Here is a 115,343-nt window from a genome sequence, read left to right as displayed (position 1 = left end):
GGTCAGCACGGTAAAAGGGCTGTTTACCTCGAAGAACATTCTCGGCGACTGCCTGGCCTACTTCATGATGGTGAGCGTCCTGTACGGCCTGCTCACCTGGATCCCGCTCTATCTGGTGAAAGAGAAAGGCTTTACCTTCATGAGCATGGGCCTGGTTGCCAGCATGCCGTGCATCGGTGGGTTCATTGGGGCTATCTTCGGCGGCTACGTCTCGGACAAGCTGCTGGGACGCCGACGTAAGCCGACCATGATGTTTACCGCCATCAGCACCGTGGTGATGATGATCATTATGCTCAATATTCCGCAAAGCACCGTTGCGGTCTGCATCGGTCTCTTTTTTGTTGGCCTCTGTCTGAATATTGGCTGGCCCGCCTTTACGGCTTATGGCATGGCCGTTGCGGATAATAAAACCTATCCCATTGCCGCGTCGATTATTAATAGCGGCGGCAATCTCGGCGGATTTGTCTCACCGATGCTGGCGGGTTATCTGCTGGATAAAACAGGAAGTTTTAATTCTGTCTTTATTTATTTCGGTATTTGTGCGGCAATTGGATTATTGGTGATTTTCTTGCTAGAAGAACCGAAATAATAAAATAAACACCCCTCACGATCATGGAGTAAATATATGCTACTGAAAGATAAAGTCGCCGTTATTACCGGCGCGGCCTCTGTACGCGGGTTGGGTTTCGCCACCGCCAGGTTATATGCCGAACAGGGTGCGAAGGTGGTCATTATTGATTTAGATGCTGACGCCAGCAAGGCCGCGGCGGCGAGCCTCGGCGAAGCCCATCTGGGCCTGGCGGCAAACGTCAGCAACGAACAGCAGGTTAACGCCGCCATCGAGCAGGTGCTGGGTCAATACGGGCGTATTGATATTCTGGTGAATAATGCCGGGATCACCCAGCCCATCAGGCTGATGGACATTAAGCGTGAAAACTATGACGCGGTGCTGGACGTGAGCCTGCGCGGCACGTTGTTGATGTCCCAGGCGGTGATCCCTACCATGCGCGCCCAGCAGTCCGGCAGCATCGTCTGCATCTCCTCGGTGTCGGCCCAGCGCGGCGGCGGCATCTTCGGCGGGCCGCACTACAGCGCGGCAAAAGCGGGCGTGCTGGGGCTGGCCAAAGCCATGGCCCGCGAGCTGGGGCCGGATAACGTGCGCGTGAACTGCATCACCCCGGGTCTGATTCAGACCGATATCACCGCGGGCAAACTCTCCGATGAGATGAAAACGTCCATTCTGGCAGGCATTCCCCTTAACCGTCTTGGGGATGCGCAGGATATTGCCCGTGCCGCGCTGTTCCTGGGCAGCGATCTCGCTTCTTACTCCACCGGCATCACGCTCGACGTGAACGGCGGCATGTTGATCCACTGAGGAGACATCATCATGACTGATACGACAGTACAACAGGTCGCCGCTGCCGCCTGGCGCATTCGCCGCTATGCGTTGCGGATGGGAGAAGTGCAGGGCCAGGGCTATATCGGCCAGGCGCTGGGCTATGCGGACGTGCTGGCCACCGCCTTCGCCCACGGCATGGCTATCAAACCTGACGAGCCGGAGTGGGAAGGGCGCGACCGCTTTCTGCTCTCTCATGGGCACTACGCTATCGCCTGTTACGCGGCGCTGATCGAGGCGGGCATTATTCCTGAAGAGGAGCTGGAAACCTACGGCTCGGACGACAGCCGCCTGCCGATGTCCGGCATGGCCACCTACACCCCGGGCATGGAGATCTCCGGCGGCTCGCTGGGGCAGGGCTTAAGCATCGGCGTGGGCATGGCCCTGGGGCTGAAGCACAAGAAGAGCGCAGCCTGGGTGATTAACTCCATGTCCGACGGCGAGCTGGACGAGGGCTCCACCTGGGAGGCGGCGATGTCTGCCGCCCATTACGGCCTGTCGAACCTTATCGTGCTGGTGGATATCAACCGCCAGCAGGCCGACGGCAACTCGCACAAAATCCTTGGCTTTGAGCCGCTGGAAGATAAGTGGACCTCGTTCGGCTGGTACGTGCAGCGGGTCAACGGTAATGACGTCCCGGCCCTGGTGGCGGCGTTTGATAACGCGAAGCGCTACCCGGAGAACCAGCCGCGGGTCATCCTCTGCGACACCCTGATGGGTAAGGGCGTGCCCTTCCTTGAGCAGCGCGACAAGAACCATTTTATCCGCGTGGATGCTGACGAGTGGCAAAAAGCGCTCGCGGTACTGGACGCGAACAAACCGGAAGGAGTGCAGTAATGAGCCAGACCAGCGAGAAAAAACCGCGTTTAACCACTTCGGCCATGATCGCCTCTATTGCCGACGAAGGGCAGGAGACCCGCGCCGCGCCGTTCGGCCACGCGCTGGTGAAGCTGGCGGAGCAGCGCCCGGAGATCGTCGGCATGTCGGCGGATCTGTCGAAATACACCGATCTGCATATCTTTGCCGGGGCTTACCCGGAGCGCTTCTACCAGATGGGAATGGCGGAACAGCTGTTAATGGGGGCCGCAGGGGGGATGGCAAAAGAGGGCTTTATTCCCTTCGCCACCACCTATGCGGTGTTTGCCACCCGCCGTGCCTATGACTTTATGCATCAGGTGATTGCTGAAGAGCATCTCAACGTGAAGATCTGCGCGGCGCTGCCGGGGCTGACCACCGGTTACGGCCCGAGCCATCAGGCGACGGAGGATATCGCCATCATGCGCGGCATTCCGGGCATGACCATCATCGACCCCTGTGATGCCATTGATACCGAGCAGGCGGTGCCCGCTATTGCGGCGCACAATGGCCCGGTCTATATGCGCCTGCTGCGCGGCAAGGTGCCGGTGGTGCTGGACCAGTACAACTACCAGTTTGCGATCGGCAAAGCCGCACTGCTGGAAGAGGGGAGCGACGTGCTGATTATCGCCTCGGGGATCATGACTATGCGGGCGCTGGAGGCGGCAAAACAGCTGCATAAGGACAACGTCAGCGTGGCGGTGCTGCACTCGCCGACCATCAAGCCGCTGGATGAGGAGACCATTCTGGCGCAGGCGGCGAAGCCGGGCAGGCTGGTGGTGGTGGCGGAAAACCACAGCAGCGTCGGCGGCCTGTGTGAGGCGGTGGCCTCGTTGCTGATGCGCAACCGGGTGCATGTCGATTTTGACACCGTCGCGCTGCCGGACGCCTTCCTTGATGCCGGGGCGCTGCCGACCCTGCATGACCGTTACGGGATTTCCACCGCGGCGATGGTGGAAAAAATCCGCCGCCGACTCTGACCTTAACCGGGGCGAGGCTGTCTCGCCCCGAAGATCATCAGTAACCCACCTTATACACCCGTCCGCTCTGGACCCCTTCCACGCTGCGGCGATAGGCCTGGGCCACCGTCGCGGCGGGCACGCTTGCAAAGCCCGGGAAGAAACCGTCATAGGCTTCGGCGGATTCGGTGAGCACCGTCGGGCTAATCAGGTTGATGCGGATCCCACGCGGCAGCTCGCACGCCGCCGCGCGGACAAAGCCCTCCAGCGCGACGTTCACCGTGGTGGCATTCACCCCCTGGGCAATCGGCTCGTGGGCGACAATCCCGCTGATCAAGGTAATCGACCCGCCTTCGTTCAAATAGTGCTGCCCGGTCAGCGCCAGCCGCACCTGGCCCAGCAGTTTGTCCTGCAGTCCCTGATTGAACTCGCTGTCGGTCATGGTGGCGAGCGGGCCAAAGTGCAGCCCACCGCTGGCGGAGACAATCGCATCCACCGGGCCGATCTTCTCGAACAGCGCCTGGACGCTGGCCTGCGAGGTGATATCCACCTGATGATCGCCTTTCGTGCGACCCACGCGAATGACCTCATGACGATGACTCAGTTCTTCTGTGACGGCCTGACCGACCGTACCGCTGGCACCAATAATGACGATTTTCATAGCCGACTCCTTCTGTTGTGAGCCCTGATTGTTTAATAAACCGAAGGCGGGATAAACTGGGCTAAAGTTAGATCATTACTAACCAGAGGTTTGCAATATGGATAAGTTTCGCGGCATGGAGACCTTTATCGCGGTGGTAGAGTGCGGCAGCTTTACCGGTGCCGCCGCGCGGCTGGAGATGTCGGCGGTGATGGTCGGGAAGTACATCGCGCAGCTGGAAACGCAGCTGGGCACCCGGTTGCTGGAGCGCAATACCCGCCGCCAGAGCCTGACCGACGCCGGGCGGGTCTGGTTTGAAGAGGCAAAGCGGGTCATCGAGCAGGTGGCTATCGCCGAACGTTCGGTGGAGCGATTACGTACCGCCCCCGCGGGCACGCTACGGGTAACCGCGCCCACCTCGTTCGGCGGCTGCGTGATCGCCCCGCTGACCGCCACCTTTCTGCAGCGTTTCCCGGAGGTACGCGTTGAGCTGGATCTCACCAACCGGATGGTCGATCTGGTGGAGGAGGGGGTGGACCTGGCAATCCGCATTGGCGACATCCACGCCGAGGATCTGGTGGCGAAATATCTCTGCCCGTACCGGATGGTGATCTGCGCCGCCCCGGACTATTTAGCCCGCCACGGCATACCGCAAACGCCGGACGACCTGGTGGATCACCTCTGTCTGTCCCACACCGTCTGGACGGCGCGCAACGAGTGGCGGCTGCCGGGCGTGGAAGGGGAGGTGCGCTGGAAGCGCGATGCGATTTTGCGCTGTAATGACGGGTACGGGCTGCGGATGGCGGCGATTGCCGGCGCGGGACTGCTGTTACAACCGGAGGTGCTGGTGGCGGACGAGCTGGCGAGTGGTCGGCTGATACGTGTTTTGGAAGGTTACACACCACAACCCCGACCGGTGCATCTTTTGTGGCGGCAGGACTTACGTCCTTTACCGAAGTTAACCCAGTTTATCGCCCATATTATGCAGGCCGGGGAATAGGCGGCCTGTAACGCCCGGCGGCGCTGCGCTTGCCGGGCCTACAATACTGTCCCCTCTCCCTTTCAGGGAGAGGGTTAGGGTGAGGGTCAGAAGCGATAACCTACGCCCACATTCCAGCCGTCGATCCCGTAATCGTCACCCAGGTCAGCAGTGGTACCTTCGTAACCAACGTGGATCGCCAGCTCAGGGGTTGGGTTAAACTGCACGCCCGCGCCGTAGGCGAACGAGGTGGATTTATCAGAGATACCGTCGCGCTGAGTATAGTTGTCGCCGCCGTTTACCCAGGTGGTGTGGCCGTCAGCTTTCACGCGAGCAACACCGCCCAGCGCATACAGGGAAACGAAATCATTCAGGCGATATGCCGGGCCTGCCATCAGGGAGTAATATTTTACTTCGATGTGGTTTTTAACGGAGTCAGAGAAGAGATAATAATGCTCGTCTTCATCACCGCTCATATAGGTGAAGGAGCCCATCAGGCTGACCGGGGAATCCCACTCATAGCGATACTGAACGTTCACGCCGCGGATATTTTTAAAGTCTTCAACATTACTCTGCGCATAACCCACAGAAACGGTGTGATTATCCGCCAGAGCAGCGCCACTTGCCAGACTCGTCGCAACGCATACCGCCAGAGCTATTTTGTTCATTTTCCGTAATCCTTGTTGTCATTTTTTATAGATGAAGCCGGATATATCCCCACATCATGCCGGAGATATGCCACCGCAAATAAAGCGATAAAATTGTTGGTTTTTTTGGCAGGGGATGAAATAGGGAATAATCTTAAAGGCCGGAATAGTCCTGGAATTTGCCTCCCCTATATTGGTAGGGGGTTGCGCTTAATCATCATATTTAAGGCTGATGCTTATTTTCTCTGCAGGTATATCAATGGTGATCTCACAACCCGTCCAGGGCGCTTTACCATTGGTCATATTATTCTGCATATAATAGTCCCGGAGGTTAACTAACTGAAGACGTAAATGGTAACTGGCGAGCTTATCCGGAACAAACCAGTCTTCGTTATCCTGTTGATCAATATAATCATATTCATACTCACAGGACTCGCCATCCAGTGCTAATTTTGCGCGAGCAATGATTGTTTTTGCATCAGCAGGACCGGCATTAACCAGTAATTGTGCTATTTGATTATGCAAATCTTCTAAATCACGCATTTTTGTATTAATCCCTGGCAATTAACTTTAGCTGGATGTTGCTGCCATCGGGTACATCTCTTATTTGCAATGCAATATTGGCTCTTGCTTTCATGGCCACTGTCGATTTTTCTAAATAAAGATTATCTGGCTCATACTCGCCACCCGCAACAAACGGCACTTTGGGAACTAAACGATAACCCACCGGGATTGGACCATGCTTCTTTTGCCATGCGTTTGCCAGTGGATAGCCTGTTAAGACCTGATAGTCTTCAAGTATTTTTTTACACCATTCATTGATATCAGGCGCAAGGTAATCAAAAGAGCCTGTCTCTGGATCGAACGTGTATATGCCATCTTGTTTTATACAAAATTGACCGCCAAAAACATCTTCAGCAAAGAAAATGGTGTTACGAGCAAGATCATCGTAACAATCAATCCATAACCTATTATCATTCCAGGCAACCACACCGATCTCTTCCCCAACTGTCTCAAAAGGGAAAACATGCAAAGCTGACTCAAAACCATAAAATCCGTTTCTGTTGTTTAATAAAGTTATTAAATCATCAATCAGCGTATAATTATGAAAGCCTGAGGGTAGTTTATGCCCCTTGCATGATGAAATATCAGTACTGCAAACGGATAAGAGTTTTTTTAAAAATAGAGGCATTTTTAGTTCTCCTTCTTAAAATCAATATTTGTTTTGAGTGTTTCAATATCCAGCGCCACTTCACAGCCATGCCTTGATCATTTCTCTCCCGGAGCATTAATGCAGGTTTTTTATATAGGGCGCTCGCCATTGATAGAATAGCTCTGGTTCCAGAATAAATTGGCGCTATCTTAATATTCATTATCGCAACCAGAAAGGTAGATCATTTGGACCTAATGCATTGTATTGCTCAGTTGTTCTATTAACATCATCAATATAATGCGGCGCGTCGGTGAACCCCATTCTTACAGGGATATATTCATTAAAAGCTTGAAAGTAAGCTTCTGTACATTCTGATGCTTCATCAAAAGCTTTAAAGAACCGCTCAAAAACTAAAAACAAATTCCCTCTTGCAAAATTTAAGCGAGAAATGTTTTTATCTATACCAAATGATGACCACTCAATATTATCAGGTGATATTGATAAAAATTCCTTTTTGATGGAATCCAACTCACTTTCGGTTTTATTAAGCTCATCATAAGCTAAAGACCCACGATAAAGTTTTTCCATTACCCAGGGATATTTGCTACCTTTGACGCCGTTTTCTAATAAAGAGGCCACCAGATTAAAAAAACCTTTTACATCAGACGCCGGCCCAATTTCTGCAATAGTCATCGCTGCAAGTATTCCTACATTTTTCGTGCTTAAGGCGTTCATTTTCGACCTTCACCTGCTCTTCCGCCACTTGCTTTGTGATTTTACCCTGCGCCAGTACCGCTGCGATGTTGCCCTCAACTATGTATTGAGGCTATCGTCGTAGGGCGCTTCAGCCAGAATTTTTTGAATGTCAACTCGCGCTTCCGACTCCCAGTCTGGGTTCATATTCGCCATTATTTCAACAAATTTTGGAAAAGCGATGCGCCTGCCATCCCTGCCTTCAACCCTGTGATCTAACTCATACTGGTAGGCAATCTTATAGGCGAATTCGGATATTATCCAATAAAGCAGCGTATTCAAAGAGTCAGTGACTTTTCGGGAAAACTCATACCCTCTTTCTGAGTAAATATAATTATATGAATCATTTTCGAATGAAATATAGGGAGTGCCATCGCCATAGGGAGCAGAACACAGATTCATTGAATGTTTTGGAAAGCCTGCTCGTAAAATCATCTCATCAGCTTGTCTTTGTATTTCATCAATATTGACTAACATATCAGCGAACCTCGCGAATATACTCCTAACGGATACCAAAAATCCAGAATACCATCCCTGCAGGCATACCTAAGCCACTGATTTTTAATATGATTATTATCTCCTCTTTTCCGAATGGAAAAGGCTTATCAAAGTCCCAGATTAACCAGCCTTTCACCAGATAAGAAAAAAGACCAATTATCATCAATGCGATGCACATCAAAAAACATATGCCCAAAAGCGCCCAAAGGGATTTTTTGGAATTATCGAGTCTCATTTTATTTTGCCTTAAGCCAACCTCCCGCCGGCAGGGGCGGGAGGTGATTCATATTGCAACCTGTCCTGGTCTTTTACCGGTGATAAAAAAACCAGATGATCAAACCCGCAGGCAGCCCCAGCCATGTTAACTCAAGACATATCAACACGTCCTTAAAGGAGAAAGGGAAACCCTCTTTCACGTTCCATGCTAATCCTGCGCCGACTAAACGGCCAAGAAGCGTCAGGATGAACACAGCCAGACCTATCGCGCAGCACAGATAAGCAAGGTTAAGAAACGTTCTAATACTCTTTTTCATTCTTGAAATTCCCATCTGCGACAGCGGGGTTTTTGTTCAGGAAAGAAGGTTAAACAGGTCGCGTCTGAGCTGATCGAGTTCATCGTTTTCACTCATCAAAACCTTTCCGTTTCTATACAGTACGAGATCGTTTAGAGATCCCATTCCACCATAGAGATTGAGAAAAATGTGTTTGGTATCATCAGGTTCATGCTCATATTTTTTAGCCAGTTTAAAAATACTGGCTGACCATTCGGCATAACCCCCTAATTCTAATAATGTAGCCATGCGTTGCATTTTTTCTACGATTGGAGTTGTTTTCTCGATAGTCAATACCTTCACCTGTTCTTCGGCCACTTGCTCGGTGGGTTTACCCGTCACTTGCGCCGTGGCGATGTCGCCAGGGGCGCTATTCTCAACAACAATACCAGTCTGCTGACTGAGATTATTGTTGGTTTATTTACTATCTTCTTTTTTTTCTTGTAATTTTACTTTTATCCAGATACCAAACCCTGCTAACGCACCAGCAGAAACACCTACTTTCAAAGAATAAAAAACATCCTTTCCCCAATCAAAAAATAAAGCATTAGTTTTAAAAAACACCATTAACCTGCCAAGAAGACAGCCAGACATCGCTAGAATAAAAATGCAAATTATACAACGTATTATTAACATAATCAGAGTGTTCAAATTACCCCTCTGATCACTTTTTAATAGATTTATCAGCTTCATCAAGTGTTCCTTTTGTAGCATTCCCAACAGCTTCACTAGTAATTGAGCCCCCAATATTACTAATGATAACCCGCCAGTTCAGCCCGCTCAGAACTGCTCATCTGTGAAGGGTCTTTAGTAAATTTAGAAACCAGTGCATCGCTACGTTTGTCGGCATTTTCCAGCTTGACGTCAACGTAAACCAAAGGTATCGGGAAGGGCTTTGACAAAGTCGGACTCATCCCCCCGGTACGCTTTCGCAATCTCTGCAAAGGAATCGATGACGCGCCCTTTCTCATAGTCCGTTAATAGCTGAAGCTCGGCGGCAATATGTTCCATCATTTCCACAGCGGCATCTGGATTGAGCGAATGTTCGTCAGCGAATTCAAGAAAAATGGCCATGTCGGCAATAACTTTAATCAAATGATGTGAGTGAGTCACAGATTCTTCCCCACAATAAAGTCAATTTCGCGTATCGGAAAGTGTTTTAATAAAGTCATTATAGGCTTTATGAAGATGATAAAAATAAGCATCGGGCTCATTCTTAACAACCTCGTATCGTGCTAACAATTTAGTGAATAGCCCTTCGGGAAAGGGATAAGGTGCAGCTTCGTTTTTATCACAATAAAAATAAAAAAACGCCTTTTCAAGTTCCGGGATAGAAAGTCTTTCCGCCTGGCTATAAAGATACTGATAAGCGAAACTCCATTCACCAGACAGCAGTAAGAAATCAAGTGCGGCTGACTTTATTTCATCATTAACCTGGGACAGCTGCAAAAATCTCTGGCAATACTTTAGCGCCGTGGGTTGATCTTCCACGAGCAGCATGCCCAGATATTCCAGAATATCATCATTTGGATCGTTAAATGAATCTGATTCGACATGACCGCTTAACAGATAACGCTCTAATCCCGCCTGAAGTTTGCTAACAGAGATATTTGTCATTTAAAGGCTCTTGTCGTCATTGTGGTTAATCGTTTCGTTCCATCTGGCTGTATTGTTACGGAAGCGGCAATACTATTCATCATCCCGATTGCGTTACCAGACGAGAGCGAATCATCATCCGTGAATTTAAGAACAATGGCCATAGCAGCGATAACTTTAACAAGGTCATACCATCGATGAGGTTCCCCCGAGCAGGGCATTTGCCAGGAGACCAGTGGGTTACGTCTGACAGCATGCTCCCGGCACAAAGGCCAGGGTTTCTCTATTTATCTAACAAATCAGTAATGTAAAGAGGTGATACCTGCATTTTGGGCTTTATTTCATCATGCCAGATGCCAATTGCCCACTGCCGCGATTTCCCGTTAATAATCGGAACCGCCGCAAGATCAGTTTCAAAAGATTTTAATAACTGGCTGTAACAATGCATATAATCTTTTGATGATAAAGCGGAAAAATCCAATGTATCATCGAAGAGGTCATAGGTTTCATAAACTTTTTCCATAACCTCTGTACTTACTCCGGCAATATAAGGCCGCAGATAAGAAGCGATAAAATCAATTGCGGAAGATCCCAATGAGACACCATCTTGTCCTCCAAAATACAACCATCCAGCCATAATCACCTCATGCTAACCCATTTGACTGTTATTTTATAACTCCCATCTGGCGTGCACTTCTCCAGAGTAATATATCTTGATTGTTAAAGAACAAATTTATAGCCAAAAATTCCGCTAACCGAGTGCCAGGCAATGGTTAATTATCATAATAGGGTATTCCCTGGGCTTTTTACCGGTGATAAAAACCAGATGACCAAACCCGCAGGCAACCCAGCCAGGTTAACTCAAGACATATCAACACGTCCTTGAAAGAGAAGGGAAAACCCTCTTTCACATTCCATGTTAATCCTGCGCCGACTAAACGGCCAACGAGTGTCAGGATGAACACGACCACATCTATCGCGCAGCACAGGTAAACAAGGTTAATAAACGATTTAGTGCTGTTTTTCATTTAAGAACCATTAACACCATCACCCGAGCTACGGTAGAAAGTTAAAAATAAGATCCTGGCGCTGAACCCAGGATCTTCTGCTTGATTACCACCATCTTGGATAATTATTAAATGCGTCATACAACATGCGCATTGCTTGAGGAGTGAGTTTTTCCTTGCCTTGAGAGGATGCTACATTTCCTTGCAGATCTTCTTTGGCACATGACCACTCCAGGCAGCATTCTGTAGAATCTATTCGTAATTCGAAAAAACCATTCATATCTTTAAGCACTGCTGTTTCGCCTTTCTGCATACTCTCAATAAACTGGTCAAAACATTGGCATTCAATCCATAATTGAGATTGCGCTTCTGAGGTGTAATTAAATTTCCTCACGCGGATCGTAATACTAAATTTCAGTGATGGAATATGTTCATCAAGTTCCACCACATCGAACATAATATTAACAGGGTTGGTGATTTCTATATCCATTTAATGGGATCCTAAGTAACGAGCATGAATAATTGTTGGCAACTCACGCGCAGCACGAGGAGGCTTAATCTCCAACTGCCAACCATCAATAGTGATCCTCTCACCATACGGCATATTCAGCCATATGCTCGGTAGCATTTCCGTGAACCCATACTCTCTGACCGTTTGGTAAGGACATTTCAAAAGATTGTGGAATGAGTCAACCTGGATGGCTGCTGACTCAGCGTTGCGGACGACTTTAGCAACGAGCTTCTCTGTTACCCCTGCGATCATCCCCACCTGCTCGTCCGCGGCGGCACCAGCGGCACCCGCCAGCGCGGCGTTGACCACCGCGTGGGCGGATATTACCCTCGATACGGGCAATATCCGCCACCTGAGTACCAATCTCGCCGATCGGCGGCGCCTGCTGGAGCCGCTCCTGTTCTTCCTCCTTGTCGCGCCTGACTGACAACTACGGGTCAACGCAAACCAAAGGTATCGGGCAGATCCTTGACGAAGTCAGCTTCCTCTCCACTGTACATTTTTGAAATGTCATCAAAAGATTTAATAAGGTTCACTTTTTCGTCATTGCTGAGCAGGTCAAGATCGGCGGCAATGCTTTCCATCATCTCAACTGCAGCATCGGGATTTAGGGTATCTTCATCATTAAATTCCAGGAAAATAGCGAAATCAGCGATAATCTTTACTAATTGATTTGGATTACTCATGGACAATTTTAACCTCTATGTTTTTAATTCCGAGCTCATCAAACATCTTTTGAGCGCGGTTTGCCTGTGTCTGATTTGGCACTTCCCAGCGTCCAGTCATGCCGTTGTTTTGGAGTGCTTCCGATTGTCTTAGCGCCTGGTTTTTCGCTTTTGCCGTTGTCACGACCGAAATTTTACGATCAATCATGATATTACCCTCCACTCCATCAAAACGAACAGGACGAGTAACTCCTTTATCATCAATGCGATCGATAGCGGGTGCTTGCCCTTTTTTGGTTTCAATATTGGAACGAGCGCCGGAGGCAGAGTCATTGTAATCTCTGGCTCTATTACTCATACGTGCATTTTCGTCCACCCATTTAATGTTGATCTCATGGCTGGCTTCATTGATGAACTTAGATGCCGCCTCCAGATCGCCCGCTTTAAGCGCTTTCTCCGCGCCTTTTATCGCCTTTCCGGCAACATCACCGGCACCGGGTATAACCCCGATAGCTGCAGCCAGATAATCAAGCGCACTGTGCGCTTCCGCAAAGCTCTTAATGTCACCCACGACCGGGACAAAATCTACGCCAAACAACGCCATCTCTTTCAGCGCTTCCCGACGCTCGGTGTACATTTTAACCGAGCAGGCTTCGGCGCTCATCCCGCCACAGTTTTCGCGCTTATAGCGTTCATTTTCGGCCTTCACCTGCTCTTCGGCCACCTGCGCGGTGGTTTTACCCTGCTGCAGTGCCGCGGCGATGTCGCCAACGGTGTTATTCTCAACCGTCGTTTTACCCGCCTGCGCCCCCGCCACAGCAGAAGCAGAGCTGTCGCCCACCAGCCCGCCAGAAAGACCCGCCGCCAGCGTCGCCAGCGCAGAAACCGTCTGTTTCTGCGTTTCATCCAGCTTATCGGCAGATTTGCCGTACATCTCGAGGGCGATCATCCCCACCAGTTCGCCTGTGGCGGCACCGGCGGCACCCGCCAGCGCGTTTTGCCCCTGAGCGGCGGCCAGCGCAGCGTTGACCACCGCGTGGGCGGCAACTTTGCCCTCGTCGCTCAACCCACTGCGGTGCCCAATGACATCAGCCAGGTACGGTGCGGCACCGCCCGCGAGTGCCGCGCTGAGATCGCTCCCGGCCAGCCCCTGAACCGCCGCTGTCGCCGCCTGAATTGCCTGCTGATACTGCCCGCCGGTACCAAAGCCGGAGGCGCTGAGCGCGTCGTTGTAGGCCGTCTGGTAGATCTGGCCGTTAATGTCTTCAAGGGTCGCGGTTTTGCCCGGGTTGGCTTTTTCCCACGCGGCTTTCGCCTCCTGCAGATCCTGCGCGTTGACGTTTTTCAGCTTCTCTTTCGCCGCGTTGGTGGCGCGGATGCTGCCCTCGGTGCGGGCAATATCCGCCACCTGATTACCAATCTCGCCGATCAGCTGCGCCTGCTGGAGTCGCTCCTGCTCTTTCTCCTTATCGAAGATAGGGGAGAGCGTCTGGTTGGCGTGCTCCACGTCGCGGCTGAGCTGGTTGACATCCTGGACCTGACGATCCTGGTCGCGGACGATCAGCGTACCGTCCGATACCGCGGCGTGCGTGGTGCTGCTGTCATGCCCGTCGCGGTTCGCGCCCACCAGCAGGCCGTTGGCCATGTTGCCGGCAAACTGGCTGCCGATGCTGCCCCCGGTGCTCATCCCCACGCTCTGGTGTTCCACTTCGAAATCGGCGCGGTTTTCAATATCGCTAAAGCCGATGGTGCCGGTATCGAGACGGTTTTTATCGGCGGTCGCCGTCGAGCCAATCACCGCCCCGTTGAGCTGGGTATGTTCGCCCACGGTGACGTCGTAGCCGCCTTTGCCGGCGAAGATCCCGGTCTGCTCCACCACTGAGTCGTAGTTGCTGTGCATCTTATCGCGGCTGAGGTTGACGCTGGCCGAGCCGGTCATGGAGCCGATGCTGAAGCTCCCGCCCGCGCTGGCGTTCTGCTGCTTCGAGTCGTAACGATCGCTGTCCTGCTCGGAGGTGAGGGTCAGGTTGCGGCCAATGTCCGCTTTCACGGTTTCGCCGCTCACCTGCGCCCCGGTCAGGGTGGCGTCACGTCCGGTCAGGATATTCACCTGGCGGCCCGCGTCCACGGTGGTCTCGCTGTGGGTGGTGCCGTTGCCGCTCTCGTTGCCCTTGCCCCGGTTGACGCTGGCGGAGATGTTGAGGCCAAAGCCGCCGGAGCCGACGCCGATCCCAACCCCGACGCTGCCGCCCTTGCTCTCGTTTTTACCGTCCAGCAGCTGGGTGTTTTGCGCCGAGCGCAGGTAGAGATCGCGATTGGCGGCGAGAGTCAGGTCGTTGCCTGCTCTGAGCTGGCTGCCTTCCACGGTCAGATCCCCGTCCGCGCCGCGCGCGCCGCTGCCGGTGGCGATCACGCTGAGATCGCGCCCGGCGTTGAGGGTGCTGCCCTGGGCGGTGTTCTGCTCGCTGTACTGGGTCGATTTCGACGACTGGCTGCCGTAAGAGAGACTAATGCCTACGGTATTGGTGTTAGAGGCATCCCCGCCCAGAGCCTGATCCATCCGTCCGGCCTGGGCGGCCTGCACCCCGGAGAGTGCGGCCTTCACGCCCTGCAGCGCCTGCAGGCGGCTGCTGCCGGAGGATTTCGCCTGCTGGGAGGCCTCGACGGCGCTGTTGAGCGCGCTGCCGACGGTGCCGGAGAGCGCCAGGGTCAGCCCGGAGGTTTTCTGCTCCACCTCGTGGGTCTGCTGGCTGCGGTTATTCACCGCCGTGATGTCGACGTTTTTACCCGTCAGGGTCATATCCTGACCGGCCACCAGATCTGAGCCGCTCACCGTCAGGCGATCTCCCGCCCGCAGGGTCAGGTCGCCGTTGACGCTGCCCACCGTGCTGCCCGCCTGGGTGGCGTCCGCGCCGGTGTCGGTGGTTTTGATGCTCTGGGTGCCGACGCTAAAGCCGATTCCGCCCGAGCTCAGTAGGCCCGATTTTTTCTCCTGCTTCTGATGCAGTTCGCTATTGCGCTCGCCCTGGGTCTCCACGGTGAGGTTGTTGCCTGCCAGCAGGGAGACGTCCCCGGTGCCCGCCACGTTGCTGCCGCGTACGGTAAGATCGTTTCCGGCGGTGAGGTTAACGGTGTTGCCGTTCAGCTCACTGCTCTGCACCGTCTGACGGTCAATCTGATCGCGGGTGGTGGTGGTGGTTTTCGACAGGAAGCCGTTACCGCCCACCACTTTATGCCGTTCGTCCAGATCCTGGGTATTCTCACCCGCCGTCAGGGTCAGGTTATTCCCGGCGCTGACGTTCAGCGCCTCTCCGGCGGAGAGGGCGGCGGCGCGGGCGTTGAGATCGTTCCCGGCGGCCAGGGTGACGTCGCCTATGCCGGTCACTTCGCTGCCAACGGTTTGGGTCTGGCCCTGCTTCAGGCTGTTGTCACCATCCCACACCAGGTTATCGCGGCTGGCGGTTTCCACCGTATTGAGGGTCATATCCCGCCCGGCCACCAGCTGCGCTTTGCCATTCTCGCCGCTGGCGATCACCTGCGCCCCGGTCAGGGTGATATCCCGCCCGGACTGCAGCGCCAGCTTACCGTCGTCGCCCTGCACGTAAATGCCGGAGACGCTGTTGATGGTGGTGCGGGCAAAGCTGTTCTCGCCGTTAACGCTGTCGGCACTGAGGGTGGTGCTGGTGAGATTGATGTCGCGTCCGGCGCTGGCCAGCACGCTGCTGTCGCCCACGATGGCACCGCCCATGTTGTTGATATCGGTGCGGGCGTTCAGATTAACGTCCGCACCCTGAATGGTGCCGGTCTGGTTGGTGATGTTGTCGGCGTCCAGTTGCAGCACTTTGCGCCCGGCAATCGTCCCGCGGTTAAACAGGTCGCCGTTAAGCTTGATGGAGACATTATTCCCGGCAATCAGCGCCCCTGAGCCGTCGATATCGCCCTGTTTCACTTTGGCGTAGACCTGCGGGACCAGCACGTTCTCGGTTGAGCCGTCCGGCATCTTCACCCGGGTGTTGACCAGCCAGACGATATCCCCGGTCAGGAGCGCCATCTGCTCTGGCGTCAGCGCCACACCGATCTTCAGATCGTACTGCTTGCCGAAGGTAATGCCGCGATCCATCAGCGCCTTGTACTGCTCTTCGTCGTTGTTGTAGCCGTCGAGATAGCGCTGGCCGGTAATGCCAATCACCTGCTCGCGGATCAGGCGCTGCTCGTAGTAGCCATCCCCCAGCCGTTTCTGGGTGTTGTCGCCATTGGCGGTAAAGGCGTCCTGCATATAGTCGCTGCCGAGCCACTGGCGCTCGTTGGTAAAGCGCGGATCGGTCTCCACCAGGTACGGCACGTCTGACGACGGGTTCACCTTGAACAGGCTGTTGTCCGGCAGGGTGGTATTCGGCCCGATAATGCGGATCGCGCCGTCGGCCGGGGTCACTTCAAACTGCTGCCCGGCAGGCGGGGTCACCGGCTCGCCCGGGGAGACGGTCTGCTGCGGCGCGGGTTTCACCCCCGCGGCCTGCCCAATCGCCACGTCGGTTCCCTGCAACACCAGCGGAGTGATGCTGAGGTTACTGCCCTCGACGCTGCCGTTGCTGATCAGTTGGCCCGGTTTCAGGGCGATATCCTGAATGGTGGTTGGCGGGGTGTACGCCGTGCGATCGCGCCCCTGCTCGTCGTCGCCTTTGTGGCGAATACGGTAGTAGTGGGTGACGGTGCCCTCATCGGTGGTGTAACGCTTGCCGGGCACGTCCTCGTTCTGCACGCTGCCCATCTGGTCAATCGCCAGCGTGCCGCCTGCGATCACCTGGCTCTTGTCGTTAAACAGCTTGTCGCCGGTCATGAGCAGGTTGCCACCCGCGAGGATCTTCGCCGGGTCGCTCTCTTTGATGCGGGTTTCGTCAATGGTACGGGTGTAGTCGTACTGGTTGAAATTATCGTTGCCGTGGCCGGAACGCTCCGGGGTGTTGAGGTTTTTCAGGCCGTCGGAGGAGTTGTCATCCACCCAGACACCTTGCTCTGTCGAACTCCAGCGGTTGGTTGATCCGGTGTGCTGATAGTCGGTGAGATCGTCCTGCGACACCCGCACCACTTCGGTGGAGAAGTGGTCGTTGATGTTGTTGATCTGCCCGGCAGCAATCGCCATATCCCCGGCGGATTCAATGGTGGAGCTGTGGTTATTGATGGTGCCCGCGCGACCGGTGACGGCGCCGCTGTCGTCCAGCGCCCCGCCAATGGTCATGCTGCCTGCGCTGTAGATCAGGCCATGGTCGGCGTTGTTCAGGGTCTGCACGCCGAGGTTCACGCGCTCGCGTCCGGCCAGCGTCGCCGCGGTGCCGTTTTCCGCAAGGTTGTTGAAGGTATTCACATTGACCCCCACCGCATCGCCGTAGATCCGCCCGGTGCCGATGTTGGTCAGGGTATTGGCGTTAATGCGGGTGACAATCCCGTCGATCAGGCCGGTATTGCGTACCGTGCCGCTGGCGGTCAGGGTGGTGCTACCGGCGTTGATTTCGCCGCTGGCGAGGTTGGTCAGGTTGGCGCTCTGCACATCGAGGGCGCTGCCCGCCATCAGCTGGCCGCTGTTGGTGAGATCGCCGTCGGTGGTGAAGGTCAGGTTGCCGTTGGCGATGGTGGTGCCGGTGTTGTTCACGCCGCTGGTGCTGTGGAGATCCATATCCCCCAGCGACAGCAGCTGGCCGCTGGCATCGAGGGACGCCGCATCCACACTCAGCGCTTTACCCGCTTTCAGGGTGCCGCCCGCATTCAGCAGGTTCAGCCCGTTACCGCTAAGATCCAGCGTTTCGCCCGAGGCCAGCACCCCGGCGCTGTTGTTCAGCACGCCGCTGTTATCCATGCTCAGGGTGTTATTCGCCAGGATGCTGCCGCGCTGGTTGTCCAGGCTGTCGGTATTGAGCGCCAGACTCTGGCCTTCGAGGCCCTGGTTTTCCCTGAGGGTATTCTGGTTAGCAAAGTGCAGGGCAGTCAGGGTCACGCTTTTACCGCTGCGGATCAGCCCCGAGACGTTATCCACGGTGCCCCGGGCGCTGTCGAGGAGCAGATCGCCCACCGACTGGATCTGCCCGCCGCCGTTTTGCAGGTTAGTGGTGTGCAGGGCGGTATCGGCCTCGCCAATGATGCGTCCGCCGCTGCGGTTATCAAGATCCGTGGCCGCCACATCCGCCGCGCCGCTGGCGGCCAGAGTGCCTGCCTGGTTATTAATGCGTTCTGCCGAGAGGTTCAGGGCACCCAGGCTGTTGAGGGTACCTGAGCTGTTATCGACCGCGCCGGAGGTGAGGTTAACCCCGTCGCCCTGCAGCACGCCGTTATTATTGATGAGCTGCGTGGTGGTGAGGGACAGGCTCTCAGTCGCCGCCAGCTGCCCGGCGGTATTGTTCAGCGTGTCGCCGCTGAAGGCGAGGCTATCCCCGGAGAAGGTGGTGCCGTGGCTGTTATCCAGCAGGCCGCCGCTCAGGGTCATGGCCCCGACCGATTTCAGCGCGCCGCTGTTATTGGTGAGCGTGTCGAATCCGGCGGTTAACGTCCGGTTTGCGCCAATCTGGCCGTCGCTGTTGTCGATGGCACCCGCGCTCAGATTAAAATCGCCGTCGCTCGCGAGGAAGCCGCTCTGGTTGTTCAGCGCGCCGCTCTCGAGGTTCAGGGAACCCTGAGAGAGCAGGGAGCCGGAACGGTTATCAAATTCATTCAGGGCCAGGGTTGCGCCGTCTGCGACAATCACCCCCTGCTGGTTGTCGAGGCGCCCGGCGTTGATGCGCTGGGTTTTCGCCGCCTCGATACGCCCTTTGGCGTTATTCACCGCCTGCTGGCTTTGGATCTCGCCGTCGCCCGCAGCCGCAGAGATCAGCCCCTGCTGGTTGTTGAGGGTTCCGGCGTCCAGTCGGGTGTTGCCCGCCACCGCCACGATCTGCCCTGCGGTGTTGTCGATGGCCGCCGCTTTAAGCTGCACGCCGTTGGCTGCGCCAATCTGCCCCTGACGGTTATCGAGCTTGCCCGGCAGATCCACTGCCAGCGCGCTGCCGCCGCTGTGAACGATTTTGCCTTGCTGGTTGCTGAGGTCGTGGGCGCTGAGGTTAATCGTCTCCGCGCTCAGCGCGCCCCCGGCGTTGTTAAGCATCTTACCGCTGCGGACGGTCAGTTCACTGGCGTTGACCCTGGCGCTGGCGGTGCTCACATCCTCCGCGCCGCCGTCCAGCAGAACACGTTTAGCCTGGGTCTGGCTGCCGCTGACGTCCACGCCCTGGCCGCGGGCGCTGAGATTACCGCCCGCGAGGTTTTGGCCGTGGGTGGTTAACTGGCCGCTGGTGCTGAGTTCCAGATCGCCTGCGTCGGCGAGCTTGCCGTCACTTTTGACCCCGGCGGCCAGCACGCTGTTGGTGCTGCTGGTCAGGCTGGCGGCGTTCGCACGGACGTTATTGGCAGCGGTGATCACCCCGCTGTTGTTAAGTTCGCTGGCGGTTTGCAGGCTGGCAGCGTCGCCCGCGCGCACGGTGCCGCTGTTCTCGATGCGCCCGTCGGCAGAGATGGTTACGCTGCCCGCCTGGGCACCGATGGCCCCGGCGTTACGCACCCCGACGCCGGTCTCGGTGCCAACCATGCGGATCTTGCCTGCGTACATGCCGCCGAGGCTGGCCACGTCTACCGCCAGCTGCGGGCGGGTGGCAGGATCGTCACTGCCTTTTTCGATCGCCTCGTGGGCGGCATCCACCTTGTTGCGTCCGGTGGTGACTTTCAGATCGTTAGCCCAAAGCCCGGCGTTAACCTTCACCGAGCGGGCGATGATGTCGGTGTAATCCGCGCCGGAGGTGTCCATCCCCGCGCCTTCAACCACCACCTCGCCGCGCTCGACGTTAAACCCGGTCAGCGCGCCATCTTTCATCTGCGGTTGGCCGGTGGTGAGGGTGGCGCGGTTGGCGTTGATAAAGCCGCAGCCGCTACAGGTGATGCCCGACGGGTTAGCGATCACCACCTGGGCTTTTTTACCTGCCACTTCGATCATGCCGTTCAGCTTGCTCGGATCGCGGGAGCTGACCTCGTTGAGGATCACTTTGGCTTCGCCTTTCGCCAGCCACGGGTTGCCCGCCACCATGCCGCCCAAATTGGTCTGCACATTTTTGTGCGAGTTGTTGAGGATCGCCCCTTTGCTGTCGACGTCGAACTGGGTGTAGTTGTTGCGTGACACCCCGGCCGCGGACGGGGTCTGGATATTGACCTGCGGCGTGCCGTTGGCGCTGTTGACCACCGTCGGCTGCTGGTTTTTCGGCGCACCGGCGTCTGCCACGATGGTGGCCTGCGCCGTCTGCACGGCCCCCATCGCCAGCCACAGGCTAAAGCTGATGGCGCTCACCTTGCCGATAAGCTGGCTGTGGGTATGACCGATGCCGGAAGAACGGGACGAACCGGCGCAGCCGGAGCGGGCGATATCCGCCACCACCATCAGCATGCCGCGCGCTTTGTTGAAGACAATTCGGTACAGGTTCTTATTCATGGTTCGTTCCTTTAAACGCTTCCGGCAGGCTTACTGCGAGCGGGTGATTCTGTTGCCACTCTCTGGCGTGTTGACGGCTGACGTGGCTGCCGTGGAACAGCATCACGCGCTTGCCACGCTCTGCGCCGCGGTGATACAGCGCGCGGCAGACGTGGTCGGGGAAGATATCGCGGCGCATCAGGTCGTACATCGCGGGGGTGTGGCCGAAGGGGGCGATCCAGTCGCAGAACCAGATCCGATCTCCGCTGTCCCAGTCCGCCTCCTGCATCTCAATGGACGGGCGGGTGAGGTAGCGGGCTTCCGCCTCCTCATTCAGCCAGGCCCAGCTGAGGAAAAAGACCGGGCGGTCGTTCTCGATAACCAGCACGTACTGACGGCGCTTAATGATCGGCAGCAGCAGGGTGGGCAGGGCGTGCAGGGGGGCATCCCGGTGCATCGGGGAGTGCATCCACAGCCAGACGGTGGCCCCCAGCACTTCGGCCTCGCTCTCTTCCCCGCCGAGGATCAGCGGGGCTTTAATCTCCAGATTTCCGACGCGCATCACCAGCTCCAGTTGAGGTTAAAGCCGAGCGTGAGATCGCTGGTTTCAAAGCCGTCCGGCTTCGAGAACGGCGTCCCGGCGAACAGGTCGTAGCCGGTGTTAAAGGCGTTGCCGCGCAGGCCCGCCACGCCGCCTGCCAGGTGTTTACCCACCTGCAGATCCGAACTGTAACCGCCCACTTCGCCGTAATCGGCACCCAGATAGAACTCCTGGTTCGGCAGCGGGGTGCGCCAGGCCAGATCGTTGCGCACGTACCAGCCGTGGCTGGCGCTCAGGGTGCGCTCGCCGTCAAAGCCGCGCACCGTCCAGCGGTTGCCGATGGCAAACTGATCCTGCGGCGTCAGCGGCGTATTGCTGATCTGGCGCAGGTACTGCACGTTGTAGCGGAAGTTCTGCGTGCCGATGGCAAACGGCAGATCGAGTCCGGCGCTGAGCTGGGTAATTTTGCTCAGGGCGGTGGCATCGCCCCAGTACTCCTCCGGCGCAGGCTGCGCCCCGAACCAGCGGGTGCCGCGCTGATAGCTGATGCCCGCATCCAGCGTCGCCTGGCCGATGTAGTGGCGATGATCCAGCCCGATGCGCCAGCCCGCGGTCTGCCGGCGCTGAACGCCCACTTCCGTATCGTCGATATAGTTGCGGGTCTCCCGCGCCAGCACGTCGTAAGAGAAGGTGGTCTTCTGCGAGCCGCTGCGGTGCAGCACGCGGCTGAGCTGAATGTCGAGGTTTTTGCTCTTACCGCTGTAGCGATAATCCTCGTTCAGCCCGGCAACGGTCTGGTGGTAGTCATAGTCGCTGCCGGTGATGCCCAGCATCCAGTAGCCGAAGGGCACCGAGTAGTGGGCGGTATAGTTTTTGCTGCCTTTACCGCCCTTGTCATTCAGATCGTGGCTGGCCGAGACATACAGCAGGTCGCTCAGGGAGAAGGGGTTATCCAGCGACAGAGTGACGCCGCCCTGGTAGCGCCCGGTGGTTTCGGTCCCGGCATCGTCCAGCGACAGGCCGATACGCCACATTTTGCTCTGCTTACGGGTGATCACCACGTCGCTCTCGCCCGGATTCTCTCCCGGCAGTAGCTCCATGTTGGCCTCGACCGTCGGCAGGCGCTGTAGGTTCTCCAGCCCCTGTTCAATATCGCGCAGATCCAGCAGGTTCCCCTCGTGAGCCGGGAAGGCGCTGTAGAGCTGGATATAATCGTCGCTATCTTCAGTGAGCTTCACATGGCGGATGGTGCCCGGCACGATGGCCAGCTTCAGGGTGCCACTCTTCAGATCCTGCGACGGAGCCAGCACGCGGGTGGTGATCCAGCCGTGGTCGACGATGCGGTTCTGCATCGTGCTCATCAGCAGGTTAATCCCTTTCCCGCCCAGACAGCGCCCCTGAGCCTGGTCTGCAATACGCTGGAGCGGCAGCCAGTGGGGCAGGGCCTCCTGACCGCTCAGCTCGACGCGGTTAATCGGGAAGCAGGGCTTTTCTGTGGGAAAAGCAATCTTGCCAAAGCCGGATGAGGGCTCGGACAGACGCACGTCGGGAACGGGCGGGGTTAATTGCTGCTCTAATGCTCTCTGGCGCTGCTGCTGAATAATAAATTGATTATCCGGCTCCGCCGCCTTGGCAGGAAACAGTAAAGACAGCCCGGTGGCTGTCGTTATTATTATGGCGATATTGTGTCGGGCGTTCATCGGCGAATCCGTGCTGTGTAAGCAAAAAAGAATACAATGTGAATTTGTGTAAAATTGTTTAAGTATTGGGAGGGGAAGGAAAGGGGGATTAATCCTAAAGCACAGAATTATCCGAGTTTTGGGCTCCTCAATTCTGGTAGGTTTGCGTCTTGAGAGAATATATCGGGGGTTTCACGTGGATGTCAGGAAATATCCACGCGAAACTTAAGTGAAATTGACGGTTATTTCTGGATGCGGTCGACACGCACCACAGGCGGGGTGGATTTCTTATCCAGACTGCCGTTAATGCTGATCATATTATCGGGCTGAACGGTGCGGCCATCAAATACGGCCTGAGGAATAATGGTATCAATAGTGCCGGTTTTATCGCGGAATTTAAATTTATCCCCACCGGAGCCATCAATTAAATTACCCCGCAAGGAGATCGTAGCCCCGTCGTGCATCTCTTTAGCCTGCTCCACGGTCATGATTCTGGCATCTTCCGCGCCACGATAACCATCATCCAGCGCATGTGGCGCCGGAGGGGCAGTATCTTCCTTCAGTCCACCATTATCTTCGGCATACGCCGCCGGGATTAAAAGACAACACAATAAGGGTGCGACAGTTAATTTCATACGGCCTCCTTGGTTTAACTGGCTTGACAGATTAAGCCTGGTTGCTATTTTTTATTTTGCAAACAAGAACAGTCTTAATCAAAATTATCTATAAAAATCATCTGGCTGCATAATATTAATAAGCGAGACGGTGAGGTGATATATGGCGAATGCAAAAGAAAAATCCCCTTCTTTGCCCGGCGTGAAACAAAACCATGCCGCCCTGCAGCTTGAATACAACGCTCACCGCTTCGGTTTTGTACTGTTATTGCTGATTATTGCCGCTGCGCTGTTAGGGCTTTTTTCGGGCGGTTATTTTAGCGACGCAACAAAAACCAACGCCGCCAACAGCGTGCAGGTGGAATATCAGCGTTTTGGCCGACTGCTCTCTCCCGTGGAGTTGAAAATTACCTCGCCGGGTCAGGGTGAGACTCCGCTGACGCTGCGCATTGGCGGAGAATATATGGCGCGAACGCAAACCGATAATATTTGGCCGCAGCCCGATGAAATGCGCAGCGAGGGCGGGGAGCTGGTGCTGGTTTATCAGGCGGCAAAAGCGCGTCAGGATTTTACCGTCTGGCTCTACAGCACCCCGGAACAGCCGGGTAAAACCGTCACTACCGTCACAGTAAATAATCAGCCGGGTCTCTCTTTCTGGCAATTTATCTATCCTTAGGGGTCCCGCATGGAAATGATACTCAGGGCAGTGGCGATTTATCTGATTTTACTGGTGGTGTTTAAAATTGCCGGAAGGCGGGCGCTGCTGCAGATGACCAGCTTTGATTTGATCCTGTTATTAATTATCAGTGAGGCCACCCAGCAGGCGCTGCTGGGTGAGGATTTTTCGGTTACCGGTGCCATGTTAATCATTATTACGCTGGTGGTGATTGATATGCTTTTCGGCGTGGCAAAAAAATATATCTCCGGCGCGGAATCGATGCTCGATGGTTCCCCGGTTATTCTGGTGGTACATGGTGAATTACAGAACGAAAAATTAAAAAAAGTAGATGTCTCCTGCGACGATATATTGGTATCGGCCCGACAAAATCACGGCATATACCAGCTGGAGAAAATTAAATACGCCATCCTTGAACGTAACGGGCATATTTCGATTATTCCCGAAGAGAGTGAATCATGAAAGAAAATATCTGGAACCAGGCCAAAACCACCAAGGAACTCACCAGCCAGGTGTCGACGGTGTTAACTGATTTAGGCTGGCTGCTCACCACGGCGGAGTCCTGCACCGGTGGCAATGTGGCCTCTGCGCTCTGCGCCGAAAAGGATACCGCCTCGTTCTTTGGCACCGGCGTGGTGACCTTCAACAATGAAGCCAAGCACAAGGTGCTGGGGGTGAGTAATGCCACCCTGGAAAAATACACTGCCGTGAGTAGCCAGACGGTAGGGGAGATGGCCGAGGGGGCGCTGAAGCTGGCCGATGCGGATGTCAGCATCGCCATCAGCGGCTACGCCGGGCCGGACGGCGGCGAGGATGGCACCCCGGCGGGTACCGTCTGGTTTGGCTGGTGCTTCCGCGGCGAGGTAACTACCGCTGTGCAGCACTTCACCGGCGAGTGTGAAGATGTGATTGAGAAAGCGGTTCGCTACGCGCTTTCTGAACTGTTGCGGCAGATCCCGCACTGGAAAAAGCAGTTGCACTAAGGAGAGGCTATGAGTGTGGTGGTGATTACCGGCGCTACGGCTGGGGTAGGCAAAGCCACGGCGCTGCGTTTTGCAGCGGCGGGCTACGATGTGGGGCTGATTGCCCGGGATAACCACAGCCTGGAAGCCACGCGGGCGGAGGTGGCGAACTACGGCGTCAACTGTCATGCGGTGAGCGTGGACGTGGTGGATGCCGAGGCGCTGAGCCAGGCGGCCCGGACGCTGGTCGATCGGCTGGGCGCTATCGACGTGTGGATAAACAACGCCATGTGCACCACCCTGGCGCCATTTTACAGCATGACCGACGATGAATTTCGTCGGGTGACGGAGGTGACCTATCTGGGCTGCGTCAACGGCACGCGGGCCGCTATGGAGCATATGATACCGCGCGACAGCGGGGTGATTATTCAGGTTGGTTCCGCGCTGGCCTACCGCTCCATTCCACTGCAGTCGGCCTATTGCGGCGCCAAGGCGGCGATCCGTGGTTTTACCGACGCGCTGCGAACCGAGCTGATGCATGAGCGCAGCGGCGTGCATCTGGCGATGGTACAGATGCCGGGTCTCAACACGCCGCAGTTTGACTGGGCGCGGAATAAGTTCGCCTACAGTATGCGTCCGGTGGCACCGGTGTTTCAGCCGGAGGTCGCCGCCGAGGCGATCTACGGCGTGGCGCAGAAGCCGGTGCGCGAGCTGTGGGTCGGGCGCAGCACCATCGGGGCGATTGTCGGCCAGTTCCTGTTCCCCGGTTTTCTCGACCGGATGATGGTGAAAAAGGCCTGGGAAGGGCAGATGGAGGAGGAGCTCAACCCGCCCGATCGGCGGGATAACCTGACCAACCCGGTCGGCGGCGAGCACCGGGTGCACGGCCATTTTACCCCGGAGGCCAAATCCCGCGCCGCGGCGATCACCTCCGGCGTACCGGGCAAAGCCCTGCTGGGCACCGCCGCGCTGGCCGGACTGCTGTTAATTGGGAAGTGTCTCACCCGGCGGAAATAGCAAACAGGCCGGGTGCGGCAACGCCCGGCGGCGCTGCGCTTGCCGGGCCTACGGATCTTGCATGCTGCGGGATTTTGTAGGCCGGGTAAGCGTCAGCGCCACCCGGATTAGTGGTAGCCCTCGGTATCCGTCACCTTGCCGCGAAACACGTAGTAGCTCCAGGCGGTATAAACCAGAATCAACGGGATGATCAGCAGCGTGCCTACCAGCATAAACAGCTGGCTGGACGGCGGGGCGGCCGCGTCCCAGATGGTGATGCGGGGCGGGATAATGTTGGGCCACAGGCTGATGCCCAGCCCGCTAAAGCCGAGGAAAATCAGCCCGAGCGTCAGCAGGAAAGGCCGGGCGTGGCTGTGCGGGTTGCGGGTGAGCCGCCAGATCCATACCCCGAATACCGCCACCAGTACCGGCACCGGCATGAAGTAAAAGAAGTTCGGCAGCGAGAACCAGCGATCCGCCACATACTGCCAGCCAAAGGGCGTCCAGACGCTCACCACCGCTACGACCACCAGCAGCGCCAGCAGCACATGACGGGTCAGCTCCCGCATATGACGCTGCAACGCCCCTTCGCTTTTCATGATTAGCCAGGTCGTGCCCAGCAGGGTATAGGCCACCATCAGCCCCAGCCCGCAGAAGAGATTGAACGGGGTCAGCCAGTCAAGGGCAGAACCGGCAAAGCGGCGGCCCTCGACGTCGAAACCGTTAATCATCGCCCCGACCACAATCCCCTGGCTGAAGGTCGCCAGCAGCGAACCGCCCGCGAAGGAGTAGTCCCAGAATTTGCGGTGCGAGGGCGTGGCCTTAAAGCGAAACTCAAAGGCCACGCCGCGGAAGATCAGCCCGATCAGCATGGCGGTAAGCGGGATCGTCAGGGCGTCGATGATCACCGCATAGGCCAGCGGGAAGGCGCCAAACAGCCCCGCGCCCCCCAGCACCAGCCAGGTTTCGTTTCCGTCCCAGACCGGGGCGACGCTGTTGACCATCACGTCACGCGCCTGCGGGTCACGCTCAAAACAGAAGAGCATGCCGATACCCAAATCGAAACCATCCATGATGATGTACATCAGGGTGGCGAAGACGATGATAGCAAACCAGATCACTGAGATATCGACGCCCATTATGATTTCTCCTCTTCCGGTACCGGTTCCGCCGCTGAGAGCGGACGCGCAGGTCTGCCGTCAGTATTCACCGAGAGATTGTCGGTAGGCTGCGGTCCCTTCTTAATCAATCGCACCAGATAGACAAACCCCACGCCAAACACCGAGCAGTAGACAACGATAAACGCCAGCAGGCTGATGCTCATCTGCAGGGTGCTGTGCAACGACACCGCGTCAATGGTGCGCAGATAGCCATACACCACCCACGGCTGGCGCCCCACTTCGGTAGTGATCCAGCCAGCAAGGATCGCCACCACGCCGGCCGGCCCCATGCTCAGGGCAAACCAGTGGAACGGACGGGAGTGATACAGTCGGTGGCGGTGACGCAGCCACAGACTCACCACGCCCATCAGGATCATCAGCATCCCGAGGCCGACCATCACGCGGAATGACCAGAAGACGATCAGCGAGTTGGGTCGCTCATCTTTCGGGAAGTCTTTCAGGGCCGGAACCTGCTTATCCAGGCTGTGGGTGAGGATCAGGCTGCCAAGCGCCGGGATCTCCAGCCCATATTTAGTGCGTTCCTCTTCCATATCCGGGATGCCGAACAGCAGCAGTGGCGTGGCTTCACCCGGTGGATTTTCCCAGTGGCCTTCAATGGCGGCAATTTTTGCCGGTTGATGTTCGAGGGTGTTCAGGCCATGCATATCCCCGACAAAGGCCTGAATCGGCGCAACCAACAGCGCCATCCACAGCGCCATTGAGAACATCTTGCGCACCGCCGGCCTGTCGTTCCCGCGCAGCAGATGCCAGGCTCCCGAGGCACCCACAAACAGGGCGCTACTGAGGAACGCGGCGATGGACATATGGATCAGGCGGTAGGGGAAGGAGGGGTTAAAGATGATGGCGAACCAGTCCTCGGGGATCACCTGGCCGTTCTCGATGCTGAAGCCCTGCGGGGTGTGCATCCAGCTGTTGGAGGCGAGGATCCAGAAGGTGGACATCAGGGTGCCCAGCGCCACCATGCAGGTGGCAAAGAAGTGCAGGCCGGGCCCGACCTTGTTCCAGCCAAACAGCATTACGCCGAGGAATCCCGCTTCGAGGAAGAAGGCGGTCAACACCTCATAGGTGAGCAGCGGGCCGGTGATGCTCCCGGCAAACTGGGAAAAGCCGCTCCAGTTGGTACCGAACTGGTAAGCCATGACCAGGCCGGAGACCACGCCCATCCCGAAGTTAACCGCGAAGATTTTTAACCAGAAGTGATACAGCGAGCGCCAGACGTCATTTTTGGTCTTCAGCCACATGCCCTCAAGCACCACCAGATAGCTGGCGAGGCCGATGGTTAAGGCCGGGAAGATAATGTGAAACGACACTGTGAAGGCGAACTGAAGCCTGGCGAGATGGAACGCATCGAGTTCGAACATCGTACTCTACCCCTGTCAGCGAAATGCCCCGCAAGGAACGGGGCATTGTGGTACAGCATTTTTCTTCGGCGCGGGGTTACGGTTTTTTCTTACCGGCCCCCAGCTCAGCGCCAGTTAGCGGATTGGCTTTCGGATCCGACTCGGAGCGTTTCGCCATCGCTTTCAACAGAGCGGCCTGCTCTTTCGAAAGCGTGACCTGAGCACTACCGTCCCCACCGTCAACGGCAGGTTGCGGATCGGCAACGTACTCGAAGTTTTCGTCGCTGTTCCAGCTGCCGCGAAGATCATCACCTGCAGACATATTGTAGTAGGTGGTGGCGTATTGTTCGATTGGCGGCAATTTCCCCGGTGGGAAATTATTGCGAATCGACTGCAGCGCCTTCTCAAACGAGAGCTGGTGCGCGGCTTCACGGGTCATCAGGAACGCGAGGGCATCTTTCACCCCAGGATCGTCGGTAACGTTGATCAGGCGTTCATAGATGATCTTGGCACGTGCTTCTGCCGCGATGTTCGAGCGCAGGTCGGCTGTGGCCTCACCAATGGTGTCAATATAGGCCGCAGTCCAGGGTACGCCCGCGGAGTTGGTCAGCGGTGGCCCACCCCCGTACAGCAGGGAGGTGATGTGGCTGTCGTTACCGTTTTGCGTCAGGGAGCGGTAGAGTTCCGCTTCGCTTTCGGTGCCTTCTGCCAGTTCGCCTTTGGCACCTTTATTCAGCATACCGACCATTGTGCCGATGATTTCAAGGTGGCTCAGCTCTTCGGTGGCGATATCCATCAGCATCTCTCTACGACCTGGATCGTCATCGCCCAGCCCCTGCGTAAAGTAGCGGCAGGCAGCGGCCAGTTCACCCTGAGGGCCGCCAAATTGTTCGAGCAGCAGGTTCGCGAGGCCAGGATTCGGCTCGGCAACGCGAACGGTGTACTGCAGCTGTTTTACGTGTCTAAACATAGGCTCACTCCTGGGTTATTTTTTCGCTTCCACGCCGTCAGCATCTGAACGCAGGAGGAATTGTTCCGTGGTATCCGGAATGTGCTGGATGAGCCAGTCGGCCATGCGTTGTTCTTCCGCAAGGATAGATTCGATAGCAGGTACTGACGCCACGTCCCCGGCTTTTTTCGCCGCGGCCAGCAGAGAGGTGTAGCAGGCAATTTCAAACTGTTCGAAAACGTAGCCGCTAATAGAACCTTTCACGATCTCATCCGACGCGGCCATACCGCCCATAGACTGGCCGAACGCCATCATTTTGCTCATGGAGTCTTTCAGCATCGAACGGGAAATATCGTTACGATCAAGGATCTCTTCCAGCAGAGTAATCTGGTGTTTTGTTTCAGTTATATGTTGCTCGATGCGAGCGCGTACATCAGGATAATTATCGATGCGGCTGGCCATAGATTCGAGCATAGATTCAGCTTGCTTTTCCATGGCGTGAGCATCGCGTAGCCAGTCATGGTAGTGTTCTACGTGATTCATATTTTCTTCCTCGGGTTCGGTTAATTCCGGCTTACTTTTCTGCTTTCTGATTAATATTACCGACGGCCAGATCGGTGAGTTTAAGATCGGTGGATTTTTCTTCTTCCAGCGTCTCGGCTAATAATTTTACCGCCTGGGTATAGCCTAATTGCTCTGCCAGCGTGGCGAGCGTGCCATAACTGGCAATTTCATAGTGTTCGACTTTCTGCGCCGCGGCGATCAATGCTGCATCGCGCACTTCATTTTTCTCTGTGCTTTCAAGGACTTCATTTGCTTCTTCAATTAAGCCTTCCATTGCAACGCATTTCATTCTTTTCAGTTTAATATTCGGCGTTTTCTCCACGAGCTGATCGATACGTTCAATCTGGCCGTGGGTCTCTTCCAGGTGCGCTTTAAACGCAGCGCTCAGATCCGGGCTGGAGGCTTCGCGGGACAATTTAGCCAGGGCACGGGTCAGCTGTTTTTCAGCACTGTAGGTGTCGGATAGCAAGTGAATAAATACATCTTCTATACTTTTCATATTCATACGCTTTTCTCCAGTGACATAAAAATTCTGCGAGCCCGCGGACCCGCAGATTACCGATTAAAGTGAATAACAGGCTTTAATAATGAGATGAATTAAGAGTTGTCAGACTTACGTCCGCCACCATGGCTATGCTGACCGCCCTTTTTACCTGCTTCAGAAGCGCGCTGCGGATCGTTTTTAAAATTACCGCCGCTTTGCTGTCCACCTTTTTTCCCTGCTTCAGAGGCTTTTTCACGATCTTGCGAGAAATTACCTGAACCACCACGTTGCTCTGCCATATTATGTTTCCTCATATACATCGTTTATGTCAGTAAGATACGTTTTCATTCGTATCCGTTGTCGTTCAGAATTAAATTTAGCCAGTAATTTTGAAGAGTCAAACCAGATTTTTCGTATAATTTCCTGCCCTGGTGCTGAGTTGTATGAATATATCGGTTCGCTTGTTTTCAAAATATTCTTCTACAAGGTTATGTTATCAAACGACCTTCCGGGGTAAGGGCTTTGTGCGCTTTTCTGTGTCTCGCTGAAGCGTGCGGATCCAGACGCGGCGGGGTTCTTTACTGAAGTTTACAAATTGGGTAAGCGATGCATAGCGCATAAAAAATTAAAATACGTGGGATTAGTCTTAATTGATTTCTTATATTATTCGCAGCGCTAAGGAGTGACTAAAAAATAATCTAGCGAAGCGGTTGAGTATATTATGCATGGATTACAATGATTCATCGAAAATTCTACTTCGAAAAGGGTAAGCGAAGGGCCGGATTAAAAACCCTGATAAAGTATGATGGTGGATCTGCAGCCATCGGCAATACTGAGCCGGAGCGGTGACGCGGTGTCATCCTGCTAGCTGCAACGGTGAGCCATATGATTGATTTCATTTCGGGTATCCTGATCCACACTCCCTTCTGGGTCTATCTCATCCTGCTGTTTCTGATAAGCCGGGGCCTCAAGGCGCGCAAGCCCGCGACCGTGGCGCTGGAAAAGCTGGCCATCATCCCGGCCATTTTTCTGCTCTGGGACATCTACGATCTGTTGGTTTTCCGCACGCTGACGCTGGCGACCGGCTCCCTGTGGCTGGTGGGATTGCTCAGCGGTGCGGCGATGGGCTACATCCTGAGCAAACGCACGGTCGTCTCGCGCGCCGCCGCCCCGCGCAGCATCTATCGTGAGGCGGACTATTCGGCCCTGCCTTTTATGATGCTGGCCTTTGCGGTGAAGTACGTATTGGGCGTGATGAGCGCCATCGCACCCGACGTGCTGCAGCGTCCAGGGGTGAGTGCGTTCGCCATCATCACCGGCGGGCTGTTCGCCGGGGTGTTTGTCGGCAAGTTTGTGCGCTATGTGCGGGTGTATCTGGCGGCGGAGATGCGGGAAGTGGGGTGAGGGGGATCCCCTCTCCCAGGAGGAAGAGGGCTGGGATGAACGTGCCGCGTAGTGGGATACTCCGTTAGCCGACGTTAACGAGTTCAGCTTTCTTTGTTGGCCCAACGAGGTCCATCTCTTTTTCCCGCTGGCCCACTTGTGCAAGTTTGTTGCCGTCAATAGTTGCCCAGAAGTCTGCGGCGCGTTTGGCAGCAGCAGTCGCTTTAACAGAATCGATTTTTTTGTTTTGCTTGATCATAACGTCTCCCGGTTGGTTTTTAACCATTTCATCAGAGTTTACAGCGGTCGCGTTTGCCTGACAAACAGTCGATTTTTATCTCAGTGGATACCCATCACTTTGCGTCGAATCGTTGTCTGAATATCAGCTACTGCAGAGGACATTTTGTTGGGGGCGTAAAACACTTGTGAGAATCCATACGATCGATAGCGTGGTTTCATGTCCTCCAGGGGGTCATGTATCACCACATCATCAAGTTCCATCATGCTGCAAAATGTTGTCGAATAGATCAGGGCAATAATAAAGACGTTACCTGTAAGCGCACTCTTTTTGTGAGCTATCAGATTTTCCAGCATGCAAATGGCGAACTCCTCCCTGCGAGCATCATATTTGCAAATTATTGCTGCATGCAGGACAGCAGAATCATATCCCTTCGTACTTTTTAGGCTTATATCTAAGATACCGTTATCGTTGGCATTTCCACGATAATGCTCTATTGCCCAGCGCCAGTTAAGAACCGCGTTATCGTTCTCATTCCAAAGGTAAGTTTTGTCTTCCTCGCTTAACGAACCTACGATGATGCTATCCCAACCGAAGCTCTGAATGATTTTTTGAGTAGTATGAAGGCAGTGTTCATGTATTTCCTGGAGCGATAAATTGCTCATGTCATCAGCCATCCTTAGCTGTCATCTTCCCCTCACGCTATCGTGAGGGGAAACATTCACATTAGTTAATCCACTCCACTCCCGCATCGGTTGCCAGCCAGCGCGGCGCCTTCAGGCGCTCGGCAAAATAGCCGGTTAACTCTGCCAGCAGATCGCTCATGGTGCAGGCGGTATCCGGTGCCAGCGTATTGCTGATCAACAGCCGGGCGATCGCTTCGCAATAACCGCACAGCGCATCGGATTCCGGTCCGAACTCCGGCTGATGCAGGGGCAGGGAATCAACGGTGAGATATGCCTCAAGGTTCCGGGGAATGGGCTCATGCAGCGTCGGTTTCAGCAGCGCCAGGCAGGCAGCGAGGCGGCCGCACAGGGCGATTTTCATTGTCGGATCCTCTTCGCACAGCATCGCTTCGCAGAAGCGTTCGCAGTTATCGGCCAGTTCGGTGAAGTCGGTATTGTGGTCGAAGGGGGCGGTAATGAGCGGGTTGATAGTAGCCATATAAATAACCTCAGTATGTGTTTATCGCCGCCACAGGAAATGCCAATTTCCATTGGTGGCGGAGCCGGACGAGGTTGGCATAACCGGACATACTGATAACCGGCGCGCTTTTCAGCGCCCTCGCCCGGCCCACCCTAGAGTGTAGCCGGACGCATAGCGCAAAAAAAGCTTCGCGCTACCAGTATGTTATGCAGGATGCCAATCCCGACGCCAGATGTTGCTGACGTACCGACACTCTACGTCGCAAATAGCCACTGTTAAAGCAGGGAGATAAGGCAGTTTTCATTCTTGCGAGGCGTCTTCAGAAACGAATGTCAATCTGGAGCGCTGTTACATAATTTGGGCGTAAAAAAGCCCACCAGAAGGGTGGGCGAGAGGCGTATTGTCGTAGCATTACGCCACAGACGATTGCGCTTTCCTCTTAGCCAGCATCTCTGCGGCAGTAATGATCTGCTGATGTTCCGCCTGCATGCGCTCGTCGTGCTGAATTTCCCAGATATCCACGTTCAGCTGCAAGTTCAGCCAAAACTCAATGGTGGTATCAAATGCCCGGGCTAGCCGCACGGCCATGTCCGTGGTCAGTTTTCGGTTGTTATTGACCAGCGCGCTGACGCTGTTTCTATGCACGTTAAGCATCTCTGCCAGATCGGCAATTTTTAAGTGCAGCGGCTCAAGAAACTCGTTAAGCAGAATATCGCCAGGTGTGGTCGGTTTACGGGTGCTGTTTGTGAATGCCATTTTATGACCTGCCTTGTTTAGCGGGTGTCCCCATCTACATCACTCATCGGTGAGCATTGTAGGTATGAGGATCAAGATAAATCCCTTTCGCCTTACCGCCTGACCAGATGAAAATCAGTCGGTATTGCCTGTTCACGCGTATCGAATAACAACCCAGAAGCGGCGAGCTCAACGCTTCAAGTTTGTTGCCGGGTGGGCTACGCAGATCCCGATATGAGGTCGCTGCGTTGATGATGTCGAGTTTTCGCATCAGAGCTGACGCTATCTCTGCCGGGATTTTTCCATGCGGACGTCCATATAGAAAAAACTCCTCAAGCCAGGTATCGCGAAAGTCAGAGATGCTCCTTAACGTAAGTGGTGTGGTCATTCTCCATCCTGGTGAACGTAGGTCAGTCTAATGCACTCATGCACTGTGCGCAAGTGCGTTTGTTTACATGGTCCGTAATGGCAAATTAACCTGGAGTTTTAGCGTGTGGAAGCGTAGCGCTGGGGAGAATGTAAGGTCTGCGAGGCGTCTTCAGAAAAGAGGATGTGCGTAGGCCGGGTAAGGCGTAGCCGCCACCCGGCAATGTTCCACCGATGCAACCTTACAGCGTAAACGCCCCTTCCATGGTAATGACACAGCTGCCGCCCACCCGGACAACGGACTTTCCTGACGAGGCGTCATACCCCGAATAAAGCGTACTGGCCCTCCCCATATCAACGCCCTGGCTAACCTGGAGGGAGAGCGTGGTTTTATCCCGATGCAGCGCCAGCAGAGCGGTTACCGCGGCGGTGGCGCTGCCGGTGGCCGGATCTTCCGTCATGCGCGGCGTCAACATCCGCGCCTGCAGGTCGCCTGGCTCACCGGCATCTTTATCGAGGGTATAGGCATAAACAGAGACCGCGCCATCCAGCGGCAGCACCGCGCGAAAGCCCTGCAAGTTCGGCACGCAGCGGCGCAGCGCATCCCGGGAGGCGAGTTCCACCACCAGGAACGGCAGGCCAACCGAGGCGACAAGCGGGTTATGCACCGCGGTGCGAATATCTTCTGCAGTCAGCGACAGGCAGGCGGCAACCTTTTCCGGGCTGACTTCAGAGCGGCAGGATAAGGTTTCCGGCGTCACGAGCTCCGCGCCCGTCACCGTGCCGTTGTCTTTTAACAGCCTGACGGGAACCAGACCCGCAATTTCCTCGAACAGCAGCGTCTCAGGCAGAGGCGTGTCATTCATCGCCGCATAGGTTGCCAGCACGTAAGCGGTACCGACGTTGGGATGGCCCGCGAACGGGATCTCACGTGAAGGGGTAAAAATTCGCACCCGCGCGGTATGGGCAGCATCGTCCGGCGGAAGCACAAAGGTCGTTTCACTGTAGCCAAACTCAACGGCAATCCGCTGCATTTGCCCGGTGCTCAGATCTTCTGCATCTAAAACCACGGCGACGGGATTACCCAGAAAGGGGGTATCAGTAAAAACATCAGCCACAACATACCGTCTTTTCATTTACTGTCCTGCATGTAGTGATTCAACGTACATCCTAATACCGTTCCGCCAGCTTATTCAGGAAAATGAACAGTTTTTCATTCATTTCCCGGTAATCATGTGCGCGAAGCATTTCAGGGGTGTCGACGAAACGGTAGTCAGCGGCACGGCACAGATCGTTTTCCGAATGAGCGATGAGGAGTTCAATCACCTCGGGCGTTAACTCCATATGACACTGAAAACCGAAGACGCGGTCGGAATACGCGACTATCTGGCGCGGACAGCCTGCACTGAAAGCAATAATGACCGCGTCGTCAGTCAGTCCCGGCATATCGTTATGCCAGTGGCCGACCTCCAGCGTGTTGCTGAAATGAGAAAACAGAGGGTCATGCTGGCCCGCTTCTGTCAGCGTAATCGGGAACTTACCGATCTCCTTTTCCGGGCTATGCTCATACGTTGCGCCCAACGCCTCCCCGATCAGTTGCGCACCCAGACACACGCCGATGACCGCTTTACCGGCAGAGATTGCGGAAGCAATCACGGCCTGTTCGGCTTTGGCATCAAAATGAGGGCACTGCGCACGTGTGGTATCAGGATCCTGCGGGCCTCCCATAATAATCAATAAATCAATCGCTTCGATGCTGGCAGGCAGCGCATCACCCGCAAAGACTCGGGAATAACTTACCTCATCGCCGCGCTGATTCGCCCAGGTTTCATAGGCGCCAGGTGCTTCAAAATGTTCATGTACGATAAAATGTATGCGCATTGGTGCTTGCTCCCTGTAATGTTGGCAGTTCATCATAAATGCAGGGTCTGAATGTGAAATGCCAAACATCATAGATAAAGCGCCAAGGCACGATGAGGCCATTGGCTGGTCGACGCTTGCTACAGATTACGGGCGTGGTGAGGTAGATCCCCCGCATTATCATGTTGAAGGTCAGCTGTTATTTGCCACCAAGGGCGTGATGCTGGTTGAAACCGAAGGGAATCGCTGGGTGATCCCACCCCAGCGCGCGCTGTGGATCCCGCCGCGACAGGTGCACAGCTACCACCTGCTGTCGCACACCGAACTCCGCACGGTCTATTCTAGTGGCAGTCTGATTGCTGATTGTACGAACTTCACAAAGTGCGAAGATGTCCATGTGATAACGGCGACCGCGCTGGTGAAAGAGTTGATAGCGGGACTGTTCAGCAGCGAATACAAGCCGCCCAGCCAACGGAAGATGGCTCTGTTACTGCTGGAAATCCTCAGCGAAACGGAACCTCTGGCGGCGGAACTTCCCATGCCACAAGATGCACGCCTGGTCCGGGCAGCCAGAACTTTACTGGTTAGCCAGCGATGGGATGCGTCGCTGAGCGAGCTGGCGGAGATCGCCGCTATGTCCGAGCGCACCTTTTCGCGCCTGTTTATTCGGGATACCGGGTTTAGCTTCAGAAGCTGGAAGCAAAGAGCCCGAATCTGCGCCTCACTGGATCTGCTCGCCAATGGCATGCCGGTTAAACAGGTTGCCTGGCAGCTCGGTTTTTCTTGCCCGGCCGCCTTTACTGCAGCCTTTCGCACCATCCTGGATATCACGCCACGTGAGTTTTTAACGTAAGGCGTAAGACACTCACGGGAAAATGAAAAACGTCAGGGCAGATAGACTAAGGCGCATTGACGAACCTTCCACAGAGAGCACCGGATGTTCACCCATATGCGAATTGCCAGACCCGTTACCGACCCCAAACGATCGTTTCAGATGTACAGCCAGGGACTGGGCCTGCAAAAGATTGCTGACTTCCAGGATCATCAGGGATTCAGCGGGATTATGGCAGGCAAGGAAGCGTTGCCCTGGCACCTCGAGTTTACGGTGTGTCACCATCATCCCGTCCCGCCCTCCCATACCGAAGAGGACCTGCTCGTTCTCTATTATCCCGATAAAGCGGAGTGGGAGCAGGCCTGCGTCCGGATGATCGACGCAGGTTTTACTGGCGTGGATTCCTTTAACCCCTACTGGGACGTTAACGGACGGACGTTCGTGGATCACGATGGCTACCGGGTCGTTTTGCAGAACCGGGCATGGTGATTTGACGCAGGGCATATCACCTTTAAAACGGGCTGGAATGGCGGGCGGCGATCGGCTCCCCGCTGATGGGATGAGCAAAATGCAGCTCGCTGGCGTGCAGCATCAGCCGTGGCGTCCGCTCGGTGCCGGGCGGCAGGAGCCCACCGTACAGATCGCAGCCCAGAATGGGATGGCCCAGTTGCTGGCAGTGAATGCGCAGCTGGTGGGTGCGCCCGGTCTCCGGGGTGAGTTCAACCCGCGTCACCGGCACTTCTCCCTGGTGATAAAAACGCTCCACTACCCGATAGCGGGAGCGGGCCGGTTTGCCGTTTATGGCGCAAATCGACATCAGCGGGAACAGCGCCGGATCTTTGGCAATCGGCGCGTCAATCACCCCTTCGTCATCGGCCAGATGACCGCAGAGCAGGGCGGTGTAGATTTTGGTCACGCTGCGCTGGCTGAACTGCTGGCAGAGGGCAGCATTGATCGCCTTGTTGCGGGCAATCACCATCAGCCCGGAGGTGCCGAAATCAAGGCGATGCACCAGCGTGCAGCCGGGTAAAGTCTGCACCAGCCGGTGATGCACGGAATCGAGATTTTGTGGATTCTTCCCCGACAGGCTGAGCAGCCCGCTGGGTTTATTGATCAGCACCAGATGATCGTCCTGCCACAGCGTCTCTATCGGCGTGTGGCAAGGCGGGGCAATAAAGGTATCGATAATGGCAGACATCAGGCTGACCGGAGGATAAAAGAGGCGGGGATGATAACCAATTTGCCGCGGGCTGGCGAATAGGTTGCATATCTACTTGCCAGGGGATGACGCGCCAGCAGGCCCCCTGATTTGCCCTGCATCCGTGAATGCGGTATTCTTTTGGCCGTCCGATGCGCATCGGACAAAGTTAGTTTCTTGTCGGTTACTAATTTGGAAAGAAGGCCAGCTTGTCTGGCCTTTTTTTCGTCCGTAGAAAATGAAAGCCCCGCCAAAGCAGGGCATTCAGACTTACCAGCCGTAACTCACGCCAGCGCCAACCACGAAGTTGTGCTGGGTGTCGTTCGAGACGGACGTCTTAACAACCACATTTTCAGTAGCACGCGCAGACATACCTACAGCCAGGGCGCTTTCGCTGTCGGTGTTACCCACGCCAGCGCCGACAGAGAAGTTCTGCGTGTCGGTAACCTGCGGGATGTTCGCCATGGCTGCGACGCCAGCAATACCAGCGGAGGCACGTTTGCGGTTCTCTTCAACCTTGTTTTTCAGGCTAGAGAATTTGCTGGTGGTTTCGCTTTCCAGAGACTCAATACGGTTCTCATGGTCGGCGATAGCCGCGCTGTTAGCCGATACGCGTTCGTTGGTTTTAGCCTGTTCCGCTTTGGTTTCAGCGATACGCGCGTCGGTGTCAGCGGCGCGCGTTGCCAGGCCGGAGATCGCACGACGGTTGCCAGCGATATCGTAGGTTACAGAGTCAAGCTTCGCGGTGGTCTGCTCAACGCCTGCTTTGTTCGCCGCCACGCCTGCCGTGTTAGATGCAATATCCATAGTGTTATCAGCGATCGCTACCGCGTTGCCGTCAACATGCTGGATAGACGTGCGGTTAGCGTTGTCTGCTTTGCGGGCAACCCCTTGCGCCACTTCATAAGCCTGCGCATCATGCGCGGCGACCACTTCGGCATTGGGATCAACCGCCATGCTGTTCAGGCGGGTATCTGCTGCTGCCTGTTCAGGAATAACCTGCTGACTTGCAGTGCGGGCAACATTTGCCGCTGTCTTCAGTTTACCGGCCACGTTTGCCGCTTCGATGTCATGGGTAGCGACGACAACGGCGTTATAGTCGGGTTTCATGCTGTTCAGGCGGGCATCAGCCGCAGCCTGCTCAGGGATAACCTGCTGGCCTGCGGTGCGGGTAACATTTGCCGCCGCCTTCAGTTTACCTGCCACGTTTGCCGCTTCGACGTCATGGGTCGCCACAACGACAGCGTTGTAATCAACTTTCATGCTGTCCAGACGGGAAGCTGCGGCGTCCGCTTCTCTTTGCGCGATCAGGTGGTGAGCTTCGATCTTATTCTTCACGATCTGGGCGTTAGCATCGTGCGCTTCCATCACCGTTTGAGTAATGTGGTCGGCTTCAGCCTGGGCACGGGCCTGTTCCTGACGCGCCACAATCGCCTTTTTCGCCGCGTCGATAGCATTGGCATTGTGCGCCGCAACAACGACAACATTGTAGTCCGGCTGCATGCTGTTCAGACGGGATACTGCGGCGTCAGCATCTCTTTCCGCCCTCATGATATAAACATCATCCTGGTGAGTCGGCTTACCCGCTGGGTTGGATTCTTTAGTAATTCCCGGTTCCATAGTATTAGCAGGGAGCAGGGTGGCCGGGCGCTGAGACTGGCCGCTGTATACCGGAGTAGTATTGTCTACGTAAGTGGCGGTAGCCGTACCGCGCGCATAGTAGGTATGCTCACCATCTTTGAAGTCACTCGTGTAGTTGGTACCTTGTGACTTGTCATACTGGCGAGCCTGTTTCTGGGTGACAGCATCCAGAGTTGCCCATGCGCTTTTCGCTTCATCGAAAGAGATCGATTTGTTGTTCATGTTGTCAACCAAATCTATCGCCTGATGGATATCAGCCTGGGCAGCACCAGAGGCTGCCAGGCTAACGAGTACTGCTAATACTGTCTTTTTCATGTTTGATATCTTAGTTTCTTGTCGGTTTTTGTCGGTTACTACTGGTTTGTCGGTTACTACGTTTTGTCGGTTACTTATTGAAGCCGTTTTCGTTCATCCACTTCTCAACAGCCTGAGCAACAATCTCTTGCTGCTTCCGGTCGCATTCAGCGGCTGCAATCTTTAATTTCTTCTTTAACGCCTGGGGCAATTTCGCGGTAAACGCGACCCATTCACTTCTCGCATTTACCGATACTCCCGCCCGTACTCCACGTGTTGCTGCCATATGTCTGACTCCGTTTTGCCGGGGGGCTTGCTGGGTGTTCCAGCGGCGGAACGGAGACTACTCGTAATTTTGTAAGGCAGCAATATCCTTTCTGAAGATTTTTTACTTTTGAAAATAAGTTTTAAATTAACTTTATAATTTATCAAAAGATTTTATTTTAATTGTATGATGTAACTCTCAGGATGCGCCATTACTGGGATTGAAGAATCTTCGAATGAAATAACTATTGTGATGAAGTGAGATTTACAGGAGGCTACCTGGAGATGGTATCTGTTATAGAAACATTTATTTCTTTAACATGTATTGTTAAATGAGTATTTTAAGGAACTATGTTTTTATCTTTTTTGATTAATTAAAATTGGTCATTTACGTATATATACAATACAGGCAAGGGGCAGGGGCGTGGTTATGCCCCCGGCAATGCGGATGCGGTCAACATAGCCGGAGTTGGGGGAATTTACGTTATGGGAGTTGGAGCGATAGGGGGAGGTTGATTAGCCTTTCAGTAGAAGACGACTTTGTCTTCCAGATAGAGCGAAGCTTTTACCGACTGATCGAGGCGAAAGCCGATCACATCATCCAGGCCTGTCTCCTTCTGGTAATCCTCAAAAGTGAGGTAATAGGGAACGACCTGCCGGCCTTCTCCTTTTTGACGGTGCTCGTCAGCGTCCTTCGTCATGCGTTCTTTTATAACAGCATGATATTGCATGAGCTTTTCCATCTTCTCTGCAAGCGTGGCAGGAATTTGGGTACGACCAGACTCATAGTAGCGCCAGGTACGCTGTGATACTTCGGCAATGTGGGTCGCCGCCTCCTCAACCTCAAGGAAAAGTATGCGTCTGCACGCGATGAGAGCGAGTCTGTTCATTTCTTAATCCATTCTGATAATAAGCCGCCTGATGATAAATGAGCGCTCCTGGCGGTAGCAAACATTACAAGTAATTTTATAGATCGAGCGCAACCCGCGATGCCTGAAGAAACACGCCTGCGACGGGCTTAATCTTGCGGCGTGTTTTTCAGACGCGCGCGGCTTTCCCGGCGTGATTCATTGCGCTTCAGGCGCTGCTCTCTTTCTCTTTCGCGTTCGAGCTCTTTTCGTTGGGCCTTAATGCGTTCCTGCTCACGGAGCGGCAGATTTTTAAACGCTTCTTCTTCATCACTTCTGGCCTTTTCGATATCCAGCAGCGCCTGGAAAACCGAATCGAAAATAGAGATCGATTTCGGCACACGTTGATTCCACCGCTCTGGCGTTGTGCGACTGACGCCAGCGATACGGCACAACTCGCTGACGTTCGTCCCAGCTGCTTTTGCACGCTCGCTGAGCGTCTTCACTCGACGGTTAAATTCATCTTCTAATGAGGATTCTTCCATTATACCAGCCCCTTGTTAGCCATTTTCCGCCATTAACGCTTACTATTTTGGCATAAATGCACACGGAGCCGATATCGGGAATACGTCGGTAGTTATGAGCGAGCATCGCTGGTGGCCGACGCCTCTTCCTCTGTTTCCGGCGTTCTGCTGCTGGAGTAGATAAAGAACAACGCGATCCCCAGGCAGACGACGGCCCCCAGACGGCTCATCGAAAACGGAATGGCCGCATTGCCCAGCCAGCCGAAATTGTCGATCAGCATGCTCATGGTGAGCTGACCAAAAATCACCGCCACCGTGGCGACCGCGGTACCGATACGTTGCACGGCCAGCACCATAATCACGATGTAGGGCACGCCAAACATCGCCCCCAGCAGCTGCCATTTAGGCACATCCATCAGGGTAACGGCATGCTTCGGCTCAAAGAAGAAGATCAGCAGGGCGGTGATCAGCGCGCCGACGGAAAAGGTCAGGAACGCGCTTTTGAAGACGCCGACTTTGCTGCCCAGTTGGCCGTTGATGGCGGCCTGGATGCTCAGCGTCGCACCGCCGATGACCGCCAGAATAATCATGATAAATGTCATTGTGTTACCCCTGTGCAACCAGAACCAGCGCGGCGATGATGAACCCCAGCGCGATGATGCGTTTACTGTCAATTTTGCGGTGCGGCGTGCCCAGCAGGCCGTAATGGTCGATGATCAGGCTCTTAAACACCTGGCCCGCAAGAATACCAATCATGGTCATGGCGATGCCGATCGCCGGTGTGGCGATGGTCAAAATAATGACGTAGATCGGGCCGAGCACCCCGCCCAGCAGTTGCCATGAAGGCTGAGCGAAAAACGACGGGCTGTTGCGCGGGCTGAAAAACAGCATCAGCAGAAACGTCAGGGCGGCACCGACGCCGAAAACGCTGAACGTGGCCCACAGATCGCCCACCTCGCCGCCGAGCGGCCCCAGCAGCCCAGCCTCGACGGACAGCCCCATGCCGCCCGCGATCACGAATAAAATCAATATCAGTTGCATACTTCGCCGTCTCTCCATCGTTAAGGCCGGGAAGCGTACGCCTGAACATCCGTGAGAAAAATGCCATAATGCAATAAACACCTGTGCAGGAAATGCATTAATGTACGACGCCGCAAACATCAATATTCGCTGGCTGCTGATCTTTATTGCGGTCTATGAAACCCAGAACTTTTCGGTGGTGGCGCGGCGGGAAGGGGTTTCGGCCTCGCAGGTCTCCCGCGTAATTCATCAGCTTGAAGACGCCCTCGGCCAGCAGCTGTTCTACCGCAACACACGGGCGATCATCCCTACCGAGAGTGGTCATCTGTTTATCCGCTTTGCCCGGGCGATGGTCAGTAATCTTGACGATGCGCGCCGGGAGCTGGACGAGCGCAAGCGGGAGCCTTCCGGCGTGGTGCGTATCAATGCCCCGGTCTTTTTCGGCCAGCGGCATATCGCACCCGGCCTCCCTGGCCTGACGGAACGTTATCCCCGGCTTAGTATCGAGCTGACGCTGACCGATGATTACATCGATCCCCATCGGGATGCCGCCGACGTGATCTTTCGTATCGGCGCGCTGACCGACTCCACGTTTCACGCCCGGGTGCTGGGGCAGCAGTTTTATCACCTGGCCGCCTCGCCGGCGTACCTGCGCAAATACGGCACGCCGGGATCGGCGGACGATATTATGGGCCACAAATGCCTGGTTTATCGCGGCTCGTCCGGCCCCAACCGCTGGCTGCTGCGTCGGCCCGGCGAGGCGTGGACCCACTATCCCGTCACGCCGCTGATGTCATCCAACAACGCCGAAACCCTGCTTATCGCGGCATTAGGCGGAATGGGGATGGTGCTGTTCCCCGACTGGCTGATTGGTGACCGGGTCCACAATGGTGAGCTGGTGAAACTCCTGCCGGACCACGAGGCTTCCATCAATACCGAGCCGCTCACTATTGCGGCGATCTACCCCCATACGCGCCATCCGCCGCTGAATGTGCGGGCAGTGATTGATTACTACGTGGAGGCGTTTGGTTCGCCGCTTTACTGGCAATCATAGGTTAATGCTCAAAGGAGAAGGTAAATGCGTCAACTGTCAGTCCTGTTCTGTCTGCTGTTACTCACCGGCTGCGTCGTCAGCTCGCCGCAAAAAGCGCAATTTAATGCGGAGTATCCCAACCGCCAGGATATTCGCAGTCACACGCTGTACCGCTTTATGACGAAACCGCTCAAGCCGGGTGGGGGGAAATACTACGGCGCAAACGATCTGGCCGAGACGCTGTATGTCAGAGCCGACAACGCGGCGATGGTGGAGTTACGCTTTAACTATCCTGGCAGATCGCTGCAGGTGAAATCGCTGGATGCGCAAAACAGAACGCTGCGGGAGGAGACTTACGCGCTGCTGGATGCGTCGGCGGCAAAACCGTCTGACGCTGAAAGCCGGTACTTCATCCTGACCAAAGAGGGCGTACTGTTGACGAAGCATAAAAATTGTACCCCGGATATGAGCGTCGGCTGTCGCTGGCAGGACCGCACGCTGTTTATTACCCGCAATGGCGATATGGCGGTGCAGTTAGCCAACGGAACGGCGGGCATGGCGTTTCTGGTGATCCCGTTTTATGGCTCGCAGAAATATCTGGAGATTTTCCCGAAGGCACCGGGCGCGTAGTTGCCTTGCTCCCTCTCCCTTGAGGGAGAGGACTGGGGTGAGGGGGGACAGGCCGCACTGCATCACCCGGTGGCAGCTACGCCTTACCCGGCCTGGAACACCGCTCCGATGCGCGCAAATACAAATTAATGAATTGTTATTATTGTTTTTAATTAGCTAACTATAAGACTGTAACTACGTTGATTATCTTTCAGGGTTACGCATATGTTTCTGTCATGGTGGATAATTGTTCCAGTCGTTATAGGGGTCGCCATACTCTTCGTCATGGTTTCCCGTCTCTCTAATGAAGTCGATAAGCTTGAAACGGCGTTAGAAGAGAGCCGGGGCCAGCTGAAGTCTCTCGGTTATCATGCTGATGCGTTCAAACAGGCGACGCGACGCGTACCTGAAAATTTGCAGCGGGTGAAAAGTTAAACATCACCTGGCCAGGAATCGCCTTAAATAAATCCTCTTCTATACTCATTTACGTTTAGTGAATTATGCCGCTGCTCTTCACGCTGCGTTGATTTTTTAGCTACCGCCCGCGCCAATAACAGCTGCACTTACCCACAAAAACGCCGTTTGAGTTATTTGTTCATTTTATAAGGGGACTTCCTGGTATGTTGCACTCTCAACCCTCCCGCGTCGGCAGCCTGTTGCTGTTGCTGGCTGCGGTCATTGGCTTCGCGGTGGCGTTATACGCGTGGCTGACACCGCTTACTGGCGTCACCGGTACCATTGGTGCGCTGGGCGTGGCCATCGCCTGCCTGTTTCTGGCAATCCTGAGCTTTATTTTACGTGCCGCATCCCGTCGCGGCGGGCGCATTTTCCTGATTATTGTCACCCTCGTGTTCTTGTTTGGGATTGGTTTTGCAGCCGCGCTGCTGCACCAGTACATCATTACGGCAGCTATGGTGGTCGGCCTGGTCGGTCTGATTATGCTGAGCAGCAATTCCGTTCGTCACAATCCCCGCGTCAGAGCCTGAGGAGCCACCCGTGCATAACGATAAACACTATTCCGTCATTAAGGTCAGCATGACTGCGCTGGCGCTGCTGGTTACTCCATTCTCGCTGCAGGCGCAGGATAAAGCCGCTGAAGCCTCTCAGGGGACCCAGGAAGAACTCAATGTGGATGCGGCCGATCAGCAGGCGCCGGGCACCACAAAAACCACTGACGAGGCGTCAACCGGTCAGGAAGGCGGACAAAAAGTCGCGTCGGTCAATCAACCTGCGACGCCGCTGGTGCCCTCAGCCGCCACCTGGGACAGCTTCCATGGGCAGCTTAACGCCCAGAAATACAGTCCGCTGACCCAGATTACGGCGGAGAACGTCGGTAAATTAACCAAAGTCTGGGAGTTCCATACCGGCGACGTCTCGGATGGCAAAGGCGACACCCCGGCTACCGTCTGGTCCGCGACACCCATCTTCGCCAATGAGACCATCTACATAGGCACTCCTTTCGATCGCCTGATTGCGCTGGACCCGGGCACGGGTAAAGAGAAGTGGCACTATGACACCAAATCTTCACGCAAGGCGCTGACCCAGCCGGTGCTGAAAAATCGCGGCGTCTCTTACTGGCAGGCAAAAAATCCGGTCGCCGGAGAGGCGTGTCAGAAGATGGTTTACATGGGCACCGTTGACGGCATGCTCTTTGCGCTGGATGCCGATACCGGCAAGCCGTGCAGTGGCTTTGCGGACAAGGGGGTGCTGAACATTAATCAGTGGAACACGGTTAATGCCAAGTACCCGCTCTCCATCCTGCAGCCGCCAACCGTCGTGGGCGACCATCTGATTGTGGGCTGGGCCGGCAAAGACTGGGCCTATGCCGAAGCACCTCCGGGCAGCGTATTTTCCATCAATGCCCGCACCGGCGAGCGCGAATGGACCTTTGATGCGATCCCGGCTGAGATCCGCCAGCGTACCGGGACGGCCAACGTCTGGACGCACATGTCCGCCGATGAGGCCAACGGTCTGGTCTATCTTCCGGTGTCATCCCCGTCCCCTAACTACTGGGGTGGTAACCGCGTCGATCCTATTCCACTCGGCACCTCTACCACCGCGCTGGATATCAATACCGGTAAAGTGGTCTGGTCTCGTCAGTGGGTGCACCACGACGTGTGGGATTACGATATCAACTCTGCGCCAACGCTGATGGATATCACCGTCAACGGCAAGCAGATCCCGGCGCTGATTCAGGCCACCAAGCAGGGCTTTTTGTTTGTGGTTAACCGTCTGACGGGCGAAGATGTCTGGCCTATCGAAGAGCGTCCGGTACCGCAGGGCGATGGTTCGGTGCAGGGCGAAGTTCTCTCGCCAACGCAACCTTTCCCGACGAAACCTGCGCCGCTGCTCGATCAGTCGAAAAAACCCGAGATCTGGAAGCTGGCGGATGTCGTCGGTGCCGGGCAGTGTACTCGCCTGTGGGACAATCTCACCTATGACGGCATGTACACCCCGCCTGTGACCAAAGGCGAAGGTACTCTGACCTATCCCGACAGCGCCGGTGGCGTGCAGTGGGGCGGGGTGGCGTTCGATCCGCACAAGCAGATTGCCATCGTTAACACCTCCCATATCGTGCAGTACGTGAAGCTCTACAGCCGTGAAGATTACGATAAAGCGGATAAAAGCGCCGGGAATGAGAGCGGCTTTGCGCCTCAGGAAGGGGCACCTTATGGCCTGCGCCTGATGGTGGCGAATAACTGGCTGGGTATGCCGTGCTGGAAGCCGCCGTTTGGTGAAATCGTGGCGCTGGATATGCATACCGGTGATGTGAAGTGGCGTCGTCCTGTTGGCGCATCCCAGCAGTATGGCTTCTTTATGCCGGAAAGCTGGGGTTCACCGACCATTGGCGGCCCGGCGGTGACAGCAGGGGGCGTGGTCTTTATCGGCGCCTCGATGGATGCCAAAGTGCGCGCCTACTCGGTAGAGAGCGGTGAAGAGCTGTGGGCCGATCAGGTAGAAGCTCCTGCGGTAGCGAACCCGTCGGTCTATGAGTACAAAGGCCGTCAGTATGTGGCGTTTGTTGCAGGCGGGAATACTATCCTGAAGGACCAGGTGGGCGATCAGGTGGTGGTGTACGCACTGCCTGAATAGTACCGTTCACATACCCCAGGGGGAAGGAGGTGCACTGAACCCCCACCTGAGTCGCATGTTCCCCCTCACCCTAACCCTCTCCCTCAAGGGAGAGGGGATCGTCCGTGCGGGAGATGAGAAAAACTACCTCTCCCTCAACGCCTCTTTCGCGCGGTTAAACGGCTTGATCATATAATCCATCACCGATTTCTCGCCGGTTTTGATATCCACCGTGGCAATCATCCCTGGCACAATCGAGAAGTGCCTCCCCGCTTTGTTGACCAGATAATCCTGGCTGGTGCGGATAAATACCCGGTAATAGAACACTTCCGGTTTGGCTTCATCCTGAATGGTGTCGGGCGAGATAGTCTCCACCACGCCGTCCAGCCCGCCGTAGATGGCGTAATCGTAGGCGGTGATCTTCACCAGCGCCTTCTGTCCTGGGTGGATAAAGGCGATATCGCGCGGTGACAGGCGGGTTTCAATCAGCAGGTGATCGTCCACCGGCACAATCTCCATCATCTCGCCGTTCGGCGGGATAACGCCGCCGATGGTAGTTACCTTGATGTTCTTCACGATGCCGCGCACCGGGGAGGTCACCGTCAGACGAGTCACCGAATCCTCACGCCCCTTCAGCACCGCAGAGACCATGTCCACTTCGGCATTGGATTTGGACAACGCTTCCCGGGCCTGCACGTAATACTGCGAGCGCAGGTCGGTGAGCTTCAGCTCCAGGTCGCTCTTCTGGCGCTGCAGGCGCAGGGCTTCGACGTGGCTGGCGGCTCCGGTTTTCACCAGCCGCTGGGTGATGGCGAGTTCCGCGTTAACCAGCTCCAGCGCCTGGCGCAGCTCGCGTCGGGAGTCTTCCAGCTGCTGGCGGCGGGAGTTGTAGAGCCGGGTTTCCGCGGCGATCAGATCGGTCCATTTCGCCAGCTCCGGCGGGAAGGTGAGTGGCAGATCGTTCACCTCCGCATGCAGACGGGCGCTGGAGGCCAGCGACGCGCGGTAGCGGGCGGCACTTTCACCGACGTTAGATTCAGAGCGGGTCGGGTCGAGACGGGCCAGCACCTGGCCGGCCTGCACCTGATCCCCCTCGTGGACCTTCAGCTCGGCGAGGATCCCGCCGTCGAGCGACTGTAAAACCTGCTCGCGGGAGCTGGGGATCACCTTCCCGGTGCCGGTCGATACCTCATCCAGAATGCTGTACCACGCCCAGACTCCGCCGATGATAAACAGCAGCAGGCTGATTAACACAATGCTTCTGGCCCCGGTATAGCCGCTCTCGGAACCGAGGGTGTTATCCAGATCGTCTATCGCGGCGGCATCATGCTGACTGATTTTCATTTTTCCACTCCCGGCCATTTGCCTGCTGCGATTGTTGCTGCATCCGGCTGTTGCTCAGCGCCTGGGCTTTCGGCGCATCCATCACCAGCATTCCCTCTTTCAGTACCACCACGCGCTCTACCAGCTCCAGCATCGGCACCCGGTGGGTGGCGACGATTAGGGTCCGGTTGCCAAGCCACTGGCTCAGGCGCTGAATAAATTCGCGTTCGGTGTGCTCATCCAGCGAGGCGGTAGGTTCGTCCAGCAGGACAACATTGGGATCGCGCAGGAACATACGCGCCAGCAAAATTGACTGGCGCTGGCCGCCGGAGAGCCCGACGCCGTTCTCCATGATCGGATGGTCCAGCCCCTTCGCCAGCTTCTGCACGAAGGTGGCCGCGCCGCACATCTCCAGTACGGCAAAAATCTCCTCGTCGGTGGCGCGCGGCATCCCGAGGGTGATGTTCTCGCGCAGGGTGCCGTAAAACAGCCGCGCATTCTGGCTCATCAGGCCGACGTTACGCCGCACGTCCGCCATGTCGAGATGGGGCAGGCTGAGGTTGTCGAGCCGCAGTTCGCCGCCCACCAGATCCATCCCGCCGACCATCGCCTGCAGCAGGGTCGATTTGCCCGCGCCGTTACGGCCGAGGATCGCCACGTGCTCGCCGGGTTTGATCTCCAGCCGGTTGATGCGCAGAACCGGGTTCTGCACGTCACCGCCGTAGGCAAACTGCGCCTGTTCGAACAGGTAGTGGCCGCGCAGTACGTCCTGGCGGATCGGCGTCTCTTCGCGCTGGTTCTCGGTGGGGAGCTGCATAATGTTGTCCAGCCCCTCTTTGGCTGCTTTGACCTGCTGCCAGCGGGCGAGCACGCCGCACAGGGTCGCCATCGGGGCGATCATCCGCGAGGCCAGCATCGAGGCGGCCACCACCGCACCGGTGGTCATTTCGCCTTCGATCACCATCGGGGCACCCACCACAATCACCGCGGTATAGACCAGGCTCTGAATGGTCATTCCCCAGCTGATCAGGCCCTGGGTCAGCTCGCGAGTCTTCAGGCCCGACTCGGCGGTGATCTGAATGTAGCTGTTCCACTGTTGCAGGAAGCGGTTCTCCGCCTGCATCAGCTTGATGTCCTCCAGCCCCTGCACGCTCTCCACCAGCACCGCGTTGCGCAGGGTTGATTCATGGGCCGACTGCTTCGCCAGCGCCGCCAGCTTTTTCTGCAGCAGCAGGCCCGGCAATACCATCAGCACTGCCGCCACCGGGGCGATCCACGCCAGCGACGGGGCGATGATCGCCAGCACGCCGACAAACAGGAAGAAGAAGGGCAGGTCAACGATAGTGGAGATGGTCGAGGAGGTGACCATCTCGCGGATCTGCTCCAGCTCGCGCAGCTGCGAGATAAAGCTGCCGGTGGAGCGCGGCACCGCGCTGTTACGCAGGCGCAGGGCATGGCCGAACACCCGATCCGAGACGCGCAGGTCGGCCCGTTTGCCCAGCAGATCCATAATGTGGCAGCGGGCGAGACGCAGGATAAAGCCGAACAGGGTTGCAATCAGCACCCCGATGGTCAGCACGTAGAGGGTAGGGTAGGACTGGGCGGGGATCACCCGGTCATAAACCTGCATCGAAAACAAAATCCCCGCCAGCGACAGCAGGTTGATGAACAGCGCCGCCAGCATCACGTAGGTGTAGGGGCGCAGGTCGCGCATCACCAGCCGGTAGAGCCAGTCCGGGCGATATTTTGAGATATAGGCATCTACGCGGCTGTCTTTTAACGCCGCCAGCGGACGCAGGGCCACCACCTGATGAATGGCCGGCAGCAGCGCCGCCAGCGAGATGCGGTTGGTCTGGGCCTTGCCGTCAAAGAAGCAGACGTCGAGCATGTCTTCCCCGTCGAAGTGCTCAATGACGCCGATCTTGCCGTCATTAAGCTCCACCACCACCGGCAGACGCCAGCTGTTGATCGACTCCTGGCCGTTGTTGAGCAGCTTAAAGGAGAGCCCCGCCTCACGGGCCAGCCCGCTCAGGGCCGGGGTTTTGCTCTTCCCCTGTAGCCAGGGGGCGCCAGCCACCAGCGCGCCGGGGGAGCAGGCCACCCGGTAGCGGGTGGCGACATAGCCAAACGCCTGCGCCCAGTGCTCCAGCGCCTCCTGCGTCAGTGGCTCCTCGTGAAGGATATCGTCTCGCGTCATGGCTGGATCTCCACTGACTGAATAGTGTGGTTTTCAAGGCTGAAGGCGTTGCGCATTCGCCCGGTGTTATACAGGCAGTTGATCTGCAGCTGGTGCAGCTGTCCGGCGGTTTGCCACTGGGTAAAGCGGGTCTGGTAGACCTCCTGCTCGGCGTTCAGCACGTCCAGTAGCGGGCGGGAGCCCAAATCCAGATACTGCTGCTGATAGAGTTCGCGGGTGCGCTGGCTGAGGGTCTCCTGGCGGGACTGGATCTGCAGGGTGCTCATCAGGCTCATCACCTGGCTGCGCGACTCCTGCAATTTTTGCCGTACGTCCAGCCGGGTGCGCTGCACGTTGGACTGCGCCGCCTCCACCGCGTGGCTGGCGGCGTTACGCCGGGCGTCCAGGCCGCCGCCCTGGTAGATCGGCATCTCGACGTTGACCGACACGTTGTACTGGGTTTTATCCAGCGTGTCGTGGCCAGGATAGCGATTGTTAATGTAGTGGCGAACTTCCGGCTCCAGCGAGATGGTCGGGGTCATCTGGGCGTTGGCGTAGTCCAGATTGGCCTGCGCCACGTTGGCCTGCGCCCAGGAGGAGAGCACCGCGGGCACCAGCCGGTCATCCGGATCTTTGATGTCGCAGCTTTGGGCCAGTTTGGCCGGGAAGGTGTTGCTCACCTCGTTGAGGTTGTTCCAGCCGAGGTTGCTCATCAGCGTGGCGCGGGCACTGTCGAGATTGGCCTGATACTGCATCAGCTGCGAGCGTGCCCCTTCGATACGGGCGTCGGTCTGCACCACGTCCGAGAGCGAGGTAGCCCCTTCGTCGTTACGCTGGCGCGTCAGTTTGCCGATGCTGCCGAGGGCCTCAAGCTGCTCTTCGGCGGTCTCCACCATCTGCTGCCACATCTGCACCTGCACCAGCGCGGTGGCGGTATCCCGGGCGACGGTATCAATGCTCAGCAGGACGTTGGCCTGCTGCTGCACCACGCCCGCGTCTTCGGCCCGCACCTGGCTGGAAACTTTACCGAAGTCATAGAGCATCTGGGAGAGGGAGAGCACCACGGAAGGGGTAAAGCCGGTGTCGCTGGAGTTGTTACTGTAGCCGTTGTTGATCCCGGCGCTGATCTGCGGGTAGTACTTCGATTTGGCGACATCAACCTGCTGGATCTGTTCGTAGAGTTTGCCCACCGCTTCGCGAATGGTGGGGTGCCAGTTAACGGCACGGTTCACCGCATCGCCCAGGGTTAAGGTGCCGGGGGCAGCCGGGCTTGTCGGCAACGCTACCCGGCCATTCAGCGAGGGCAGCTCCTGATTTTCATTTACTTGTCCAAAACTAATGACCGCAGGGGAGTCGGCAGCCAGGGCGTGCCCGGACAACAGGCAGCACCCAAGCCACCAGCAAGGTGCTTTGTTCATGGCATTATCCCTAAAAAACTGAACAACTTTATAATGTTAAGCCCGGGCGACGTGCGCCCGGGTCTTGTTATTAGCGCTATCCGGTGATGATGTGTTGTTGGTTAACCAGCTCCTCGTAGGTTGTCTGAACGTTATCCAATGTTACCAGTGTAGTATTGGTGTAAATATTTGCTGCACCGTCCCGGTCGACAGAGATCACGGTATTGCCATTGCTGTTGGTAACACTCAGATAGTTGCCCAGCGTGGCGTTGTCCCCGTTCCAGCCCACCAGCAGATCGCTGATATCGATCTTGTCTCCCTGCGCCAGAGAGAAGTTGGTCCAGTGGTCGTTGCCGCCGTTGCCCGCCGTGCCGTTACCCGCCGTACTGTTGAGCACCTCGTAAATCAGCGTGTCGCCATAGGCGCTACCGGTGAAGGTATCGTTATGCTCGGAGCTGGCGAACTGTGGTGCCATGTTGATGGTCAGGGTCGCGGTATCGGTGGTGCCGTTATCGCCGGTCAGTTTGTAGGTGAAGGTCTCCTTGGTGGTCATTGATGCCAGCGAGACGCCGCTGTTCAGGGTGTAGGTATACGCCCCGTCAACGCCGATGGTCAGCACCCCGTAATGCCCCTGAACCGTGGCGGTGGCCGTGGCAGTGGTATACGGGTCCAGGGTGGTGACGGTACCGGTATAGCTGGTGATGCTCAGACGGCTGTCCACCGAATGGAGCTGATCCAGCACGCCGCCCGAATCCGAGCCGTCAAAGATATTGCCGGTGACGGTGTGGCCCGCGGTGGTGAGCTCACTGTTGAGGAACACCGTGGTACCGGTGACGTACGGCGTGATGGAGATCTGGCCCAACCCCAGCGGACCCATTGCCCCGGTAAAGTTAAGGGTGTAGGTCCCGGCGTTCAGATCCAGATCCGGCAGGTTGATGGTGGCCACGCCGCCCAACAGCAGACCGCCATTGAAGGAACCGCTTCGGGTCACTCCTGCCCCGGTGATGGTCCAGTTCACGTTCAGGCCGCCCAGCGACAACAGTGAGGCGACGTTGAAGTGCAGCACCACGTCATGCAGGGCGGTGTTGGCCGCCACCACAAATGTTCCGCTACCCCGGCCCGAGGTAGAGGCGAGCAGGGCGGCGTTCCAGGTCGCGTTACCCACCGTATCATCGCGATAGGCTGCAACCTGCGAGGTGGTGTCGAAGACCAGCGCATCGCTGACGTCGTTGACCGCATCCAGCGCCACTGGCGTTGGGGTGATGTTCAGCGAGGCGGTGTCCTTATCGCCATTCGGTGCCGTCACGGTATAGACGAAGGTATCCGGCGTGCTGATCAGGTCCGCCCCGACCCCGTTCCGCAGGGTATAGGTGTATTTCCCCTGGGCGTCGATATCCAGAGTGCCGTACTGCCCCTCAATGCGGGTGGTGCCCGTGGCGTTCACGTCGACACCGTTCACCTGAGTAACGACGGTGCCGGCAGGCACGATGTCACTCTGCAGCACGTCGCCGGTGGTGGCGGCAGTGGTGCTGGTGACGGCGTAGACATGATCCTCCAGAATGTTGATCTGGTAGCCGGTCAGCACCGTGATCCCCGCCGCGGTGTTCATCAGGAAGAGATACTCACCGGCCGGCAGGGTCAGCGTCAGCGGTGCCGAGGTGCCCCCCAGCAGCGGCGCGCGCAGCCAGCCCGCCTCGGTGCGCATCCGCTCATAGCTCTGAGTCGCCGGGTTGAACTTGTAGATATAGAGGTCAAACACCGACGCCAGGGCTACCCCGCCGACAGAACCCTGAATGGTCATGGTGCGGGTGGTGCCTTCCTGGACGCTGTACTTCATGGTCTCGCTGCGATCGTCCAGCAGGTTGAGGTTCAGCACAGTACCCAGATTGACACCTACCACGGTAAAGCCGCTCTGGCTCGATGGACCATAGTCGATGGACTGTACCTGGGTGTTGAAGGTCAGCGAGGCGGTATCGTCCACCGCCGTCACGCTGTTGCGCACCGTGTTTTCACCCAGGGTGATCACCAGGCGGGCATCGTCCGTCGCTCCTTTCCCGGTGATGTTATAGGTGAAGGTGTCGGTCCGGCCCAGCACCGAGGTGCTGGTGTTGGTCAGGGTGTAGGTGTAGCTCCCGTCAGCGTGCAGGGTCAGGGTGCCGTACAGCCCGTTGATGGTAGTGCCCGCCGCGCCCGCCGCCACGTTGACGGTGACGCCGTTGGCGTTGGTGACGCTGGTGACCACCGTGCCGTTCGGGGCGCTGTCGCTGCCGCTCACCGGATCGGTGTCGGTGATGACGTTGCCGTTTTTCACCAGCGCGCCGGTCAGGGTGCCCGCGGTGGTTTGCGTGACGTCCACATCCAGGCTGGTGTAGGACCCGGTTGCCAGCAGGTTGGAGTTATAGCTCAGGACGCGATACTGCCCGCCCGGCAGGCCGGTCAGGTTGAGGGTCACGCCGCTGGACCCGAGGGTCAGCAGGTTAGCGAACTGCGGCAGACCGGTATCCACTTCCGTGGTCCAGGTGGTGCCGTTCCAGCGTTGAACAATCACCTCCAGGGTGTTGAGCAGGGAGAGCACGATGCCGCTGGCGCTGGCGTTGATCTCCATGTTCGCGCTACCGCCGGTTGGTACGGAGAAGGTCACCTGGGCGGAGTTTTCCCCCAGCAGGGAAAGCACGTTGCCGACACCGCCCACCAGCTGGAGGCCATAGTCACTGTACTGGGCAGTGCTGACGGTGGCGGTGGTGGTCAGGTCCAGCCCCACCACGTTGTCACTGGCGGACAGCGGCAGGTTCGGCGCAATTACCGTCCCGGTGACGGAGGTATTACCCGCCGCATCGGTAGCCGAGAGGGTGATCCGCTCCCCTTCGGACTGCTTGTCGAGGAAGGTGTAGCTCCAGGCTCCCTGGGCGTTGGCGGTGGTGGTCACCACGCTGTTATCGCTCAGCAGCAGGGTGATGGTGCTGCCCGCTTCGGCAGTACCGCTCAGGACGCTGCCGTCGGCGTTGAAGGTACCCTGCGGCGTGCCCGGGGCGACGGTATCCACGATAACCGTGCTCAGCGGTGTGGACGGGCTGGTGCCGACTGCATTGCCCGCGGTGGCGGTAAAGGCGTGGGAGCCGTTACCCAGCGGCACGGTTGGGGTATAAGTCCAGACCCCCGCGCTGTTGGTGGTCACCGTGGCTAACAGCACGTTGTTGTCATACAGGGTGATAGTGGAGAGCGGTTGCGCGGTCCCGGTCAGAGTCGGGGTGGTGTCGTCCGTGCTCTGGCCGCTCAGCAGGTTGCCGATGATGCTGCCCACGTTGTCGTTGACGCTGGTGATGACCGGTGGGTTCGGCACCAGCGAGTACGGCATCCGCAGATCTACCGTCAGCCCGGCGTTACCGGCCCGGTCGGTGGCAAAGACGTGCAGCAGCTCGGCGTTAACCTGCGGCGTGGAGAGCGTGACGCTGAACCTGCCGCTGGCATCAGCCACGCCGGTCCCCAGTACCGTCACGTTGTCGGTACCGAGAATGGTCACGGTGCTGCCCGCCTCGGCGGTGCCGGTGACCTGGCCCCCGCTGTTAAGCACGGTGAAGCCACCCGGTGCGCCTGGCGCAACGGTGTCAACGGTGATGGAGGTGACTGGTGACGCCGCGCTGAGGTTGCCTGCCGCATCGGTCGCGGTGGCGGTGAAGTTATGCACTCCGTCGGTGAGGGTGGTGGTGGTCTGCGGCAGGGTCCACTGACCCTGGGCGTTGGCCGTCACCTGGCCCACCAGCGTGGTGCCGTCGTAGATCCGCACCACGGCGTTGGCTTCGGCGGTACCGTTGAGCGTCAGGCGGGTGTCGTTAGTTGGATTGCCGTTGAGTACCGGACCCTGGATCGTGCCGACGTCATCCACTACCGAGGTGATGACTGGCGCGCCCGGGGCGGTGGCATCGAGGTTAAGGTTAAAGCCCGCGGTCGGCAGACTGACGTTGCCCACCGCATCGGTGGCGGTCACCGTCAGGACGCGCTGGCCGTCGGGCAGCGGCGTAGCTGGGGTAAAGCTCCAGGCGCTGTTGGCGTCGGCCACCACGGTGCCCAGCAGCAGGTCGCCGTCATAGATACTCACCGTTGAGCCCGCTTCTGCCGTGCCGTTGAGGGTCGGTCTGGCGTCGTTGGTCAGCTGGCCGCTGGTGAGCGACACCACCGTGCCGACATCATCCACCACCGAGACCAGCACCGGCACCGCTGGCGGCAGGGTATCCACCGTCAGGCTGAAGGTGGCGGAGGCATCGCTGACGTTGCCTGCCGCATCCGTCGCCACCGCCGTGAAGTTGTGCTGGGCGTTGGTGAGCGGCGTGGTCAGGGCGATGGTCCAGTTGCCACTGCCATCGGCGATGGCGGTGCCCAGCAGGGTCTGACCTTCAAACAGCTGTACCCGGGCGTTCGGTTCGCTGGTGCCGGTAAGCACCGGCAGGGTGTCGTCGGTGCGCTGGCCGCTGGTCAGGGCGCCGGTGATGGTGCCAGCGTCGTCCTGGGCAAGAGTGATGACCGGCGCGATCGGTTTGATCGCATCGACAATCACCGTGAAGCCCGCCGAGAGTTCACTGAGGTTGCCTGCCGCATCGACGGCGCTGGCGGTGAAGGTGTGGCTCCCGTTGCCCAGTTCGGTCCCCGGCGTGAAGGTCCAGTCGCCTGCGGCGGTGGCCTGCACGGTGCCGAGGGCGACGCCGTTGTCATAGACGGTGACCGTGGCGTTCGCCGCGGCTCTGCCCGACAGGGTCGGCGTGGTGTCGTCGGTAACCTGGCCGGAGACGGTGAGCGGCGTCTGGATGGTGCCCACGTTATCGGCGGCCGCGACGATGGTCGGTGCCGCCGGCGCCAGGGTATCCACCGTCAGGGTAAAGGCTCCGCTGACCGGACCGGTATTCCCGGCAAGGTCGGTGGCGGTCAGGGTTACGCTGTGCAGCCCATCCTCAAGGAGGGTGTCAGGCGTAAAGGTCCAGCTGCCCGAGGCGTTAACCACCGCGGAGCCGATCTCCTGCCCGTCGACCAGAATGCGCACCGTGGAGCCCGCTTCGCCGGTGCCGTTAAAGGTTGGGCGGGCATCGTTGGTGAGGCCGCCGTTGGTGATCGGCCCGGTAATGGTCCCGACATCATCCACTACGCTACCCAGAACCGGCGCCACTGGGGCGACGGTATCAACGCTCAGCGAGAAGGCTGGCGAGGTGCCGGAGACGTTACCTGCCGCATCGGTGGCGCTGACGCGCAACTCATGCGGCCCCTGGGCCAGATCGCTGGTCGGGGTAAAGGTCCAGCCACCGTCGGCGTTCACCACCGTGGTGCCGATCTCGACCCCGTTATCCAGGATGCGGATAGTGGTGCCCGCCACGCCGGTGCCGGTCAGTTCCGGACGGGCATCGTTGGTGAGCTGGCCGCTGACCAGCGGGCCGGTATTACCCGCCACGTCGTCGTTGACGCTGACCAGCACCGGGGTGGCCGGTGGGGTCATGTCGACGGTCAGGGTGTAAGCCCCGGATGCCTCGCTGACGTTGCCTGCGGTGTCGGTGGCGATGGCGGTAAAGCTGTGCAGGCCTTCGGCCAGCACCACCGTTGGGGTGAAGCTCCAGATCCCGCTGGCGTTAGCCAGCACGGTGCCGAGCAGTCTGCCGCCTTCATAGATAGACACGCTGCTGCCCGCTTCCGCGCTGCCGGACAGGGTCGGGGTGTTGTCGTTGGTGAAGCCGCCGCTCGCCACGTTGCCGGTGACCGGCCCCACGTCATCGTTAGCCCCGGTGATGACCGGTGCCGCCGTTACGGTATCCACTACCAGTGAGAACGGTGCAGAAGGCTGGCTCTGGTTACCCGCCGGGTCGGTCGCGGTGATGAGCAGGGTATAGGTGCCATCGTCCAGCGCTGCTGGCAGGGTAAAGCTCCATGCCCCAGTGGCGCTCACGGGTACGGTGCCAAGGACAGCGTCACCGGAGTAGATGGTGATCACGTCGCCCGGCGTCGCGGTGCCGTTCAGGGTTGGCTGGTTGTCGTCGGTCGGCGTGCCGCTGACCACTGACCCGGTCACGGTGCCGACGTTATCCACGAGGGTGCCGAGGGTCGGCGCCGCAGGCGGGGTGAGGTCGATATTGACCGTCGCCCCTGGCGACTGGCCGCTGGTTTCTGCGCCCACGGTAGCGGTGACGCTGAAGCTGTGATTGCCTTCAGCAAGGGCCGTTGCAATCGGGAACGACCAGGCCCCGGTGGTGGCGTCGGCAGTCACGGTACCCAACGGCGTGGTGCTGTCGTCAAGATAGACTGTGACCAGGCTGCCCGGGATCGCTGTCCCGGTCAGGGTTGGGGTGGCGTCGTTGGAGCTGCCGCCTTTAACGTTAACGCCGCCGCCGGTGCCGTTGTCATCCACAATGGCGTCGATAACCGGCACGTCCGGCAGGGCTGGCGTAGCCGGAACGTCATAGGATCCTGGCAGGCTGGTGTTGCCCGCCACGTCGCTGGCAGTCAGGCTCAGGGTAACCGCATCGCTTTGCGGCGGGGTCAGGGCCACCGAGAACTGGCCCTGGGCGTTGGTCACGCCGGTGCCCAGCACCACGTTGCCCGGGCCAGTTACCGTAATGACGGAGCCCGCTTCGGCGGTGCCGGTCAGCGGCGTACCGCCGGAGACGATGCCGGTCACCACAGGCGCACCCGGCGCCTGGGTGTCGACGATCAGGCTAACCGGCGTGCTTTGACTGGTGTTGCCCGCCGCATCGCTCGCCACCACGGTGAAGGTATGCGAGGCATCGGACAGCGGCGTACCGGCCGGGATCGGCAGCGCCCACTGCCCCTCGGCGCTGACCTGCACCTCGACCACCGGATTACCGTCGACCAGGACGGTGATGGTGCTCAGCGGTTCGCCGGTACCGGTCAGGGTCGGCGTGCTGCTGTTGGCGTAAAGCGCACCGTTGGCGAGGGTGCTGTCGGTGATCTCCAGCAGTTGTGGGATCGCCGGTGGCACGGTGTCAATGGTGTAGACAAAGTCACTGCCCGCCTCGCTGACGTTCCCGGCGGCATCCAGCGCCGCCACGGTCAGGGTAGTAGGGCCATCGTTCAGCGCTGGGGTGGTGATGGTCCAGCTACCGTTGGTGACCAGGCCGCGACCCACTTCGATGCCGTTGCTGTAGAGAATGACGGTGGTGCCGCTCTCTCCGCTGCCGGTGACGGTTGGGGTGTTATCGTTGCTGCTGCCGCCCGCCGCAACGTTGCCGGTGACCGGTCCGGCGTTATCCGCCACGCTGGTGATCACCGGAATATCAGGCACGCTGCTGTCGACGGTCACCGTCATGCTGCCTGAGATCGGCGAGACGTTGCCCGCCTCGTCGGTGGCGGTGAGGGTAAAGCTGTGTGATCCCTCGGCCAGCGGCTGGTCCGGACGCCATGTCCAGTTGCCGTTGATGTCGACCACCACTTCGCCCACCGGCACGTTACCTGTCGTGGTCTGGTCATAGATGGTGATGGTGTCATCCGGCGTGCCGGTGCCGCTCAACACCGGACGGGTATCGTTGGTGGCGCCGTTGTTGCTCACCGGGCCGGTGATGTCGCTGACGTTATCCGTGACGACTGGCAGCCCCGGCGCGTCCGGCGCATCGGTATCGATGGTGATAGTCACCGGATTCGACGGCGCACTCTCGTTACCCGCGCCGTCGCTGTTGGTCACGGTCAGGCTCAGATCGTAGGTGCCATTCGGCAGGCCCGCTGGCGGGGTCCAGGTCCAGGTCCCGTCTGGCTGCACGGTGGCTTCCCCGATCGGGGTGGTGCCGTTGTAGATGGTGACGATATCGCCCTCATTCCCGGTGCCGCTCAGGGTTGGGGTGGTATCGCGGGTGCTGCCGCCGCCGGAAATAGCCGTCTCGCCACTGCCGTCAGGGTTGACGGTGATGTCCGGGATGTCCGGCGTGGCAGGCGGCACGTTATCCACCACCAGGTTAAAGGTGCCGGAGGTGGCGGTGTTGCCCGCCGCATCGCTGACCGTGGCGGTCAGGGCGTGGGTGCCGTTACCCAGCGGCACGGTCAGCTGGATGCTCCATGCCCCCGTTGCGCTGGTTGTGGCGGTGCCGAGCAGGGTGGTGCCGTCATAGAGGCTAATCTGCGCGTTTGCCGGGCCGGTCCCGCGGATCAGCGGCAGGGTTTCATCGGTCGGCTGGTCGCTGACCACGTCGCCAGTGACGCTTCCGCTGGTGTCCACCGCTACGGTGATGACCGGGGCGACTGGCGGGACGGTATCGATAGTGAGGTTAAAGGCCGGGGAAGGCTCGCCTGTGTTACCGGCGGCATCCGTCGCCACCACGGTGATCGCGTGCGGCCCCTCGGCGAGGGCATCCTCAGGGGTGAAGGTCCATACCCCTCCTGCGCTCACCAGGGTGGTACCGACCTCAACGCCATCCACCCGAATGCTGATGGTGGTCCCGGCTTCCCCGGTGCCGTTCAGGGTCGGAAGGGTGTCGTTAGTGGCACCGTTGTCAGCAATGGCCACCGGGCTGCCGGAGAGATCGTTCACCACGGAGGTGATCGCTGGCGCGTCCGGGGCGGTGGCATCCACCACGATGCTCCAGCTGTTGGAGGCGGCGCTGTTGTTCCCCACGGCGTCGACGGATTGCGCCGTCAGGACGTGGCCGCCGTCAGGCAGGGCGGTGGTGAGCTGGATCTCCCAGGTGCCCTCCGCGCTGGCCTGCGTGGTGCCGATCAGCACCGTGCCGCTGTAGATCTGGATAGTGGTGTTGGCCGGACCGGTGCCGCGGATCAGCGGCGTGGCATCATTGGTGGTCTGCCCGTCGGTGACGGTGCCGGTGACAGCGGTCACGTTGTCCACCACGTCAGTAATCACCGGGATGGCCGGTGGGGTGGTATCCGGGGCGGCGATCTGGCCTTCCGCGCCGGTGTTTCCGGCGATGTCAGTGGCGGTGACCGTCAGCAGTTCACCGTTCAGTTTCGGCGTGGTGAGAGTGACGGAGAAGCTGCCGCTGTCGTCAACCACGCCGGTACCGATCACTGCGTTTCCATCGCGTACGGTGATGGTGCTGCCCGCTTCACCACGGCCGGTAAGGGTAGTGCCGTTATTGAGGACGGTGAAGCTGTCCGGTGCCCCCGGGGCAAGGGTGTCGATGATAATCGAGGCCACCGGCGAGGCCGCGCTGAGGTTGCCTGCCTCATCAATGGCGACGGCGGTGAAGTTATGGTTGCCGTCCTCAAGGGCGACGAGGGTCTGATCCAGCGTCCACTGGCCTTCGGCGTTAGCGGTGGTCTCGCCCACCAGGGTCTCGCCGTCGTAAATGCGCACGATGGCATTGGCTTCGGCGGTGCCGTTGAGGGTCGGACGGGTGTCGTTGGTCGGGCTGCCGTTGAGAACCGGACCCTGCACCGAACCGGTGTTATCCACCACCGAGGTGATGGCCGGTGCGATCGGGGCGGTGGCATCGACGTTAACGATAAACCCGGTGGTCGGCGGGCTGACGTTGCCTGCCGCATCGGTGGTGGTCACCGTCAGGGTGTGTTCCCCGTCAGCCAGCGGGCTGAGCGGGGTGAAGCTCCAGGCGTTGTTCTCCCCAACGAGGGCGCTGCCCAGCAGGGTCGTGCCGTCGTAAACGTTCACCGTAGTGCCCGCTTCCGCCGTGCCGCTGAGGGTTGGTCTGGCGTCGTTGGTCAGTTGGCCATTAGTGAGGGTTACCTCGGTGCCGACATCATCGACCACCGAAACCAGCACCGGCGCGACCGGAACCTGCGTATCCACCGTCAGGGTGAAGATGGCGGACGGATCGCTGGCATTGCCTGCTGCGTCGATCGCCACCGCGGTGAAGTTGTGCAGGGCATCGCTGAGCGGGGTGTTGACCTCGATTGACCAGTTGCCGTCGGCATTCGCGATACCTTCGCCCACCAGTACGTCATCGGCAAAAATCTGTATCCGGGCGTTCGGTTCGCTGGTGCCGGTGAGCACCGGCTGGTCGTCGTTGGTGGTGCGGCCGCTGGTGAGCGAGCCGGTCACCGGGTCGATGTTGTCAATCGCCAGGGTAATCGTCGGCGGGGCAGGAGGCAGGGTATCGACAATCAGCGTGAAGCCCGGGGAGGTCTCGCTGAGGTTGCCCGCTTCATCACGGGCATTGGTGGTGAAGGTATGGCTGCCGCTGGTCAGGGCCGTGGCCGGGGTCCAGCTCCAGTCGCCGGTTTCGTTGGCCTGCACGGTGGCGACGAGGGCACCGTTGTCGTAAATCGCCACGCTGGAATTGGCTTCAGCCTGGCCGGTCAGGGTCGGCGTCGTGTCGTCGGTGGTCTGGCCGGAGGTGGTGATTGGCGTCTGAATGGTGCCCACGTTATCGCTGATGGCGGTAAGCGTCGGCGCCGTTGGGGCCAGGGTATCCACCGTCAGGGTAAAGGGATCGCTGGCAGGGCTGGTGTTTCCGGCGGCGTCGGTGGCGGTAAAGCGGATGCTGCGGGTGCCTTCTGCCAGCGCCGTTTCCGGAGTGAAGGTCCAGCTGCCCGAGGCGTTAACCACCGCGGTGCCGATCTCCAGCTCGTCAACAATGATGCGGATGGTGGCCCCCACTTCGCCGCTGCCGGTGAAGGTTGGGCGCGCGTCGTTGGTGACATCACCGCTGTCCAGCGTGCCGGTCACGGTGCCGACATCATCCACCACGGTGTTGAGGACCGGTGCCAGTGGGGCGGCGATATCGATATTGATGTTGAAGATCGGCGAGGTACCGGAGACGTTGCCCGCGGCATCGGTGGCGTTGACGCGCAGATCGTGAGGTCCGGCGGCCAGATCGCTGGTCGGAGTAAAGCTCCAGCTGCCGCTGGCGCTGACCAGCGCGGTGCCGATCTCGATCCCGTTATCCAGAATGTGGACAGTGCTGCCCGCCACGCCGGTGCCGGTCAGTTCCGGACGCACATCGTTGGTGATCTGCCCATTGGTCAGCAGACCGGTATTGCCCGGCACGTCATCGTTGATGCTGACAATCACCGGGGTAGCCGGTGGGGTCATGTCCACCACCAGGGTGTATGCCTCCGAGAATGGGCTAACGTTGCCCGCGCTGTCGGTGGCGACCACGGTAAAGACGTGCTGACCTTCCGCCAGCACGGTAGTCGGGGTGAAGCTCCAGGCGCCGGTAGGGCTGGCGGTGACGGTGCCAATCAGGTTGATGCCGTCGTAGATGGCGACGCTGCTGCCGGCTTCCGCGGTGCCCGTCAGGGTTGGGGTGTTGTCATTGGTGCTGCCGTTGTTGGCGACGTTGCCGGTGACCGGCCCGACGTCATCGTTGGCCCCGGTGATGATCGCTTCGCCCGCGGTGGTATCCACCACCAGGGAGAACGGTTCAGAGCGTGAGCTTTCGTTCCCGGCCGGATCGGTGGCGCTGAGGGTCAGGGCGTAGGTGCCATCATCCAGCGGTTCGGTCAGGGTGATGCTCCAGGCCCCGGTGTTGCCCACCGTGGCGGTGCCGATCAGGGTATCGTCCGCGTAAAGGCGGATTACATCCCCCGGGGTTGCCGTACCGGTGAAGGTCGGCAGGTCATCGTTGGTTGGTCTGCCGCTGACCACTGTCCCGGTCAGCGGACCGACGTCGTCCACCACGGAACCAAACGCCGGAGCGTCCGGGGCGGTGAGATCGATATTGACCGTTGCCGCTGGCGACAGGCCGCTGGTCTGGCCGTCAACGGTGGCGGTCACGCTGAAGCTATGGTTGCCTTCGGCCAGTTCAGCAACCGGGAACGTCCAGGCACCGGTCGTGGCGTCAGCGGTAACGGTGCCCAGCGCCGTGGTGCTGCCGTCCAGGTAAATCGTCACCAGGCTGCCCGGGATCGCCGTACCGGTGAGGGTAGGGGTGGTGTCGTTGGAGCTGCCGCCTTTGACGTTAACGTTGCCGTCTGTACCGTTGTCATCAAGGATGGCGACGATGGTCGGTACGGCTGGCAGCTCTGGTGTGGCCTGGACGTTATAGGTCGTCGGGCCGCTACCGTTGCCCGCCGGATCGCTGGCGGTCAGGCTGAGAAGCACCGCATCGCTTTGCGGTGGGGTCAGGGCGACAGAGAACTGCCCCTCGGCGTTGGTCACGCCGGTACCCAGCACCACGTTGCCCGGGCCGGTGACCGTAATGGTGGAGCCCGGTTCGGCGGTACCGTTCAGCGGGGTGCCGCCGGAGACGATCCCGGTGACCACTGGACTATCCGGTGCGTCAGTATCCACTACCAGGGTGACCGGGCTGCTTTGGCTGGTGTTGCCTGCCGCGTCGGTCGCCACCACGGTGATGGTGTGGGTGTCATCCGGCAGTTCGCTGCCGACCGGCAGCGGGAAGGTCCACTCTCCCTGCTCGTTGACCTGCACCTCGCCCACCGGATTACCGTCGATCAGGACGGTGAGGGTGCTCAGCGGTTCGCCGGTGCCTTTCAGGGTCGGGATGTCGCTCTTCACGTACAGCGTGCCGTTGGCCAGGGTGCTGTCAGAGATCTCCAGCAGCTGCGGGTTGCCCGGCGGCACGGTGTCGATGGTGAAGGCAAAGTCGCTGCCGGTGCCGCTGACGTTCCCGGCGGCATCCACCGCCGCCACGGTGAGGGTGGTCGGGCCGTCATTCAGCGCTGGCGTGGTGATAGACCAGCTGCCGTTGGTGACCAGCCCGCGGCCCACTTCAACCCCGTTGCTGTAGAGGATCACCGTGGTGCCGTTTTCGCCGGTCCCGGTGACGGTCGGAGTGTTGTCGTTGGTGCTGCCGCCCGCGGCAGGATTGTCATTCACGCTGGCGATGGTTGGGATCGCAGGCACGAGGGTGTCGACGGTCACGGTGATGGCATCTGATACCACCGAGGCATTGCCCGCCGCATCGGTAGCGACAACGGTAAAGCTGTGTGACCCCTCGGACAGCGGCTCCTCGGCACGCCAGGTCCAGTTGCCGTTGATGTCGACCACCACTTCGCCCACCAGCACGTTACCTGCCGTGGTCTGGTCGTAAATGCTGATCACGTCATCCGGTGTGCCGGTACCGCTCAGCACCGGACGGGTGTCGTTGGTCGCGCCGTTGTTGCCCACCGGCCCGGTAATTTCGCTCACGTTATCGGTGACGACCGGCGCATCAGGTTGATCCGGCGCGTCGGTATCAATGGTGATGGACACCGGCTGCGACGGGGCGCTCTCGTTGCCCGCGCCGTCTTTGTTGGTCACGGTCAGGCTGAGATCGTAGGTGCCGTTCGGCAGCCCTGCTGGCGGGGTCCAGGTCCAGTTGCCGCCCGGTGGGATTGTGGTTTCCCCGATTTTAGTGGTGCCGTCGTAGATGGAGACGATATCGCCTTCCGTCCCGGTGCCGCTCAGGGTCGGGGTAGTGTCGCGGGTGCTGCCGCCGGAGGTGAGGGGCTCTTCACCGCTTCCGTCAGGGTTGACGGTGATCGCCGGTACTTCCGGGGTGCCCGGGGCCAGGGTATCCACCACCAGGTTAAAGCTGCCGGAGGTGGAGATGTTACCCACCGCATCGCTGACCGACGCGGTCAGAACGTGGGTGCCATTAACCAGCGGCGTGGCGAGCCGCAGGCTCCAGGTGCCATCCGCATTGCTGGTAGTGGTGCCGAGCAGGGTGGTGCCTTCGTAGATGCTGATCTGCGAATTCGCCGGACCAGTCCCCTCGATCACCGGACGGGTTTCGTCGGTCGGGACGTTGTTGCTGATATCGCCCTGCACGCTGCCGGTGTTATCCACCACCCGGGTGATCGCCGGGATCTCAGGGGCGACGGTATCGATGGTCAGGGTAAAGGTCCCGGAGGCAGGGCTGCTGTTACCGGCGGCATCTGTCGCCACCGTGGTGATCTCATGCAGACCATCCAGAAGCGCCGTGGCCGGGGTGAAGCTCCACTCCCCGCCGTCGCCCACCTGCGCCGTGCCGACCTCCACGCCATCTACCCGAATGCTGATGGTCGAACCCGCTTCGCCGGTGCCGTACAGGGTCGGACGGTTGTCGTTGGTGGTGCCGTTGTTGCTGATGGCCACCGCGGTCTCAGGCAGATCGTTGATTACCTGGGAAATGGCCGGGGTGGCCGGTGGGGTGGCATCGATGATGATAGTCCAGCTGTTGGACAAGCCGCCAGTGTTGCCATTAGCGTCAACGGCTTGCGCCGTCAGCACATAGCCGCCGTCGTCGTTCAGCTCCAGCTCGCTGGACCAGTTGCCGTCGGCATCCACTTCGGCAGAACCCACCAGGAGCGCGCCGTTGTAGATATTAATGGTGGCGCCAGGTTCGCCGGTACCGGTGACTACCGGACGGGTGTCATTGGTGATCTGCCCATTAAGGACCACGCCTGTAATGCCCTCCACGTCATCCACCACGCTGGTGATGACCGGGGCCTGCGGTGGGGTGATGTCCGGGGCGGTAATGGCCCCTTCCGGCCCGGTGTTACCCGCCGGATCGGTGGCGGTGACCGCCAGGTCTTCCCCGTTCAGGCGTGGGGTGGTGAGGATAATCTCGAAGCTGCCGTCCGGACCGGCGGTCCCTCTGCCGATGATGTCGTCGCCATCACGAATGGTGACGGTGCTGCCCGCTTCGGCGTTACCGGTGACGATGCTGCCTTCAGGGTTGATCGCAAGGTTGGTCGGGGCGTCAGGCGGGGTGACATCGCCAACCACGGTGCTCACTGGCGGGCTCTGGTTTCCGGCAGCATCGGAGGCCACCACGTTGATGGTATCCCCTTCGGTTTGTGCCTCGGTGAGGGGAACGCTGTAGTCGCCGTTGGCATCGGTCTGGCCCTTGCCAATCACCGTCCCATTCCCGTCGGTGATGGTGATGGTGCTGCCTGGTTCGGCGGTGCCGGTGACCTCAGTGCCGCCAGGGATCAGGCCGATGGTCGGCTGGTCCGGCGGGGTGCGGTCAATGATAAAGTCAAACGGGGCGGAGGGGGCGCTGGTGTTGCCCGCCAGATCGGTCTCCGTCAGGGTAATGCTGTGCGCGCCATCGGCAAGCGGCGTGTCTGGCGTAAAGCTCCATTTGCCGTCCGCGCCAACGGTAGCCTGGCCCACGACCTGGCCGTTGTCATAGAGGGTGATGATGCTGCCCACGTCGCCGGTGCCGTTCAGGGCAGGGCGGTTGGCGTCGGTGGACTGTCCCGCGACCAGTACGCCCTGCACCGTTCCGGTGGTGTCAGTGATCGTCACGCCGGACGGGGCATTTGGGGCGACGGTGTCAACCGTAAGGCTGAAGGCCGGTGAGGCCGGGCCGGTATTGCCCGCGCCATCGGTGGCCCGGGTGGTGATCTGGTGTGCGCCTTCGCCCAGCGCGGTGTCCGGGGTGAAGCTCCAGCTGCCGTCGCTGTTGACCTGTGCGGTGCCGATGGCGTTACCGTTGTCGTAAACCGTGATGGTGCTGCCGGGTTCGCCGCTGCCGCTAAAGGTCGGGCGGGCGTCGTCGGTGATCTGGCCGCTGGTGAGCGATCCGGTCGCGCTGCCAGCATCATCGACAACGGAGTTGATGGTTGGAGCCTGCGGCGGGGTGGTATCCGCGGCGGTCACCGGGGTGCCCGGTCCTGTGTTGCCTGCCCCGTCGGTAGGGGTGACGGTCAGGGTTTCGCCGTTGGTGTAAGGGGTGCCCAGATCGACCGTGAATTCACCGTTGCTGTCGGTCTGACCTCTGCCGACCACATTCCCGTTGGCATCGGTGACGGTGATGATGCTGTTGGCTTCGGCGCTCCCGCTAAGCTGAGTGCCGTCTGGTGAGAATCTGAGGTTGCCGGCCGCGCCGGGAGGCGTGGTGTCGTTCGGGTTGGTGACCGGCGGAGTGGGGTTACTGCCATTGCCGCCGTCGCTGCCACCGCCATTACCATTATCACTGTCACTTCCACCACCGCCACCGCCACCTGCAGCCAGGGCAATGCCCCCTGCCACCGCCACGCCACCCAGGGCCCACGGCCAGATCGCCGCTTCACCTGCCGACGCGGTGGTAGTGCCTGCCAGCAGGGCATCAATGGAGGCAATCGACTGGTAGCTTTCAGCGGCCATTGGATCGGCAATCCACCACAGCGCGCCATTCTCCTCTTCCAGCACCAGCTGGCTGATACCCTGATCGCCGGCGACAAAGAAATTTTTGAGGGTCAGGGTTTCGCCGTCGGCCAGCTTAACAATCAGGTCATTGCCGCTGCGTTCGTAGCCGAGAATGTCGGCCCGTTCGGCGTTGATCTTAACGATGGAGGAGTCATTCAGCGTGACCTGAGTCCCGTCTGTTACCGATTCCACGTGCGTCAGTTTGGAGATGACAGTGATTTTACTCATGTATATTACTCCCGGCAGAGTGCAATGAAATGGCGAGCGGTTTAAGCCATTTCTATTGAGCAGATTGAGCGCCACCCGTAGGGAAACTGTTTATTTGCAACAATGACCCAGGGTAATTATTTAAAAGTTATTAATGGCTGCCGATAAAGCGATGGTGGCAGCGGTATTTTGCCCTTGATATTCAGGGGGGTAAGGCGTATGGGGGTATATTTCTCGGCGGTAAAATCCTTGTCTTTAATATTGGTAACAATTTCGGATTGACTTAATTTGATATAGCCAGAAAGTGCTAAAAGCGCAAATTAAGCACCGGTTAATAAAGGGTTAGCGATATTGAAGGCGTTATTTGTGCGGGTGTTGAGTCATGGAGCCCAGGCGGGCTGCGGGTTGGCGTGGCTGGCGTAGCGCGGGGGAGAGACGCTTATTTTAATGTTAATTTAATTACTTAGGAATAATCTGGATGTGTAAAAGAGGCGAAATTATATTTAAGTGAGGCTGTGTAAATAATTAAGTCAGGGTTAATAAGATAGTGAATATGATATATTTTTAGCTGTTTTTTAATATTGATATATACAAGTTGCATTAATAAAAGGCTCTGCTATTTAGTCCATTGTTTAAGTTAAGGCAACAGCGGTATTTGGTAGAAAAAATAGAATGAGAGTGTGATTACAATAGTAATTGCATTAAGTTTAGGGTTATTAATTCCGGGCAATATAAATATTTTCGCTTTTGTTCGGTTATTTTCGTTTTTGTGGTTTCCAGGGCGAGTAAGATGTTGCATGGTGCGGCCTGAATGCCCGGCGGCGCGAAGCTTGCCGGGCCTACAAGGTCAAAAGCGGGGTTTTGTAGGCCGGGTAAGGCGTAGCCGCCACCCGGCGTTTACCTTCTAACAGGTAATGATGTGGTTCTGGTTTACCAGCTCCTCGTATGTGGTCTGAACCTCCTCCAGCGTCACCAGGGTTGCGGGTGCATAGCGGGTGTCGGCTCCGTCCCGGTCGATACTGATCACGGTGTTGCCATCACTGTTGCTGACCTGGATAAACTCCCCCAGCGTGGCGCGATCGCCGTTCCAGCCGACCAGCAGCTCGCTGATGTCGATTTTGTCCCCCGCCGCCAGCGAGAAGTTGCTGACGTGGTCGCCACCGGTCTCATTGAGCACGTTATAGATCAGCGTTTCGCCGGTGGTGCTGGCGCTCAGGGTGCTGACCACCGGCTCCTCGCTCTGGGCGAATGCCGCGGTTGCAACCGTTGCGGTTGGTGGGTTGGGCGCTGCCGGGTCGACGTTAATCGCCCAGATGTCGGACATCACGCTGTGATTGCCGCGGCGGTCAACGGCATCGGCGGTAAGGGAGTGAGCCCCGTCGGTCAGACTGGCCGGAACCTGGAACGACCAGTTGCCCGCAGAATTGACCTCAGTAAAGCCGATCTGAATATTCTCGCTGTAGACAAATATTTTCGTGCCCAGCTCGCCCGTCCCGGAGATCAGCGGAGTGCGGTCATCGGTTGTCGTCCCCCTCTCGATGGTGCCGAGAAGGCCAGGAACGTCATCCACCACGTTGGTAATGATTGGCGTGGCCGGAGGGGTGGTGTCATCGGCTTCTACCGTACTGGCAGCACTGGTATTTTTCGCCAGATCGGTGGCGGTAAGACTCAGGATCTCACCGTTCAGCCTGGCGGGGATCAGAGTGAAGGAGAAGCTGCCAGATTCGCCAACCTCCACTTCACCGAGCCGGGTGGTGCCTTCCATAATCACCACGGTACTGCCCGCTTCGGCGGTGCCGGTGAGCGTCAGGCCATCCGTAGAGACATCAAGGTCTGCAGGCGGTGGTGGTGGGGTGGAGTCAGCGGCGGTGACCTGACCCGGAGGGCTCTCATTCTGAGTAGTATCGAACGCGAGCACCGTCAGCACTTCACCGTTGAGCTGGTCAGGGGCGATGTTGACGGTGAACTTGCCGTCGAGGCCGACTTCACCGGAGCCGAGCTCTGTTCCCCCGGCGTCACGCACCGAGATACGCGCTCCGGCTTCGGCTTCACCGCTGACGCTGTCACCCGTTGCGGCCACCACGAGGGCGGTCGGTGCTGCCGGTGGGGTGGTGTCCCGGGCAGTCAGGTCCGTAGCTGGCCCTTCGTTCCCCGCCCTGTCGGTGGCTGCTGTGCTCAGCGTCTCGCCGTTGAGCTGCGCCGCGCTCAGCGTCACTGAAAACGCCCCGTTGGCATCCGCTATTGCCGTGCCTAAGATAACGCCCAGATCGTTGCTGACCGTGACCGTCGAGTTGGCTTCCGCCGTGCCGGTAAGGATTGTCCCTTCGGTATTGAGCACCAGGCCGGTCGGGGCAGGCGGTGGCGTACGGTCGATGGTAAATTCAAACGGCGCGGAGACGGCGCTCAGGTTACCCGCCAGATCGGTCTCCGTCAGGGTGATGCTGTGCAGTCCATCCGTCAGGGCCACTGGCGGGGTGTAGCTCCAGGTGCCGTTGTCGTCGACGACCACTTCCGTCACCAGCAGGCCATTGTCATAGATGGCGATAGTGCTGCCCGGATCGCCCAAGCCGCCAAGCTCAGGCTGGTTATCATCGGTAAAGCCACCGTTAGTGAGCAGATCCTGAATAGTGCCCACGTCGTCCGTCACTTCCAGCACCGGGGCATTTGGGGCGAGGGTGTCAATGGTGAGGTTAAACTCCTCCGAGTCCGGGCTGACGTTGCCCGCGGCGTCGGTGGAGGTGGCGGTGAACTGGTGTAAGCCGTCAGCGAGATTTGCGCTGGGGGTGAAGGTCCAGCTGCCGTCGCTGTTCACCACCGTGGTGCCGATGGCCTTACCGTTGTCGTAAAGGGTGACGGTGGTCCCGGCCTCGCCGCTGCCGCTGAAGACCGGGCGGGGATCGTCGGTGGTCTGGTCGCTGTTGAGCGCGCCGGTCAGGCTGCCGATAGCATCGTCCGCGAGAATAATCATCGGCGTTTCCGGCGCGGTGGTATCCGCGGCGGTAATGCTGTTCGACGGGCTGACGTTGCCGGAGCTGTCGTTAGCGACAGCCGTCAGGGTCTCGCCGTTGGTATAGGGGATGCCCAGCTCCACGGTAAAGTCGCCATTGCCGTTGGTTTTCGCCTTGCCCACCACGTTGCCGTCGGCATCGGTGATGGTGACCGTGCTGTTGGCCTCGGCATTGCCGAGCAGCTGAGTACTGTCTGAAGAGAAGCGCAGATTGGTTGGGGCGGCTGGTGGCGTGGTATCGAGCGGTACCGGGCCGGGATCGATACGGTCGCTACCGCCGCCGCCACCGCCGCCGCCACCGCCCGCCGCCAGGGCAATGCCGCCTGCCGCCGCCACGCCACCCAGCACCCACGGCCAGATTGGGGTATCCCCGGATGAATGACTGACGTTGCCCGCAATCAGGGCATCGGTGGAGGGGATCGACTGATAACGTTCCACCGCGAGCGGTTCGTCGATCCACCACAGGGCGCCGTTTTCATCCAGCACCAGCTGGTGGTCGTTGACGAAGTAGTGTTTCAGCGTTACGGTTTCGCCGTTGGTCATCCTGACCAGCAGATCGTCGCTGCTGCGGGAATAGCTGGCGATATCACCCCGGCCGGCCTGAAGCTTCACGACGGAATCCTCGCCCAGTATGATCTGGTTTCCTTCGGCTACCGTTTCCTTATGCGTCAGTCTGGAGATGACAGTGAATTTACTCATGTGTATTACTCCCAACAGAGTGAAAGAAATGCTGTGTGTTTAAATTTATTTGTTATCAGCAGATTTTAAGCGCCCCGAAAGAGGCACTATTTGTCAGAAATAGTGACCTGCTGAAATGTTTTTAAAGCGGCTCATGCCAGGCGTGATGTTTGCCATCCCTGTTATTAATATTACGATCGTCTCATTAATGCTTAAAAATGATATAGCCAGAAAGCACTATAAGCGCAAATGACGAAGCGGTGAAATGAATTATAAGCGAGAAATAACGCGCTTGTAGTCTGATTAAAAGAGCCTGGCAGGAGGGGGTTTGTGTCAGGGCCTTATGGTATGCGGGGTGGCGGCCTTCTGGGCTGTTTATTGCGGCTGCGTAAAGGTTATGGAAATTGAGGTCTGTCACAATTTATCGCGATAAATGTGCTGCTGGGTGATGTTTATTAACTGCGTATTATGAAATATGAATATTTATTATTTTCGGGATTGTATTTTTTGTTGTGGGGTTTATTAGCCTGAATTTTTTTAATGAGAATAATACAAAGGTATGATTTTTTAGCTGTATAAATTGATGATCCGTAAATAGCGCTACGACATAGGTATTATTTTTTGCAGGGCGTATTATCCGGCGGGGGAGGGTTTCGTCTGGATATCGATGGCAATGGCGATTCGATCGTCCACCACCAGCGCAAAGCGATCCATTTTATAGGCCGACCGGGAGATGGCGGTGGTGGCATGCAGCGCGATCGTCTCTCCCGACTGGCGATCGAGTCGGGCCTCGAGGATCACCGGACGGCTAAGATCCCGAACGGTAAGGGTGCCAAAAGCGCGGTAGCGATCCGGGCCGAGCGCCACCACCCGGGTGCTGGAAAAGGTGATGGTCGGGTAGCGGGCGGCATCAAAAAACATGTCGCTTTTCAGCTGCCAGGTAAGCAGGTTGTTGGAGGCCTGCAGCGTGGCGACCGGGATGGTGACATTGATGCGGTCGTCAAATTCATTGTCCGGGTTCAGCGTGACCTGACCCGTCACCCCCTTCAGATGTGCCCACGACGGAATACCGCCAAAGGCGCGCCACGACAGCTTGATGGTGGTTTTCTCCGTGTCGATGGTATGGGCGATCGCCGCCGCCTGTAACGACGGGCAAATGAGCGTGACCAGCAGCAGGAGAACAAGGCGCAGCATATGATCTTCCTTTCATAGAGTGAGATAAGCGTAGAAAGGCGAAAACGCATCGGCAAGGAGGCGTGCTACAGTGAGGCATTAAAATGTGAGCTGACAAGGGTATACGATGGATTTGATCGATGGCTTAAACAAGAAATATCCGGGCGCTCAGGCATGGGCCTTCGGGGATAGTCCTGAGATGGCAAACGCACTGGCAGCCCTGGTGGTCAAAGGAGTAAAGACCGCCACCTGCTGCTCGCTGGCCTCCTTTAAGGCCGATGACGCCACCCCGGGGCCCGGGAGTTACCATATTATTCTTAATGGGCAGGGCGCGCCGGTATGCGTCATCAGAATCGTGTCTCTGCGTCTGGTGCGTTTCTCAGAGGTGACAGAGGCCTTTGCCCGCAAAGAGGGGGAAGGGGACTTGAGCCTGGACTACTGGCGCGAGGAGCATAAGGCCTTTTTCACCCGGGAAGGTGTGTATGCGGATGATATGGAGCTGGTGGCCGAGGAGTTTGTGGTGGTTGAGGTGATGTGATTTGTGCCGCAGTGCAACGCCGGGTGGCGGCTACGCCTTACCCGGCCTACGAACAGTAGGCCCGGCAAGCGAAGCGCTGCCGGGCAGAAAGGCCGCACCGCGGTGACAACACCGGCATATGACCCCATCAAATCTCCTTAAACGCCAGCTCCAGGCGGGCCATCAGCGGTTTAAACAGATAGCTCAGGAAGGTGCGCTCCCCGGTTTTAATCGTCACACTGGCGGGCATCCCGGCTTTTATCTTGTGATCGCGCAGCAGGCGCACCCCCTCCGGGGAGACCTGCACTTCGGCCAGGTAGTAGGGCTGCTGGGTCACTTTGTCGGTCAGGCGGTCGGCCGAGACGGTCAGCACCCGGGCCGGCACCGTCGGCAGCAGGGCGTGGTTGAGGGCCGGGAACATCACGTCGACGGTCAGCCCCGGGACCATTTTATCGATCGCCTGCACCGGGATTTTGGCGTCGATTTGTAGCGGCTGTCCGGCGGCGACAATATCCATCAGGTGTTCGCCGGGCTGGATCACCCCACCCACGGTGCTGACTTTGACATCCAGCACGATGCCGTTGATGGGGGAGCGGATCACGGTGTTATCCAGCTCGTGGCGGGTCGACTGCAGTTCGTCCTCCAGCATCGCCACCTCTTTTTGCTTATCCGTTAATTCAGACTCCACCTCCCGCTGGTACTGGTGCTGCACCTGGTAGGCTTTGATCCGCAGTTCGTTTTGCTGCGACTTCAGTTTGGCGATATTGAGAATATCCTCCGAGACGGTACTGGAGATCTCCGCTGCCTCGCGCTCAAGCACCATCAGCTGGGCTTTGGGGTAGTAGTTCTTCTCGCTCAGCGCCCGGATAGCCCCCAGCTCCCGGTTGATCAGCGTGAACTGATGCTCCCGGTAGCCTTTTATTTTATTCAGGTTCTCGATCTGCCCCACCAGTCCGTCAAGCGACTCGCCGATCATCGACAGCTCATCCTGAATATTTTTGCGGCGGGTCTCGAACAGTTTGGCCTGCAGCTGCTGGCTCTCCGCCAGGCGCTTATTGTTAGCGAAGTTTTTAAGCAGGGTTTCGCTGAAGGTGATGCTCGCCGCGCCGTTGCGTTCTGCCAGCAGCCGGTCTTCGCTGGTTTTGGCGGAGATATACTGGGCGCTTAACGCGCTGTAGCGCATATCCAGCTGCAGGGTATCCAGGCGCATTAATACCTGGTTCTTCTTCACCGCTTCCCCTTCCTTCATAAAGATGTCGGTCACCCGGCCACCGCTTAAGTGCTGGATGGTTTTGCGGTTGCTGGAGACCGTCACCGTCCCGTCGGCCACCACGCCGGCATCCAGCGGCGCCTTCACCGCCCAGAGTAAAAACCCGCCGACCGCGATCAGGATCACCGCCAGGCCACGAATCAACGGCGGCCAGATATTGGTATCGACAAGGTCGGCGTCTGGCATCTCGGGACTTTTATTGTTGTTGTTCATGATAATGCCTCACGTGGGGTTTGATGGGTTTCAACAGGCGGCTCGCTAACGGCTGCGGGTGCGACGGGGACCGATTTCAGCATGTTGGCCTGGCGCAGGTTGGCAAATACCTGCTCGCGCGGGCCGAAGGCCTGAACCGCACCTTCGTTAATCAGCAGCACTTTATTCACCACCCCCAGCAGGGTCGGACGATGGGAGATCAGCACCACCGTTTGCCCCTGGGCGCGCAGGGCGTTGATGGCCTTGAGCAACGCCATCTCCCCGGCGTCGTCGAGGTTGGCGTTGGGCTCATCGAGGACGATAAAGGCCGGGTTGTTGTAGACCGCCCGGGCCAGGCCGATGCGCTGGCGCTGGCCGCCGGAGAGCTGATGGCCGCTGGCGCCAAGCCTAGTGTCGTAGCCCTGCGGCAGGCGTAAAATCATCTCGTGAACCCCGGCCAGCTGCGCTGCGGCCACAATCAGCTCGCTGTTGGCCTCGCCAAAGCGGGCGATGTTCTGGGCGATGCTGCCGTCAAACAGCTCCACGTCCTGGGGCAGATAGCCCATCGACGGGCCGAGCAGGGTTTTATCCCACTGGCAGATGTCAGCCCCATCCAGCCGCACTTTTCCGGCCAGCGGCTGCCACACGCCCACCAGCAGCTTCGCCAGCGAGCTTTTTCCGGAGGCGGAAGGGCCGATGATACCCAGCACTTCGCCCTGTTCGAGCTGGAACGAGATGTTGCGCAGGGTAGCGGCTTTCTGCCCCGGAGGAGCGGCAAACACCCCTTCGACGCTGATGACGCCTTTCGGGGTCGGCAGGGTGAGGATCGCTTTAGAGGCCGGGTACTCCTCCAGCAGGTGGGTGAGCTGTTTCCAGCCGCTGCGGAACTGCACGAACTGCTTCCAGCTGCTGATGATCTGCTCCACCGGGCTCAGCACGCGGCCAAGGATAATCGAGGCGGCAATCATCAGCCCGGGGGTGATTTCACCCGCGATCACCAGCAGGGCACCGGCCCCCAGCGACACCGACTGCAGCAGGACGCGGACAAACCGGCTCAGACTGCTGTAGACCGCCGATTTATCGGCAATGTGGGTCTGGAGCACCATCACTTTGGTATGGCCTTCCAGCCAGTGCTTTTTCAGGGTGGCAAGCATCCCCATGGCTTCGATGGTGTCGGAGTTCTGCAGCTGCTTGTTGAGAATGATCGAGTTGCTGACGCTCAGCATTTGCGCCTGCTGAATCGGCGTTTTGGTGGAGAGCTCCGTGAGCAACGTCAGGCAGAGTAAAATCACGATCCCGCCGAGCGACAGATAACCCAGCAGGGGATGGACGAGGAACGCCACTAATAAATAGAAGGGCGTCCAGGGAATATCGAGCAGCGCAAACAGGCTATTGCCGGAGAGGATCTGGCGGATCTGCGCCAGCTCGTTCAGCGCCTGCGCCGGGTTATTATCCCCCGTCGCAATTTTGCGTTTAAATGCGGCATTAAAGACCAGCTGATTTAACTTCACGTCCAGGCGGTTGCCCAGCCGGATCATCACGCTGGAGCGGGCGAACTCAATCATCCCGATAACGATATATAACCCAACGATCAGCAGCGTTAGCATCAGCAGGGTGGTGGTGTTCTGGCTGGCCAGAACCCGGTCGTACACCTGTAGCATATAAATTGCCGGCGCCAGCATAAGCATATTTATCACGCTGCCAAAAAACAGCAGGGTAATAAAGGCAGGCCTGGTCCCCTTGAGGGCTTTTTTCAGTTCTGTTGACTTATACTGGCGCGGCATAGGGTGCTCCTTATTAAATCAATGAAGTCGTGTTATCGATGACCGTGGTACTTAACCCAGCTGGAAATCCGTCAACTGAATCGCGTTGACCGCCGTATTCAGTAACGTGATTTTGTCGCCGTTGGCGAAGTTCAGGACCGTCGACGTCCCGCTGGTGGTCATCGTGATGTTGCTGTTGAAGTTCGCGGCAGTAATGCCCCGTGCCTGCAGGTTGATCAGATCCTGACCGCCGGTCGGGTTACTGTCGAAGTCGGTAATGATGTCCTGCCCGAAGTTGGCCCCGAAGATAAAGAAGTCGTTGCCCCCTGCGCCGGTGAGGGTGTCATTCCCGCCCGCGCCGTTCAGGCGATCCACCCCGGTGCCGCCGGTGAGGGTGTTCCCCAGGGCGTTACCGGTCCCGGTGAAGCCGCCGTTGCCGGTAAAGGTCAGGACCTCGACATCCTGGGTTAACGTATAAGTGTTGAGGCTCACCCGGACGGTATCGGTCCCGCCGTTGACCCCTTCCACCACCGTATCCCCCGCGTTATCCACGGTATAGGTGTCGTTTCCGAGACCCCCGGTCATGGCGTCAGCACCCTGGCCGCCGTCGAGACCGTCGTTACCGTTTCCGCCGATCAGGGTGTCGTTCCCGGCCAGACCGAACAGGGTATCGTCACCGTCCATCCCGTTGAGAGTGTCGTTGCCTCTGCCGCCGGTCATGGTGTTGGCCAGCGCGTTACCGGTGCCGTTGAAGTTGCCGGTTCCGCTATAGGTCAGGTTTTCAAGGTTGTCGGCCATCACGTAGCTGGCGGCAGTGACCTCAACGAGATCGGTTCCGGCGTTGGCGCCTTCCGTGATCACATCGCCCAGGTTATCCACGTGATAGGTGTCATTGCCGACGCCGCCCGCCATCTGGTCAGCACCCACGCCGCCGTCCAGGTCGTCATTGCCCGTCCCGCCGATCAGCACGTCGTCACCTGCCAGGCCGAGCAGGGTATCGTTACCCGCGCCGCCGTCGATGTAGTCGCTGCCGGAGGTGCCGAACAGGGTGTTCGCCCCGTTGTTACCGGTCAGCAGATTACCGACCAGCTGGGTCGGGGCTGAGGTCAGGGTCACCGATGGGTTGCCCTCATCGTCGGTCACCGTCACCACCACCCGCAGCTGCCGCTCTACCGTCGTCTGGGTTGGGGTAAAGGTGGCCGCCGTGGCCCCGGCAATGTTGATGAAGCCCAGACCCGAACTCATCTGCCACTGGTAGCGGAAGTTGTTACCGTTGGTCAGGCCATCGCCATCGGTAATACCCGAGACGTCAGCCGTCAGGGCCAGGGTGCGGGTTGGCGTCAGGTCACTGACCACCGGCACGCCGCGAGTCGGTTGATCCCGTGGTCCTACCGTGCCGGTGATCGCCGACACCAGGGATTCCGCATCGCCCATTCGGTCGTTGAAGCTGGCGGTGACCCGCAGCTGCGCGCCAAAGAGGTTGTTGCCTACCCGGAACTCGGTGCCGGTGGCCTGGTCGCGCCACTGGCCGCCAATCAGCGCCTGCCAGGTGTAGGTGATCGGCAGGTTGTCCGCCAGACCGTTACCATCCGCCAGGTTAGCGGTGCTGACCCGGAGCAGATCGCCCACCCCAGGGGCTTTGTTGCTGATGTCGACGCTGCCGGTGGCTTTTTGCGATGTCACCCACAGCTGGGTGTTGTCGCCAAACTCCAGTTTTTCGATATTCAGCAGGCGGTCGGTGCCGTCACCTAAAGGCAGGTTGGCGGAGACGGTAGCGTGATTGACCGTCAGGCTGCCGTCGGCGTTGCGGGTAAAGTTGTAGTTACCGTTGACGTCGCGGTATAGCGCAATGTCGGTTTCGCCGTTGTTACCGTCATTAAGGATCTCACGCACGATGTGCAGCTGGCCCGGGTTGATCACGCGGTTCAGCATGTCGGCATTGAGTTCTTTCATGCTGTCGACACTTTTGATGACGCCACCCTGTGCGTCCCTGACTTCGATCCGCACGTTCAGCCAGGCATCGCCATCGATGATGTCATTCCCCGCTTTACCCATGATGCGGTCGCTGCCGCCGCCGCCGAGAATAATGTCCGCGCCGTTGTCCGGGTTCAGCACCACGCCATCCACGGCGCCGTTGATCAGATTGCTGCCGACCACCGTATCCAGGCCGTTGATGCGTGCTACCCCGTCGAGGGTGAGGTTGTTGGAGAGTGGCGTTCCCTGAACCGGGGCGGTGCCAAGCGGCTGATCGGTCCCGGTGAGTACATCATTAAATTTCCAGCCCGACAGCCCCTCCACCAGGTCGAAGCGATCCCGCAGGATAAACTCCTGCTGGTTAACGAAGATCGGAATCCCGAGGTCAGAGTTGGCGCCGACAACGTCGCCCTTATGGATCGCCCAGTCGAAGCCCGCCATCCCGTTGTTACGCTGGATGCCCGCCCCCTGCACCATGATGTCGTCGCCCGCTTCGCCGTCGTAGTCAGTGTCGTTCCCCTGACCGTTCAGCACGTCGTGACCGACAATAGTACTGTTGAAGAACAGCTCGGAGTTCTCGCCCGTCAGGGAGTCAAAGCCGTCGCCGCCCTCAAGCCAGTCGTCGCCTTCGTTGCCCAGTAGGGCGTCGGCCCCGGAACCGCCCATGATGAAGTCATTGCCCAGGCCGCCAAACACCTCCTGGGCATCTTCGCCGACGACAATAAAGTCCTGGCCGCTGCCGCCGAAGCTGAGGTCGTTACCGTTGCCGGAGAAGATGACGTCGTTCCCGGCATCGCCGTGCAGGAAGTCGGCCCCGCCCACCGGGGTCCCGGTGTCGGTGATGATGTCGTCCCCGTCGCCACCGTGCACGGTATCCGCTTCATCGCCGCCGTCGAGACGGTCGTTACCGCCGTCGCCCCACAGGCTGTCGATGCCTTTGCCGCCAATTAAGGTATCGTTACCGGCAGAGCCGCCCAGCACCACGTGCCCGTCGCCGATGTATTTCAGGTAAGCACCATCCGCCTTGCCATCGCCGTCGACGTCCGCCCCGGCCGCTTTGCGCACCACCAGCGGGGTGAGCAGGTCTTTGAGCGCATTCCCCCATTTAGGGTCGGCGCCAATCTGTACCCCCGTGTTCACTTCCAGAATATGATCCGGGGTCATGAACAGTTTCGCATGCACGTGAGAGGAGCCTTCATTGCCGAGGTCGCTGTTACGCATGACCAGGGCGGCAAACGAGTTGGCCTCCAGTTGGGTAAGCATGTTCAGGCCCTGGGTACGGCTCAGGTAATAGAAACGGTCCCCGTCCTGCAGCATCTCCATCTGGGTCTCAAAGACGAAGTTGAAGGTGGAGCCGAGCATGCCGCCGAACTCATTTTTCCGCTCTGCCAGGCCGCCAATCCAGAAATCGACCATGTTCAGGCCGGTTTCTTTGTTAGCCCATGCGCCCGTGCTGTTGAAGAAGTCAAACGCGTCGGCACGCCGCGCGTCGTTGGCATCACCAAACAGCAGGAAATCTACCGCGGCGCGTTTACCTTCGATGGTGGTGGCGTCAAGGATCAACTGATGCTGCCCGTAGGCGGCCATAAAGTTGAGGATCGAGGCGGTATTTTTCAGGTAAACCGCAAAGTCAGCCCAGCTCTCATAGGGCTTCAACTCGCTGTTGCCCGTCAGTTCGAAGAATTGCGCACGGGCCTGATTGAGGGTGGGCATAAAGGTGTCGCGACCGCGGGCGATGTTGAGCGCACCTAAATCCAGCGGCAGACCGACCAGGTTATTACGCAGTGCCCCGGTCAGGAACTCATCGATTTCGTTCCCCACCTGACGGGTCATCCCGCGCACAATTGCGCCGATGGCGGCATGACTTTCCATCGAGCCGTCGTTATCGAAGGCCAGTGGGTTAAGGAAGGCCTGAATGAGTCCGAGGTCGTCACTGGCCATATCCATGCCGATACGATCGACGCTCTCAGTGAGCATCGAGTGGCCGAAGCGGTAGACCACGTGGGCGAACTCCGCGAAGATCGCCGGGTTGATGTCGGCAGTGTTCGAGAAGACAAACGGATCGACCGCCGGTTGCACGGCGCGGGCAAACTCTTCAAATACCAGGTGCTGGTATTCCATCTCGGTGGTGAAACGCCCGGCCTGGAACAGGTATTCGCCGTTCCACACCAGGGTGCTGGTGTCTGCCGGGATCTCGGTGATCTGGTGGTTCGGCATCAGCCACTGGTTGATCACGCTGACATCACCCGACCCCAGAATGGTGGCTTTGTACTGCTCTACCAGACGGTTATGTTCGTCGTGGAACACCGAGTGCACCTCGGTTAAGCCGACGTTCTCGTTGCCGCGGCCATCACCGGTGATGAAGTGGCGATCGAGCAGTTCGTTATCGTAGGTACCGGCTTCCGTTGCCCCGCCAATCACATCGTTGGCATCGGCCAGCAGGACGCCGTTGGCGTCAACTTTCGGCACCGCCGTGTGGGCGATGTCATCGAGGAACGCATGGCCGGTGCGCAGGGTGTCTGACGGCAGCAAGCCGCCGTTGGCCTCCACCAGGCCGTGAAGGGTGACAATCTGCACTTTCCCGTTAGCGCTTAACATCAGGTTGCCGTAGCGGTCGGTCGCCAGCAGCGGCACGTTGAAAACATCCGCATCGGTCAGCTGAATGCCGAGGAATTGCAGGGCATGGGCTTTGACCTCACCCCAGGTGGCGATCCCGTGCGCGCCATCCAGCAGATTACCGGTTGGCTCGGGTTTGCCATCGATGAAGGTGAATTCGCGCAGGAAGATCTGATGCGACGGATGAGAGGTGTAGGTCTGGTTCTGATCGATCCACGGGGTGGTGGTGTTCACCGTATTGTGGGTGGCATCCACTTTGGCCCGGGTGAGGATCATGAAGTTAGTCGGAGAGCCCTCTTTGTACAGCGGATCGTCAGGCATCAGCGGGATAAAGACGATCCCGTTCCCCTCTTTGGGGATCAGATCCAGACCGTGGTCGAAGAACTGGCCGAAGAAGGTCATCCAGCCGTTGAAGGCGGGCGACAGGCCGACATCCGGGGAGAGGTTAGGGATGGAGAGGCTGCCATTCTCGCTGGTGCCGCCCCCGGGGGCATCTTTCAATCCCTCCGCCGCATCCACTGCCGCCGGGTTATTGCTGCTCTGGTCGGAAATAATATTACTGATGGTACGCGGGTCAGAATCGGTCACCACGCCGTTAGGGCCGGAGGTACTCAGATATTTTGCCAGTTCTGGATTGTTTTGAATGGCTTCCAGATCCAGCGGCACCAGGCGGGGCATGGTCTGATCGGCAGCACCGTACATCTCCTGACCCGGTAACAGGTTGTTCCAGGAGCCGTCCACGGTACGAATGCCGTACGGCAGCAGCGGGTCACCTACCGCGTCGCGCAGCGCGTCGCCGTTGACGGTGCCATCGGCATTCGTGGCGGATTCGGAGATCTTGATCTGCTTAAGAATAAATTCGAGGTCATGCAGCGTGACAGTAAAATCATATTGTTCGGCCATAATTAATTACCTCAATCTTGAATCGCTATCATCATTCTTTTTCGCTGTTTAAAAATTGTGCGAAAAGGAGGTGCCGGGTCGTACGGGATTAATCCAGGGTCGGTGATTGCATTAATGCGCTCCGTGTTAAGTCGTTAATGACAGTGCCCTTTCCCCGTTATTACCGGGGTTGCCGGGGTGAATTTTGGGTAAGTTTATTTATCCCTCCTGTGGAGCGATAAATAAAATCACTGACGGACTCGACGCTTTAAATGCGCACAGGCATTCAAAGGGCCAGGGCGACAGGCATGACAAGGTTTTAGCGGGGCTTAACGAATGTTTAAAAGTGTTATCACATGTTACTGTCTCGCTATTGTGATAACTATGGAGTGTCTTTATCTTCCCACAATAATACTTTCTTATGAGCACTCAGAGGTGCGGTTATTATTTTTTCTACGCCATTTTTGCAGAGTTGTACAATTAGAAGGGCGCTGTCTATATTTTCGAAATTATTTTTGTGGCTGTTTTTGTTGAATGTGAAAATTATTTAGCAGGCGAATTTATTTTTTTAAATTCCTGGGGCGGGAACAATAATATTACCCTGCGAAGGAATAATTGAACGGTTGGTCAAAATTAATAATGGCCAGTGAATATCAGAGAATATGTAATCGTTTTTGTAATTGATAATTATTCAGTGTGTAGTGCGTCCGTTCGCCTCTCACCTGGCGGTAATGCCTGTGGTATGATAAAGAACTCTTTAACTCAACTTCTTACGATGTAACGTCTATGACTTTGTCCCGCGAAAAACAGGCAGAAACTTCCCCGGAAACCATTGGGCGTGCATTACGCCGTCGTCCGCTGGCGCGCAAAAAATTGTCAGAGATGGTGGAAGAAGAGCTGGAGCAGATGATCCGTCGTCGTGAGTTTGCCGAAGGGGAGCAACTGCCCTCTGAGCGAGAGCTGATGGCCTTTTTTAACGTCGGGCGGCCTTCGGTTCGTGAAGCGCTGGCGGCGTTAAAACGCAAAGGGCTGGTGCAGATCCAGAACGGCGAGCGCGCCCGCATTTCGCGTCCGTCTGCGGATACCATCATCAGCGAGCTCTCCGGCATGGCGAAGGATTTCCTGGCCCATCCGGGTGGGATTGCCCACTTCGAACAGCTGCGCCTGTTTTTCGAATCCAGCCTGGTGCGCCATGCCGCCCAGCATGCCAGCGAGGCACAAATTGCCCTGCTGGAAAAAGCGCTGGAGCTGAACAGCCAGTCGCTGGATGACAATGCGCTCTTTATCCGCTCTGACGTCGAGTTTCATCGCGTGCTGGCGGAGATCCCGGATAACCCTATCTTTATGGCCATCCACGTGGCCCTGATCGACTGGCTGATCGCCGCCCGTCCTGCGGTGCCTGAACAGGCGCTTCGTGAGCATAATAACACCAGTTATCAACAGCATATCGCCATCTTTAAGGCGATCCGCAGCCAGGATCCTGATGCGGCTGAACAGGCCCTGCAGGCGCACCTCACCAGCGTTTTCGCCACCTGGCACGCCTTCGATCAGAGCAAAAAGTGCCGCAAGTAGCCCCACGATCGTTTAGTGAACTGGATCGCGTTCTGCGCATTTCGTTGATGTTTGTTTCGGCCTTGCTGGTATAACAGGTATAAAGGTCTACAGTCATAACATCATCATCACCTATCGAGGTTACTATGTCAGTTACGCTGAAAGGGGTTATGCCCGCTCTGCTTACACCGTTTAATCACCAGCAGCAGCTGGATACCCAAAGCCTGCGCCAGCTGGTGCGGTTCAACATTGCCCAGGGCGTGGACGGCCTGTACGTCGGGGGTTCCACCGGCGAAGCCTTTGTGCAAAGCAGCGCTGAGCGCCAGGAAGTGCTTGAGATCGTTGCCGAAGAGGCGAAAGGCAAAATTACCCTGATTGCTCACGTCGGCACCGTCAGTACCCACGAAAGCCAGCAGCTCGCCCAGGCCGCCAGCCGTTTTGGCTATGACGCCGTCTCCGCCGTGACGCCGTTCTACTACCCGTTCAGCTTTGAGGAACACTGCGATCACTACCGGGGGATCATTGATTCTGCACAAGGGTTGCCGATGGTGGTGTACAACATTCCGGCCCTCAGCGGAGTGAAGCTCTCTCTGGATCAGATCAACACCCTGGTGACCCTGCCGGGCGTGGGCGCCCTGAAACAGACCTCCGGCGATCTCTTCCAGATGGAGCAGATCCGCCGGGCGCACCCGGATCTGGTGCTCTACAACGGCTACGACGAGATCTTCGCCTCCGGCCTGCTGGCTGGGGCGGATGGTGGGATCGGTAGCACCTACAACATCATGGGCTGGCGGTATCAGGGGATCGTGAAAGCCCTGAAAGAAGGGGATATCGCCACCGCCCAGGCGCTGCAGACAAAATGTAATGAGGTTATCGACCTGCTGATCAAGGTCGGCGTGTTCCGTGGCCTGAAAACGGTGCTGCACTACATGGACGTCATTGAGGTGCCGCTGTGCCGCAAGCCGTTTGCGCCGGTCGATGAAAAATACCTGCCTGAGCTGCGGGCCTTAGCGCAACAGCTCCAGCACGAAAAAGAACAAGGTTAAGACAACGTCTGATGCCGGGCCTGTCCGGCATCACTCAAGCTGTACCCTACAAAAACAGCGTATGGGTTTACCCATTGCGGAGACTGACATGAATACAATGACACAAAATGTCCCGTGGTATCGTTGCCTCAGCCGTCAACAGTGGCGTGCGTTTTCTGCCGCCTGGGTCGGTTACGTTCTTGATGGTTTTGATTTTGTTCTGATCGCCCTCGTTCTCACCGATATAAAAACCGAATTCGGCCTGACTACCCTGCACGCCGCAAGCCTGATCTCCGCCGCCTTTATCTCCCGCTGGTTTGGCGGCCTGATGCTGGGCGCGATGGGCGATCGCTACGGTCGCCGCCTGGCGATGGTCAGCAGTATTGTGCTCTTCTCCGTCGGCACCCTGGCGTGCGGCCTGGCCCAGGGGTACACCACCATGTTTATCGCCCGTCTGGTGATCGGCATGGGGATGGCGGGGGAGTATGGCTCCAGCGCGACTTACGTGATTGAAAGCTGGCCGAAACACCTGCGCAATAAAGCCAGCGGTTTCCTGATCTCCGGCTTCTCCGTCGGGGCGGTGGTGGCGGCTCAGGTCTACAGCCTGGTGGTACCGGAGTGGGGCTGGCGGGCGCTGTTCTTCATCGGCATTCTGCCGATTATCTTTGCCCTATGGTTGCGTAAAAATATTCCTGAAGCTGAAGACTGGAAGGAGAAGCAGCAGAGCAAAACCCCGGTTAAAACCATGGTGGACATTCTCTATCGCGGCGAACATCGGGTCATCAATATCGCCATGACGCTGGTGGCGGCGGTCTCCCTGTGGTTCTGCTTCGCAGGCCAGCTGGAGAGCGCTGCGATTGTCGCCGTGCTCGGCCTGCTGTGCGCGGGGATCTTTGTCAGCTTTATGGTGCAGAGCAACGGTAAACGCTGGCCGACCGGCGTCACCCTGATGGTGGTAGTGCTGTTTGCCTTCCTCTACTCCTGGCCCATTCAGGCCCTGTTGCCTACCTATCTGAAAACCGATCTGGCGTACGATCCCGCCACCGTTGCGCAGGTACTGTTCTTCAGCGGCTTTGGCTCCGCCGCGGGCTGCTGCGCCGGGGGCTTCCTCGGGGACTGGTTAGGCACGCGGAAAGCCTATGTCTGGAGCCTGCTGGCCTCGCAGCTGCTGATCATTCCGGTGTTCACCATCGGCGGGAGCAGCGTCTGGGTGCTGGGCCTGCTGCTCTTCTTCCAGCAGCTGTTCGGACAGGGGATCTCCGGCATTCTGCCCAAACTGATTGGCGGCTATTTTGATACCGAGCAGCGCGCGGCCGGGCTTGGCTTTACCTATAACGTCGGTGCGCTGGGTGGCGCGTTAGCCCCGGTGCTGGGGGCCTTTATCGCCCAGCGGCTGGATCTGGGCACCGCGCTCTGTTCGCTCTCGTTCGGCCTGACCTTTGTCGTCATCCTGCTGATTGGCTTTGATATGCCGTCCCGCGTGCAGCGCTGGCTGCATCCTGAAGCCCTGCGTACCCACGACGCCATCGACGGCAAACCCTTTAGCGGGGCCCTGATCGCGTCAGATGCATTACAGAGAGCGTCAAGATGATCGCGCTCGCCATTGATATCGGCGGGACCAAGCTCGCCGCGGCGCTGGTGGACAGCGCCCTGCAGATTATCGCCCGCCGGGAGATCCCAACACCCGCCAGCCAGACCCCGGATGCGCTGGAGGCCGCGCTGCGCGAGCTGGTGATGCCGCTCTCTTCGCGGGCGCAGCACTTTGCCGTCGCCTCGACCGGGATTATTCAGAACGGGGTATTAACCTCGATCAATCCGTCCAACCTCGGGGGGCTTTCCCACTTCCCGCTGGTGGACTGTTTATCCGCCCTGACCGGGCTCCCCGGCGTGGCCCTGAACGATGCCCAGGCCGCGGCGCTGGCCGAGTATCAGCAGATGCCGGCCGCCATCCGCGACATGGTATTCATCACCGTCTCGACCGGGGTCGGGGGAGGGGTGATCCAGAACGGCAGGCTGGTGACTGGCTCCGGCGGGCTGGCTGGCCACTGCGGCCACACCCTTGCCGACCCGAACGGGCCGCGCTGCGGCTGCGGACGAACCGGCTGCGTGGAGGCCATCGCCTCGGGGCGGGGGATCGCCGCGGCCGCACAAGGGGAGCTGACCGGGCTGGATGCGAAAGCCATATTCGCTCACGCCGCCCGGGGTAATGCCCAGGCGGTGGCGCTGATTGCGCGTTCCGCCAGAACCCTGGCGCGGTTGATTGCGGATCTGAAAGCCCTGACCGACTGCCAGCGGGTGGTGATGGGCGGCAGCATCGGGCTGGCCGACGGTTATCTCCCGCAGGTACAACACTTCCTGGCGCAGGAACCCTCTGCGTACCAGACCGAACTCTGTTCCGCCCGCCATCAGAGCAACGCAGGACTGCTGGGCGCGGCATTATGGGCACAAGGACATTTGCAATGATTGTGGGTGATATCAGGCAGCTTCAGGCGGCCGGGCTGCCGGCGGCGTTCTGTCAGGCTATCGACCAGGCGCTGAGCGCCGGGATTGCGAATCTTGCACCGGGAAGCTATCCGCTGCAGGGGGAGACGGTATTTGTCAATGTGATGGCGTTTGCGACGCAAGGTGCGGAAGAGAAACGCGCCGAGCTGCACCGCCGCTACATCGATATTCAGATCCTGCTGGAAGGGGAAGAGCGGATTTATTACGGCCTGGCGGGGAGCGCGCGGGAGTGCGATACGTGGCACGAGGAGGAGGATTATCAGCTCTGTCAGCGCATCGAGAATGAGCAGTATCTGACGTTAACCCCGGGAATGTTTGCCGTCTTTATGCCCGGGGAGCCGCATAAACCCGGGTGCGACGTCACCCAGCCGGGGAGGGTGAAAAAAGCGGTGATTAAGGTGCATCACAGCCTGCTGCCTTAAGGCCTAAAAACAAAGCCCGCATCTGCGGGCTTTCATGGCCTTAATCGTCTTCGCGTTCTTTAACGGCACGCTGACGTTCGTAATACTCATCCTCTGCCGAAATGATCTCATCCAGCAGGGAATCCATATCCACATCATGGACCTCTTCGACGAACAGCCCGGTGAGCGGCGATTCCGGGGTCAGTTTTCCGTCTTCATAGAGCATCCAGATCTCTTTCGCATAGCGTGTTTTCAGCAGCTGCGGGGCGAACTGACCATAATACTCGGTGATGTTATTCACATCGCGCTCAAACATGGACTGCGCATGGTTGTTCGCGGCGGCGTCTACCGCCTGGGGCAGATCGATAATCACCGGTCCCTTGTCATCAAGCAGCACGTTAAACTCTGACAGGTCGCCGTGAACAATACCGGCACACAGCATGCGCACGATATTGCGGATCATGGTGTCGAAGTCTTTTACAGCCTCTTCTTCCGTTAAAGAGACATCGCTCAGGCGTGGCGCAACGGCACCATCACCGTCGGTGACCAGTTCCATCAGCAGCACGCCGTCCAGACACATATAGGGCTGAGGCACGCGTACACCGGCGTTGGCCAGGCGGAATAACGCATCGACCTCTGCCGTGTGCCAGACCTCTTCCTGTTGCTTACGGCCAAATTTAGAGCCTTTCTGCATGGCGCGGGCGTCACGCGAGTTGCGCACCTTGCGGCCTTCCTGATACTGCACGGCCTGCTTAAAGCTGCGCTGTGACGCTTCCTTGTACACTTTGGCACACTGAATCTGGTCCCCGCATAGCACGGTGTAAACGTCTGCCTCTTTGCCGCTTTTCAGGCGTTGAAGCACGTTGTCTATGAGGCCGTCATCGACCAGGGGCTGGAGTCTGTTTGGGATTTTCATGCGGCTTTTATAGCGCATTTTTGCCGCTTTTCGTACCAAAAAAGCAGGCAAATATCGTCTTCCAGAGGATTAACGTATTGCCTGGCCCTCACAACAGGCTTTGACCGCCTCAAACAGTAACCTGACACCCGCGGAGAGCTGCTTGCGGTGCGGGCAGATCATGTTCAGCGGCACGCTCTCGCCCTGATAGCTTTTCATTAATACCTGCAGCCGACCGGCGCGGACATCTTCCGCCACGTCGAGCCAGGATTTGTAGGCCACGCCCGCTCCGGAGACCGCCAGACGGCGGATCACCTCGGCATCATCACTCATCATGGAGCCGCTGACGTTCACGCTGTGCATCTCCCCGTCGCGGAAGAAGGTCCAGCGATCGTGAAGACGCCCGCGCAGAACAAAGGTCAGGGCGTTGACCCGGCTTAATTCATCGGGATGGTTCAGGTCACCGTGGCGGGCGACCCACTCGGGGGAAGCCACCAGCACGCGGCGGTTGTCGGGGGCGACGGGGAGGGAGATATAGGACGCATCTTCCGGCATGCCGTAGCGAAAGGCGATATCCACCGGATCCTTAAAGACATCGGCTACCTGGTCGGAGAAAAAGATGCGCAGCCGCAATGCCGGGTAGCGCTCATCGAAGGCCTGAAACACCGGCAGCAGCAAGTTGCGGCCTAAATCCGACGGGACGGCAATCTGCAGGGTGCCGGAGATCTCCTCTTCCGGGGTCTGGATTTTTTGCATCCCGGCATACATCGCATCCAGCATCTGGCGCGCGTAGGGGAGCCAGGCCTCGCCTTCCGGCGTTAAGCGCAGGCTGCGGGTGGAGCGCGCAAACAGCCGGATGGCCAGGGTTGACTCCAGCCGTTTGATGGCGGCGCTGACCTGCGCCGGCTGGACGCCCGCCTCTCGTGCCGCATCGCTGAAGCTGCTCAGGGCAGCGACGCGAACGAACAGTACCAGATCCTCAAGCCGCACCATTTTCATCTCCCGAGTATAAGTCTTGTCTCCGCGAGGCTATTTTTCCCGTCACAGCTTCGCTTTACCATCAAATTATTGCGACACAGTGGATAAAACGCCGGAGAGATTATGAAAGCCATTGCCATTACCCGTTCTGCACCCCACAACATCGACGCCCTGCACGAGATTGAGCTGCCGAAGCCAACGGCGACAGGGCACGATCTGCTGATTGAAGTGAAAGCCATCTCCGTCAACCCGGTGGACACCAAGGTGCGCGCCGGGTTTAGCGGAGATACGCCGCGGGTCCTCGGCTGGGATGCCGTGGGCGTTGTTACCGCAGTGGGCGAGGCGGTGACCCTTTTCGCGCCGGGGGATGAAGTCTGGTATGCCGGAGCCCTGGGCCGGGCGGGCAGCAACAGCGAATATCAGCTGGTGGACGAGCGCATTGCGGCCCTGAAGCCAAAATCCCTGGATAACGCCGCCGCCGCCGCGATGCCATTAACGGCCATCACCGCGTGGGAGATGCTGTTCGATCGGCTGGGCGTTCAGGAGCAGGGTAACGAAGGCGATACGCTGCTGATCGTCGGTGCCGCGGGCGGGGTGGGGTCAATCCTGGTGCAGCTGGCGCGCAAGCTGACGAAAATGACCGTTATCGGCACGGCCTCGCGCCCGGAAAGCCAGCAGTGGGTGCGGGAGGCGGGGGCGCATTATGTTATCGACCACAGCAAGCCGCTGTCGGAAGCGCTGGCCGCACAGGGCATCAACGAGGTGACCCACGTCGCCAGCCTGAACCACACCGAGGCGCATTACGCTGAAATCATTAAGGCTCTGGCGCCGCAGGGCAAACTGGCGCTGATTGACGATCCCGAGACGCTGGATGCCCGCCCGCTGAAGGCGAAGAGCATCTCCCTGCACTGGGAGTTTATGTTCACCCGCTCAATGTTTGAAACCCGGGATATGATCGCCCAGCATCAGCTTCTGACCCGCGTGGCAGGACTGATTGACGACCAGGTGATTACTACCACGCTGGGCGAGCACTACGGGACGATCACGGCGGCGAATGTGCAGAAAGCCCACGCTCAACTGGAAACAGGGCGTGCGGTCGGGAAGATTGTGCTGGAAGGGTTCTGACAGGTGGTAATGGCTTTGGCTGGATGAATTGAGGGTACAAAAAAGCCCGCAGGCTTGCGCCGTGCGGGCTTTCAGGACTTCGTATCAGGCTCTGGTGACCGTTAACAAAGAATTTTGGTGGAGCTGGCGGTGGGGGGTGCGGTACTGTTCGAGTGTGTGGCGAGCCTGTGAGGCGGTCAGGATAAGTTCAAGAAAAGGCCGCCCGGAGGATGAGGGAAATCAGTTATTTAGACATTGTTACTGTTGTTCCTTAAAGCACTCACCTCCTGTCTATGCATTAATCTGATGCATTCGGGCCTATTCCAGCTTTAGCCTCGCTATGCTCCTGCATGAAAACAGGCCCACGAAGCGCGCAGGCGTGGCGGGGAGAGCACTGCGCGCTGATAATTTTGGTTAATGAATTATATTTATTGGTCGCTCGGCACTGATAGAATATGCGTCATATAGGGTAACAATGAGTCTGAACGGATGAGCCTGGATCTTAACGAACAAAAATTATTCATTAATTGTCTTGAGCTTGATATGCTCAGGGACCAAACCCTGTAAAATTCTCAAACTTGAAATGGAGTTCCAAATGATTGCATCGATACTTGCTAACGAATATATAAGTGCTTTTGGATATATGGTTGGTGTCGTTTCTGGTGTTATTGCTATATATCAAACCATGCAGGTTTCTAAGAAACAAAATGAGATAGAACAGCTTAATATAACAATCAATGAGCTGAATTCACAAATCACAACTATTACTACAAATAAAAACACTATTTCCCAAGGAGAACGCTCTCAATATTTTCAAGATAATAATGGCCCTGTTAATATTGATAATCGGGGGTAATTATGTCTTCAGGCGTAAGTTTTCAAGATAATGTAGGGCCTGTACTCATAAATAATCAGCCAAGAGTCTTGCGGGCTAGTGTTATTGGGAAGTTGGTTGAGATCATTTCTAGTTCTGAAGGTGGGGGGCAAAGCCTAAGAAGGACTGCGTCAGAAATTAATGGGAAAATTTCTTTTAATGATCTGAAAAGAAATCGTTGGGTTGCAGAGTTGTATAAAGAAGATGCATTGTTGGTTGATAATTCAGTCAAAACATTAGATAGTATAATTTATCAAGGCAGCGTCAAGCTAAAAAGACAATTTAGAAACTATTATAATGCTGCGTTAGGGCGGTATGGTCTTTATGAAAAGCCATACGATATGAGCATTATAAAGAAAAATTCAGATAATATTGTAGATGAGGTCGTTTTCTTGGCCTTGGAGACTGTCAATTCTTGCTCTGAATTAGGAACTGAATTTTTACAAGAGGATATTGATTACGGCATTCGTATGATTGTTAGTTATTCCATTATTGAATGCATTGTATTGGAGAATCCTAATGATTACAATTGATACGGATCCTAAAGCTAATCCTATATATATAGGTGGTTTGATTCTTCGGGTTTTTAGAGATAATGATTCCAGGATTATTGATATCACTAATTTATTTGAAATGGTAAATGATACACTTGAATTATCTTTTGATCTTTTTCTTTACTCTTTAGACTGGCTCTTTATCATTGGTACGGTTCAGTTAGATGGGAATGGAGATATTATCTATGCGGCTCAATAAACTCACTATATTAAAAAACAATCAGGTCGTGAGGGCGGTTGAATTTAAAGATGGTTTGAACTTAATCGTTAACAAACGTACTTCTGGAAAGGAAAGTGGGAATAGTGTTGGTAAATCTACACTATCACGAGTCTTAGATTATTTATTTATGTCATCAGGTCATGATATTTACCATGATGCTGAATTTAAGAAAGATATTCCTGAAATAGTCTCGCTGATTAATGAGAATGTTTTATTGTTTAAATTGGATTATAGTACGGTAGAAAACAAAAAAGCCAGCGTCTCAAGAATAATTTCTACAGATGAGAAAAACTCAAAGTATTTTGTAGATGATGTTGAGGTTGATAAGAAAGAGTATTCTGATCTTATTTCACGGTCAGTCTTTGGTTTGACAACCGAAAAACCATCATTAAGAAATGTTTCGCATAAATTTATTAGAAATACGAATGAAAAAATGCAAATGACTCTTAATTTTCTGCATGGTAACACTACTGCAGATGTTTATGACATGCTGTATTTATTCCTGTTTGGTTTCAATGGATTGCCGCTTATAAAGAAAAAAGGGGATTATAATAAAGAAATTAAAAAACAAAAGACATACTTGACTGCATACAGAACCCCTCATCGAGAAACTGTACTATCAAAAATGATAAAACCTCTTAAGAAAGAAATATTAGAGGCTGAAAAAAACATAAAGTCCTTTGATTTTAAAGATAGCCATGCTGATAGTCTGAAAAAATTATCACAAATACAGGCTGTTATCAGTGATTTTTCTTTGACGTATGCCGAGTTGAATATGCGAGTACAGAATATTGAAGACTCAATATCCTCACTCCAAAATAATATAACACAGATTGTAGAAGATGATTTGATTGATATATATCGTTCGGCTGGTGTTTATTTTAAAGGTGAGCTCAAAAAATCATATGAGGAGATGGTCTTATTTCATAATGATGTTATCAGTAATAAGATTGTTTTTCTTGAGTCGGAGTTATTAAAGAAAAAACACGAAGTTAACCTAGTTAATTTAGAAATAAATAGTTTGCATGAATTAGAGTCTTCTTTATTTAAAACCATTAAAGAACCTGAAACACTAAAGTCTATCAATCAACTCTACAATAGATTAACTGAATTGCGTGAAAATTATGCGAGTATAGAATCCAATCTTACACGTATTAATGAGACTAATGAGCAAATAAAGTTGCTAGAGTTTAATCGAGAAAAATTGCTCTTGGAAATTGATTTGGCAGTTAAGGGCTTAGAGAAAAATATTGAAATATTTAATGAATTTTTTGGAGATTTAACTAAGGAAATCTATAACGAAAGATATATTTTTGATTTATCCTTTGATAAAGATAAAGGAAAGTGTAATTTTGATATATCTTGCGTTACACCAAATAGTAATGGAGGGAAAAAGAAAGGGGAGATAACAGCATTTGACTTGGCGTATATTAAATTTGTTGATAAAGTAAAATTAAAAAGACCAACGTTTGTTATACATGATAGTATTGAAGATGTTGATGTGAATCAAATTAGGGATATATTTTCTGAAGCAAATAGTATTAATGGGCAATATATTGTTTCCATCCTAAGTGATAAATTTTCTGACAAGGAAGATTTAAAATTGATGGCGGATAACTCGATCCTTGAGCTATCTTCAACGAATAAATTCTTTAAAGTGTAATTATATAAGTTTTAATCAGTAACAAACTCACCCCACCATATCATGAGTTCAGTCCTTTTATTTAAGTACGTTGAGCGGTTATAAGCTCTTCGTACTTCATTTTTATCACTATGAGCTAGGGCTGCTTCGATAACATCGGCATTAAAACCAGCCTCATTCATTGCAGTACTTGCGATAGATCGCATACCGTGCGCAACTAGTTTTCCTCCGAATCCAATCCGCTTCAAGGCCGCATTTGCAGTCTGACTATTCATAGGTTGCTTTGGGTCATTCCTACTGGGGAAAACATGTTCACGATGAGCACTAATCGGTTTCATCACTTCCAGAATATCTAATGCCTGAGGCGATAAAGGAACAATGTGTTCACGCTTAGCCTTCATCCGTTCGGCGGGAATCGTCCAGAGTTTGGCATCAAGATCGATCTCGACCCACCGAGCACCAGAAGCCTCGGAAGGGCGCACAAGTGTCAGGAGCTGCCACTCAATTAAGCATCGAGTCGGTACAGACAGGTTCGACATAACCAAAGAACGCATTAACTTTGGCAATTCTTCAGGCCTCAGCGTAGGCATGTTTTGCTTTTTGGGTCTTCCAAAAGCCATGCCTACGCCTGATGCCGGATTAGCATCAATCAGGCCCGTGTTGACTGCGTAAATCATGATTTCGTTAATGCCCTGTACTAGGCGACGTACGGTTTCAAGTGCACCACGCGCTTTGATTGGTTCCAATGCTTCTACGATCGTTCTGGCTTTGAGCTCCTGAACAGGTATTGCGCCAATAGCTGGAAAAACGTCTTTATCTAATGAACGCCAGATATCTTTCGCATAATCCTCAGTAACGCTTTTGCTCTTGAGCCGGAACCAATTGGCGGCCACATTCGAGAAAATACTATCCAACTCTATCTGCCGCTGCTCAGAGGCTTGCTCTTCCTGCTGCTGGGGATCGATGCCGTGCGCGAGCGTAGTTAAGTGTTGGTCGCGTATCTCACGAGCTGCTGCGAGTGAAAGGGCAGGGTATGAGCCGAGACTTAAATTGGTTCGGCTACCACTAACCGGGGCTGGTAACGGAAGCGCCAAAGTTTTTTGCCAGAGGTTTTTACGAGTAAGAACAAGCCGTCACCGTCGTGAAGGGTGAAGTCTTTTTCCCGAGGTTTAGCTTTTAGAATTTCGTTGTTAGTGAGGAGGCGCATGATGCGCGCCATGTCTGGATCCCTTCCATAATTGGTACACGTTTAATGGACCACAGTATAGCGTGTACCTAAATGTGTACCAATTTCTACTGGACTCAGGCGGATTGCCTCGGACAGATACAGACACAAAAAAGCCCGCAGGCTTGCGCCGTGCGGGCTTTCAGGACTTCGTATCAGGCTCTGGTGACCATCAACAAAGAATTTTGGTGGAGCTGGCGGGAGTTGAACCCGCGTCCGAAATTTCTACATCCTCGGTACTACATGCTTAGTCAGTCTTTACATTCGCACGCCAGCTGCGGACAGACACGCCACTAACGAACTAGCCTGATTAGTTTTAGCACTTCAGCCCCAGGCAGGACTTCCATGCGATCTCTTTTGGGTTTGACCTCTCTTGATCCCCGTCTTAAGAGCGGAAGCTAGGGAGAGAGGGCTCTTAGCAGGTTATTAAGCTGCTAAAGCGTAGTTTTCGTCGTTTGCGACTATTTTTTTGCGGCTTTTTACGAGGCAAACCGCCCCTCGGCATGCACCTTGGGTTTCGCAAATCCCGTCGAATCCAGAATCAGCCCCAATAGTGTTACAGCAAGTATACCAGAATTCGCAGCCCGGATACCAGTCCGGAACGCTAACTTATTGAATCGCTCAATAAGTGCCCGGATATTAACGGCCTGCGTGCTTCATGATGCGCGCTTTATCAACCTGCCATTCGCGATCTTTGGCGTCGTTACGTTTGTCGTGCTGCTTCTTACCTTTCGCCACGCCAATTTTCACTTTGCACCAGGCGTTCTTCCAGTACAGCGACAGAGCGAGGACGGTATAACCTTCGCGGTTGATGCGTCCGAAAAGGGAATCCAGCTCGCGCTTGTTCAGCAGCAGTTTACGAGTGCGGGTGGGATCGCAGACGTAGTGGGACGAGGCGACCGTCAGCGGCTGAAAGTTCGCGCCAAACAGAAAGGCTTCGCCGTCTTTAAAGATAACGTAGCTGTCGCCGATGTTGGCTTTACCCGCACGCAGCGATTTAACTTCCCAGCCCTGTAACGCAAGGCCAGCTTCGAATTCTTCTTCAATGAAATACTCGTGGCGGGCACGCTTGTTGAGCGCAATGGTTGCCGAGCCAGGTTTATGTGCTTTTTTCTTCGTCATAAGTGTCGTGAAGCCGTAGGTAATCTGATGTCAAAAAGTCACCTCATTGCGTCCTGTGAGGTCTAACGCGCTATATTAGCACGAGATGAGGCTCAGCGTTTTTTTAACAGGTGATAAATGCTATTATTTGTCGGTTGTTTGATCAGGAAAAATGCTATGCCTCAGATTAGTCGTACTGCGCTTGTCCCCTACAGTGTGGAACAAATGTACCAGTTAGTGAACGACGTTCAGTCATATCCGGAGTTTATCCCGGGGTGTACCGGGAGCCGCGTGCTGGACTCAGGCCCGACGCAAATGACTGCAGCGGTGGATGTTTCCAAAGCTGGGATCAGCAAGACGTTCACCACCCGTAACACCCTGACCGATAACCAGAGCATTCTGATGCATCTGGTGGATGGCCCGTTCAAGAAATTGATGGGTGGATGGAAGTTCGTCCCGCTCAGCGCCGATGCCTGCCGGATCGAGTTCCATCTCGACTTTGAGTTTACCAACGCCCTGATTGAGCTGGCGTTTGGTCGTGTGTTTAAAGAGCTGGCGGCGAATATGGTCCAGGCCTTTACGGTGCGCGCCAAAGAGGTCTACAGTGCCGGCTAACATCGTGGTGGAAGTGGCCTACGCGCTGCCGGAAAAGCAGTATCTGCAGCGCGTAACCCTGGAAGAGGGCGCCACCGTTGAAGAGGCGATCCGCGCCTCCGGCCTGCTGACGCTGCGCAGCGATATCGATCTGGCAAAAAACAAAGTCGGGATTTACAGCCGTCCGGTCAAACTGGGCGATAGCGTGAGGGACGGTGATCGGGTTGAAATTTATCGCCCGCTGATTGCCGATCCGAAAGAGCTGCGTCGCCAGCGCGCGGAGAAGTCCGCTAAATAAGTTAGCTTCCCCGGTGGCGCTGCGCTTACCGGGGCTACAGGCTGCGATAAAACAAAAAAAGGTGCTCAATGAGCACCTTTTTGCATTTCTGAAACCTTACTCTTTGGTGAGCGCCGGTTTGTTGTCGATGTTGGTCAGTACGCCGCTGCTGCTGAAGGTCAGCGTCAGGGTCTGCTGGGACACATCTTCATGGCCTGGCTTCTGGCGGAACACGTAGAACCAGGTATTGGTGCCGAATGGATCGGACATCATCGGGGTACCCAGGGCATAGGCAACCTGCTGCTGCGTCATACCGACACGAATTTTAGACACATCGTTAGGAGCGAGATAGTTCCCCTGGTTGATGTCAGGGCGGTAAACCACTTTTTCCAGAGTGGAGCAGCCTGCGGTCATCATCAGAAGAACCGCTGCGGCAGCGGTCAGCGTTTTACAGCGCATAGTGATTTGATTCCTTTTCCGGCCCGGGCAATACGCGACGGCTCATATGTAATATGCCGATGATAATAGACCTTTCACCACATTAAAACCTCTGGCGTCAGGTCTGTCGGCGTTTTTATTGTTCTGTATGACCCTGAGATACCGAAAAAGTTTACGCGGCCAGCAGTTCTTTCGCGTTCGCCAGCGTGTTGCGGGTGACTTCGCTGCCGCCCAGCAGACGGGCCAGCTCCTGCAAACGGGCGCGTTTATCCAGCGGCTGCATGTGCGTTTCGGTCATCTCGCCGTCAGTTTCTTTGCTGACGAAGAAGTGATGGTGGCCGCAACCGGCAACCTGCGGCAGGTGGGTCACACACATAACCTGGGTGGACTCGCCAAGCTGACGCAGCAGTTTACCGACTACCGCCGCGGTAGGACCGCTGATACCGACATCCACTTCATCGAAGATCAGCGCCGGGGTTTCCATTTTCTTCGCCGTGATCACCTGAATCGCCAGGGCGATACGCGACAGCTCACCGCCGGACGCGACCCGGGAGATAGCCTGCAGCGGCTGGCCCGGGTTAGTGGTCACGCGGAATTCAATGCGGTCTGCCCCTTCGGCCGTCAGGTGATTGTCTTCGAGCTTCACGTCGATAGTGAAAACGCCGTGCGGCATGGACAGCAGATGCATGCTCTCTGTGATGTGCTGGCTCAGCTCCTGAGCGTAACGCTGGCGGACATTGTGCAGCTGCGTGGCGGTTTGCATCGCCTGCTGATGATGCACGCTGACGGCCAGAGAGAGGGTCTCCAGCGAGTCGGCCTGATCGTCGAGCTGATGTTGCTCATCAAGCAGGGACTGGTGGAACGCAGGCAGCTCCTCAGGCGAAACGTGGTGTTTACGCGCCAGAGAAATTTGGCGCGAAATGCGCTGTTCCAGCTCAAACAGACGGTTGGGATCGAGATCAAGACGCTCGCAGTAGTGACGCAGCTCGTCACTGGCTTCAGAGATCTGAATCGCCGCCTCTTCCAGCATATCCAGCATACCGGACACTTTGCTGTCCATGCCCGCCAGCTCGGTCACTAACTGGCGCACGGTATAGAGCTGGCTTTGTAGATTCACATCCTCGCCATCGGCCATCAGGTTCAGCGCCTGCTGGCTGGTGGAGAGCAGCTGACCGCTGTTGGCGAGACGTTTGTACTCTTCGTCAATCTGCTCAAACTCGCCCGGCTGCGGGCTGAACTCGTTCAGCTCTTTCAACTGATAGGCCAGCAGTTCGGCACGGGCTGCCCGCTCCTGGCTCTGCTGTTGATGCAGCGCCAGTTCACGGCAGCTTTGGTGCCACTGACGATAGTGCGCTGCCATCAGCTGCATAAGGTCAGACTCACCGGCATAGCCGTCGAGTAAGGACTTCTGCTGCTCAGGTTTGATCAGCTGCTGATGGGCGTGCTGACCGTGGATCTGGATTAACAGCTGGCCCAGTTCGCGCAGTTGGGACAGCGGCACCGCGGTACCGTTAATAAAGCCACGGGAGCGGCCGTCGCTGTTGAGGACACGGCGAAGTAAGCACTCACGCCCATCTTCAAGCTGGTTCTGTTCAAGCCAGCGCAGGGCGGCAGGGGTATCTTTCAGGGAGAAACGGGCGCAGAGATCGGCGCGGCTGGCGCCAGCGCGAACCATGTCGCCGTCGGCACGACCGCCAAGGCACAGCCCGAGCGCATCAATCGCAATAGATTTACCGGCACCGGTTTCCCCGGTGATAGCTGTCATTCCGCTGTTGAAATCAATTTCGAGCTCACGAACGATGGCGAAGTTGCTGATGGTCAGTTGTGCCAGCATAAACGTTTTCCTGTATGAAAAACCATAACTGTGTTTGTGTACAGTATAAACTGGTTTTTTATACAGTAAAGTCCTGGATGCTATTTCAGAACAATTTTTTCGACCAGCCGAGCTTGGAGCTTAATGTGTTGAAATAGCTGTAGTCTTTCGGGTGGATCAGATTCAGGTGATAATCGCAGCGGCGAATGAGCACATCTTCCCCTTCCTGAATGGGCAGCGCGATTTGGCTGTCGCAACTGATCTCCAGGTCGTTACGGCGGTGCGAGAAGCGCAGCCGGATGGTGCTGCTGCTGTTGATCACCAGCGGGCGAGCCGAGAGAGTATGCGGGAACATCGGCACCAGCGTGATGGCATCCAGCGACGGGGTGAGGATCGGGCCGCCCGCTGAGAGCGAATAGGCCGTAGAGCCGGTGGGAGTAGAGATAATCAGCCCATCGGAGCGCTGCGAGAAGGCAAAGATTTCATCGATATAGACTTCGAACTCAATCATGTGCGCTACTTTTCCCGGATGTAGTACCACTTCATTAATGGCGGTGCTGATCCGCTTCTGGCAATCCTGCTGGCACACCTGGGCTTCCAGTAAAAAACGTTTTTCACTGATGTAGTGCCCTTCCAGCACGTCGGCGAGCTGCTGCTGGGCGTTATCCGGATCGAGGTCGGTTAAAAAGCCCAGATTGCCACGGTTGATGCCGATGACTTTAATATCGTAACGGGCAAGGGTTCGCGCGGCGCCGAGCATATTGCCGTCGCCCCCGACCACCACCGCCAGGTCGGCCTGCTGACCGATTTCCGCCAGCGTGCCGGTTTTGACATTGGTAAGCTGCAGTTCCTGGGCAATCTGTTGTTCAACAATCACATCGTAGTTTTTCGCGCACAGCCAGCGATACAGCATTTCATGTGTCGTCAACGCAGTAGGGTGACGTGGATGACCGACAATCCCAATACACTTGAAATGGTTGCTCATTTTCTGAAGGTCCTTGTGCGAATGAATGATGACAATGTGGCTTGTTCCCTTGAATCCCGGAAACTGATCCCCATAATAAGCGAAGTTAGCGAGTTGAATGCAGAAAAACGCGGAGAAATTCATGAGTAGTAAAGAACAGAAAACGCCTGAGGGGCAAGCCCCGGAAGAAATTATCACGGAGCAGCACGAAGAGGTTGAGGCTGCAGAGCCTGAGGCTGGTGCTGAGCAGGTGGATCCGCGCGATGAAAAAATTGCGAATCTGGAAGCTCAGGTAGTTGAAGCCCAGAATCGCGAGCGCGATGGCATCCTGCGTATCAAAGCGGAAATGGAAAACCTGCGTCGCCGTACCGAGCTGGACGTTGAAAAGGCGCATAAATTTGCGCTGGAGAAGTTCGTCAACGAACTGCTGCCGGTTATCGACAGCCTGGATCGCGCGCTGGAAGTAGCGGATAAAGCGAACCCGGACCTGGCCCCGATGGTTGAAGGGATCGAACTGACGCTGAAATCCATGCTCGATGTGGTGAAGAAGTTTGGCGTGGAAGTGGTTGCCGACACCAACGTGCCGATGGATCCGAACGTGCATCAGGCAATTGCGATGGTGGAGTCTGAAGACGTTGCTGCCGGTAACGTGCTGATGGTGATGCAGAAAGGCTATACCCTGAACGGTCGTACCATTCGCGCGGCGATGGTCTCCGTGGCGAAAGCTAAGGCGTAACTCGCCTCCCGTAGTGCCGGGTGGCGGCTTCGCCTGACCCGGCCTACAATAGCTTACTCCGCGACGCTCTCCCTGAGCGGTTTAACCGGCAACACTCTCACCTGCTTAATCATATTGTCCTGCACGTCCAGGATATCAATATCATACTGGCCAATACGCACCCGCGTACCTGCCGCCGGGATCTCCTCCAGCGCTTCCAGAATCATGCCGTTAATGGTGCGGGCTTCCTCTTCCGGCATCTGCCAGTTAAAGGCTTTGTTCAGTTCACGAACGTTCGCGCTGCCGTCAATCAGCACCGAGCCGTCGTTCTGCGGCGTGACCTCTTCGGCGAGGGAAGGGGACATGGAGGTGGTGAAGTCGCCCACGATCTCCTCCAGAATATCCTCTACCGTCACCAGACCCTGAATATCGCCATACTCATCGACCACCAGACCCACTTTCTTTTTGTTGCGCTGAAATTTAATCAGCTGGGTGCTGAGCGGGGTGCCTTCCGGAATGTAATAGATCTCATCCGCCGCCCGCAGCAGCACCTCTTTGGTGAACTCTTTTTTCTCGGTCATCAGACGATAGGCTTCGCGCACGCGCAGCATGCTGATGGTGTCATCCAGCGAATCCCGGTACAGCACGATGCGGCCATGCGGGGAATGGGTCAGCTGGCGGACAATCGCCTTCCAGTCATCGTTGATGTCGATACCGACGATCTCGTTGCGCGGCACCATGATGTCGTCGACGCTGACCTTTTCCAGATCCAGCACTGACAGCAGCATATCCTGGTTGCGGCGGGAAATTTGCGAGCGTGATTCATGCACGATAGTGCGCAGTTCATCCTTGCTCAGCGCGCTGCTGATCACCACATCCGCTTTAATGCCCACCATGCGCATCAGCACTCGCGTCACGCCGTTTAACAGCCAGACCAGCGGCATCATCAGGATGAGTAATGGCGCCAGCAGGAAACTGCTGGGATAGGCGACCTTCTCGGGGTAGAGCGCGGCGACGGTTTTCGGTAGCACTTCGGCAAAAACCAGTACCACAAAGGTCAGCACCCCGGTGGCGATGGCGACCCCGGCGTTGCCGTACAGACGCATGCCGACAATGGTGCCCAGCGCAGAGGCGAGAATGTTGACCAGGTTATTGCCGATAAGCACCAGGCTTATCAGGCGATCCGGTTTGCGCAGCAGTTTTTCCACGCGACGGGCGGCCCGGTTACCCTGTTTGGCGCGATGACGTAACCGGTAGCGGTTCAGCGTCATCATGCCGGTTTCTGAGCCGGAGAAATAGGCGGAGATAACCACCATAACGATCAGGGTGATGATCAGCGTGGTGGTGGAGATGTGTTCCAGGGGGAACTCCTTGGTTGCTTAGCCGGCGATCTGCTGGATGATGCGGCTACCAAAATAAGCCATTGTCAGGAGGCCTGCTCCCGCAACGTTAAACCAGACTACGCGGCGACCGCGCCAGCCTTCATGATAATGGCCCCATAACAGGACAATATAGACAAACCACGCGATGATGGAGAGCACGGCCTTGTCGATATTCTCCATGCTGAAGAGATTGTGCATATAAAACAGGCCGGTACTCAGCGTGAGCGTCAGCAAGACTACCCCGACCTGGGTGATGTGAAACATCTTGCGCTCGATGGTCATCAGCGGCGGCATTTCATTGCTGAAGGCCAGTTTTTTGTTCTTGAGCTGGTAGTCAATCCAGGCCAGCTGGAGCGCGTACAGTGCGGCAATGATCAGCGTCGCATACGAGAACAGCGACAGGCCAATATGCACCATCATCCCCGGCGTGGTTTCAAGGTGGGTGATGAACTCGTTTGGCACAAAGGTGGCAAAGGCGAGGTTGATCAGCGCAAAGGCGTAGACAATCGGCAACAGCAGCCAGCCGCGGTTTTTCGAGGCCACAATGGTCATCACCGTACAGATCATCAGGCTGACCAGCGACCCGACGTTAAGCAGGCTCAGGTTTTGCCCGCTGCCGTCTCCCGGCAGAATGCGCGCTTCGAGCGCAAAGGCATGACTTATCAACGCGATGACAGCCGACAAAATAGCCATTCGCCGCCAGCCGCTGTTTTTTTGTAGCAGGCCAGGGATGATCAGCGCGAGGCTGACAGAGTACGCCACAAGGGCGATCAGTGCGAAAACAGGCATAGAGGTGTCGACAGTTATCCTGATGAGAAAGAGAGGCAGTATAACGTTACGTGACGCGTGCTCCAACCGTTGCATAACAACAAAGGCGGCATCATGTTATACTGCGGCAAAATTCTGTGTACGTGTCGCGTCAGCGACCTAACGTTTCTACCCCAGGCGAGAGACAATGTTTGATAATTTAACCGATCGTTTGTCGCGCACGCTGCGCAACATCAGCGGCCGTGGACGCCTTACCGAAGACAACATCAAAGAGACGCTGCGCGAAGTGCGCATGGCACTGCTTGAAGCAGACGTCGCGTTGCCGGTCGTGCGTGATTTCATCAACCGCGTTAAAGAGAAAGCGGTTGGTCATGAAGTGAATAAGAGCCTGACCCCGGGTCAGGAGTTTGTCAAAATCGTCCGTAACGAACTGGTTTCGGCGATGGGCGAAGAGAACCAGAGCCTGAACCTCGCGGCGCAACCGCCAGCGGTAGTGCTGATGGCCGGTCTGCAGGGTGCGGGTAAAACCACCAGCGTCGCTAAGCTGGGTAAATTCCTGCGCGAGAAGCACAAGAAGAAAGTGCTGGTCGTCTCTGCTGACGTCTATCGCCCGGCGGCGATCAGACAGCTGGAGACCCTGGCTGAACAGGTTAGCGTCGACTTCTTCCCGTCTGACGTGTCGCAGAAGCCGATCGACATCGTTAATGCGGCGCTGAAAGAAGCGAAGCTGAAGTTCTTCGACGTGCTGCTGGTGGATACCGCCGGTCGTCTGCACGTTGATGAAGCGATGATGGACGAAATCAAACAGGTACATGCCGCGATCAATCCGGTTGAAACCCTGTTTGTGGTCGATGCCATGACCGGTCAGGATGCGGCGAATACGGCGAAAGCGTTTAACGAAGCACTGCCGTTAACCGGTGTTGTTCTGACCAAAGTGGACGGCGACGCCCGCGGCGGTGCGGCGCTCTCTATTCGTCATATCACCGGTAAGCCGATTAAATTCCTCGGCGTCGGCGAGAAGACCGACGCGCTGGAGCCGTTCCACCCGGACCGTATCGCTTCCCGTATCCTCGGCATGGGCGACGTGCTGTCGCTGATCGAAGATATCGAGAGCAAAGTTGACCGCGCGCAGGCCGAGAAGCTGGCGACCAAGCTGAAAAAAGGCGACGGTTTCGATCTGACCGACTTCCTGGAGCAGCTGCGCCAGATGAAGAACATGGGCGGTATGGCGAGCCTGATGGGCAAGCTGCCGGGCATGGGCCAGATCCCGGACAACGTAAAATCGCAGATGGACGATAAAGTTCTGGTGCGGATGGAGGCGATTATCAACTCCATGACGCTGAAAGAGCGTGCCAAGCCAGAAATTATCAAAGGCTCCCGTAAACGCCGTATCGCGGCGGGCTGTGGGATGCAGGTCCAGGACGTTAACCGCCTTCTGAAGCAGTTCGACGACATGCAGCGCATGATGAAGAAGATGAAGAAGGGCGGTATGGCCAAAATGATGCGTGGGATGAAAGGTATGATGCCCCCAGGCTTCCCTGGGCGTTAATCGGCCTTTTACGGCGGATTAGCAACTGTTGATTGCATTTTCCCCAGAAATCAGTAAAATTTTCGGGCTTTTAATATGACACCGGGCTCCTTCCCTCCGATGGAGCCCGGTGTTTTATTCACACAAGAGGATGTTATGGTAACTATTCGTTTAGCACGTCACGGCGCGAAAAAGCGTCCGTTCTACCAGGTTGTTGTTACTGACAGCCGTAATGCACGCAACGGTCGCTTCATCGAGCGCGTTGGTTTCTTCAACCCACTGGCCGCTGGCGCAGAAGAAGAAACCCGTCTGGATCTGGATCGTATCGCTCACTGGGTTGGCCAGGGCGCTACTGTTTCCGATCGCGTTGCTACGCTGATCAAAGCAGCAAACAAAGCAGCTTAATCTGTCACGGTGGTCATGATGAGCAAAAAAGCACCTGTTGAACCGATTGTATTGGGCAAAATGGGTTCTTGCTACGGTATCCGTGGCTGGCTCAGAGTGTTTTCCTCCACCGAAGACGCTGAAAGCATTTTTGACTATCAGCCCTGGTTTATCCAGAAGGCGGGTCAGTGGCAAGAGGTCGAGCTGGAAAGCTGGCGTCACCACAATCAGGACATCGTCATCAAGCTGAAAGGCGTTGACGATCGCGATGCCGCGAATGCACTGACTAATTGTGAAATTGTCGTGGATTCGTCGCAGCTGCCTCAGCTGGAAGATGGCTACTACTGGAAAGACCTTATCGGTTGCCAGGTAGTGACCACTGAAGGTTACGGTCTGGGGAAAGTCATCGATATGATGGAAACCGGATCCAATGACGTTCTCGTCATTAAGGCGAACCTGAAAGATGCGTTCGGTATCAAGGAGCGGCTGGTTCCGTTCCTCGATGGGCAGGTTATCAAGAAAGTCGATCTCGCTACTCAAACCATTGAAGTAGATTGGGATCCTGGTTTTTAAATTCTCCTGAAAACGGTAAAAGACGGCGCTATGTGGATTGGCATAATTAGCCTGTTTCCTGAAATGTTCCGCGCGATTACTGATTACGGGGTAACTGGCCGGGCAGTAAAAAATGGCCTGCTGAGCATCGAAAGCTGGAGTCCACGTGACTTTACTCATGACCGGCACCGTACCGTGGACGAACGTCCTTACGGCGGCGGACCGGGGATGCTCATGATGGTTCAACCCTTACGGGATGCCATCGCAGCAGCAAAAGCCGCGGCAGGTGAAGGCGCAAAGGTGATTTATCTGTCACCTCAGGGACGCAAGCTTGATCAAGCGGGCGTCAGCGAACTGGCAACGAATCAGAAACTGATTCTGGTGTGCGGTCGCTACGAAGGGATAGATGAACGCGTAATTCAGACCGAGATTGACGAAGAATGGTCTATCGGCGATTACGTTCTCAGCGGTGGTGAGTTACCGGCAATGACGCTGATTGACTCCGTTTCCCGGTTCATTCCGGGAGTACTGGGCCATGAAGCATCAGCAACAGAAGACTCTTTTGCTGATGGATTGCTGGACTGTCCACACTATACCCGTCCTGAAGTGTTAGAAGGGATGGAAGTACCGCCGGTATTACTGTCGGGAAACCATGCCGAGATTCGTCGCTGGCGCCTGAAGCAGTCGCTGGGCCGTACCTGGCTTAGAAGACCTGAACTTCTGGAAAACCTGGCTCTGACTGAAGAGCAAGCAAAGTTGCTGGCCGAGTTCAAAAAAGAACACGCGCACCAGCAGCAGAAACATGATGGGATGGCCTGAGGCCCCCGAATATCAGTTTACCCAGGATAAGAGATTAAATTATGAGCAACATTATTAAGCAAATTGAACAAGAGCAGATGAAGCAGGACGTACCTTCCTTCCGTCCGGGTGATACCGTGGAAGTGAAAGTATGGGTTGTTGAAGGTTCCAAAAAACGTCTGCAGGCATTCGAGGGCGTGGTTATCGCTATTCGTAACCGCGGTCTGCACTCTGCATTCACTGTTCGTAAAATTTCCAACGGCGAAGGCGTTGAGCGTGTCTTCCAGACTCACTCTCCGGTAGTTGACAGCATTGCTGTTAAACGTCGTGGTGCTGTACGTAAAGCTAAACTGTACTACCTGCGTGAGCGTACTGGTAAGTCTGCTCGTATTAAAGAGCGTCTGAACTAAGATTCGCTTAAGCGACATCCTGTAAAAAGGGCTGGCCGAAAGGCTGGCCCTTTTTTTATCTCTGTGTGCTCTGCACGTTAACCTTGCCGTCATAAATCGTTTACAATGCCCGGGCTTTGACGGAGGGGAAGTGACGATAAAACAGCATCAGGCACAGTGGCAACGTATCGCGGCAGGTCTCGCGTTATTTGCGATCCTGATGATCGTCTTTGCGCCGCTGGTCTCTGTCTCGTTGCAAAAAGATCCCATGAGCGCCATGCCGGGTATGCACCACGACATGAGCATGATGACGGAGCACCATGCGCCGTCTGACAGTATCCCTGTCGACCATGCCGAAGCCTGTGGGTACTGCGTGCTGCTGGCCCACGTGCCGGGCGTTATCCTGGCCCTGGTGCTGCTGTTAAGCGCGGTCTTACTCCGACAACGTCTCACGCCACCGCGACCCACCGTACACCATTGGCATTTCTTCCCCTGGCTCTGTCCCGATACCCGCGCGCCACCGCACCTGTCTGCTTAATCCGCGTAAAAAAACGTACACCCCGGTGTATCGATAACTTTTTGCCTTAAAAAGGGAAAGCATGACTACCTGCACTCCGCGCGCAGCATGGGGCAACCTGCTGCGTCGTCTTCACTTCTATATTGGTCTGTTTGTCGGACCGTTTATCTTTATCGCCGCGCTCTCCGGAACGCTGTATGTCGCAACGCCGCAGCTGGAAAATGCGCTTTATCATCACGCGTTGTTCAGCGAGACCGGGGGCACCGCACGTCCCCTTGCCGAGCAAATCGCCGTCGCGGAAAAGGTGACCGGGGGCGAGCTGCGGCTACAGGCGATACGTCCTGGCCTGACAACAGGGGAAACCACCCGGGTGATGTACATTGACCCGGCGCTGAATGCCTCGGAAAACCGGGCCATCTTTATCGATCCGGTGAGCCTGGAGGTGCGCGGAGATATGACCGTCTACGGCACCAGCGGCATTCTGCCGTTACGCCAGAAAATTGATTATCTGCATCGATCTTTGCTGCTGGGAGAGGCGGGACGTCTTTACAGCGAGCTGGCAGCATCGTGGATGTGGATCGCCGCGCTGGGCGGGATTGCCCTGTGGTTCTATACCCGGCCAAAAAGGCGCATCAATAACCGATTTCAGAATCGCCGTCGTCTGCATGTCTCCCTCGGCTGGAGCCTGTTGCTGGGGATGCTGCTTTTCTCGGCCACCGGCCTGACCTGGTCCCAGTGGGCGGGGGGGAATGTGGATAAACTGCGGGCAGAGATGAACTGGCTCACACCGCAGGTGAACACGCAGCTGCATGGCCCGGCTGAAAAAGCCGATCCGCATGCTGAGCACCAGGGTCATCACATGACCATGCCGATGCCGGAGATGAAGCCGGACCTGGCCCTCTATGACGGCGTGCTGCAGGCGGCAAATGCCGCGGGCATTGATGCCACGAAGCTGGAGATCCGCCCGGCGAAGCGTGCTTCTCAGGCGTGGACGGTGACGGAGATCGATCGCGGCTGGCCGACGCAGGTTGATGCCGTAGCCGTGGACCCCGCGACCCTGACCGTTGTGGATCGCACCCGCTTTGCGGATTACCCGCTGATGGCCAAACTGACCCGCTGGGGTGTGGATTTCCACATGGGTGTGCTGTTTGGCCTGCCTAATCAGCTGGTGCTGATCGCCTTTGGACTCGCACTATGTGTCATGATTGTATGGGGCTACCGGATGTGGTGGATGCGTCGCCCCCGGCAGACGGCGACGGAACCGGCCCAGACGCTGTGTCAGAGCTGGCTGGCGCTACCTGTAGGGCGCCGCGCTGTGTGCGTTGTCGTTAGCGTTCTGCTGGGCCTGGCAATGCCGGTGATGGGTTGTAGCCTGCTGCTGTTGGTTATTGCTGACGTGCTTGTATTAAAGCGCGTGTGAACGACCACAGTGCTTTCACAGCATCAGAAAACCTGTAGATAAAAAAGGGGGTAGCATCATGCTAACCCCCTTTTTTAACGCTTATTTGCAAGGTCGTCCATCGGGTGACAAACCCCAGTTAACACGCCTGCCAGGTATTACTCTTTTGGTGGGTATTTCGTTTTATTGAGATCGCTGTCAAGGTCGTTTTTATCGACTTCAACTTCCTGTCGACGAACCGTGTCTTTCACCGTTTCAGCACGCTCTGTGGTTTCTGTACGCAGGCCGACTTCTTCGCGGACATAAGTCGTTTTATCTACCACTGGCTCCTCATGAGACTCTTCAACTTCAAGCGTCTTCTCGGACCAGTCCACATCGTTAAGATAACCCGGTTCGTTAATGGCAGAACGGAAAACGCTGGCATGCTGGGCGGTAAGAGAGATATCTCTCGAGACCTCATCTTCAACCGTATAGCGGCGCAGACGAACTTTACCATCGCTCACCCGGCGTTTACTAACGTCGATCTGCTCTTCGGCCAGCTTCAGCGTTTCACGGCTATCGTCTTCTCTGTAAGCCGGATTCGCCTGAATATCATCTGAAACACGCTCCGGATAATCTGTTGGCGCGTCGTAATCTCTTGAGGTTGTATCTGAGACACGTCCTGCGACACCCGATGAAACAGTGCCTCCGCTGACATAGTCAGCATCGCCAGGTAGCGGTTTATTGGTCACGATATCTTCATCTAAAAGAGGATCGGCCGTGTTCACTCCAGGCTGTCCTTGAGTGCGGTTACCCACATCATTCGTTTCACCGAGGTAATTTTTACCATAGAGATCGTTACCTGGGCCGCTGTTTACAGCATAATCATTTGAATAGGTATCCAGCAGGTTTTCAATTCTGCCTGCGTCATCCTCATCAACCCGAGCCGTCAGCAGTACGCCGCCTGCCCGGATGGCTTTGCTGTATTCTGCTGCATAGTTATCATCGACATCATCGCCGAACAGACGCTGCCAGAAGCTTGGGTGGCGAATCTCTTTGTCTTCAACATGTAATCTTTCGCCCGCAATAATATCGATGTCATCCTCTGGTACACCTTCGGCAATAAGTTTCTGTTTAGCAACTTCCGCCTGCTGCGGTTGGGTGAACGCCGTAACGATTTTTTCATGTGCCATATTTCATATTCCTCATGTTAAGTCGTAAAGGATGTCATTCATCTTCCGTTGAAATAATAATTTCCTGAGAACGCAATGTGATAATTTCCTGATGTCTCTCGGTACTGCGTTTCTTAATAATGTGGATTTCTTCAGTAAGAACGTAATGTTTAATTATTTCAACACGCTCTTCAATAATGGGGATGATCGTTACATCACCTTCCTGCCGGATTTGAGGAATATTTTGCGCTTCCAACACTTCGTTTTTGGCGAAGCGCTTGATGTCCGCATTCTCCTGCGTCAATTCGGCGGTAATATTTTTCTCGTCGACCCGCGTGGCGCGGGTGATACGTACGCGGCGATCTACAACTTTCTTCGTACCCAACTCAAGGCGCTCTTCTGCGAGGGTAACGGTGTGCCGCTTTTTTCCGTCATCGTATTTATCCGTCATGTTTTACCCGGGATATTACTATTTAAATAAAAGCCTTAAATCAGGATTAACCAAGGTAGGCTTATGAAATTGTTTACCAATCTTAATTAAGCATAGATCAAAAAAAACGTGGGCCAGAAAAAAGCCCAAGTAAATTGTTAGCATAAGTAAATTTATGCGACGGGATCTAATTTACGCAAATGGCATAAGAATATTCCGTAAATTCTCCGTGCCTCCAGATTAATATATATCGAAAGTTATCTTATTGGTATTAGTCACTATTAACGACAAAAATGTAATGTCGCCAGTATTTCTTTCATTAAAAACAATCAATATTGCGAAACTGTTTCTCTTGTGAAATGTAGTAATTTTTTTATAAGCAAAAGGGCGAGCTTAAGTTAAACAAAAAATCCACTAAATGTAATGATAAGTTTACGGATTTACCGTTTTTATGACTTTTTTAATAGCAATGTAACGTAATGTTTACGAATTGTGGATTGCAATCTTTACTCGGTGTGGTATCGTTGGGCTTCCTCATCGAGGAAACAACTATCGCAAACGAGCTTCCAGGATCGCAATCATGCAAAAAGACGCGCTGAACAACGTACATATTAGTGATGAACATATTCTGATCACCCCGGATCAACTGAAAGCGGAATTCCCGCTGAGCGTTGAGCAAGAGGCGCAAATTGCGCACTCCCGCCAGACCATCTCCGACATTATTGCCGGGCGCGATCCGCGTCTGCTGGTGGTATGTGGTCCGTGCTCCATTCATGATCCAGAAACCGCCATCGAATATGCGCACCGTTTTAAAGCTCTGGCCGAGGAGGTCAGCGATAGCCTCTACCTGGTCATGCGCGTCTATTTTGAAAAACCCCGCACCACTGTCGGCTGGAAAGGGTTAATTAACGATCCGCACATGGATGGCTCGTTTGATGTGGAAGCTGGCCTGAAGATTGCGCGTAATCTTCTGGTGGAGCTGGTTAACATGGGCCTGCCGCTGGCAACGGAAGCGCTGGATCCGAACAGCCCGCAATACCTGGGCGATCTGTTCAGCTGGTCCGCCATTGGCGCACGTACCACTGAATCACAAACTCACCGTGAAATGGCCTCCGGTCTCTCAATGCCGGTTGGCTTTAAAAACGGTACCGACGGTAGCCTGGCAACAGCCATCAATGCCATGCGTGCTGCGGCCATGCCGCACCGATTTGTCGGCATCAACCAGGCCGGCCAGGTCTGTCTGCTGCAGACTCAGGGCAACCCGGATGGCCACGTCATCCTGCGCGGTGGCAAAGCGCCAAACTACAGCCCGGCAGATGTTGTCCAGTGTGAAAAAGAGATGGAACAGGCGGGACTGCGCCCGGCACTGATGGTAGATTGCAGTCATGGTAATTCGAATAAAGATTACCGTCGTCAGCCTGCGGTGGCGGAATCCGTCGTCGCGCAGATCAAAGATGGCAACCGTTCGATTATTGGCCTGATGATTGAGAGCAACATCCATGAAGGCAATCAGTCATCCGAACAGCCGCGCAGCGCCATGAAGCACGGGGTTTCCGTAACCGATGCCTGCATCAGCTGGGAAACCACCGATGCGCTGCTGCGTGAGATCCACAAAGATTTGAACGGCCAGCTGGCGACGCGTCTGGCTTAAGAGGTTTGTTATGGTTGCTGAATTGACCGCCTTGCGCGATCAAATTGACGAGGTGGATAAGGCGCTGCTGGATTTGCTGGCGCGCCGTATGGCTCTGGTTGCTGAAGTCGGCGAAGTGAAAAGTAAATACGGTTTGCCGATTTACGTGCCGGAGCGCGAAGCCTCTATGCTGGCATCCCGGCGCAAAGAGGCCCAGGCGCTGGGCGTTTCGCCGGATCTGATTGAAGATGTGCTGCGCCGCGTGATGCGTGAGTCTTACTCCAGCGAAAACGACAAAGGTTTCAAAACGCTCTGTCCGACCCTGCGTCCGGTGGTGATTGTTGGTGGCGGCGGACAGATGGGACGTCTGTTTGAGAAGATGCTGACGCTCTCTGGTTACCAGGTGCGTATTCTCGAAAAAGAGGACTGGGCCCAGGCGCAGACGATGGTTGCTGATGCGGGCATGGTCATTGTCAGCGTCCCGATTCATGTTACCGAAGATATTATTGCTAAACTGCCACCGCTGCCGGAAGACTGCATTCTGGTCGATCTGGCCTCGGTAAAAAATGGTCCGCTGCAGGCGATGCTGGCCGCGCATAACGGTCCGGTGCTCGGGCTCCACCCGATGTTCGGCCCGGACAGCGGCAGTCTGGCGAAGCAGGTAGTCGTCTACTGCGATGGTCGTCAGCCTGAAGCCTACCAGTGGTTCCTGGAGCAGATTCAGGTGTGGGGCGCGCGGTTGCACCGGATCAGCGCCGTCGAGCACGATCAGAATATGGCCTTTATCCAGGCGCTGCGCCACTTCGCAACCTTCGCGTATGGCCTGCACCTGGCGGAAGAGAATGTTCAGCTTGAGCAACTGCTGTCGCTGTCGTCACCGATCTATCGTCTCGAACTGGCGATGGTCGGACGGCTGTTTGCCCAGGATCCACAGCTTTATGCAGATATCATTATGTCTTCGGGCAATAACCTGGCGCTGATCAAGCGTTACTACCAGCGTTTTGGGGAGGCGATTACCCTTCTGGAACACGGCGATAAGCAGGCGTTTATCGACAGCTTCCGTAAGGTAGAACACTGGTTTGGCGATTATGCCCAACGCTTCCAGAGCGAGAGTCGCATTCTGCTACGGCAGGCGAATGACAGTCGCCAGTAATCTGATGATGTATATACTGAAAGCCAGCACTGCTGGCTTTTTTCATTTTGGGGATTTGTCATGGCTGAACCACGCGTTCTGTTTGAATATACGGGGCACTTACCGGAGTGTCCGACCTGGAGCGAAGCGGAAAGCGCCCTCTACTGGGCAGATATTCTGGAGGGCGAGATCCATCGCTACCACCTCGCCACAGGTGAACACAAGGTTTTATCCTTCCATGAAGAGGTGGGCTGCTTCGCGCTACGCGAGGGTGGGGGCTTTATTGTCGCCATGCGGACGGGCATCTGGCTGGCGGATAAACACGGCCTGCTGCAACGCAAGGTCTGTGATAATCCGTCCAACCCACAGCTGGCGCGTTTTAATGACGGGGGAACCGATCATTTTGGCCGCTTCTATGCGGGCACCTTCTGGGCGCCGGGGGACTACAACGGCGCCCTGCTAATGCGGATCGATAACGACCTGACGCCGGAGGTCATTCAGTGTGATATCCACGGTCATAACGGTCTGGCATTCAGCGACGACAGGCAATGGATGTATACCTCCGACACCCCTAACGCGGTGATCTATCGCACCCCGCTGGATGAGCAGGGCGAGCCGGGTAAACGGGAGGTCTTCCGTCGGTTCAAGCCGGGGGAGGGGATCCCGGATGGTGCGGCCGTGGATGTCGAAGGATGTTACTGGAGCGCGCTGTTCGACGGCTGGCGGATCGCACGTTTTTCACCCCAGGGTGAACAGCTGGAAGAGTACCGGTTGCCGGTGCGCTGTCCGACGATGGTCTGTTTCGGAGGTGATGATATGCAAACGCTGTTTATCACCACCACCCGGGAGAATATGGAGCCTGAGGAGATTGCGGCCTATCCCCTTTCGGGTGCCATTTTCACCCTGCCCGTCAGCGTGGCAGGGGTGAAAAAAGGGCCGTTTATAGCGCGTTAAGCAGGATCAACCGGGACCACGTTTTCGCTCGGATAGCAGCCCAGCACCTTCATTGAACGGGTGATCTCACCCAGTTCGCGCAGGGCTTTCTGCAGGGATGCAGATTCCAGGTTGGCCTGGATGTCGAGATAAAACATCTCTTCCCACGGGTTGCCATTAATCGGGCGTGATTCCAGTTTGGTCATAATCAGATTGTGATTGCGCAGTACCAGCAGGGCTTCTACCAGCGCACCGGCCTGCTGACCGGTCGCCATCAGCAGGGTAGTCTTAGCCGGAACCTGATCGGAAACATTGATCGCCTTACGCGCCAGCACGATGAAGCGGGTGATGTTTTGCGTCTGGTTAGCGAGGTTACGCTCCAGCACCTGCAACCCATATAGCGCGCCGCCCGCTTCGCTGCCCAGCGCGGCCACTGTAGGGGAGTTGGCCTGCGCAACTTTTTCCATCGCCGCCGAAGTGCTCTCGGTATATTCAATTTTCCAGCCCGGATAACGGTTCAGGAACTGACTGCACTGCTGGAAAGGTTGCGGG

102 protein-coding genes, 1 other RNA gene and 1 pseudogene (2 of these 104 cut by a window edge) are annotated in these 115,343 nt (G+C 56.7%); 42 read left to right on the top strand and 62 right to left on the bottom strand.

From position 1 onward, the window contains the following. The 4 genes in view from G7090_RS18060 to G7090_RS18045 are tightly spaced (at most 36 nt apart) and all read left to right on the top strand, a layout consistent with a single transcriptional unit that may run on beyond the window. Positions 1-589: the 3' portion of an MFS transporter gene (locus G7090_RS18060; protein WP_106994928.1), read on the top strand. 743 nt of this gene lie to the left of the window's left edge; the window shows 589 of its 1,332 coding nt (coding positions 744-1,332); its start codon lies off the left edge, out of view; the stop codon is at positions 587-589. A 36-nt stretch (positions 590-625) separates the two neighbouring features. Continuing rightward, on the top strand, positions 626-1,375 hold the full coding sequence (locus tag G7090_RS18055) for an SDR family NAD(P)-dependent oxidoreductase (RefSeq protein ID WP_106994929.1): 750 nt from the start codon (positions 626-628) through the stop codon (positions 1,373-1,375). A gap of 12 nt (positions 1,376-1,387) precedes the next feature. Continuing rightward, entirely contained in the window at positions 1,388-2,233 is an 846-nt protein-coding gene (locus G7090_RS18050) for a transketolase (RefSeq protein WP_166183590.1), read from the top strand. Beyond that, positions 2,233-3,231 carry a transketolase family protein gene (locus G7090_RS18045; RefSeq protein ID WP_166183588.1) on the top strand — a complete coding sequence of 333 codons (999 nt, stop codon included), beginning with the start codon at positions 2,233-2,235 and terminating at the stop codon, positions 3,229-3,231. The genes G7090_RS18050 and G7090_RS18045 overlap by 1 nt, the downstream gene beginning before the upstream one ends. A gap of 37 nt (positions 3,232-3,268) precedes the next feature. Here G7090_RS18045 and G7090_RS18040 read toward each other — a convergent pair whose 3' ends face one another. Beyond that, a complete protein-coding gene (locus G7090_RS18040; protein WP_166183586.1) occupies positions 3,269-3,871 on the bottom strand; it encodes a short chain dehydrogenase in 603 nt (200 codons plus the stop codon). 97 nt (positions 3,872-3,968) lie between these two features. Between G7090_RS18040 and G7090_RS18035 the strand changes: the two genes are divergently transcribed. Continuing rightward, positions 3,969-4,850 (top strand): LysR family transcriptional regulator, encoded by an 882-nt coding sequence (locus G7090_RS18035; RefSeq protein WP_166183584.1) that lies wholly within the window; start codon positions 3,969-3,971, stop codon positions 4,848-4,850. Positions 4,851-4,936: 86 nt separating this feature from the next. Here the strand turns inward: G7090_RS18035 and G7090_RS18030 are convergent, their stop codons facing one another. From G7090_RS18030 to G7090_RS17965, 14 genes are all read right to left on the bottom strand, one after another. After that, on the bottom strand, positions 4,937-5,497 hold the full coding sequence (locus G7090_RS18030; RefSeq protein WP_166183581.1) for an Ail/Lom family outer membrane beta-barrel protein: 561 nt from the start codon (positions 5,495-5,497) through the stop codon (positions 4,937-4,939). Positions 5,498-5,686: 189 nt separating this feature from the next. After that, entirely contained in the window at positions 5,687-6,019 is a 333-nt protein-coding gene (locus G7090_RS18025; RefSeq protein WP_166183579.1) for a hypothetical protein, read from the bottom strand. 7 nt (positions 6,020-6,026) lie between these two features. After that, positions 6,027-6,668: an SMI1/KNR4 family protein gene (locus G7090_RS18020; RefSeq protein WP_166183577.1), complete on the bottom strand. Its 642-nt coding sequence runs from the start codon at positions 6,666-6,668 to the stop codon at positions 6,027-6,029. 180 nt (positions 6,669-6,848) lie between these two features. Further along, the gene (locus G7090_RS18015) at positions 6,849-7,364 is read right to left on the bottom strand and encodes an Imm70 family immunity protein (protein ID WP_166183575.1); all 516 of its coding nucleotides are present in this window, start codon (positions 7,362-7,364) and stop codon (positions 6,849-6,851) included. A 78-nt stretch (positions 7,365-7,442) separates the two neighbouring features. Continuing rightward, a complete protein-coding gene (locus tag G7090_RS18010; protein WP_166183573.1) occupies positions 7,443-7,859 on the bottom strand; it encodes an Imm63 family immunity protein in 417 nt (138 codons plus the stop codon). Positions 7,860-7,884: 25 nt separating this feature from the next. Then, on the bottom strand, positions 7,885-8,115 hold the full coding sequence (locus tag G7090_RS18005; RefSeq protein WP_166183571.1) for a hypothetical protein: 231 nt from the start codon (positions 8,113-8,115) through the stop codon (positions 7,885-7,887). 73 nt (positions 8,116-8,188) lie between these two features. Continuing rightward, entirely contained in the window at positions 8,189-8,413 is a 225-nt protein-coding gene (locus G7090_RS18000) for a hypothetical protein (protein WP_166183569.1), read from the bottom strand. Positions 8,414-8,449: 36 nt separating this feature from the next. Next, a complete protein-coding gene (locus G7090_RS17995; protein ID WP_166180987.1) occupies positions 8,450-8,773 on the bottom strand; it encodes a hypothetical protein in 324 nt (107 codons plus the stop codon). 75 nt (positions 8,774-8,848) lie between these two features. Then, complete coding sequence (locus tag G7090_RS17990) at positions 8,849-9,124, bottom strand: hypothetical protein (protein ID WP_166183567.1); 276 nt, start codon at positions 9,122-9,124, stop codon at positions 8,849-8,851. A gap of 171 nt (positions 9,125-9,295) precedes the next feature. Beyond that, positions 9,296-9,544 carry a hypothetical protein gene (locus G7090_RS17985; RefSeq protein WP_242685336.1) on the bottom strand — a complete coding sequence of 83 codons (249 nt, stop codon included), beginning with the start codon at positions 9,542-9,544 and terminating at the stop codon, positions 9,296-9,298. A 21-nt stretch (positions 9,545-9,565) separates the two neighbouring features. Beyond that, positions 9,566-10,048 carry a hypothetical protein gene (locus tag G7090_RS17980; protein WP_166183565.1) on the bottom strand — a complete coding sequence of 161 codons (483 nt, stop codon included), beginning with the start codon at positions 10,046-10,048 and terminating at the stop codon, positions 9,566-9,568. Between the two features lie 262 nt (positions 10,049-10,310). After that, positions 10,311-10,664, bottom strand: coding sequence for a hypothetical protein (locus tag G7090_RS17975; protein ID WP_166183563.1), 354 nt, complete (start codon positions 10,662-10,664; stop codon positions 10,311-10,313). Positions 10,665-10,833: 169 nt separating this feature from the next. Then, entirely contained in the window at positions 10,834-11,055 is a 222-nt protein-coding gene (locus G7090_RS17970) for a hypothetical protein (protein ID WP_166183561.1), read from the bottom strand. A gap of 85 nt (positions 11,056-11,140) precedes the next feature. After that, entirely contained in the window at positions 11,141-11,524 is a 384-nt protein-coding gene (locus G7090_RS17965; protein WP_166183559.1) for a hypothetical protein, read from the bottom strand. Positions 11,525-11,732: 208 nt separating this feature from the next. Here G7090_RS17965 and G7090_RS17960 point away from each other — a divergent pair, with 208 nt between their 5' ends. Continuing rightward, positions 11,733-11,972 carry a hypothetical protein gene (locus G7090_RS17960; RefSeq protein WP_166183558.1) on the top strand — a complete coding sequence of 80 codons (240 nt, stop codon included), beginning with the start codon at positions 11,733-11,735 and terminating at the stop codon, positions 11,970-11,972. A 10-nt stretch (positions 11,973-11,982) separates the two neighbouring features. On the opposite strand, the gene G7090_RS17955 is transcribed toward G7090_RS17960, so the two are convergent. The 5 genes from G7090_RS17955 to G7090_RS17935 form a co-directional block, all read right to left on the bottom strand. Continuing rightward, positions 11,983-12,231: a hypothetical protein gene (locus G7090_RS17955; protein WP_166183555.1), complete on the bottom strand. Its 249-nt coding sequence runs from the start codon at positions 12,229-12,231 to the stop codon at positions 11,983-11,985. Continuing rightward, positions 12,224-20,710: a hemagglutinin repeat-containing protein gene (locus tag G7090_RS17950; RefSeq protein WP_166183553.1), complete on the bottom strand. Its 8,487-nt coding sequence runs from the start codon at positions 20,708-20,710 to the stop codon at positions 12,224-12,226. Before G7090_RS17950 ends, G7090_RS17955 begins: the two co-directional genes overlap by 8 nt. Further along, positions 20,703-21,251, bottom strand: a complete 549-nt coding sequence (locus tag G7090_RS17945) for a toxin-activating lysine-acyltransferase (protein WP_106994942.1) — start codon at positions 21,249-21,251, stop codon at positions 20,703-20,705. The genes G7090_RS17950 and G7090_RS17945 overlap by 8 nt, the downstream gene beginning before the upstream one ends. After that, positions 21,251-22,930, bottom strand: coding sequence for a ShlB/FhaC/HecB family hemolysin secretion/activation protein (locus G7090_RS17940; protein ID WP_242685335.1), 1,680 nt, complete (start codon positions 22,928-22,930; stop codon positions 21,251-21,253). The genes G7090_RS17945 and G7090_RS17940 overlap by 1 nt, the downstream gene beginning before the upstream one ends. Before the next feature lie 221 nt (positions 22,931-23,151). After that, complete coding sequence (locus G7090_RS17935) at positions 23,152-23,544, bottom strand: YdeI family stress tolerance OB fold protein (protein WP_166183551.1); 393 nt, start codon at positions 23,542-23,544, stop codon at positions 23,152-23,154. A gap of 142 nt (positions 23,545-23,686) precedes the next feature. Between G7090_RS17935 and G7090_RS17930 the strand changes: the two genes are divergently transcribed. Genes G7090_RS17930 through G7090_RS17915 form a run of 4 tightly spaced genes read left to right on the top strand, consistent with a single transcriptional unit; the run spans position 23,687 to position 26,178 of the window. Then, positions 23,687-24,199, top strand: coding sequence for a hypothetical protein (locus tag G7090_RS17930; protein WP_166183549.1), 513 nt, complete (start codon positions 23,687-23,689; stop codon positions 24,197-24,199). 9 nt (positions 24,200-24,208) lie between these two features. Then, positions 24,209-24,661, top strand: coding sequence for a DUF421 domain-containing protein (locus tag G7090_RS17925; RefSeq protein ID WP_166183546.1), 453 nt, complete (start codon positions 24,209-24,211; stop codon positions 24,659-24,661). Continuing rightward, the gene (locus G7090_RS17920; protein ID WP_106994947.1) at positions 24,658-25,182 is read left to right on the top strand and encodes a 2-oxo-tetronate isomerase; all 525 of its coding nucleotides are present in this window, start codon (positions 24,658-24,660) and stop codon (positions 25,180-25,182) included. The genes G7090_RS17925 and G7090_RS17920 overlap by 4 nt, the downstream gene beginning before the upstream one ends. Before the next feature lie 9 nt (positions 25,183-25,191). Further along, positions 25,192-26,178: an SDR family oxidoreductase gene (locus G7090_RS17915; protein WP_166183544.1), complete on the top strand. Its 987-nt coding sequence runs from the start codon at positions 25,192-25,194 to the stop codon at positions 26,176-26,178. A 107-nt stretch (positions 26,179-26,285) separates the two neighbouring features. Here the strand turns inward: G7090_RS17915 and cydB are convergent, their stop codons facing one another. The 6 genes from cydB to G7090_RS17885 all read right to left on the bottom strand — a co-directional run bounded on the left by cydB (position 26,286) and on the right by G7090_RS17885 (position 30,974). Further along, positions 26,286-27,296, bottom strand: coding sequence for a cytochrome d ubiquinol oxidase subunit II (gene cydB, locus G7090_RS17910; RefSeq protein WP_166183542.1), 1,011 nt, complete (start codon positions 27,294-27,296; stop codon positions 26,286-26,288). Continuing rightward, positions 27,296-28,699, bottom strand: coding sequence for a cytochrome ubiquinol oxidase subunit I (locus tag G7090_RS17905; protein WP_166183539.1), 1,404 nt, complete (start codon positions 28,697-28,699; stop codon positions 27,296-27,298). Before G7090_RS17905 ends, cydB begins: the two co-directional genes overlap by 1 nt. Positions 28,700-28,775: 76 nt before the next feature. After that, complete coding sequence (locus tag G7090_RS17900) at positions 28,776-29,648, bottom strand: manganese catalase family protein (RefSeq protein WP_106994951.1); 873 nt, start codon at positions 29,646-29,648, stop codon at positions 28,776-28,778. Between the two features lie 15 nt (positions 29,649-29,663). Beyond that, complete coding sequence (locus tag G7090_RS17895; RefSeq protein ID WP_106994952.1) at positions 29,664-30,170, bottom strand: ferritin-like domain-containing protein; 507 nt, start codon at positions 30,168-30,170, stop codon at positions 29,664-29,666. A 31-nt stretch (positions 30,171-30,201) separates the two neighbouring features. Beyond that, positions 30,202-30,696 carry a ferritin-like domain-containing protein gene (locus tag G7090_RS17890; RefSeq protein ID WP_166183537.1) on the bottom strand — a complete coding sequence of 165 codons (495 nt, stop codon included), beginning with the start codon at positions 30,694-30,696 and terminating at the stop codon, positions 30,202-30,204. A 92-nt stretch (positions 30,697-30,788) separates the two neighbouring features. Further along, positions 30,789-30,974 (bottom strand): general stress protein, encoded by a 186-nt coding sequence (locus G7090_RS17885; RefSeq protein ID WP_032613375.1) that lies wholly within the window; start codon positions 30,972-30,974, stop codon positions 30,789-30,791. Between the two features lie 586 nt (positions 30,975-31,560). On the opposite strand from G7090_RS17885, the gene G7090_RS17880 reads away from it, so the two are divergent. After that, positions 31,561-32,079, top strand: coding sequence for a hypothetical protein (locus G7090_RS17880; RefSeq protein WP_166183535.1), 519 nt, complete (start codon positions 31,561-31,563; stop codon positions 32,077-32,079). A gap of 64 nt (positions 32,080-32,143) precedes the next feature. On the opposite strand, the gene G7090_RS17875 is transcribed toward G7090_RS17880, so the two are convergent. The 7 genes from G7090_RS17875 to G7090_RS17845 form a co-directional block, all read right to left on the bottom strand. After that, complete coding sequence (locus G7090_RS17875; RefSeq protein ID WP_166183533.1) at positions 32,144-32,317, bottom strand: hypothetical protein; 174 nt, start codon at positions 32,315-32,317, stop codon at positions 32,144-32,146. A gap of 80 nt (positions 32,318-32,397) precedes the next feature. Further along, positions 32,398-32,961 carry a hypothetical protein gene (locus tag G7090_RS17870; protein WP_106994955.1) on the bottom strand — a complete coding sequence of 188 codons (564 nt, stop codon included), beginning with the start codon at positions 32,959-32,961 and terminating at the stop codon, positions 32,398-32,400. A gap of 61 nt (positions 32,962-33,022) precedes the next feature. After that, the gene (locus tag G7090_RS17865; RefSeq protein WP_166183531.1) at positions 33,023-33,460 is read right to left on the bottom strand and encodes a hypothetical protein; all 438 of its coding nucleotides are present in this window, start codon (positions 33,458-33,460) and stop codon (positions 33,023-33,025) included. A 393-nt stretch (positions 33,461-33,853) separates the two neighbouring features. Beyond that, positions 33,854-34,198 carry a HigA family addiction module antitoxin gene (locus G7090_RS17860; RefSeq protein ID WP_166183529.1) on the bottom strand — a complete coding sequence of 115 codons (345 nt, stop codon included), beginning with the start codon at positions 34,196-34,198 and terminating at the stop codon, positions 33,854-33,856. A gap of 43 nt (positions 34,199-34,241) precedes the next feature. After that, entirely contained in the window at positions 34,242-34,565 is a 324-nt protein-coding gene (locus G7090_RS17855; protein ID WP_166183527.1) for a type II toxin-antitoxin system RelE/ParE family toxin, read from the bottom strand. 220 nt (positions 34,566-34,785) lie between these two features. Continuing rightward, a complete protein-coding gene (locus tag G7090_RS17850) occupies positions 34,786-35,679 on the bottom strand; it encodes a PhzF family phenazine biosynthesis protein (protein WP_166183525.1) in 894 nt (297 codons plus the stop codon). 34 nt (positions 35,680-35,713) lie between these two features. Beyond that, entirely contained in the window at positions 35,714-36,424 is a 711-nt protein-coding gene (locus tag G7090_RS17845; protein ID WP_166185430.1) for a type 1 glutamine amidotransferase, read from the bottom strand. 58 nt (positions 36,425-36,482) lie between these two features. Here G7090_RS17845 and G7090_RS17840 point away from each other — a divergent pair, with 58 nt between their 5' ends. Together G7090_RS17840 and G7090_RS17835 are read left to right on the top strand one after the other, a co-directional pair. After that, a complete protein-coding gene (locus tag G7090_RS17840; protein ID WP_166183523.1) occupies positions 36,483-37,256 on the top strand; it encodes a helix-turn-helix domain-containing protein in 774 nt (257 codons plus the stop codon). Between the two features lie 84 nt (positions 37,257-37,340). Beyond that, on the top strand, positions 37,341-37,724 hold the full coding sequence (locus G7090_RS17835; protein WP_166183521.1) for a VOC family protein: 384 nt from the start codon (positions 37,341-37,343) through the stop codon (positions 37,722-37,724). A gap of 22 nt (positions 37,725-37,746) precedes the next feature. On the opposite strand, the gene G7090_RS17830 is transcribed toward G7090_RS17835, so the two are convergent. The 7 genes from G7090_RS17830 to G7090_RS17800 form a co-directional block, all read right to left on the bottom strand. Then, positions 37,747-38,433, bottom strand: a complete 687-nt coding sequence (locus G7090_RS17830) for an RluA family pseudouridine synthase (RefSeq protein ID WP_166183518.1) — start codon at positions 38,431-38,433, stop codon at positions 37,747-37,749. A gap of 270 nt (positions 38,434-38,703) precedes the next feature. Then, the gene (locus G7090_RS17825) at positions 38,704-40,389 is read right to left on the bottom strand and encodes a YadA-like family protein (RefSeq protein ID WP_166183516.1); all 1,686 of its coding nucleotides are present in this window, start codon (positions 40,387-40,389) and stop codon (positions 38,704-38,706) included. A gap of 70 nt (positions 40,390-40,459) precedes the next feature. Continuing rightward, positions 40,460-40,654 (bottom strand): hypothetical protein, encoded by a 195-nt coding sequence (locus tag G7090_RS17820; protein ID WP_166183514.1) that lies wholly within the window; start codon positions 40,652-40,654, stop codon positions 40,460-40,462. 502 nt (positions 40,655-41,156) lie between these two features. Further along, positions 41,157-41,522: a DUF1870 family protein gene (locus G7090_RS17815; protein WP_166183511.1), complete on the bottom strand. Its 366-nt coding sequence runs from the start codon at positions 41,520-41,522 to the stop codon at positions 41,157-41,159. 128 nt (positions 41,523-41,650) lie between these two features. Then, positions 41,651-42,025, bottom strand: a complete 375-nt coding sequence (locus G7090_RS17810; RefSeq protein WP_166183509.1) for a hypothetical protein — start codon at positions 42,023-42,025, stop codon at positions 41,651-41,653. Positions 42,026-42,117: 92 nt separating this feature from the next. Then, the gene (locus G7090_RS17805; protein WP_166183507.1) at positions 42,118-42,606 is read right to left on the bottom strand and encodes a DMT family transporter; all 489 of its coding nucleotides are present in this window, start codon (positions 42,604-42,606) and stop codon (positions 42,118-42,120) included. A gap of 4 nt (positions 42,607-42,610) precedes the next feature. Then, positions 42,611-43,045: a DMT family transporter gene (locus tag G7090_RS17800; RefSeq protein WP_106994966.1), complete on the bottom strand. Its 435-nt coding sequence runs from the start codon at positions 43,043-43,045 to the stop codon at positions 42,611-42,613. A 100-nt stretch (positions 43,046-43,145) separates the two neighbouring features. On the opposite strand from G7090_RS17800, the gene G7090_RS17795 reads away from it, so the two are divergent. From G7090_RS17795 to G7090_RS17775, 5 genes are all read left to right on the top strand, one after another. After that, positions 43,146-44,078, top strand: a complete 933-nt coding sequence (locus G7090_RS17795) for a LysR family transcriptional regulator (RefSeq protein WP_166183505.1) — start codon at positions 43,146-43,148, stop codon at positions 44,076-44,078. 24 nt (positions 44,079-44,102) lie between these two features. Continuing rightward, positions 44,103-44,687: a hypothetical protein gene (locus G7090_RS17790; protein WP_166183503.1), complete on the top strand. Its 585-nt coding sequence runs from the start codon at positions 44,103-44,105 to the stop codon at positions 44,685-44,687. A 204-nt stretch (positions 44,688-44,891) separates the two neighbouring features. Next, complete coding sequence (locus tag G7090_RS17785; RefSeq protein WP_106994969.1) at positions 44,892-45,101, top strand: hypothetical protein; 210 nt, start codon at positions 44,892-44,894, stop codon at positions 45,099-45,101. Between the two features lie 185 nt (positions 45,102-45,286). Beyond that, a complete protein-coding gene (locus tag G7090_RS17780; RefSeq protein ID WP_166183501.1) occupies positions 45,287-45,652 on the top strand; it encodes a hypothetical protein in 366 nt (121 codons plus the stop codon). A gap of 10 nt (positions 45,653-45,662) precedes the next feature. Next, entirely contained in the window at positions 45,663-47,759 is a 2,097-nt protein-coding gene (locus tag G7090_RS17775; RefSeq protein WP_166183499.1) for a pyrroloquinoline quinone-dependent dehydrogenase, read from the top strand. A gap of 123 nt (positions 47,760-47,882) precedes the next feature. On the opposite strand, the gene G7090_RS17770 is transcribed toward G7090_RS17775, so the two are convergent. The 6 genes from G7090_RS17770 to G7090_RS17745 form a co-directional block, all read right to left on the bottom strand. Then, on the bottom strand, positions 47,883-49,082 hold the full coding sequence (locus G7090_RS17770; protein ID WP_166183497.1) for an HlyD family efflux transporter periplasmic adaptor subunit: 1,200 nt from the start codon (positions 49,080-49,082) through the stop codon (positions 47,883-47,885). Then, on the bottom strand, positions 49,063-51,258 hold the full coding sequence (locus tag G7090_RS17765; RefSeq protein WP_166183494.1) for a type I secretion system permease/ATPase: 2,196 nt from the start codon (positions 51,256-51,258) through the stop codon (positions 49,063-49,065). The genes G7090_RS17770 and G7090_RS17765 overlap by 20 nt, the downstream gene beginning before the upstream one ends. After that, the gene (locus G7090_RS17760; protein ID WP_166183492.1) at positions 51,255-52,655 is read right to left on the bottom strand and encodes a TolC family outer membrane protein; all 1,401 of its coding nucleotides are present in this window, start codon (positions 52,653-52,655) and stop codon (positions 51,255-51,257) included. The genes G7090_RS17765 and G7090_RS17760 overlap by 4 nt, the downstream gene beginning before the upstream one ends. A 76-nt stretch (positions 52,656-52,731) precedes the next feature. Beyond that, entirely contained in the window at positions 52,732-68,874 is a 16,143-nt protein-coding gene (locus tag G7090_RS17755; RefSeq protein ID WP_166183489.1) for a BapA/Bap/LapF family large adhesin, read from the bottom strand. Positions 68,875-69,757: 883 nt separating this feature from the next. Further along, a complete protein-coding gene (locus tag G7090_RS17750) occupies positions 69,758-72,559 on the bottom strand; it encodes an Ig-like domain-containing protein (RefSeq protein WP_166183487.1) in 2,802 nt (933 codons plus the stop codon). Positions 72,560-73,171: 612 nt separating this feature from the next. Next, a complete protein-coding gene (locus tag G7090_RS17745) occupies positions 73,172-73,732 on the bottom strand; it encodes a YceI family protein (RefSeq protein ID WP_166183485.1) in 561 nt (186 codons plus the stop codon). 106 nt (positions 73,733-73,838) lie between these two features. On the opposite strand from G7090_RS17745, the gene G7090_RS17740 reads away from it, so the two are divergent. Further along, a complete protein-coding gene (locus G7090_RS17740) occupies positions 73,839-74,249 on the top strand; it encodes an ASCH domain-containing protein (RefSeq protein WP_166183483.1) in 411 nt (136 codons plus the stop codon). Positions 74,250-74,376: 127 nt separating this feature from the next. Here the strand turns inward: G7090_RS17740 and G7090_RS17735 are convergent, their stop codons facing one another. Genes G7090_RS17735 through G7090_RS17725 form a run of 3 tightly spaced genes read right to left on the bottom strand, consistent with a single transcriptional unit; the run spans position 74,377 to position 82,946 of the window. Continuing rightward, positions 74,377-75,711 (bottom strand): HlyD family type I secretion periplasmic adaptor subunit, encoded by a 1,335-nt coding sequence (locus tag G7090_RS17735; RefSeq protein ID WP_166183481.1) that lies wholly within the window; start codon positions 75,709-75,711, stop codon positions 74,377-74,379. Further along, the gene (locus tag G7090_RS17730) at positions 75,708-77,474 is read right to left on the bottom strand and encodes a type I secretion system permease/ATPase (RefSeq protein ID WP_166183479.1); all 1,767 of its coding nucleotides are present in this window, start codon (positions 77,472-77,474) and stop codon (positions 75,708-75,710) included. Before G7090_RS17730 ends, G7090_RS17735 begins: the two co-directional genes overlap by 4 nt. A gap of 51 nt (positions 77,475-77,525) precedes the next feature. Further along, entirely contained in the window at positions 77,526-82,946 is a 5,421-nt protein-coding gene (locus G7090_RS17725) for a peroxidase family protein (RefSeq protein ID WP_166183476.1), read from the bottom strand. Positions 82,947-83,711: 765 nt separating this feature from the next. Here G7090_RS17725 and nanR point away from each other — a divergent pair. The 5 genes from nanR (at position 83,712) to nanQ (ending at position 88,425) form a co-directional block, all read left to right on the top strand. Then, positions 83,712-84,497 carry a transcriptional regulator NanR gene (nanR, locus tag G7090_RS17720; RefSeq protein WP_166183473.1) on the top strand — a complete coding sequence of 262 codons (786 nt, stop codon included), beginning with the start codon at positions 83,712-83,714 and terminating at the stop codon, positions 84,495-84,497. A 125-nt stretch (positions 84,498-84,622) separates the two neighbouring features. Continuing rightward, on the top strand, positions 84,623-85,522 hold the full coding sequence (nanA, locus tag G7090_RS17715) for an N-acetylneuraminate lyase (RefSeq protein ID WP_166183470.1): 900 nt from the start codon (positions 84,623-84,625) through the stop codon (positions 85,520-85,522). Positions 85,523-85,610: 88 nt separating this feature from the next. Then, entirely contained in the window at positions 85,611-87,092 is a 1,482-nt protein-coding gene (locus tag G7090_RS17710; RefSeq protein ID WP_166183467.1) for an MFS transporter, read from the top strand. Then, the gene (locus tag G7090_RS17705) at positions 87,089-87,964 is read left to right on the top strand and encodes an N-acetylmannosamine kinase (RefSeq protein ID WP_166183465.1); all 876 of its coding nucleotides are present in this window, start codon (positions 87,089-87,091) and stop codon (positions 87,962-87,964) included. The genes G7090_RS17710 and G7090_RS17705 overlap by 4 nt, the downstream gene beginning before the upstream one ends. After that, positions 87,961-88,425 carry an N-acetylneuraminate anomerase gene (gene nanQ / locus G7090_RS17700; RefSeq protein ID WP_166183462.1) on the top strand — a complete coding sequence of 155 codons (465 nt, stop codon included), beginning with the start codon at positions 87,961-87,963 and terminating at the stop codon, positions 88,423-88,425. The genes G7090_RS17705 and nanQ overlap by 4 nt, the downstream gene beginning before the upstream one ends. Before the next feature lie 40 nt (positions 88,426-88,465). Here the strand turns inward: nanQ and G7090_RS17695 are convergent, their stop codons facing one another. Together G7090_RS17695 and G7090_RS17690 are read right to left on the bottom strand one after the other, a co-directional pair. Further along, positions 88,466-89,320, bottom strand: a complete 855-nt coding sequence (locus G7090_RS17695) for a PA4780 family RIO1-like protein kinase (protein ID WP_166183460.1) — start codon at positions 89,318-89,320, stop codon at positions 88,466-88,468. A gap of 69 nt (positions 89,321-89,389) precedes the next feature. Beyond that, the gene (locus G7090_RS17690) at positions 89,390-90,292 is read right to left on the bottom strand and encodes a LysR family transcriptional regulator (protein ID WP_166183458.1); all 903 of its coding nucleotides are present in this window, start codon (positions 90,290-90,292) and stop codon (positions 89,390-89,392) included. A gap of 108 nt (positions 90,293-90,400) precedes the next feature. Between G7090_RS17690 and G7090_RS17685 the strand changes: the two genes are divergently transcribed. The 5 genes from G7090_RS17685 to G7090_RS17665 all read left to right on the top strand — a co-directional run bounded on the left by G7090_RS17685 (position 90,401) and on the right by G7090_RS17665 (position 94,692). Beyond that, positions 90,401-91,402 (top strand): zinc-binding alcohol dehydrogenase family protein, encoded by a 1,002-nt coding sequence (locus G7090_RS17685; protein ID WP_166183455.1) that lies wholly within the window; start codon positions 90,401-90,403, stop codon positions 91,400-91,402. 574 nt (positions 91,403-91,976) lie between these two features. Next, positions 91,977-92,237 carry a hypothetical protein gene (locus tag G7090_RS17680; RefSeq protein ID WP_166183453.1) on the top strand — a complete coding sequence of 87 codons (261 nt, stop codon included), beginning with the start codon at positions 91,977-91,979 and terminating at the stop codon, positions 92,235-92,237. 2 nt (positions 92,238-92,239) lie between these two features. After that, positions 92,240-92,788 (top strand): hypothetical protein, encoded by a 549-nt coding sequence (locus G7090_RS17675; protein WP_166183451.1) that lies wholly within the window; start codon positions 92,240-92,242, stop codon positions 92,786-92,788. Further along, entirely contained in the window at positions 92,775-93,008 is a 234-nt protein-coding gene (locus G7090_RS17670; RefSeq protein WP_166183449.1) for an ABC-three component system middle component 6, read from the top strand. Before G7090_RS17675 ends, G7090_RS17670 begins: the two co-directional genes overlap by 14 nt. Further along, positions 92,995-94,692: a DUF2326 domain-containing protein gene (locus tag G7090_RS17665; RefSeq protein ID WP_166183447.1), complete on the top strand. Its 1,698-nt coding sequence runs from the start codon at positions 92,995-92,997 to the stop codon at positions 94,690-94,692. The genes G7090_RS17670 and G7090_RS17665 overlap by 14 nt, the downstream gene beginning before the upstream one ends. A gap of 11 nt (positions 94,693-94,703) precedes the next feature. On the opposite strand, the pseudogene G7090_RS17660 reads toward G7090_RS17665, so the two are convergent. From G7090_RS17660 to smpB, 3 genes and pseudogenes are all read right to left on the bottom strand, one after another. Continuing rightward, positions 94,704-95,890: pseudogene (locus tag G7090_RS17660) on the bottom strand (integrase domain-containing protein). A gap of 192 nt (positions 95,891-96,082) precedes the next feature. Then, positions 96,083-96,445: a transfer-messenger RNA gene (ssrA, locus tag G7090_RS17655) on the bottom strand. A gap of 90 nt (positions 96,446-96,535) precedes the next feature. Then, a complete protein-coding gene (gene smpB / locus G7090_RS17650) occupies positions 96,536-97,018 on the bottom strand; it encodes an SsrA-binding protein SmpB (RefSeq protein ID WP_039030084.1) in 483 nt (160 codons plus the stop codon). Between the two features lie 156 nt (positions 97,019-97,174). Here smpB and G7090_RS17645 point away from each other — a divergent pair, with 156 nt between their 5' ends. Together G7090_RS17645 and G7090_RS17640 are read left to right on the top strand one after the other, a co-directional pair. Beyond that, positions 97,175-97,612, top strand: a complete 438-nt coding sequence (locus tag G7090_RS17645) for a type II toxin-antitoxin system RatA family toxin (protein ID WP_207630083.1) — start codon at positions 97,175-97,177, stop codon at positions 97,610-97,612. Next, positions 97,602-97,889, top strand: coding sequence for an RnfH family protein (locus G7090_RS17640; RefSeq protein ID WP_166183444.1), 288 nt, complete (start codon positions 97,602-97,604; stop codon positions 97,887-97,889). Before G7090_RS17645 ends, G7090_RS17640 begins: the two co-directional genes overlap by 11 nt. A 96-nt stretch (positions 97,890-97,985) precedes the next feature. Here the strand turns inward: G7090_RS17640 and bamE are convergent, their stop codons facing one another. The 3 genes from bamE to nadK form a co-directional block, all read right to left on the bottom strand. Further along, complete coding sequence (gene bamE / locus G7090_RS17635) at positions 97,986-98,327, bottom strand: outer membrane protein assembly factor BamE (protein ID WP_166183442.1); 342 nt, start codon at positions 98,325-98,327, stop codon at positions 97,986-97,988. A 151-nt stretch (positions 98,328-98,478) separates the two neighbouring features. Beyond that, positions 98,479-100,140: a DNA repair protein RecN gene (gene recN, locus G7090_RS17630; RefSeq protein WP_166183439.1), complete on the bottom strand. Its 1,662-nt coding sequence runs from the start codon at positions 100,138-100,140 to the stop codon at positions 98,479-98,481. 85 nt (positions 100,141-100,225) lie between these two features. Continuing rightward, on the bottom strand, positions 100,226-101,104 hold the full coding sequence (gene nadK, locus G7090_RS17625) for an NAD(+) kinase (RefSeq protein ID WP_077227861.1): 879 nt from the start codon (positions 101,102-101,104) through the stop codon (positions 100,226-100,228). Between the two features lie 121 nt (positions 101,105-101,225). Between nadK and grpE the strand changes: the two genes are divergently transcribed. Beyond that, positions 101,226-101,819 (top strand): nucleotide exchange factor GrpE, encoded by a 594-nt coding sequence (grpE, locus tag G7090_RS17620; protein ID WP_146145537.1) that lies wholly within the window; start codon positions 101,226-101,228, stop codon positions 101,817-101,819. A gap of 53 nt (positions 101,820-101,872) precedes the next feature. On the opposite strand, the gene G7090_RS17615 is transcribed toward grpE, so the two are convergent. Beyond that, positions 101,873-103,159 (bottom strand): HlyC/CorC family transporter, encoded by a 1,287-nt coding sequence (locus G7090_RS17615; RefSeq protein WP_106994993.1) that lies wholly within the window; start codon positions 103,157-103,159, stop codon positions 101,873-101,875. Positions 103,160-103,177: 18 nt separating this feature from the next. After that, complete coding sequence (locus tag G7090_RS17610; RefSeq protein ID WP_106994994.1) at positions 103,178-103,969, bottom strand: inner membrane protein YpjD; 792 nt, start codon at positions 103,967-103,969, stop codon at positions 103,178-103,180. 166 nt (positions 103,970-104,135) lie between these two features. Here G7090_RS17610 and ffh point away from each other — a divergent pair, with 166 nt between their 5' ends. From ffh to G7090_RS17575, 7 genes are all read left to right on the top strand, one after another. Then, positions 104,136-105,497, top strand: a complete 1,362-nt coding sequence (gene ffh / locus G7090_RS17605) for a signal recognition particle protein (RefSeq protein ID WP_166183435.1) — start codon at positions 104,136-104,138, stop codon at positions 105,495-105,497. A 135-nt stretch (positions 105,498-105,632) separates the two neighbouring features. Continuing rightward, positions 105,633-105,881, top strand: a complete 249-nt coding sequence (gene rpsP, locus G7090_RS17600; protein WP_003863133.1) for a 30S ribosomal protein S16 — start codon at positions 105,633-105,635, stop codon at positions 105,879-105,881. Between the two features lie 15 nt (positions 105,882-105,896). Beyond that, entirely contained in the window at positions 105,897-106,433 is a 537-nt protein-coding gene (gene rimM, locus G7090_RS17595) for a ribosome maturation factor RimM (RefSeq protein ID WP_370635116.1), read from the top strand. Positions 106,434-106,463: 30 nt separating this feature from the next. Continuing rightward, positions 106,464-107,231, top strand: a complete 768-nt coding sequence (gene trmD / locus G7090_RS17590) for a tRNA (guanosine(37)-N1)-methyltransferase TrmD (protein ID WP_106994998.1) — start codon at positions 106,464-106,466, stop codon at positions 107,229-107,231. A 41-nt stretch (positions 107,232-107,272) separates the two neighbouring features. Then, positions 107,273-107,620 carry a 50S ribosomal protein L19 gene (gene rplS / locus G7090_RS17585; RefSeq protein WP_006178051.1) on the top strand — a complete coding sequence of 116 codons (348 nt, stop codon included), beginning with the start codon at positions 107,273-107,275 and terminating at the stop codon, positions 107,618-107,620. Between the two features lie 130 nt (positions 107,621-107,750). Continuing rightward, positions 107,751-108,137: a DUF2946 domain-containing protein gene (locus G7090_RS17580; RefSeq protein ID WP_256367576.1), complete on the top strand. Its 387-nt coding sequence runs from the start codon at positions 107,751-107,753 to the stop codon at positions 108,135-108,137. A gap of 61 nt (positions 108,138-108,198) precedes the next feature. Continuing rightward, positions 108,199-109,536 carry a PepSY domain-containing protein gene (locus G7090_RS17575; RefSeq protein WP_166183433.1) on the top strand — a complete coding sequence of 446 codons (1,338 nt, stop codon included), beginning with the start codon at positions 108,199-108,201 and terminating at the stop codon, positions 109,534-109,536. Positions 109,537-109,673: 137 nt separating this feature from the next. Here the strand turns inward: G7090_RS17575 and G7090_RS17570 are convergent, their stop codons facing one another. Continuing rightward, a complete protein-coding gene (locus G7090_RS17570; protein ID WP_166183431.1) occupies positions 109,674-110,687 on the bottom strand; it encodes a YsnF/AvaK domain-containing protein in 1,014 nt (337 codons plus the stop codon). Between the two features lie 34 nt (positions 110,688-110,721). Next, entirely contained in the window at positions 110,722-111,117 is a 396-nt protein-coding gene (locus G7090_RS17565) for a DUF2382 domain-containing protein (RefSeq protein WP_106995033.1), read from the bottom strand. 559 nt (positions 111,118-111,676) lie between these two features. On the opposite strand from G7090_RS17565, the gene aroF reads away from it, so the two are divergent. Genes aroF through G7090_RS17550 form a run of 3 tightly spaced genes read left to right on the top strand, consistent with a single transcriptional unit; the run spans position 111,677 to position 114,812 of the window. After that, positions 111,677-112,747 carry a 3-deoxy-7-phosphoheptulonate synthase AroF gene (gene aroF, locus G7090_RS17560; RefSeq protein ID WP_166183428.1) on the top strand — a complete coding sequence of 357 codons (1,071 nt, stop codon included), beginning with the start codon at positions 111,677-111,679 and terminating at the stop codon, positions 112,745-112,747. A 10-nt stretch (positions 112,748-112,757) separates the two neighbouring features. Beyond that, positions 112,758-113,879 carry a bifunctional chorismate mutase/prephenate dehydrogenase gene (gene tyrA, locus G7090_RS17555; RefSeq protein ID WP_166183426.1) on the top strand — a complete coding sequence of 374 codons (1,122 nt, stop codon included), beginning with the start codon at positions 112,758-112,760 and terminating at the stop codon, positions 113,877-113,879. A 60-nt stretch (positions 113,880-113,939) separates the two neighbouring features. After that, the gene (locus G7090_RS17550; RefSeq protein ID WP_106995036.1) at positions 113,940-114,812 is read left to right on the top strand and encodes an SMP-30/gluconolactonase/LRE family protein; all 873 of its coding nucleotides are present in this window, start codon (positions 113,940-113,942) and stop codon (positions 114,810-114,812) included. Here the strand turns inward: G7090_RS17550 and pheA are convergent. Beyond that, a protein-coding gene (gene pheA / locus G7090_RS17545; protein ID WP_106995037.1) for a bifunctional chorismate mutase/prephenate dehydratase crosses the window boundary here: on the bottom strand, positions 114,809-115,343 show its end. Its footprint extends 626 nt past the window's final position; the window shows 535 of its 1,161 coding nt (coding positions 627-1,161); its start codon lies off the right edge, out of view — the gene reads right to left on this strand; the stop codon is at positions 114,809-114,811. The two genes, G7090_RS17550 and pheA, sit on opposite strands and share 4 nt — an antisense overlap.

It is taken from the genome of Leclercia sp. 29361 (assembly GCF_011290365.1).
Classification (GTDB): domain Bacteria; phylum Pseudomonadota; class Gammaproteobacteria; order Enterobacterales; family Enterobacteriaceae; genus Enterobacter; species Enterobacter tamurae.
The sequence above is the reverse complement of the archived record's forward strand: the minus strand, read 5'-3'. Positions and strand labels throughout refer to the sequence as shown.

What these genes read in the sequence shown, in the direction of transcription:
- G7090_RS18055 (WP_106994929.1), top strand. Translation starts at nt 626, where the DNA reads ATGCTACTGAAAGATAAAGTCGCCGTTATTACCGGCGCGGCCTCTGTA.
- G7090_RS18050 (WP_166183590.1), top strand. Translation starts at nt 1,388, where the DNA reads ATGACTGATACGACAGTACAACAGGTCGCCGCTGCCGCCTGGCGCATT.
- G7090_RS18045 (WP_166183588.1), top strand. Translation starts at nt 2,233, where the DNA reads ATGAGCCAGACCAGCGAGAAAAAACCGCGTTTAACCACTTCGGCCATG.
- G7090_RS18040 (WP_166183586.1), bottom strand. Translation starts at nt 3,871, where the DNA reads ATGAAAATCGTCATTATTGGTGCCAGCGGTACGGTCGGTCAGGCCGTC.
- G7090_RS18035 (WP_166183584.1), top strand. Translation starts at nt 3,969, where the DNA reads ATGGATAAGTTTCGCGGCATGGAGACCTTTATCGCGGTGGTAGAGTGC.
- G7090_RS18030 (WP_166183581.1), bottom strand. Translation starts at nt 5,497, where the DNA reads ATGAACAAAATAGCTCTGGCGGTATGCGTTGCGACGAGTCTGGCAAGT.
- G7090_RS18025 (WP_166183579.1), bottom strand. Translation starts at nt 6,019, where the DNA reads ATGCGTGATTTAGAAGATTTGCATAATCAAATAGCACAATTACTGGTT.
- G7090_RS18020 (WP_166183577.1), bottom strand. Translation starts at nt 6,668, where the DNA reads ATGCCTCTATTTTTAAAAAAACTCTTATCCGTTTGCAGTACTGATATT.
- G7090_RS18015 (WP_166183575.1), bottom strand. Translation starts at nt 7,364, where the DNA reads ATGAACGCCTTAAGCACGAAAAATGTAGGAATACTTGCAGCGATGACT.
- G7090_RS18010 (WP_166183573.1), bottom strand. Translation starts at nt 7,859, where the DNA reads ATGTTAGTCAATATTGATGAAATACAAAGACAAGCTGATGAGATGATT.
- G7090_RS18005 (WP_166183571.1), bottom strand. Translation starts at nt 8,115, where the DNA reads ATGAGACTCGATAATTCCAAAAAATCCCTTTGGGCGCTTTTGGGCATA.
- G7090_RS18000 (WP_166183569.1), bottom strand. Translation starts at nt 8,413, where the DNA reads ATGAAAAAGAGTATTAGAACGTTTCTTAACCTTGCTTATCTGTGCTGC.
- G7090_RS17990 (WP_166183567.1), bottom strand. Translation starts at nt 9,124, where the DNA reads ATGAAGCTGATAAATCTATTAAAAAGTGATCAGAGGGGTAATTTGAAC.
- G7090_RS17980 (WP_166183565.1), bottom strand. Translation starts at nt 10,048, where the DNA reads ATGACAAATATCTCTGTTAGCAAACTTCAGGCGGGATTAGAGCGTTAT.
- G7090_RS17975 (WP_166183563.1), bottom strand. Translation starts at nt 10,664, where the DNA reads ATGGCTGGATGGTTGTATTTTGGAGGACAAGATGGTGTCTCATTGGGA.
- G7090_RS17970 (WP_166183561.1), bottom strand. Translation starts at nt 11,055, where the DNA reads ATGAAAAACAGCACTAAATCGTTTATTAACCTTGTTTACCTGTGCTGC.
- G7090_RS17965 (WP_166183559.1), bottom strand. Translation starts at nt 11,524, where the DNA reads ATGGATATAGAAATCACCAACCCTGTTAATATTATGTTCGATGTGGTG.
- G7090_RS17960 (WP_166183558.1), top strand. Translation starts at nt 11,733, where the DNA reads ATGGCTGCTGACTCAGCGTTGCGGACGACTTTAGCAACGAGCTTCTCT.
- G7090_RS17955 (WP_166183555.1), bottom strand. Translation starts at nt 12,231, where the DNA reads ATGAGTAATCCAAATCAATTAGTAAAGATTATCGCTGATTTCGCTATT.
- G7090_RS17950 (WP_166183553.1), bottom strand. Translation starts at nt 20,710, where the DNA reads ATGAATAAGAACCTGTACCGAATTGTCTTCAACAAAGCGCGCGGCATG.
- G7090_RS17945 (WP_106994942.1), bottom strand. Translation starts at nt 21,251, where the DNA reads ATGCGCGTCGGAAATCTGGAGATTAAAGCCCCGCTGATCCTCGGCGGG.
- G7090_RS17940 (WP_242685335.1), bottom strand. Translation starts at nt 22,930, where the DNA reads ATGAACGCCCGACACAATATCGCCATAATAATAACGACAGCCACCGGG.
- G7090_RS17935 (WP_166183551.1), bottom strand. Translation starts at nt 23,544, where the DNA reads ATGAAATTAACTGTCGCACCCTTATTGTGTTGTCTTTTAATCCCGGCG.
- G7090_RS17930 (WP_166183549.1), top strand. Translation starts at nt 23,687, where the DNA reads ATGGCGAATGCAAAAGAAAAATCCCCTTCTTTGCCCGGCGTGAAACAA.
- G7090_RS17925 (WP_166183546.1), top strand. Translation starts at nt 24,209, where the DNA reads ATGGAAATGATACTCAGGGCAGTGGCGATTTATCTGATTTTACTGGTG.
- G7090_RS17920 (WP_106994947.1), top strand. Translation starts at nt 24,658, where the DNA reads ATGAAAGAAAATATCTGGAACCAGGCCAAAACCACCAAGGAACTCACC.
- G7090_RS17915 (WP_166183544.1), top strand. Translation starts at nt 25,192, where the DNA reads ATGAGTGTGGTGGTGATTACCGGCGCTACGGCTGGGGTAGGCAAAGCC.
- cydB (WP_166183542.1), bottom strand. Translation starts at nt 27,296, where the DNA reads ATGGGCGTCGATATCTCAGTGATCTGGTTTGCTATCATCGTCTTCGCC.
- G7090_RS17905 (WP_166183539.1), bottom strand. Translation starts at nt 28,699, where the DNA reads ATGTTCGAACTCGATGCGTTCCATCTCGCCAGGCTTCAGTTCGCCTTC.
- G7090_RS17900 (WP_106994951.1), bottom strand. Translation starts at nt 29,648, where the DNA reads ATGTTTAGACACGTAAAACAGCTGCAGTACACCGTTCGCGTTGCCGAG.
- G7090_RS17895 (WP_106994952.1), bottom strand. Translation starts at nt 30,170, where the DNA reads ATGAATCACGTAGAACACTACCATGACTGGCTACGCGATGCTCACGCC.
- G7090_RS17890 (WP_166183537.1), bottom strand. Translation starts at nt 30,696, where the DNA reads ATGAATATGAAAAGTATAGAAGATGTATTTATTCACTTGCTATCCGAC.
- G7090_RS17885 (WP_032613375.1), bottom strand. Translation starts at nt 30,974, where the DNA reads ATGGCAGAGCAACGTGGTGGTTCAGGTAATTTCTCGCAAGATCGTGAA.
- G7090_RS17880 (WP_166183535.1), top strand. Translation starts at nt 31,561, where the DNA reads ATGATTGATTTCATTTCGGGTATCCTGATCCACACTCCCTTCTGGGTC.
- G7090_RS17875 (WP_166183533.1), bottom strand. Translation starts at nt 32,317, where the DNA reads ATGATCAAGCAAAACAAAAAAATCGATTCTGTTAAAGCGACTGCTGCT.
- G7090_RS17870 (WP_106994955.1), bottom strand. Translation starts at nt 32,961, where the DNA reads ATGAGCAATTTATCGCTCCAGGAAATACATGAACACTGCCTTCATACT.
- G7090_RS17865 (WP_166183531.1), bottom strand. Translation starts at nt 33,460, where the DNA reads ATGGCTACTATCAACCCGCTCATTACCGCCCCCTTCGACCACAATACC.
- G7090_RS17860 (WP_166183529.1), bottom strand. Translation starts at nt 34,198, where the DNA reads ATGGCATTCACAAACAGCACCCGTAAACCGACCACACCTGGCGATATT.
- G7090_RS17855 (WP_166183527.1), bottom strand. Translation starts at nt 34,565, where the DNA reads ATGACCACACCACTTACGTTAAGGAGCATCTCTGACTTTCGCGATACC.
- G7090_RS17850 (WP_166183525.1), bottom strand. Translation starts at nt 35,679, where the DNA reads ATGAAAAGACGGTATGTTGTGGCTGATGTTTTTACTGATACCCCCTTT.
- G7090_RS17845 (WP_166185430.1), bottom strand. Translation starts at nt 36,424, where the DNA reads ATGCGCATACATTTTATCGTACATGAACATTTTGAAGCACCTGGCGCC.
- G7090_RS17840 (WP_166183523.1), top strand. Translation starts at nt 36,483, where the DNA reads ATGCCAAACATCATAGATAAAGCGCCAAGGCACGATGAGGCCATTGGC.
- G7090_RS17835 (WP_166183521.1), top strand. Translation starts at nt 37,341, where the DNA reads ATGTTCACCCATATGCGAATTGCCAGACCCGTTACCGACCCCAAACGA.
- G7090_RS17830 (WP_166183518.1), bottom strand. Translation starts at nt 38,433, where the DNA reads ATGTCTGCCATTATCGATACCTTTATTGCCCCGCCTTGCCACACGCCG.
- G7090_RS17825 (WP_166183516.1), bottom strand. Translation starts at nt 40,389, where the DNA reads ATGAAAAAGACAGTATTAGCAGTACTCGTTAGCCTGGCAGCCTCTGGT.
- G7090_RS17820 (WP_166183514.1), bottom strand. Translation starts at nt 40,654, where the DNA reads ATGGCAGCAACACGTGGAGTACGGGCGGGAGTATCGGTAAATGCGAGA.
- G7090_RS17815 (WP_166183511.1), bottom strand. Translation starts at nt 41,522, where the DNA reads ATGAACAGACTCGCTCTCATCGCGTGCAGACGCATACTTTTCCTTGAG.
- G7090_RS17810 (WP_166183509.1), bottom strand. Translation starts at nt 42,025, where the DNA reads ATGGAAGAATCCTCATTAGAAGATGAATTTAACCGTCGAGTGAAGACG.
- G7090_RS17805 (WP_166183507.1), bottom strand. Translation starts at nt 42,606, where the DNA reads ATGACATTTATCATGATTATTCTGGCGGTCATCGGCGGTGCGACGCTG.
- G7090_RS17800 (WP_106994966.1), bottom strand. Translation starts at nt 43,045, where the DNA reads ATGCAACTGATATTGATTTTATTCGTGATCGCGGGCGGCATGGGGCTG.
- G7090_RS17795 (WP_166183505.1), top strand. Translation starts at nt 43,146, where the DNA reads ATGTACGACGCCGCAAACATCAATATTCGCTGGCTGCTGATCTTTATT.
- G7090_RS17790 (WP_166183503.1), top strand. Translation starts at nt 44,103, where the DNA reads ATGCGTCAACTGTCAGTCCTGTTCTGTCTGCTGTTACTCACCGGCTGC.
- G7090_RS17785 (WP_106994969.1), top strand. Translation starts at nt 44,892, where the DNA reads ATGTTTCTGTCATGGTGGATAATTGTTCCAGTCGTTATAGGGGTCGCC.
- G7090_RS17780 (WP_166183501.1), top strand. Translation starts at nt 45,287, where the DNA reads ATGTTGCACTCTCAACCCTCCCGCGTCGGCAGCCTGTTGCTGTTGCTG.
- G7090_RS17770 (WP_166183497.1), bottom strand. Translation starts at nt 49,082, where the DNA reads ATGAAAATCAGTCAGCATGATGCCGCCGCGATAGACGATCTGGATAAC.
- G7090_RS17765 (WP_166183494.1), bottom strand. Translation starts at nt 51,258, where the DNA reads ATGACGCGAGACGATATCCTTCACGAGGAGCCACTGACGCAGGAGGCG.
- G7090_RS17760 (WP_166183492.1), bottom strand. Translation starts at nt 52,655, where the DNA reads ATGAACAAAGCACCTTGCTGGTGGCTTGGGTGCTGCCTGTTGTCCGGG.
- G7090_RS17755 (WP_166183489.1), bottom strand. Translation starts at nt 68,874, where the DNA reads ATGAGTAAAATCACTGTCATCTCCAAACTGACGCACGTGGAATCGGTA.
- G7090_RS17750 (WP_166183487.1), bottom strand. Translation starts at nt 72,559, where the DNA reads ATGAGTAAATTCACTGTCATCTCCAGACTGACGCATAAGGAAACGGTA.
- G7090_RS17745 (WP_166183485.1), bottom strand. Translation starts at nt 73,732, where the DNA reads ATGCTGCGCCTTGTTCTCCTGCTGCTGGTCACGCTCATTTGCCCGTCG.
- G7090_RS17740 (WP_166183483.1), top strand. Translation starts at nt 73,839, where the DNA reads ATGGATTTGATCGATGGCTTAAACAAGAAATATCCGGGCGCTCAGGCA.
- G7090_RS17735 (WP_166183481.1), bottom strand. Translation starts at nt 75,711, where the DNA reads ATGAACAACAACAATAAAAGTCCCGAGATGCCAGACGCCGACCTTGTC.
- G7090_RS17730 (WP_166183479.1), bottom strand. Translation starts at nt 77,474, where the DNA reads ATGCCGCGCCAGTATAAGTCAACAGAACTGAAAAAAGCCCTCAAGGGG.
- G7090_RS17725 (WP_166183476.1), bottom strand. Translation starts at nt 82,946, where the DNA reads ATGGCCGAACAATATGATTTTACTGTCACGCTGCATGACCTCGAATTT.
- nanR (WP_166183473.1), top strand. Translation starts at nt 83,712, where the DNA reads ATGACTTTGTCCCGCGAAAAACAGGCAGAAACTTCCCCGGAAACCATT.
- nanA (WP_166183470.1), top strand. Translation starts at nt 84,623, where the DNA reads ATGTCAGTTACGCTGAAAGGGGTTATGCCCGCTCTGCTTACACCGTTT.
- G7090_RS17710 (WP_166183467.1), top strand. Translation starts at nt 85,611, where the DNA reads ATGAATACAATGACACAAAATGTCCCGTGGTATCGTTGCCTCAGCCGT.
- G7090_RS17705 (WP_166183465.1), top strand. Translation starts at nt 87,089, where the DNA reads ATGATCGCGCTCGCCATTGATATCGGCGGGACCAAGCTCGCCGCGGCG.
- nanQ (WP_166183462.1), top strand. Translation starts at nt 87,961, where the DNA reads ATGATTGTGGGTGATATCAGGCAGCTTCAGGCGGCCGGGCTGCCGGCG.
- G7090_RS17695 (WP_166183460.1), bottom strand. Translation starts at nt 89,320, where the DNA reads ATGAAAATCCCAAACAGACTCCAGCCCCTGGTCGATGACGGCCTCATA.
- G7090_RS17690 (WP_166183458.1), bottom strand. Translation starts at nt 90,292, where the DNA reads ATGGTGCGGCTTGAGGATCTGGTACTGTTCGTTCGCGTCGCTGCCCTG.
- G7090_RS17685 (WP_166183455.1), top strand. Translation starts at nt 90,401, where the DNA reads ATGAAAGCCATTGCCATTACCCGTTCTGCACCCCACAACATCGACGCC.
- G7090_RS17680 (WP_166183453.1), top strand. Translation starts at nt 91,977, where the DNA reads ATGATTGCATCGATACTTGCTAACGAATATATAAGTGCTTTTGGATAT.
- G7090_RS17675 (WP_166183451.1), top strand. Translation starts at nt 92,240, where the DNA reads ATGTCTTCAGGCGTAAGTTTTCAAGATAATGTAGGGCCTGTACTCATA.
- G7090_RS17670 (WP_166183449.1), top strand. Translation starts at nt 92,775, where the DNA reads ATGATTACAATTGATACGGATCCTAAAGCTAATCCTATATATATAGGT.
- G7090_RS17665 (WP_166183447.1), top strand. Translation starts at nt 92,995, where the DNA reads ATGCGGCTCAATAAACTCACTATATTAAAAAACAATCAGGTCGTGAGG.
- smpB (WP_039030084.1), bottom strand. Translation starts at nt 97,018, where the DNA reads ATGACGAAGAAAAAAGCACATAAACCTGGCTCGGCAACCATTGCGCTC.
- G7090_RS17645 (WP_207630083.1), top strand. Translation starts at nt 97,175, where the DNA reads ATGCCTCAGATTAGTCGTACTGCGCTTGTCCCCTACAGTGTGGAACAA.
- bamE (WP_166183442.1), bottom strand. Translation starts at nt 98,327, where the DNA reads ATGCGCTGTAAAACGCTGACCGCTGCCGCAGCGGTTCTTCTGATGATG.
- recN (WP_166183439.1), bottom strand. Translation starts at nt 100,140, where the DNA reads ATGCTGGCACAACTGACCATCAGCAACTTCGCCATCGTTCGTGAGCTC.
- nadK (WP_077227861.1), bottom strand. Translation starts at nt 101,104, where the DNA reads ATGAGCAACCATTTCAAGTGTATTGGGATTGTCGGTCATCCACGTCAC.
- grpE (WP_146145537.1), top strand. Translation starts at nt 101,226, where the DNA reads ATGAGTAGTAAAGAACAGAAAACGCCTGAGGGGCAAGCCCCGGAAGAA.
- G7090_RS17610 (WP_106994994.1), bottom strand. Translation starts at nt 103,969, where the DNA reads ATGCCTGTTTTCGCACTGATCGCCCTTGTGGCGTACTCTGTCAGCCTC.
- ffh (WP_166183435.1), top strand. Translation starts at nt 104,136, where the DNA reads ATGTTTGATAATTTAACCGATCGTTTGTCGCGCACGCTGCGCAACATC.
- rpsP (WP_003863133.1), top strand. Translation starts at nt 105,633, where the DNA reads ATGGTAACTATTCGTTTAGCACGTCACGGCGCGAAAAAGCGTCCGTTC.
- rimM (WP_370635116.1), top strand. Translation starts at nt 105,897, where the DNA reads ATGATGAGCAAAAAAGCACCTGTTGAACCGATTGTATTGGGCAAAATG.
- trmD (WP_106994998.1), top strand. Translation starts at nt 106,464, where the DNA reads ATGTGGATTGGCATAATTAGCCTGTTTCCTGAAATGTTCCGCGCGATT.
- rplS (WP_006178051.1), top strand. Translation starts at nt 107,273, where the DNA reads ATGAGCAACATTATTAAGCAAATTGAACAAGAGCAGATGAAGCAGGAC.
- G7090_RS17575 (WP_166183433.1), top strand. Translation starts at nt 108,199, where the DNA reads ATGACTACCTGCACTCCGCGCGCAGCATGGGGCAACCTGCTGCGTCGT.
- G7090_RS17570 (WP_166183431.1), bottom strand. Translation starts at nt 110,687, where the DNA reads ATGGCACATGAAAAAATCGTTACGGCGTTCACCCAACCGCAGCAGGCG.
- G7090_RS17565 (WP_106995033.1), bottom strand. Translation starts at nt 111,117, where the DNA reads ATGACGGATAAATACGATGACGGAAAAAAGCGGCACACCGTTACCCTC.
- aroF (WP_166183428.1), top strand. Translation starts at nt 111,677, where the DNA reads ATGCAAAAAGACGCGCTGAACAACGTACATATTAGTGATGAACATATT.
- tyrA (WP_166183426.1), top strand. Translation starts at nt 112,758, where the DNA reads ATGGTTGCTGAATTGACCGCCTTGCGCGATCAAATTGACGAGGTGGAT.
- G7090_RS17550 (WP_106995036.1), top strand. Translation starts at nt 113,940, where the DNA reads ATGGCTGAACCACGCGTTCTGTTTGAATATACGGGGCACTTACCGGAG.